General features: G+C 37.8%; 101 protein-coding genes, 6 tRNA genes, 1 rRNA gene, 4 pseudogenes and 3 riboswitches (2 of these 115 cut by a window edge). Of the genes and pseudogenes, 78 read left to right on the top strand and 34 right to left on the bottom strand.

Features of this window, described 5'->3' with window-relative positions; all coding sequences use genetic code 11:
* From walK to HFP47_RS08190, 7 genes are all read left to right on the top strand, one after another.
* On the top strand, positions 1 to 115 hold the 3' portion of the coding sequence (gene walK / locus HFP47_RS08220; RefSeq protein ID WP_041775208.1) for a cell wall metabolism sensor histidine kinase WalK. 1,751 nt of this gene lie to the left of the window's left edge; 115 of the gene's 1,866 nt are visible here — the last part of the coding sequence; the start codon falls outside the window, past its left edge; its stop codon occupies positions 113 to 115.
* Positions 105 to 1,397, top strand: coding sequence for a hypothetical protein (locus HFP47_RS08215; protein WP_011680489.1), 1,293 nt, complete (start codon positions 105 to 107; stop codon positions 1,395 to 1,397). Before walK ends, HFP47_RS08215 begins: the two co-directional genes overlap by 11 nt.
* Before the next feature lie 56 nt (positions 1,398 to 1,453).
* Positions 1,454 to 2,257 carry a two-component system regulatory protein YycI gene (gene yycI / locus HFP47_RS08210; protein ID WP_010289058.1) on the top strand — a complete coding sequence of 268 codons (804 nt, stop codon included), beginning with the start codon at positions 1,454 to 1,456 and terminating at the stop codon, positions 2,255 to 2,257.
* Between the two features lie 60 nt (positions 2,258 to 2,317).
* Positions 2,318 to 3,457, top strand: coding sequence for a S1C family serine protease (locus HFP47_RS08205; RefSeq protein WP_014325193.1), 1,140 nt, complete (start codon positions 2,318 to 2,320; stop codon positions 3,455 to 3,457).
* 630 nt (positions 3,458 to 4,087) lie between these two features.
* Positions 4,088 to 4,567: a 23S rRNA (pseudouridine(1915)-N(3))-methyltransferase RlmH gene (gene rlmH / locus HFP47_RS08200; protein WP_115231359.1), complete on the top strand. Its 480-nt coding sequence runs from the start codon at positions 4,088 to 4,090 to the stop codon at positions 4,565 to 4,567.
* A 93-nt stretch (positions 4,568 to 4,660) separates the two neighbouring features.
* Positions 4,661 to 6,826 (top strand): YhgE/Pip domain-containing protein, encoded by a 2,166-nt coding sequence (locus tag HFP47_RS08195; RefSeq protein ID WP_179876308.1) that lies wholly within the window; start codon positions 4,661 to 4,663, stop codon positions 6,824 to 6,826.
* Between the two features lie 53 nt (positions 6,827 to 6,879).
* Positions 6,880 to 7,332, top strand: coding sequence for an Rrf2 family transcriptional regulator (locus tag HFP47_RS08190; RefSeq protein ID WP_011680485.1), 453 nt, complete (start codon positions 6,880 to 6,882; stop codon positions 7,330 to 7,332).
* Between the two features lie 84 nt (positions 7,333 to 7,416).
* Here HFP47_RS08190 and HFP47_RS08185 read toward each other — a convergent pair whose 3' ends face one another.
* A complete protein-coding gene (locus HFP47_RS08185; RefSeq protein ID WP_010285559.1) occupies positions 7,417 to 8,082 on the bottom strand; it encodes an NAD(P)H-hydrate epimerase in 666 nt (221 codons plus the stop codon).
* Positions 8,083 to 8,207: 125 nt separating this feature from the next.
* Positions 8,208 to 8,376, top strand: a riboswitch (Lysine riboswitch).
* Positions 8,377 to 8,473: 97 nt separating this feature from the next.
* Here HFP47_RS08185 and alr point away from each other — a divergent pair.
* From alr to adhP, 22 genes and pseudogenes are all read left to right on the top strand, one after another.
* A complete protein-coding gene (gene alr / locus HFP47_RS08180; protein ID WP_102753537.1) occupies positions 8,474 to 9,586 on the top strand; it encodes an alanine racemase in 1,113 nt (370 codons plus the stop codon).
* Positions 9,587 to 9,595: 9 nt separating this feature from the next.
* Positions 9,596 to 10,689, top strand: a pseudogene (locus tag HFP47_RS08175) (aspartate-semialdehyde dehydrogenase).
* Between the two features lie 293 nt (positions 10,690 to 10,982).
* Positions 10,983 to 11,783 (top strand): YdcF family protein, encoded by an 801-nt coding sequence (locus HFP47_RS08170; protein WP_257229742.1) that lies wholly within the window; start codon positions 10,983 to 10,985, stop codon positions 11,781 to 11,783.
* A gap of 87 nt (positions 11,784 to 11,870) precedes the next feature.
* Positions 11,871 to 15,434 (top strand): ABC transporter ATP-binding protein, encoded by a 3,564-nt coding sequence (locus HFP47_RS08165; RefSeq protein ID WP_179876307.1) that lies wholly within the window; start codon positions 11,871 to 11,873, stop codon positions 15,432 to 15,434.
* Positions 15,435 to 15,617: 183 nt separating this feature from the next.
* A complete protein-coding gene (locus HFP47_RS08160; RefSeq protein WP_002815685.1) occupies positions 15,618 to 16,355 on the top strand; it encodes an amino acid ABC transporter ATP-binding protein in 738 nt (245 codons plus the stop codon).
* A gap of 91 nt (positions 16,356 to 16,446) precedes the next feature.
* Positions 16,447 to 17,313 carry a transporter substrate-binding domain-containing protein gene (locus HFP47_RS08155; RefSeq protein WP_011680479.1) on the top strand — a complete coding sequence of 289 codons (867 nt, stop codon included), beginning with the start codon at positions 16,447 to 16,449 and terminating at the stop codon, positions 17,311 to 17,313.
* Entirely contained in the window at positions 17,313 to 17,954 is a 642-nt protein-coding gene (locus tag HFP47_RS08150; protein ID WP_010288921.1) for an amino acid ABC transporter permease, read from the top strand. The genes HFP47_RS08155 and HFP47_RS08150 overlap by 1 nt, the downstream gene beginning before the upstream one ends.
* A 10-nt stretch (positions 17,955 to 17,964) precedes the next feature.
* On the top strand, positions 17,965 to 18,624 hold the full coding sequence (locus HFP47_RS08145) for an amino acid ABC transporter permease (protein ID WP_011680478.1): 660 nt from the start codon (positions 17,965 to 17,967) through the stop codon (positions 18,622 to 18,624).
* A 353-nt stretch (positions 18,625 to 18,977) separates the two neighbouring features.
* On the top strand, positions 18,978 to 20,612 hold the full coding sequence (locus tag HFP47_RS08140) for a peptide ABC transporter substrate-binding protein (protein ID WP_025268539.1): 1,635 nt from the start codon (positions 18,978 to 18,980) through the stop codon (positions 20,610 to 20,612).
* A gap of 83 nt (positions 20,613 to 20,695) precedes the next feature.
* Positions 20,696 to 21,613 (top strand): ABC transporter permease, encoded by a 918-nt coding sequence (locus HFP47_RS08135; protein ID WP_179876306.1) that lies wholly within the window; start codon positions 20,696 to 20,698, stop codon positions 21,611 to 21,613.
* 11 nt (positions 21,614 to 21,624) lie between these two features.
* Positions 21,625 to 22,650 (top strand): ABC transporter permease, encoded by a 1,026-nt coding sequence (locus HFP47_RS08130; RefSeq protein WP_042250243.1) that lies wholly within the window; start codon positions 21,625 to 21,627, stop codon positions 22,648 to 22,650.
* Between the two features lie 14 nt (positions 22,651 to 22,664).
* Positions 22,665 to 23,714, top strand: coding sequence for an ABC transporter ATP-binding protein (locus HFP47_RS08125; protein WP_011680474.1), 1,050 nt, complete (start codon positions 22,665 to 22,667; stop codon positions 23,712 to 23,714).
* 2 nt (positions 23,715 to 23,716) lie between these two features.
* Positions 23,717 to 24,652, top strand: coding sequence for an ABC transporter ATP-binding protein (locus tag HFP47_RS08120; RefSeq protein ID WP_011680473.1), 936 nt, complete (start codon positions 23,717 to 23,719; stop codon positions 24,650 to 24,652).
* Positions 24,653 to 24,757: 105 nt separating this feature from the next.
* Complete coding sequence (locus HFP47_RS08115; RefSeq protein WP_115231354.1) at positions 24,758 to 26,650, top strand: M13-type metalloendopeptidase; 1,893 nt, start codon at positions 24,758 to 24,760, stop codon at positions 26,648 to 26,650.
* Positions 26,651 to 26,744: 94 nt separating this feature from the next.
* On the top strand, positions 26,745 to 27,629 hold the full coding sequence (locus HFP47_RS08110; protein ID WP_014325184.1) for a sulfite exporter TauE/SafE family protein: 885 nt from the start codon (positions 26,745 to 26,747) through the stop codon (positions 27,627 to 27,629).
* A 67-nt stretch (positions 27,630 to 27,696) separates the two neighbouring features.
* Positions 27,697 to 27,779 (top strand) — tRNA-Tyr (locus HFP47_RS08105).
* 37 nt (positions 27,780 to 27,816) lie between these two features.
* A tRNA-Gln gene (locus tag HFP47_RS08100) sits at positions 27,817 to 27,888 on the top strand.
* Between the two features lie 79 nt (positions 27,889 to 27,967).
* Entirely contained in the window at positions 27,968 to 29,413 is a 1,446-nt protein-coding gene (locus HFP47_RS08095; protein ID WP_011680470.1) for a glycosyltransferase, read from the top strand.
* The gene (locus HFP47_RS08090) at positions 29,410 to 30,240 is read left to right on the top strand and encodes a glycosyltransferase (RefSeq protein WP_115231352.1); all 831 of its coding nucleotides are present in this window, start codon (positions 29,410 to 29,412) and stop codon (positions 30,238 to 30,240) included. The genes HFP47_RS08095 and HFP47_RS08090 overlap by 4 nt, the downstream gene beginning before the upstream one ends.
* 85 nt (positions 30,241 to 30,325) lie before the next feature.
* Entirely contained in the window at positions 30,326 to 31,543 is a 1,218-nt protein-coding gene (gene pgk, locus HFP47_RS08085; protein WP_011680468.1) for a phosphoglycerate kinase, read from the top strand.
* A gap of 148 nt (positions 31,544 to 31,691) precedes the next feature.
* A pseudogene (locus HFP47_RS08080) lies at positions 31,692 to 32,962 on the top strand (MFS transporter).
* Between the two features lie 170 nt (positions 32,963 to 33,132).
* Positions 33,133 to 34,185, top strand: a complete 1,053-nt coding sequence (gene adhP, locus HFP47_RS08075; RefSeq protein WP_011680466.1) for an alcohol dehydrogenase AdhP — start codon at positions 33,133 to 33,135, stop codon at positions 34,183 to 34,185.
* Positions 34,186 to 34,238: 53 nt separating this feature from the next.
* On the opposite strand, the gene HFP47_RS08070 is transcribed toward adhP, so the two are convergent.
* Together HFP47_RS08070 and HFP47_RS08065 are read right to left on the bottom strand one after the other, a co-directional pair.
* The gene (locus HFP47_RS08070) at positions 34,239 to 34,571 is read right to left on the bottom strand and encodes a lactoylglutathione lyase (protein ID WP_115231350.1); all 333 of its coding nucleotides are present in this window, start codon (positions 34,569 to 34,571) and stop codon (positions 34,239 to 34,241) included.
* 5 nt (positions 34,572 to 34,576) lie between these two features.
* The gene (locus HFP47_RS08065) at positions 34,577 to 35,857 is read right to left on the bottom strand and encodes an MFS transporter (RefSeq protein ID WP_179876305.1); all 1,281 of its coding nucleotides are present in this window, start codon (positions 35,855 to 35,857) and stop codon (positions 34,577 to 34,579) included.
* A 107-nt stretch (positions 35,858 to 35,964) separates the two neighbouring features.
* Between HFP47_RS08065 and HFP47_RS08060 the strand changes: the two genes are divergently transcribed.
* The 3 genes from HFP47_RS08060 (at position 35,965) to HFP47_RS08050 (ending at position 38,887) form a co-directional block, all read left to right on the top strand.
* Entirely contained in the window at positions 35,965 to 36,918 is a 954-nt protein-coding gene (locus tag HFP47_RS08060) for a helix-turn-helix domain-containing protein (protein ID WP_010288712.1), read from the top strand.
* Positions 36,919 to 36,938: 20 nt separating this feature from the next.
* Entirely contained in the window at positions 36,939 to 38,495 is a 1,557-nt protein-coding gene (locus HFP47_RS08055; protein ID WP_011680464.1) for an ABC-F family ATP-binding cassette domain-containing protein, read from the top strand.
* 304 nt (positions 38,496 to 38,799) lie between these two features.
* Positions 38,800 to 38,887, top strand: a tRNA-Ser gene (locus HFP47_RS08050).
* Positions 38,888 to 38,989: 102 nt separating this feature from the next.
* Here the strand turns inward: HFP47_RS08050 and HFP47_RS08045 are convergent.
* A complete protein-coding gene (locus HFP47_RS08045) occupies positions 38,990 to 39,361 on the bottom strand; it encodes an ACT domain-containing protein (protein ID WP_010285994.1) in 372 nt (123 codons plus the stop codon).
* Positions 39,362 to 39,414: 53 nt separating this feature from the next.
* A riboswitch (guanidine-I (ykkC/yxkD leader) is annotated at positions 39,415 to 39,514 on the bottom strand.
* A 248-nt stretch (positions 39,515 to 39,762) separates the two neighbouring features.
* Here HFP47_RS08045 and HFP47_RS10740 point away from each other — a divergent pair.
* Positions 39,763 to 40,101, top strand: coding sequence for an MBL fold metallo-hydrolase (locus tag HFP47_RS10740; protein WP_232683787.1), 339 nt, complete (start codon positions 39,763 to 39,765; stop codon positions 40,099 to 40,101).
* Positions 40,102 to 40,119: 18 nt separating this feature from the next.
* Positions 40,120 to 40,569, top strand: coding sequence for an MBL fold metallo-hydrolase (locus HFP47_RS10735; protein WP_257229741.1), 450 nt, complete (start codon positions 40,120 to 40,122; stop codon positions 40,567 to 40,569).
* A 136-nt stretch (positions 40,570 to 40,705) separates the two neighbouring features.
* On the opposite strand, the gene HFP47_RS08035 is transcribed toward HFP47_RS10735, so the two are convergent.
* The 9 genes and pseudogenes from HFP47_RS08035 to HFP47_RS07995 all read right to left on the bottom strand — a co-directional run bounded on the left by HFP47_RS08035 (position 40,706) and on the right by HFP47_RS07995 (position 45,329).
* Complete coding sequence (locus HFP47_RS08035) at positions 40,706 to 41,041, bottom strand: hypothetical protein (RefSeq protein WP_025268528.1); 336 nt, start codon at positions 41,039 to 41,041, stop codon at positions 40,706 to 40,708.
* A gap of 108 nt (positions 41,042 to 41,149) precedes the next feature.
* A complete protein-coding gene (locus tag HFP47_RS08030; protein ID WP_011680462.1) occupies positions 41,150 to 41,389 on the bottom strand; it encodes a hypothetical protein in 240 nt (79 codons plus the stop codon).
* Between the two features lie 62 nt (positions 41,390 to 41,451).
* Positions 41,452 to 41,610: a hypothetical protein gene (locus HFP47_RS08025; protein WP_164907661.1), complete on the bottom strand. Its 159-nt coding sequence runs from the start codon at positions 41,608 to 41,610 to the stop codon at positions 41,452 to 41,454.
* A gap of 323 nt (positions 41,611 to 41,933) precedes the next feature.
* A complete protein-coding gene (locus HFP47_RS08020) occupies positions 41,934 to 42,209 on the bottom strand; it encodes a hypothetical protein (RefSeq protein WP_179876304.1) in 276 nt (91 codons plus the stop codon).
* A 66-nt stretch (positions 42,210 to 42,275) separates the two neighbouring features.
* Positions 42,276 to 42,527, bottom strand: coding sequence for a hypothetical protein (locus tag HFP47_RS08015; protein WP_014325167.1), 252 nt, complete (start codon positions 42,525 to 42,527; stop codon positions 42,276 to 42,278).
* A 533-nt stretch (positions 42,528 to 43,060) separates the two neighbouring features.
* Entirely contained in the window at positions 43,061 to 43,636 is a 576-nt protein-coding gene (locus HFP47_RS08010; protein WP_179876303.1) for a DUF4352 domain-containing protein, read from the bottom strand.
* 134 nt (positions 43,637 to 43,770) lie between these two features.
* Positions 43,771 to 44,271 carry a tetratricopeptide repeat protein gene (locus HFP47_RS08005; RefSeq protein WP_218925561.1) on the bottom strand — a complete coding sequence of 167 codons (501 nt, stop codon included), beginning with the start codon at positions 44,269 to 44,271 and terminating at the stop codon, positions 43,771 to 43,773.
* 98 nt (positions 44,272 to 44,369) lie between these two features.
* The gene (locus HFP47_RS08000; RefSeq protein WP_011680457.1) at positions 44,370 to 44,711 is read right to left on the bottom strand and encodes a hypothetical protein; all 342 of its coding nucleotides are present in this window, start codon (positions 44,709 to 44,711) and stop codon (positions 44,370 to 44,372) included.
* A 79-nt stretch (positions 44,712 to 44,790) separates the two neighbouring features.
* Positions 44,791 to 45,329: pseudogene (locus tag HFP47_RS07995) on the bottom strand (GNAT family N-acetyltransferase).
* Between the two features lie 309 nt (positions 45,330 to 45,638).
* Between HFP47_RS07995 and HFP47_RS07990 the strand changes: the two are divergent.
* Positions 45,639 to 46,808 (top strand): DUF2075 domain-containing protein, encoded by a 1,170-nt coding sequence (locus HFP47_RS07990; RefSeq protein ID WP_179876302.1) that lies wholly within the window; start codon positions 45,639 to 45,641, stop codon positions 46,806 to 46,808.
* A gap of 50 nt (positions 46,809 to 46,858) precedes the next feature.
* On the opposite strand, the gene HFP47_RS07985 is transcribed toward HFP47_RS07990, so the two are convergent.
* From HFP47_RS07985 to HFP47_RS07970, 4 genes are all read right to left on the bottom strand, one after another.
* A complete protein-coding gene (locus tag HFP47_RS07985) occupies positions 46,859 to 47,374 on the bottom strand; it encodes a ClbS/DfsB family four-helix bundle protein (RefSeq protein WP_179876301.1) in 516 nt (171 codons plus the stop codon).
* 94 nt (positions 47,375 to 47,468) lie between these two features.
* Positions 47,469 to 47,972, bottom strand: coding sequence for a DNA topology modulation protein (locus HFP47_RS07980; protein ID WP_102753694.1), 504 nt, complete (start codon positions 47,970 to 47,972; stop codon positions 47,469 to 47,471).
* 178 nt (positions 47,973 to 48,150) lie between these two features.
* Positions 48,151 to 48,759 (bottom strand): TetR/AcrR family transcriptional regulator, encoded by a 609-nt coding sequence (locus tag HFP47_RS07975; protein WP_179876300.1) that lies wholly within the window; start codon positions 48,757 to 48,759, stop codon positions 48,151 to 48,153.
* Between the two features lie 342 nt (positions 48,760 to 49,101).
* The gene (locus HFP47_RS07970) at positions 49,102 to 49,650 is read right to left on the bottom strand and encodes a GNAT family N-acetyltransferase (protein ID WP_011680452.1); all 549 of its coding nucleotides are present in this window, start codon (positions 49,648 to 49,650) and stop codon (positions 49,102 to 49,104) included.
* Between the two features lie 403 nt (positions 49,651 to 50,053).
* On the opposite strand from HFP47_RS07970, the gene HFP47_RS07965 reads away from it, so the two are divergent.
* Entirely contained in the window at positions 50,054 to 51,670 is a 1,617-nt protein-coding gene (locus HFP47_RS07965; RefSeq protein WP_114666163.1) for a leucine-rich repeat protein, read from the top strand.
* A gap of 62 nt (positions 51,671 to 51,732) precedes the next feature.
* Here the strand turns inward: HFP47_RS07965 and HFP47_RS07960 are convergent, their stop codons facing one another.
* On the bottom strand, positions 51,733 to 52,515 hold the full coding sequence (locus HFP47_RS07960; RefSeq protein WP_257229740.1) for a multidrug resistance efflux transporter family protein: 783 nt from the start codon (positions 52,513 to 52,515) through the stop codon (positions 51,733 to 51,735).
* A 351-nt stretch (positions 52,516 to 52,866) separates the two neighbouring features.
* Here HFP47_RS07960 and HFP47_RS07955 point away from each other — a divergent pair, with 351 nt between their 5' ends.
* Positions 52,867 to 54,228: a PLP-dependent aminotransferase family protein gene (locus HFP47_RS07955; RefSeq protein WP_115231341.1), complete on the top strand. Its 1,362-nt coding sequence runs from the start codon at positions 52,867 to 52,869 to the stop codon at positions 54,226 to 54,228.
* A 144-nt stretch (positions 54,229 to 54,372) separates the two neighbouring features.
* Here HFP47_RS07955 and HFP47_RS07950 read toward each other — a convergent pair whose 3' ends face one another.
* Positions 54,373 to 54,948, bottom strand: a complete 576-nt coding sequence (locus HFP47_RS07950) for a TetR/AcrR family transcriptional regulator (RefSeq protein ID WP_218925560.1) — start codon at positions 54,946 to 54,948, stop codon at positions 54,373 to 54,375.
* Between the two features lie 165 nt (positions 54,949 to 55,113).
* Between HFP47_RS07950 and HFP47_RS07945 the strand changes: the two genes are divergently transcribed.
* From HFP47_RS07945 to HFP47_RS07930, 4 genes are all read left to right on the top strand, one after another.
* Complete coding sequence (locus tag HFP47_RS07945) at positions 55,114 to 57,861, top strand: YhgE/Pip domain-containing protein (RefSeq protein ID WP_179876299.1); 2,748 nt, start codon at positions 55,114 to 55,116, stop codon at positions 57,859 to 57,861.
* A gap of 19 nt (positions 57,862 to 57,880) precedes the next feature.
* On the top strand, positions 57,881 to 59,005 hold the full coding sequence (locus tag HFP47_RS07940; RefSeq protein WP_179876298.1) for a Xaa-Pro peptidase family protein: 1,125 nt from the start codon (positions 57,881 to 57,883) through the stop codon (positions 59,003 to 59,005).
* 150 nt (positions 59,006 to 59,155) lie between these two features.
* Positions 59,156 to 59,911, top strand: a complete 756-nt coding sequence (locus HFP47_RS07935; RefSeq protein ID WP_232683794.1) for a helix-turn-helix transcriptional regulator — start codon at positions 59,156 to 59,158, stop codon at positions 59,909 to 59,911.
* Positions 59,912 to 60,034: 123 nt separating this feature from the next.
* Positions 60,035 to 60,475, top strand: a complete 441-nt coding sequence (locus HFP47_RS07930) for a hypothetical protein (protein ID WP_048592457.1) — start codon at positions 60,035 to 60,037, stop codon at positions 60,473 to 60,475.
* Positions 60,476 to 60,678: 203 nt separating this feature from the next.
* Here HFP47_RS07930 and HFP47_RS07925 read toward each other — a convergent pair whose 3' ends face one another.
* Positions 60,679 to 60,981, bottom strand: a complete 303-nt coding sequence (locus HFP47_RS07925; protein ID WP_011680445.1) for a bacteriocin immunity protein — start codon at positions 60,979 to 60,981, stop codon at positions 60,679 to 60,681.
* 157 nt (positions 60,982 to 61,138) lie between these two features.
* Here HFP47_RS07925 and HFP47_RS07920 point away from each other — a divergent pair, with 157 nt between their 5' ends.
* Positions 61,139 to 61,759, top strand: coding sequence for a GNAT family N-acetyltransferase (locus HFP47_RS07920; protein ID WP_050884387.1), 621 nt, complete (start codon positions 61,139 to 61,141; stop codon positions 61,757 to 61,759).
* A 74-nt stretch (positions 61,760 to 61,833) separates the two neighbouring features.
* Here the strand turns inward: HFP47_RS07920 and HFP47_RS07915 are convergent, their stop codons facing one another.
* From HFP47_RS07915 to HFP47_RS07905, 3 genes are all read right to left on the bottom strand, one after another.
* Positions 61,834 to 62,823, bottom strand: coding sequence for a phosphatase PAP2 family protein (locus HFP47_RS07915; RefSeq protein WP_115231338.1), 990 nt, complete (start codon positions 62,821 to 62,823; stop codon positions 61,834 to 61,836).
* Between the two features lie 125 nt (positions 62,824 to 62,948).
* Positions 62,949 to 63,872, bottom strand: a complete 924-nt coding sequence (locus tag HFP47_RS07910; RefSeq protein ID WP_096638734.1) for a cation transporter — start codon at positions 63,870 to 63,872, stop codon at positions 62,949 to 62,951.
* A complete protein-coding gene (locus tag HFP47_RS07905) occupies positions 63,869 to 64,288 on the bottom strand; it encodes a MarR family winged helix-turn-helix transcriptional regulator (RefSeq protein ID WP_011680442.1) in 420 nt (139 codons plus the stop codon). Before HFP47_RS07905 ends, HFP47_RS07910 begins: the two co-directional genes overlap by 4 nt.
* A gap of 233 nt (positions 64,289 to 64,521) precedes the next feature.
* Between HFP47_RS07905 and helD the strand changes: the two genes are divergently transcribed.
* The 18 genes from helD (at position 64,522) to HFP47_RS07815 (ending at position 81,962) form a co-directional block, all read left to right on the top strand.
* Positions 64,522 to 66,885 carry an RNA polymerase recycling motor HelD gene (helD, locus tag HFP47_RS07900; RefSeq protein ID WP_179876297.1) on the top strand — a complete coding sequence of 788 codons (2,364 nt, stop codon included), beginning with the start codon at positions 64,522 to 64,524 and terminating at the stop codon, positions 66,883 to 66,885.
* A complete protein-coding gene (locus HFP47_RS07895; RefSeq protein WP_042250624.1) occupies positions 66,885 to 67,574 on the top strand; it encodes a type I pantothenate kinase in 690 nt (229 codons plus the stop codon). Before helD ends, HFP47_RS07895 begins: the two co-directional genes overlap by 1 nt.
* A gap of 120 nt (positions 67,575 to 67,694) precedes the next feature.
* Entirely contained in the window at positions 67,695 to 69,206 is a 1,512-nt protein-coding gene (locus tag HFP47_RS07890; protein ID WP_042250627.1) for an MDR family MFS transporter, read from the top strand.
* Positions 69,203 to 69,880, top strand: coding sequence for a DUF4811 domain-containing protein (locus HFP47_RS07885; protein ID WP_011680439.1), 678 nt, complete (start codon positions 69,203 to 69,205; stop codon positions 69,878 to 69,880). The genes HFP47_RS07890 and HFP47_RS07885 overlap by 4 nt, the downstream gene beginning before the upstream one ends.
* Positions 69,881 to 70,058: 178 nt before the next feature.
* Positions 70,059 to 70,259 (top strand): cold-shock protein, encoded by a 201-nt coding sequence (locus tag HFP47_RS07880; protein ID WP_002815634.1) that lies wholly within the window; start codon positions 70,059 to 70,061, stop codon positions 70,257 to 70,259.
* 107 nt (positions 70,260 to 70,366) lie between these two features.
* On the top strand, positions 70,367 to 71,080 hold the full coding sequence (gene gpmA, locus HFP47_RS07875; RefSeq protein ID WP_096638731.1) for a 2,3-diphosphoglycerate-dependent phosphoglycerate mutase: 714 nt from the start codon (positions 70,367 to 70,369) through the stop codon (positions 71,078 to 71,080).
* 126 nt (positions 71,081 to 71,206) lie between these two features.
* Positions 71,207 to 72,478, top strand: coding sequence for a uracil-xanthine permease family protein (locus tag HFP47_RS07870; protein WP_011680437.1), 1,272 nt, complete (start codon positions 71,207 to 71,209; stop codon positions 72,476 to 72,478).
* Between the two features lie 356 nt (positions 72,479 to 72,834).
* Positions 72,835 to 73,560, top strand: a complete 726-nt coding sequence (atpB, locus tag HFP47_RS07865; RefSeq protein WP_002815631.1) for a F0F1 ATP synthase subunit A — start codon at positions 72,835 to 72,837, stop codon at positions 73,558 to 73,560.
* A 172-nt stretch (positions 73,561 to 73,732) separates the two neighbouring features.
* On the top strand, positions 73,733 to 73,960 hold the full coding sequence (gene atpE / locus HFP47_RS07860; RefSeq protein WP_002815630.1) for a F0F1 ATP synthase subunit C: 228 nt from the start codon (positions 73,733 to 73,735) through the stop codon (positions 73,958 to 73,960).
* A gap of 26 nt (positions 73,961 to 73,986) precedes the next feature.
* Positions 73,987 to 74,490, top strand: a complete 504-nt coding sequence (gene atpF / locus HFP47_RS07855; RefSeq protein ID WP_011680436.1) for a F0F1 ATP synthase subunit B — start codon at positions 73,987 to 73,989, stop codon at positions 74,488 to 74,490.
* An 11-nt stretch (positions 74,491 to 74,501) separates the two neighbouring features.
* Entirely contained in the window at positions 74,502 to 75,044 is a 543-nt protein-coding gene (gene atpH, locus HFP47_RS07850; protein ID WP_011680435.1) for an ATP synthase F1 subunit delta, read from the top strand.
* 12 nt (positions 75,045 to 75,056) lie between these two features.
* A complete protein-coding gene (gene atpA / locus HFP47_RS07845; RefSeq protein ID WP_002815626.1) occupies positions 75,057 to 76,574 on the top strand; it encodes a F0F1 ATP synthase subunit alpha in 1,518 nt (505 codons plus the stop codon).
* Between the two features lie 14 nt (positions 76,575 to 76,588).
* On the top strand, positions 76,589 to 77,497 hold the full coding sequence (locus HFP47_RS07840; protein WP_011680434.1) for a F0F1 ATP synthase subunit gamma: 909 nt from the start codon (positions 76,589 to 76,591) through the stop codon (positions 77,495 to 77,497).
* Positions 77,498 to 77,659: 162 nt separating this feature from the next.
* Positions 77,660 to 79,060 (top strand): F0F1 ATP synthase subunit beta, encoded by a 1,401-nt coding sequence (atpD, locus tag HFP47_RS07835; RefSeq protein WP_002815624.1) that lies wholly within the window; start codon positions 77,660 to 77,662, stop codon positions 79,058 to 79,060.
* Between the two features lie 14 nt (positions 79,061 to 79,074).
* The gene (locus tag HFP47_RS07830; protein WP_011680433.1) at positions 79,075 to 79,521 is read left to right on the top strand and encodes a F0F1 ATP synthase subunit epsilon; all 447 of its coding nucleotides are present in this window, start codon (positions 79,075 to 79,077) and stop codon (positions 79,519 to 79,521) included.
* 370 nt (positions 79,522 to 79,891) lie between these two features.
* The gene (locus HFP47_RS07825) at positions 79,892 to 80,530 is read left to right on the top strand and encodes a LysM domain-containing protein (RefSeq protein ID WP_011680432.1); all 639 of its coding nucleotides are present in this window, start codon (positions 79,892 to 79,894) and stop codon (positions 80,528 to 80,530) included.
* 60 nt (positions 80,531 to 80,590) lie between these two features.
* Positions 80,591 to 81,835: an NADH-dependent flavin oxidoreductase gene (locus tag HFP47_RS07820; protein ID WP_050884380.1), complete on the top strand. Its 1,245-nt coding sequence runs from the start codon at positions 80,591 to 80,593 to the stop codon at positions 81,833 to 81,835.
* A gap of 55 nt (positions 81,836 to 81,890) precedes the next feature.
* Positions 81,891 to 81,962: transfer RNA gene (locus HFP47_RS07815), tRNA-Glu, on the top strand.
* Positions 81,963 to 82,034: 72 nt separating this feature from the next.
* On the opposite strand, the gene proC is transcribed toward HFP47_RS07815, so the two are convergent.
* From proC to HFP47_RS07800, 3 genes are all read right to left on the bottom strand, one after another.
* A complete protein-coding gene (gene proC, locus HFP47_RS07810; protein ID WP_115231334.1) occupies positions 82,035 to 82,802 on the bottom strand; it encodes a pyrroline-5-carboxylate reductase in 768 nt (255 codons plus the stop codon).
* Between the two features lie 56 nt (positions 82,803 to 82,858).
* Positions 82,859 to 84,256 (bottom strand): MDR family MFS transporter, encoded by a 1,398-nt coding sequence (locus HFP47_RS07805; RefSeq protein ID WP_011680429.1) that lies wholly within the window; start codon positions 84,254 to 84,256, stop codon positions 82,859 to 82,861.
* Between the two features lie 84 nt (positions 84,257 to 84,340).
* Entirely contained in the window at positions 84,341 to 84,484 is a 144-nt protein-coding gene (locus HFP47_RS07800) for a hypothetical protein (RefSeq protein WP_002815612.1), read from the bottom strand.
* An 88-nt stretch (positions 84,485 to 84,572) separates the two neighbouring features.
* On the opposite strand from HFP47_RS07800, the gene mutY reads away from it, so the two are divergent.
* The 4 genes from mutY (at position 84,573) to HFP47_RS07780 (ending at position 87,014) form a co-directional block, all read left to right on the top strand.
* A complete protein-coding gene (mutY, locus tag HFP47_RS07795) occupies positions 84,573 to 85,601 on the top strand; it encodes an A/G-specific adenine glycosylase (RefSeq protein WP_179876296.1) in 1,029 nt (342 codons plus the stop codon).
* Complete coding sequence (locus HFP47_RS07790) at positions 85,585 to 86,694, top strand: AI-2E family transporter (protein ID WP_060461517.1); 1,110 nt, start codon at positions 85,585 to 85,587, stop codon at positions 86,692 to 86,694. The genes mutY and HFP47_RS07790 overlap by 17 nt, the downstream gene beginning before the upstream one ends.
* Positions 86,695 to 86,784: 90 nt before the next feature.
* Positions 86,785 to 86,866: transfer RNA gene (locus tag HFP47_RS07785), tRNA-Leu, on the top strand.
* Between the two features lie 75 nt (positions 86,867 to 86,941).
* Positions 86,942 to 87,014: transfer RNA gene (locus HFP47_RS07780), tRNA-Thr, on the top strand.
* A gap of 29 nt (positions 87,015 to 87,043) precedes the next feature.
* On the opposite strand, the gene hflX is transcribed toward HFP47_RS07780, so the two are convergent.
* Positions 87,044 to 88,345 (bottom strand): GTPase HflX, encoded by a 1,302-nt coding sequence (hflX, locus tag HFP47_RS07775; protein ID WP_042250651.1) that lies wholly within the window; start codon positions 88,343 to 88,345, stop codon positions 87,044 to 87,046.
* A gap of 293 nt (positions 88,346 to 88,638) precedes the next feature.
* On the opposite strand from hflX, the gene trpS reads away from it, so the two are divergent.
* The 5 genes from trpS to HFP47_RS07750 all read left to right on the top strand — a co-directional run bounded on the left by trpS (position 88,639) and on the right by HFP47_RS07750 (position 95,152).
* Positions 88,639 to 89,658, top strand: coding sequence for a tryptophan--tRNA ligase (trpS, locus tag HFP47_RS07770; RefSeq protein ID WP_002815607.1), 1,020 nt, complete (start codon positions 88,639 to 88,641; stop codon positions 89,656 to 89,658).
* Between the two features lie 85 nt (positions 89,659 to 89,743).
* Positions 89,744 to 91,075, top strand: coding sequence for an APC family permease (locus HFP47_RS07765; RefSeq protein WP_179876407.1), 1,332 nt, complete (start codon positions 89,744 to 89,746; stop codon positions 91,073 to 91,075).
* A 1,201-nt stretch (positions 91,076 to 92,276) separates the two neighbouring features.
* On the top strand, positions 92,277 to 93,428 hold the full coding sequence (locus tag HFP47_RS07760; protein WP_179876295.1) for a peptide ABC transporter substrate-binding protein: 1,152 nt from the start codon (positions 92,277 to 92,279) through the stop codon (positions 93,426 to 93,428).
* Positions 93,425 to 93,892, top strand: a complete 468-nt coding sequence (locus HFP47_RS07755; RefSeq protein ID WP_179876294.1) for a hypothetical protein — start codon at positions 93,425 to 93,427, stop codon at positions 93,890 to 93,892. Before HFP47_RS07760 ends, HFP47_RS07755 begins: the two co-directional genes overlap by 4 nt.
* Before the next feature lie 27 nt (positions 93,893 to 93,919).
* Complete coding sequence (locus HFP47_RS07750; protein WP_042250662.1) at positions 93,920 to 95,152, top strand: amidohydrolase family protein; 1,233 nt, start codon at positions 93,920 to 93,922, stop codon at positions 95,150 to 95,152.
* Positions 95,153 to 95,198: 46 nt separating this feature from the next.
* Here HFP47_RS07750 and HFP47_RS07745 read toward each other — a convergent pair.
* Positions 95,199 to 96,376, bottom strand: a pseudogene (locus HFP47_RS07745) (LCP family protein).
* 723 nt (positions 96,377 to 97,099) lie between these two features.
* Between HFP47_RS07745 and HFP47_RS07740 the strand changes: the two are divergent.
* A complete protein-coding gene (locus HFP47_RS07740; protein WP_223318531.1) occupies positions 97,100 to 97,528 on the top strand; it encodes a hypothetical protein in 429 nt (142 codons plus the stop codon).
* Between the two features lie 17 nt (positions 97,529 to 97,545).
* A riboswitch (Lysine riboswitch) is annotated at positions 97,546 to 97,713 on the top strand.
* A gap of 73 nt (positions 97,714 to 97,786) precedes the next feature.
* On the top strand, positions 97,787 to 99,226 hold the full coding sequence (locus HFP47_RS07735; RefSeq protein ID WP_011680420.1) for an amino acid permease: 1,440 nt from the start codon (positions 97,787 to 97,789) through the stop codon (positions 99,224 to 99,226).
* A 56-nt stretch (positions 99,227 to 99,282) separates the two neighbouring features.
* On the opposite strand, the gene HFP47_RS07730 is transcribed toward HFP47_RS07735, so the two are convergent.
* The 4 genes from HFP47_RS07730 to HFP47_RS07715 all read right to left on the bottom strand — a co-directional run bounded on the left by HFP47_RS07730 (position 99,283) and on the right by HFP47_RS07715 (position 103,109).
* Positions 99,283 to 99,726, bottom strand: coding sequence for a universal stress protein (locus HFP47_RS07730; RefSeq protein WP_011680419.1), 444 nt, complete (start codon positions 99,724 to 99,726; stop codon positions 99,283 to 99,285).
* A gap of 391 nt (positions 99,727 to 100,117) precedes the next feature.
* The gene (locus HFP47_RS07725; RefSeq protein ID WP_179876293.1) at positions 100,118 to 101,404 is read right to left on the bottom strand and encodes a replication-associated recombination protein A; all 1,287 of its coding nucleotides are present in this window, start codon (positions 101,402 to 101,404) and stop codon (positions 100,118 to 100,120) included.
* Positions 101,405 to 101,410: 6 nt separating this feature from the next.
* A complete protein-coding gene (locus HFP47_RS07720; protein WP_179876292.1) occupies positions 101,411 to 101,785 on the bottom strand; it encodes a DUF1694 domain-containing protein in 375 nt (124 codons plus the stop codon).
* A gap of 94 nt (positions 101,786 to 101,879) precedes the next feature.
* Entirely contained in the window at positions 101,880 to 103,109 is a 1,230-nt protein-coding gene (locus HFP47_RS07715; RefSeq protein WP_025268501.1) for an MFS transporter, read from the bottom strand.
* A 110-nt stretch (positions 103,110 to 103,219) separates the two neighbouring features.
* Here HFP47_RS07715 and HFP47_RS07710 point away from each other — a divergent pair, with 110 nt between their 5' ends.
* The gene (locus HFP47_RS07710) at positions 103,220 to 104,929 is read left to right on the top strand and encodes an ABC transporter substrate-binding protein (protein WP_050895186.1); all 1,710 of its coding nucleotides are present in this window, start codon (positions 103,220 to 103,222) and stop codon (positions 104,927 to 104,929) included.
* A gap of 124 nt (positions 104,930 to 105,053) precedes the next feature.
* Here HFP47_RS07710 and rpsD read toward each other — a convergent pair whose 3' ends face one another.
* Entirely contained in the window at positions 105,054 to 105,665 is a 612-nt protein-coding gene (gene rpsD / locus HFP47_RS07705; RefSeq protein WP_011680413.1) for a 30S ribosomal protein S4, read from the bottom strand.
* Positions 105,666 to 105,970: 305 nt separating this feature from the next.
* Here rpsD and ezrA point away from each other — a divergent pair, with 305 nt between their 5' ends.
* Positions 105,971 to 107,686: a septation ring formation regulator EzrA gene (gene ezrA / locus HFP47_RS07700; protein ID WP_011680412.1), complete on the top strand. Its 1,716-nt coding sequence runs from the start codon at positions 105,971 to 105,973 to the stop codon at positions 107,684 to 107,686.
* Positions 107,687 to 107,737: 51 nt separating this feature from the next.
* On the opposite strand, the gene HFP47_RS07695 is transcribed toward ezrA, so the two are convergent.
* Positions 107,738 to 109,138: an APC family permease gene (locus tag HFP47_RS07695; RefSeq protein ID WP_011680411.1), complete on the bottom strand. Its 1,401-nt coding sequence runs from the start codon at positions 109,136 to 109,138 to the stop codon at positions 107,738 to 107,740.
* Between the two features lie 116 nt (positions 109,139 to 109,254).
* Here HFP47_RS07695 and HFP47_RS07690 point away from each other — a divergent pair, with 116 nt between their 5' ends.
* The 5 genes from HFP47_RS07690 to HFP47_RS07670 form a co-directional block, all read left to right on the top strand.
* Positions 109,255 to 109,845: a guanylate kinase gene (locus HFP47_RS07690; RefSeq protein WP_011680410.1), complete on the top strand. Its 591-nt coding sequence runs from the start codon at positions 109,255 to 109,257 to the stop codon at positions 109,843 to 109,845.
* A 275-nt stretch (positions 109,846 to 110,120) separates the two neighbouring features.
* On the top strand, positions 110,121 to 111,314 hold the full coding sequence (locus HFP47_RS07685) for an aminotransferase class I/II-fold pyridoxal phosphate-dependent enzyme (protein ID WP_010282209.1): 1,194 nt from the start codon (positions 110,121 to 110,123) through the stop codon (positions 111,312 to 111,314).
* On the top strand, positions 111,311 to 112,300 hold the full coding sequence (locus HFP47_RS07680) for a D-2-hydroxyacid dehydrogenase (RefSeq protein ID WP_025268496.1): 990 nt from the start codon (positions 111,311 to 111,313) through the stop codon (positions 112,298 to 112,300). Before HFP47_RS07685 ends, HFP47_RS07680 begins: the two co-directional genes overlap by 4 nt.
* 34 nt (positions 112,301 to 112,334) lie before the next feature.
* Positions 112,335 to 113,393, top strand: a complete 1,059-nt coding sequence (locus tag HFP47_RS07675) for a PTS transporter subunit IIC (RefSeq protein ID WP_115231326.1) — start codon at positions 112,335 to 112,337, stop codon at positions 113,391 to 113,393.
* 503 nt (positions 113,394 to 113,896) lie between these two features.
* Positions 113,897 to 115,343, top strand: a 16S ribosomal RNA gene (locus HFP47_RS07670); it runs 104 nt beyond the window's last position.

Genomic DNA, 115,343 nt, shown 5'->3' with positions numbered 1-115,343 from the left:
TGAAAAGTTTAATGGTCGTATTTGGGTTGATTCAGTTGAAAATAAGGGCTCTACCTTCTATATTTCGTTAGCTTATGTTGACGAAGAACCGGAGGACGATTGGGATGCAGAATAATCGATCAGTCCAAGGTGTTATGATCAATATTTTATTGACGATTGCTATTATTGTTTCTATTGTACTAACTGCATTAATATTCATTTCAGCAGGCAGTCAAGAGGCGCCGACACAAACGGATCAACAATCGCAACAAGCTTCCGAGTTGTTTAGACCTACGAACTACATTGTGAATGATAAAAGTGGCAAACAGCATATGGTTATGCACACCACGAATGCGCAATATAAAAGTATTCATCAGTATTTAGCAAATTCTAGAATGACGAATCCTACGCAAAGAAAAGCAACTAATAAGCAGATTAGTCAATTACTGGATAAAACGCAAACTGCCTTGTATCACTATCCAGACGTTGTGCCAATTGAATATTTTAATTCTTATTATTCTCAGCGTGTATCAACGCATAAAAGTTTTAACTTTAACTATGTTGTTGTGCCACTTAACCATTCTAAAAAAGCATATTTTGTGAATACACAGTCTAAAACGATTACGACAGTTACTATTAGCAAAATTGATACAACTGAGGCATGGAAGGTCGCTGCTCGGTTGCCCAAAGCTTTAACGGTAAACTTTAAAGTGGTTAACGGACATGTGATGTTGAACTACCCAAAAGAGTTTAAATTACCTGTGTACTCTTATTTAGTGAATCATCGTGATCCAACGACTTATGTATCAGCACTCTTAGGGACTACAAATCAGTTAACCCAGACCACTGAGAACAATAAAAAAATTTATACTAATAAATACAGTAATCAACAAATCATTTATGATCCAGATTTAGAAACAGTGACCTTTACAGATAATCGAACGACTGGTACATTACAGCGCAGCTATTACAATCGGTTGAATGTCGGTTTTTCGCAAATTAATTTGTTACAGTTAGATCTCTCTGATACGCGCTTTTACCAGAGCCGTGATAATGGGAAGGATATTACTTATCGAACGTTTGTTGAAGGGCTACCAGTTTATTACCAATCAAAAACTGGTGCTATTCATATGACGTTAGATAAATACGGTAACCTAACAAGCACCTATTCGCTAAATGAGTTGGGTGTGCCGGTTCCTAATACGCAAGAAGATGTTACTTTACCAAAAGCAGCAGATGTTTTGGCTAAGTTACAACAAGCTGGTGTCAAAAGTAGTGAGTATTATTCTATTGCACCAGGCTATGAATGGTTGGCTAACAAAGAAAATAACGTTTCAGTCAACATGAATCCTACATGGATGATTGAAACGCCAACGGGTTGGATGAGCGTCAATACGTTTCTAGCTAATCGAGAATAGTTTCCAATCAGGATGATTCAGGGTTCTGAAAACTATGAAAGGAGAAATACGTTTTTATGCAATTTAGACGACTAAAAATATTAATGACGATGTTATTCATCTTTTTGGACGTGTTTCTCTTTTTTTGGTGGCGTAGTAATCAGAGACCAAGTATTAAAGTAACCGACGCCAATGCGAATATCATTAGTGAGATTAAAAATCAAAAAATAAAAGTAGCTAACTTTAGTACTTCGGTTACTTATGCTAGTTATTTAGCTGGTAAACGATCAAATAGTTTAATGTCAACGATTGATAAGTTGTCAAACTTCAATGCAAATATTAATAATCAGACGCTCTACGTGACTTTCAATAAAACATCGCAACTAGGTAGAGGGAATACTAGTAGTAGCAGTAGTGGTAAGAAAGCTGCGGCGGATGACGTTGAGGCGTCAAAGATAGCACGTAATGCAGGATATCGATATAATCCTATTCTGTCTAAAGTTAATGTGAAAAATCGTGTAACCTATTCTCAGTATATTGATAATTTGCCGGTCATCGCTAAACAAGGGCTGATGATCTTTAACAAAGATAAAGACCGTAAGGTAACTGATTTTACACAAACTAAAATAACTAAGGTTACAGTATTGCGCGATGAACGTGCAACAATTACAGAGGAAGCCGCAATTGTCGCTCTCTATAAATTCAATGAGCTAAATAGTGGTGATAAATTATCAAAGGGCGCTCTATCATATGATACATCGGTAAAGGTTAATGGCTATGACATTTATTTACCGGTATGGGTATTTGTTGTAACACACGCAAATGGCAGCACAGGGATTTTGAAAATCAATGCCTTTACGAGCGACAATTTATCAGAATAATTTAATTTTTGCTTAACTTCAAATTGATAAAATAAAATAAATATAGTCGAGAGGTGACTAATGGTACAATCAGCATTAACAAAAACGTTGTTAACTGGCGTCATTGCTGGTGTTGTTGGTGGAGGAGCAATTTTGTATGGGCAGCAGGGTGTACAATTGTTACAAAATCAAAATCAAAAAGTGAGTACGACAGCAACAAGTACAAAAACGATTGCCAAGAATGCAACTGCTACATCAGCTTATAATAAGGTATCAGATGCAGTTGTATCTGTATTGAACTTTACTAAATCCAGTCAAGGTAGTTATCAAGAATCGTCAGAAGGTTCTGGCGTGATCTATAAAAAAACGGATGGATCGGCATTTATTGTAACGAATAATCACGTAATCACTGGAGCGGCTAAAATTCAAGTTATGCTGCACAGTGGGAAGAAAGTGACCGCTACATTAGTCGGCAAAGATGCGATGACTGACTTAGCTGTTCTGAAAATCGACGGCACAGACGTTACAACAACTGCACAATTTGGCGATTCAAGTAAAATAACTGTTGGTGAAAACGTCTTGGCAATTGGTTCGCCGCTGGGATCTGAGTATGCTTCGTCAGTGACGCAAGGCATCATTTCGGCCAAGAAAAGGTTAGTTGAGGCAACATCTGAAAATGGTCAAAATTATGGTGGATCCACGGTTATTCAGACGGATGCTGCTATTAATCCTGGTAACTCAGGTGGACCATTAATCAACTTTGCAGGACAAGTTATTGGTATTAACTCAATGAAGTTGTCAACATCTTCTTCTGGAACGAGCGTTGAGGGGATGGGTTTTGCAATTCCTTCTGATCAAGTCGTTGACATTGTTAACAAATTAGTCAAAGATGGTAAAGTCACACGACCAGCAATTGGCATTAGTTTGATTAATTTGTCAGAAGTAACAGCTTCTGAGCAAAAATCAACATTGAAAATTCCAGATAGCGTTACTGGTGGTGTTGTTGTAATGAGTTTGACTAACAATGGCCCAGCAGATAAAGCTGGATTGAAGAAGTACGACGTTATTGTTGGCATTAATGGTAAAAAGGTCAGCTCACAGGCTGATCTGCGAGAAGAACTCTACAAGCATTCGCTTGGGGACACAATAACATTGACTTATTATCATCAGGATACTAAGCAAACCGTCAAGGTTAAATTAACACAGAAATTAGCAAGCTAACAAAAATGTTAGCTTTTTCTTTACCCTTGTTTGACTTTTATTAAAAAATATGTATTTTCTGTAAATGTTGAAAACAAGCTGAAAATGTTGACAATTTGTGGACTAAATACCAGAAAATGTGGAAAAGACGTTTAAATTCGTGGATAAGTGCTTTGTTTTTATAAGAAATAATAAATATTGGTAATTTTAGGCAATATTTAGGGAAAAATGGGCAGTTTTTAGACGCATATCAGCAATGTTCGTGTATTGAAGCGATTAAAGAAATAACACTGATGCAATGCTATTTAGAATATATTTTCCGAACAATGTAAAGAAAATTTACTTTAAACATTAGTCGAACGCGTGTGCTTATCCACAATTGTGTACAACTTTGTGGATAACTGTGGATAACTTGCGGGAAAATATCTATAATTTGTCTAAATAAGAGTAAAATAACGTTTATAAAGTTATCCACATTTTTTTTGAATTTAAAAAAAACAGTGGATAACTTAAAAAGCGAACAGCGAAAAGAGTTGGTATAAAAGCTTTTTCAGAAAAAAATATTTTTTTTGTTCGTGTGGATAACATCGGATATAATGAATATAGGTAATCAACCAAAAATATTAAGAAATTGTAAAGAGTAGGTTTGAAATGAATATTAAACTAATCACGGTCGGTAAACTAAAGGAAAAGTATTTAACAGAGGGCATTGCGGAGTATACAAAACGATTATCTCGCTTTTGTAAAGTTCAAGTAGTTGAGTTGATTGATGAAAAGACGCCGGAAAATGCTAGTGAAGCACAGAATAATCAAATTATGGCTAGAGAAGGGGAGCGAATTCAAGCGAAAATTGGTTCGCGTGATTATGTTATTGTGCTAGCAATAGAAGGGAAACAGTTTCCTTCCGAGGAATTTGCTCAAAAACTTGAAGCCATTGCGGTTAATGGTTATTCGGACATTACTTTTATTATTGGTGGTTCTCTTGGATTATCTAAGGCAATCAAGCAAAGGGCGAACCTAAAGATGAGCTTTGGGTTGCTGACCTTGCCACATCAATTAATGCGTCTTGTACTGATTGAACAAATTTATCGTGCTTTTATGATTCAACAAGGATCACCGTATCATAAGTAACATGTAAAAAAATGAAAACTATTGTTGCATTTTCATCTTTCCGTGTCTATAATATATCCATAGATAAAAAATATACACGAAAGAGTGCGAAGTATGAGGAAGTTTTTTGAGAATTCAGAATGGAACCGTGTTCGAAAAATCAGGGGGTTACCATTATTATTGGTTGGTATTACACTCATTCCGAGTTTATACGCAGTCATTTTTTTGTCGTCACTTTGGGATACTTATGGTAGAGTGGACCATCTTCCAGTTGCGATTGTTAATCAAGATAAGACCGCAAAGATTAATGGAAAGTCACAGAATATAGGCGATGATTTAACTAAAAAATTGCTTGACAGCAAGCAATTAAAATTAACTAAGACTTCGGCTGAAAAAGCTAAAAAAGGACTTGCATCTGGAAAGTATTACATGACCATCACGATACCGAAGTCCTTTACTAAGAATTCAGGTACGCTGTTGAATGCTAAGCCAGTCAAGCCTGAGATTAAAATTGCGCATAATACTGGGCAAGGATTCATTGCTGAAAAATTAACGGCTTCCGCGGCTGATAAAGTACAGGCAAATGTCTCAAAATCACTGCAAGGTGTTTATAATAAAACAATTTTAAATGCAACAGCATCCTCAAAAAAAGGTTTTCAATCGGGATCTAAAGGTGCTACACAACTTGGGAGTGGTTTATCACAATTACAAGATGGTACTAAAAAATTGCAAGATGGTACAACGCAGCTCCAAACTGGTACTTCACAGTTGGCAACGGGCTTGTCACAGTATACAAATGGCGTGTCGTCCGCTAATACTGGTGCTCAGCAGTTAACTTCAGGTGCTCAACAACTTGCCACACAGCTCCAAAAGGTTTCTGACGAGATTAATACAAAGCAAAGTGCTAAGGCGGCTGATTTAAAGCAGCTTGATACAGGATTGACGCAATTGACACAGGGCTTGCAAAAACTAAGTAAGGTTGAATCACCAACTGTAACTGTTGATTCAACAAAGCTTAACGAAGCGTCCGAAAAGCTGTCAGCTGGATTAACTGGTGCTGGGAAAGACGCAGCTGCTTTCAAAGCATTAGCTCAAGATGCTGATTTCCAAAAATTTTTACAAGAAAATCCTACTGTTGCTGCTAAATATCAAGCAGCATTAAGTGATTTGGCTGAAAATGTGCAATCAAGTGCAACAGCAGCCACTACAATTCAAAATCAATTAACTACATTAAAAGCTATGCTGCCACAATTACAAGCGTTGCAGGCAGAAATTCCAGAATTACAGAAGCTCGGTCAACAAGGATCCGTTGCCACTCAAGGCGCGCAAACAGCCATTAAAACACTAAATGACAGCTTAACTACTGTCAGCCAAGGAATAGCTAACCAAGCAGTACCAGGTGCTCAGCAGCTAGCGCAAGGATCATCTCAATTAACTACAGGACTTGGACAGTTAGCCGCCAAAAACGATACACTTAATAGTAGTGTTTCGCAATTAAATGATGGCACGACACAGTTACTTACTGGTGAAAATCAAGCTAGTGAGGCCTTACAGCAGGCAGGTACTGGTGCAACCACTTTAGCGAATAAATTAGCTGATGGTGCTGTGAAATTGTCAGCTATACACAATAAGAAATCAAATGTGGTAGCATTATCACAGCCAGTCAAGCAAAAATCATCTAATTTATCAAAGGTTCCTAACAACGGAACTGGAATGGCGCCATATATGATGTCTGTTGGGTTATTTGTTGGTATGATCACATTTACGACCATATTTGATTTCATGACGGTTTCTAAAAAGCCAAAAAATGGTTTCACATGGTGGGCTAATAAGCAGTTAATTAATGCGCCAGTTTTTATTGGACAAGCACTGATTATGACTGGTTTACTCTTCTTAGTGGATGGCATGGAAGCGCAGCGGCCAGCGATGACATTTGTTGTAGCCTTAGCAGCATCCTTTGGGTTCAATCAGTTTGTTGTCTTGTTTAATGTGCTAATTGGTAAACTAGGGTCAGGGATTATGCTGGTTTTGATGGTATTACAACTGAGTGCTAGTGCAGGATCTTATCCTATTGAGTTGTCAAACAGCTTTTTTGAGGCAATTCATCCATGGATGCCAATGAGTTACTCTGTCCATGCCTTCCGCGAAACAATTTCTATGGGTGGCAGTGTTGCATCAGACTTAACTGTATTGTTATCCTTAGGAGTGATATCAATGGTACTAACATGGTTTGTGTACCAAATGAAATTAAACCATAATCAGTTAACTTTTAAGCATTAATTTAAAAGCAGTCGGCAGACTGCGTACATAAAGAAATGAAGTTGGAAAAATAAATGAAAATGTCTAGTGCAGTTGAACAAAGTTTGGTTGTCTTGGTTATGTTAGCTTTGCAAAAAGATGGCTTACCTGTTAAAAGTCATGTTTTAAGTGAACACTTAGAAGTATCTGAATCGTACTTAAAAAAAACAATGCGCAAATTAGTTGTTGCAAATTTAATAAAAGCGATCGCTAGTAAGGAAGGTGGTTTCAAATTGGCTCGTAATACCAATGATATTACGTTATTGGATGTTTATGAGGCGATTGAAGGAGAAGATAGCTTTATTCATTCTACCCAATTGGCAGATCGCGTGTTTCCTGCCAAAACTGCTGTCGCTGAAGGAACAAAAGAAGTTCTATCTATTGTCTATGAAGCAGAAAAAGATTTTAAGAAACGGTTAAAACGTACATCAATTGCTGATTTGTTATTGTTTGCTAAAGAAGGAGAAGAAATTGTTGATTGGCGATGAAGTGACACATATTGACTAAAAAAACAGTTTATTAATGCCAACCTGGCATTAATAAACTGTTTTTATATTGTGAAGTATTATATTCTATGCAACAGGTAGCGTCTCCTGTAAACTGAATTCAAAATCATCTGGAATAAGCATCCCGACATCTTTTAAAATAACATTTCCGGAAAGGTAACAACCATTCTGTTGCGTTAAACCAACCTTTGTGAAGCCGAAAGTGACTGTAGTATGAGCTTTAAGAGCAGCGCCACGTACCTCTCCCGTTGTTGCATCAATACCAGTAGGAACATCAACAGCAATGACAGGTTTATCAATGTGGTTGGCCGCTTTAATCATTTTTTGTAAGCCTTCAGGTAGAACGTTGTTCAATCCAACTCCAAATATCGCATCAATAATTAAAGTTGCCTCATTAAAGTCACTTTTTTCAGAACGAACTAAGCCATGCTTTTCAATGATTGCCAGTTGCCGTTTCACACTGTCTTTCGCACGGCTAACGTTTCCGACAAATTGTAATGAGACATTTACGCCTTGAGCGTACAAGAGACGAGCGATTGCTACGCCGTCAGCACCATTATTACCAAGACCAGCTAGTACTAACACATGACTCAAATCGAATCTACCGGCGCCGATAACATCAAGCACTGCCATTGCGGCCCGTTCAATTAATACATCCTGTGGCATACCAATAGTCTCAATCGTGTAATTATCTATTTGCTGCATTTCTGTAGCTGTAACAAGTCGCGTCATAGTTCCCATCATTTCATAAGTTATTAAATTCATTATACGGTGATTTGACAGTGTTATCAATCAAACAAGCGTAAAAATATTGAATTTGACAAATAAAAAAAATTAGAATACAATAATAACAATTTAAGAATCATAGAGGTTGCTGCTGACATTAGTCGCTTGCGGAGTGCTTACAGGTACAATGAAACAGGTTAAAGGGGATGTAGCCGAAGCATTGGTGCTGTGACACCAAGTAGCTGGGCCAATCGGTGAAAAATCGTTGGACTGTCGCGTAAGCGGGGTGCTATGTTATAGATTGCAATTAATTGGGATCCATGGCTGCTACTTGTGCGCTGTGGATTTTTTAATAGAGGAGGTATGCATTCATAGATATCTGTGAATGGGCTAACATATGGTAGAGGCAATAACACGTCCAACACGTCTTGAAGTTTCCAAGAGCGCTGTTGAACATAATATAACGACCGTTAAAAATGTATCAGGTGCAGACAAAGTCTTTTTGACCGTTAAGTCAAATGCCTATGGATTTGGTTTGATTCCTATGGCTCAAGCTGCTGTGGCAGGAGGTATTTATGGCTTAGGTGTAGCTGTTCTTGATGAAGCTATTGCACTGCGGCATGAGCGCATAACCGCACCAATTTTAATTTTAGGTATTTCACAGGTAAAGTATGTTGAACTAATGGCTGTCCAGCATATCATGGCAACTGTTGTTTCATTGGACTGGCTGGAGAAAGCAGAACATCAGTTAACTGGTGAACAGCGATTACCTGTTACACTAGGTATCGATACTGGCATGGGTAGAATTGGGTTTAGAAATCGTGAAACTTTAGCGAAAGCGATACAGTTTGTTTTGGATCATGCTGATAAGTTTGAATATGTTGGACTATCGACGCACTTTGCCGAATCTGATTCATCAGATACCAGGTACTTCCAAAAGCAATTAACACGTTGGCATCAATTGACGGATGACTTGCCAAAACCAAAGTATTATCATGTTGCTAATTCGGGTGCTGCAATGTATCACGCAGAAGAGGTTCCCCATGAGGTTGTCCGCGTAGGAACGGTGCTTTATGGGATTGAGCCCTCTCGTGGTGAACTAGCAGATGGACGTAACCTGAAACCCGTCATGGCCCTTCGGAGCGAGGTAAATTTTGTTAAACGCTTACCTGCTGGTGAAGGTATTAGTTATTCACACAAATATACGACAACTCAAAACGAGTGGATAGGCACTGTTCCTATTGGTTATGGGGATGGTTGGCTACGCAAATTAATGGGGTTTAAGGTTATTATTGACGGTCAATACGCCCCTATTGTAGGGCAAGTAGCAATGGATCAGTTAATGATACGTTTGCCTCGTGAATATCCAGAAGGTACAACGGTAACCTTTATTGGTCAAGATGGAGACTTAGAGAATACAATCGAGGACGTTGCACAGTTTGCAGGTTTGGCGCCCTGGGAAATCACAACAGGACTACAAGATAGAATACATCGTATTTTAGTAGATTAGGAGAAGATAATGACTAGAGAATATAGTGTTGCCATTCTTGGCGCAACAGGTGCTGTGGGCACACGACTTATTGAACAATTAGAGCAATCAACGATTCCCGTGAAGAATATAAAATTGCTTGCTTCGTCACGTTCAGCAGGTAAGACACTTCAATTTAAAGGTACAGACGTGGTTGTTGAGGAAGCAACTCCAGGAAGTTTTGATGGGGTTGATTTAGTTTTGGCTAGCGGTGGTGGTTCAGTTTCAGCACGATTTGCACCCGAAGCTGTGAAACGCGGCGCTGTGGTTGTTGATAATTCAAGCCAATGGCGAATGAATGATGATGTCCCGTTAATTGTTCCTGAAGTTAATGAAGCAGATTTGAAACAACACCAAGGAATTATTGCCAACCCTAACTGTTCAACGATTCAAATGGTTGTTGCTCTAGCGCCCATTAAAGCTAAATATGGTTTGACACGTGTTATCGTGTCAACTTATCAAGCTGCTTCTGGTGCGGGACAATCTGCATGGCAAGAGCTAGTTTCAGAAACTGATGCCCACAATGCTGGTAAAGAAATGCATGCTGAGATTTTGCCGGTTAAAAGTGCTAAGCATCATTATCCCCTAGCTTATAATTTACTGCCACAAATAGATGTTTTGAAGAAGACGGTTACACTCATGAAGAATGGAAGATGATTCATGAGACTAAAAAAATTATGTTCGGTGATAAAAATTCTAAAGCAGTTAAAGTGACAGCAACTGCGGTCCGGGTACCTGTTCCTATTGGTCATGGCGAGACTGTTTATTTTGAAACGGATGCCGGATCAGGAGCGACAGCCGCTGATATTCAAGCGATTCTGAGTGAAGCCCCAGGTGTTGTTTTGGAAGACAATCCAAAGGAACAGTTGTACCCACAGCCAATTAATGCCGAAGGAAAACGCGAAACATTCGTCGGCCGTGTGCGTCCCGATTTGGAAAATGATGATAGTTTCCATATGTGGGTTGTCTCAGATAACCTGCTTAAAGGTGCTGCTTGGAATACAGTGCAAATTGCAGAACGTCTTGTTGACTTAGACTTGGTCAGAGTCCCAGAAGACGCAGCAAATAAGTTTGTCACAGCATAAATTTTTTTAAGAGCGTTCAGCGCTCTTTTTATATCTCAAAAAGCGGTGGCACAACTGTGTGTAAAAGCAACGTGTTACAATAGCTTTATGATAGCAATTCTAACAATTTTAACTTTAGCTATAAGTATTTTTTCTTGGCTACTTTGGCATCAAATCAGGATCAACCCAGCAAGTTTACGACTGGGATTTTATGTATTGATTATTGTGATTTTTTTATTTATTAGTCTGCAGGTGATTCAGTTTCCAAGTATATCAGTTGTTCATATAATTAATGAAGCTAAGCTGTTCGTTAAATGGGGAATATTGCGGGTCTGTTTTTGGTGATTACACTAGCCTATCACAGTTTTCAAAGTTGGCGTAAATGGCAACATAGCCTGCATCAGTTAGTTTTCCCACTAGTGTTGCTTGTGTATGCTATTGCTGATATTGGCATTTGGCTTCTGAATGATGGGTTTTCAATATCTTTAAAACCCATTCTCGTTGTTATCCCATGGTTGTCACTGTACGTTCTTTGGCAATTTTTACAGTTTATTAGCAGTAGTATCTTGTATGGATTGGTGGTTAAACGACCAATCCATGGTCCGATTGTTGTCTTAGGCGGTGGGTTAGTTGATGGACAATATGTTGGTCGAATTGTTGGTAATCGTATTCAGGCAGCTGTTAAAGATGCAACCAAAATGTCAGAGTACCCAACTATCATTTTTTCGGGTGGTCAAGGGAAAGATGAATTAGTTTCTGAGGCAGAAGCTATGAGAGACTTTGCTGTAAAAAGACTAAATGTTCCCTGTGAAAAGACAATATTGGAAGAACATTCTAGAAATACATATGAAAATTTGAGGAATAGTGCTAAATTAACTAACAGTTCATTCACATTTTATACAAGCGAGTATCATGTTTTTCGTGGTGTTTTACTCGCGAAAAAACAAGGAGTTAATGCGCAAGGTCGAGGAGGGTACACGCAGTTTCCGTACCGTGGTATAGCGTTTTTGCGAGAATTTGCTGGCGTGATGAACTTAAATCCAAAACAGCACATTATATATGGTACTCTGTGGTTTGTTAGCAGTGCGATGGTAATTTTAATTAATTTTATATGAATAAAATATAAAAATCTTTTTAAATATGGTATATTATTTAGATAGATTTAATGAATTATGGAGATTTATACAGTCTGGGAGAATCTTATGACTATTTTTGGCAAATTAATGTGGTTCTTTAAAGAGCACAAACGACTATATATGTTGGGGCTCACTTTTTTGTTTCTGACAGAAGTATCACAAATGGTGTCCCCAGCGTTAATCGGTCGTTTCACTGATGTGATAGTATCCCGACAAATGACGATGCATCAGCTATTTTTCTATGCTGGTGGTATTTTGCTTTTTTCTGTGTTGATGTACATATTTCGTTATACGTGGATTACACATATTTTCCAAGGTTCGGCACTATTAGAAAAAACATTGCGGCAACAATTGTTTGATCACTATTTGAAAATGGATACTACATTTTATCAGCGTCGACGTACGGGAGATTTAATGGCACATGCGACGAACGATTTGTCAGCAGTGCAGAGGGTGGCATCTGGTGGCGTACTGATGCTAGTTGATTCGATTGTTATTATTATTTTTACGGTTATTTCAATGACCCTTGTGGTTGATTGGCGTTTGACGTTGATTGGTGTTTTACCTTTACCATTATTGGCGGCCGGGGTTTGGTATTTATCACCTAAAATGCGACGTGCATTCACATCATCTCAAGAAGCCTTTTCACGATTATCAAACAAGTCTCAAGAATCGATAGCTGGAATTAAAGCTATTAAAACATTGGGGCAAGAAAAACAAGATGTTGATGCTTTTGATGAGGAAATACAAAAGACGATTCAGATCAATAAAAAGGTAGCCGCCATTGACTCCTTGTTTGGACCAATGGCTACGCTGGTGATGACAATTAGTTATGTTGTGATGATTACTTATGGTGGGTCGTTGGTATTGAATGATTCAATTTCAATCGGGCAGCTTGTCTCATTTTCAACTTATTTAGGGTTACTTGTATGGCCGATGTTTGGTTTAGGGCAGTTGTTTAACGTATTGGAACGTGGTAATGCTTCATATATGCGTGTCCAAGAAATTTTATCTGAAAAATCATCAATTGTTGAAGATGAGCAGGGATATGATAGCATATCACATGGTGATGTTGCTATTCGGATTGATCAGTTTAAATATCCAGATGATCAATCGGAAGTTTTGAAAGATATTTCATTGAATATTCGTGCTGGCGAAACTGTCGGTATTGTTGGGCGTGTTGGTGCTGGTAAAACAACCTTAATCAAGCTGTTGCTGCGCCAGTTTGATGGTTATACTGGTCAAATTAGTTTTGCTGGTAAAAACATTAAAGATTATAAATTAAGTGCGTATCACAGAGCGATTGGCTATGTTGCGCAGGAAAATTTTTTGTTTTCAACAACAGTAAGAGATAATATCCGGTTTGCTGATGTCAATAAATCACAAGAGGAAGTGGAAAATGCTGCTAAAATGGCAGCCTTACATGAAGATATCCTGAACTTTCCGGAGGGATACGATACACAAGTTGGCGAACATGGTGTAAGTTTATCGGGCGGTCAGAAGCAGCGATTGGCTATAGCTCGTGCCTTAATTATCGATCCAGAAATTTTAATTTTAGATGATGCTTTGTCAGCCGTCGACGCACGGACAGAAAAACAAATATTGCATACTTTAAAAACTACCCGGCAAGAAAAAACAACGATTATTGTTGCTCACAGAATTAGTTCCGTGATGAATGCTAATGAAATTGTAGTCTTTGACCACGGTGAAATTGCTGAACGTGGTCGACATGAAGAACTGATTGCGCAACAAGGATGGTATGCCCAAATGTATGAGCAACAACAATTAGCAACAACGTTTCAACAAAACTTAGAGGGAAAGGGGATGATGATGACAGAAAAAAATAATTCTGTTTGGGCAAAAAATATTCCTGTTAGAGAACAACTGCATGTTATTTGGACGTTGATTAAAATGGCAAAACCGTTTCGGTCAATGTTTATCGTGGCACTTGTAATTGGCGCGGCTTTTGCGCTATTACAAGCTGCTGCACCACGAGTCATTGCTTACTATATGACGACTTATTTGCATCAAACAAGCAGTGTTCCGCTGAGAATTACGATTAGTTTTGCTGTTTTTGCGGCAGTTATTCGCGTGTTGCAAGCTGTGACAGATGCTTTGAATGCCTACTATTTCACTGTGGCTGGTGAATATGCTTTAGAAGATATGCGATTACGCGTATTTCAAAAGTTACACACATTGGGTATGAAATTTTTCGATGAAATGCCTGCGGGTTCACTGGTAACACGGGTTAATAATGATACGGCATCGTTGACAGATTTTTGGCGATTCTTTATGCAACTTACCTTTGCTGTGATGAGTATGATTGGTGCCTATATTGGCATGTGGACAATTGATGTGCATGCAACCCTCCTTATGATGATTGTTGTACCATTCATTGTGGCTAGTATTATCATTTATCAACGCTTTTCATCACGACTATTTCGCCATATGCGCGAACGTTTGTCGGCATTGAATGCTAAAATTGCTGAAAGTGTCACCGGAATTGATATCATTCAAGAATTTTATCAAGAGGATCGCTTTAAAAAAGAATTCGGCAAAATTAATGGTGAGTACTTTAATGCTCGTTTTAAAATGATCAAGGCTGACGCACTGTTATTAGAACCTATGATTGACATGTTGTTAGGTGGTGCGACGGTTTTAGTTTTATGGTATTTTGGTGAACTTTCCATACAAACAGTTGTTTCAGCAGGTGCTATTTATGCATTTACTACTTATTTAAACAATATTTTTGGCCCCTTGGAAAGTATTATGAATTTATTCAGTCCTTTCCAAGAAGGTTTAGTATCAGGATATCGCATCCTTGGCATCCTCGGTAACGACACTTATGCTCCGGCGCAAAACCCGAATGCTAAGGGAGACATCACTGATGGAAAAATTGAATTTAAGCATGTTAATTTTAGCTATGATGGTCGTCATCCAATCCTAAAAGATTTAACATTTACTGCAAACCCGGGTGATACGGTTGCCTTGGTAGGACATACTGGTTCTGGAAAAAGTTCTACCATTAATACATTAATGCGTTTTTATGACTTTCAATCAGGTGAAATTTTGATTGATGGTCAGGATATTCGTGATATTGCGATGGATAAATTACGCAGCAAAATGGGACTAGTGTTACAGGACCCATTCATGTTCTATGGCGATATTGCGTTTAACATTCGTATGTACAATGACAGTCTTACGGATGAACAAATTAAATTAGCAGCTGAATTTGTGGGTGCCGACGATTTCATAGAAAATTTGGACGGCGGGTATCAAGCTAAAGTACAAGAAGGAGGAAGCAGTTTTTCTGCTGGTGAGAAACAACTGATCAGTTTCGCACGCACAATTGTAGCTAATCCTAAAATATTAATATTGGATGAAGCTACTGCGAACGTGGACACGGAAACAGAAGCAAAAATTCAGAACTCACTGGTTAAAATGCGTCAAGATCGAACCACGATCGCAATTGCCCACAGACTTTCTACTATTAAAGATGCTAATTTAATTTTGGTGCTGGATCAAGGAGAGGTCGTTGAACGTGGAACCCATGATGAACTGCTTGCAGCACGTGGAAGGTATTATGACCTTTATCGATTGCAAGGCGCACAAAGTGGGATAGCGGTATAAGTCAAATATCACAGTGAATGGCTATAACTTCTTGTTATAAAACCTCACATACAGCTTTGACTAAACAGACTAAGTATGCGTAAAATGGTAATTAGAAGAGACTAGTTTTAGATTTTATGTTAGGCTAGTTTTTGCTACCGTGTGCACTGCGGTGTACACGCTCAGAAAAAGGAGAATTAAGTCATGTCAATGATTGAATTTAAAAACGTCGAGAAATATTATGGGAAGTTTCATGCTTTGAAGAACATTAATTTAAAAATTGATGAAGGTGAGACTGTTGTTCTTATCGGTCCTTCAGGGTCTGGAAAGTCAACTTTGATTCGTGCAATTAATGGACTAGAAGAAATACAAGAAGGTAAGCTTCTGGTCAATGGATTTGATTTACATGATCCTAAAACCGATATCAATCGTATCCGTAAAAACGTTGGCATGGTTTTTCAGCACTTTAATTTGTACAATAATAAATCAACATTGGAAAACGTGATGCTTGCACCACGTCTAGTTTTGAAGCGTAGTGAAGACGAAAATAAGTCTACAGCAATGGCTTTGTTGGATAAAGTTGGTTTGGCAGATAAGGCAGCTAATATGCCATCTGAATTATCAGGTGGTCAAAAGCAACGTGCAGCTATTGCTCGTTCACTAGCGATGCAACCTAAAGCCTTGTTGTTCGATGAACCAACATCAGCTTTGGATCCTGAAATGGTTGGGGATGTGTTGGACGTTATGCGTGATATTGCTAAGGACTCATCTATGACAATGCTTGTTGTTACCCATGAAATGAGTTTTGCTAAGGCTGTGGCTGATCGTGTTATCTTTATGGCTGACGGTGAAATTCTTGAAGATAGTACAACCGAAGAATTCTTTAATAATCCTAGAGAACCACGTGCTCAACAGTTCTTGAGCCAAGTTGATCACAAATAAAATTTAGATTTGGAGGAAACGCGTTTTTGGAAGTTTCAGTATCTTATGATATGAAATATTTGAAAATAAAAGCCATTAACGCTCTGTTACTATGGAAAAAGCTAAAAAAAGACAGTTTGGTATCATTGCCACAATCGTTTTAGCTGCTGTTATTGTCCTCGGTTTATTGTGGGCAACTACTGCTGCTAAGAAAAATGAAGAGCATCAAGATACATTACAACGTGTTGAAAAACTAGGGCGAATTATTTGGGGTGTGAAATCTGACACCAAATTATTTGGTTTAATGGACACAAAGACTGGTGTTTCTAAAGGGTTCGACGTTGATATTGCTAAAGCGTTAACAGTTCAGATATCAAAGCAAACCGGTGTTCCAATGTCTGCGGAATTTGTGCCAGTGTCTTCATCTTCAAAAATACAATTATTGAAGAATACTAATATTGATGGTACGGTATCAACAATGACAATCACACCTGAACGTGAAAAAATTATTGACTTTACGAATCAATATTTTGATGCCGGACAATCAATTCTGGTTAAAAAAGACTCAGGCATTAAGTCAATTAAAGATATGAATGATTCAAAGTATAAAATTATCGTTGTTGTTGGGACTACGGCTGCCGAAGAGACAAAGAAATTTGCACCAAAGGCCAAATTGCTAGCTGTTCAAGATTATGCCACAGGTATGCAGGCCCTCAAGGCCGGTCAAGGTCAGGCAATGTCAACTGATAATGCGATTTTGTATGGGTTTGCTACAGAAAACCCCGATTATCAAATTGTGGGTGGTACTTTTACCCACGGACCTTATGGTATCGCTTTTGATAATAATCAAGGCCCAATGGTTAGGGAGACGAACAAAGCGCTTGCAACCATTAAGAAAAATGGTACTTATAATAAATTAATCAAGAAGTGGTTCAGCGATGTACCAGGACTTGATTGGCATGAATTGGAGGCGAAATAATGACGTTATTACAAAATAATTTCCCAACGTTCTTGCAAGGATTCGGATATACTTTACTATCAAGTATTATTGCGCTAATCATTTCTATGATTTTGGGCACGTTCTTTGCTATTTTACAAATTTTGCCACAAAAATGGGCGCAAAAAATTGGTAATGTATATGTGCAAGTGTTTCGTAACATTCCATTATTGATTATCACCTTCTTCTTCTTCTTAGTAGTTGCTAAGGTTATCCCAATGAACGGGTTTGCAGCTGGAACCATCGCATTATCATTATATACATCAGCTTTTATTGCTGAAACTGTTCGTGCCGGTATCCTTTCCGTTGATAATGGACAAATGGAAGGGGCGCGTGCTAATGGATTATCGTTTAATCAAAGTATGCGGTACATTGTACTGCCCCAAGCCTTTAAAATAGCACTACCATCACTTGGAAACCAATTCATTAATTTGGTTAAAAATTCATCAATTCTAGCCTTTGTTGGTGGATTGGATTTGATGTATCAAGGAAATATGGTTGCAGCTACTACGTTTGACACTTTTAGCACGTATATCATTGTGGCACTTTTCTATTTGGTAATTACACTGCCATTGAGCTACTACATGCAAAATCTCGAACGTAAACTAAAGCACGCAGCATAAGGAGGACAATATGGTTACATTAGGAATTTTTGACGCCTTTACACCGCAAAACGTCCAATATTTGTTGGGTGGATTAGGCATTACAGTTGGTGTATCAATTATCTCGGTTATTCTAAGTTTTATTGCTGGATCAATCATTGGAATTGTTCAATTTGAACGTATCCCATATTTTTCTAAGTTTGTCGGTACAATTAATAATATTATTCGTAATTTACCGTTACTATTAATTATTTTCTTCGTTTATTTTGCTTTACCAAAGCTAGGCATTCATTTACCTATCTTTTGGGCAACTGTTGTTGCGATGAGTACTTTTGAATCTTCCATGCTCGCTGAAATTGTGCGTGGCGGACTAGAATCAATTGATGAAGGACAGTTTGAAGGTGCACGTGCTAATGGACTAACAAATATCCAGACAATGATCTACATTGTTCTGCCCCAAGCATATAAGAAAATGATTCCACCAATCATTTCACAGTTGATATCATTGGTTAAGGACACAAGTCTTGCTATGGGTATTGTCTTAGCCGAGATGACTTATCGTGGTCAGATTATTTATGCACAAAACTCTACTTATATCATTCCGGTTCTGATTGCGATTACGTTAGTATACTTCTTGTTGAATTATGGACTATCGTTAATTGCCAAGTGGTTTGATCGTCGCTTAGCCTAAGTACAACTTATAATTTTTAATAAAAGCATGGTTTTCTTTAAAAGAAATGGGTTTCACACGAAATGTGAAGCGTTTAATATATTTCTTTTGTGAAGTAAGAAAACGATGCTTTTTTTATTTTTATTCTAAGCATGCTATAGTTTTGCTGTTGCAATGATTAAAAATTTTGTGACGAATGAGGTGTTTTTTAGCACAAAAAAACTTATTAATAGTATAATTTTGTTAGTATTCCTGACATTTTAACGAAATGCAACAAAATATTAAAATCTAATATAAATGAGTTGCAAATGAGAAATTAACATGGTAAACTAAAAAACATCAACATATTAAGTATATCGGGAGGATATATCTTCATGGATACATGGAAAAAATGGGCGATCGGTGCAGCCGTTGTGGTTGTTGCTGGCGCTGGAACGCGTGCTGCCGGTCTCTGGGGTGGTTCGAACGGATCATCAAGTGATACACTCAAGTTTTCTTTTCCGACAGAAATTCAAACTTTAGATATTTCAAAAAATACGGATACTTACTCAGGAACAGTTATTGGTAACACCGGATCTAACCTGCTCCGTGTTAATGCCAAGGGTAAGGCTGTTCCAGAATTAGCTAAGTCAGTTAAGGTATCGAAAGATGGATTGACTTATACTGCTACATTGCGCAGTGGATTGAAGTGGTCAGATGGATCAAAACTGACTGCTAAGGATTTCGTTTATTCATGGCAACGTATCGTTAACCCTAAAACAGCTTCGCAATATGCTTACTTGACATCCGGTGTTAAGAACGCGGATGATATTGTTGCAGGCAAGACAAAGGTTAGCGAGTTGGGTGTAACTTCTAAAGGGAATGTGATTACATTTAAATTAGAACGACCAATTCCGCAGTTTAAGTATTTACTGACTTTTGCTAACTTTATGCCACAGAAGCAAAGCTTTGTTGAAAAACAAGGAAAAAAATATGGTACAACTTCAGCTAAGCAACTGTATTCTGGTCCTTATAAGTTTGAAGGTTGGAATGGAACTAATAATAATTTCAAACTTGTTAAAAACGATAATTATTGGGATGCAAAGAGCGTTAAGACAAAGGAAATTGACTATTCCGTTGTTAAGAAGACAGAGACAGCTGTTCAATTATATAAGCAAGGTAAACTTGACCGTGCGTCAATTTCAACACCAGAATTATATGCTGCTAACAAGAACAATAAAGATAAGGTAAAGGCTCCTGAAGCAACAACAGCCTATATTGAGTATAATCAAACTGGTAAAAATAAGTTCCTAGCAAATACAAAAATTCGTCAAGCTTTGAACTTGGCAACAAACCGTAAAGAATTGGTAGAGCAAGTAACTTCTGGCTTATCAACTGCAGCAACTGGTTTAGCACCTCAAGGATTAGCTAAGACGGCTTCTGGCGAAGATTTGGCAAAGTACGTTGCTCCTGGTTACAAGTATGACACTAAAGAAGCCGCTAAATTGTTTGCTGAAGGTTTGAAAGAAGTCGGTGAATCAAGCATGACATTGACAATTACATCTGATGCTGACAGCGCCAGTGCAAAAACTACTTTGGATTACTTGCAAGGCTCATTACAAAAGGCTTTGCCAGGCTTGAAGGTTGAAGAAAAGTTTGTGCCATTCAAGCAACGTTTATCTGATTCAGAAACGCAAAACTTTGATGCGGTTGTTTCACTTTGGGGCGGTGATTACCCTGAAGGCTCAACTTTCTATGATCTGTTCAAAGATGGTTCTTCATATAACAACGGTCAGTTCAAGAATGCTGCGTACACAAAGGCAGTTAATAGAGCAGAAACTACAAATGCTTTGAATGATTCTGCTCGTGATGCGGACTATAAGGAAGCTGAATCAGCTTTGTATAAGCAAGCTAACTTTAATCCACTTTACTTCCGTTCAGGCTATTCATTGGCTCGTCCAAATGTTAAGGGTGTAATTATTAACACAACAGGACTAAATATCGATCTAAAATACGCTTACCGTAAGTAAGAAATTTATGATAGAATTAAACTACATTTAATCAAAATGAGAATTGACGTATGTCAATTCTTATTTATTAGGAAGACAAGACTATGGTGAAATATATTTTAAAGCGATTGGCGCTTCTGATTTTCACGTTATTCTTGGTGATTACTGCTACGTTTTTCCTGATGCAAGTTATGCCAGGAACACCGTTCAATAATCCTAAATTAACGCCGCAAATGATTGCCCAATTAAACAAAGCATACGGATTGGATTTGCCTTTATGGCAACAATACCTGAATTATTTGGTAAATGCCTTTCGTGGTGATTTTGGAACATCCTTCCAATATCAAAATCAAAGTGTCAGCATGTTAATCGGACAACGGTTACCAATCTCAGCCCAGCTGGGTGCCCAAGCACTGGTTATCGGTGTTGTTGCTGGTCTGCTAATGGGTGCAATATCAGCTCGAAATAAAAATAATAAAATTGATGGCACATTAGGTGTGGTATCAACACTAGGAATTTCGGTTCCAAGTTTTATTTTAGGAATTATTTTCCTATATTTATTTGGATTTAAGTGGCCGTTATTTCCAGTGTCTGGTTGGGGGGATTCATTTTCTCAGTCAGTTTTGCCAACCTTAGCATTAGCTGTTACACCGGCCGCCGTTGTGACGCGCTTTGTCCGTTCAGAAATGATTGAGGCTTTAGGATCAGACTATGTACAGTTGGCACGTGCTAAGGGTCTTAGTGAAAAAGAAATTGTCAATAAACATGCTTATCGTAATTCAATGATTCCAGTTTTGACATTAGTTGGACCGATGGCTGCTGGTTTGTTAACCGGATCAACACTGATCGAAAATATTTTCTCAATTCCAGGCATTGGGCAACAATTCGTCTCATCTATTCCTACAAAAGATTTTCCAGTTATCATGGGTACAACAATTGTTTATGCTGTGATGTTGATGGTAATGATTCTGATTACGGACATTTTGACGGCAATTGTTGATCCACGTGTTCGTTTGCAATAAGGAGGCTCATGATGGCTGCAAATACTGAAGATTTTGTCATCGTTGGCGCACAAAGCTCTGATGCCAACGAACATATTTCCAAGCCAGCACTGTCATTTTGGCAGGATGCTTGGCGTCGTCTGAAATTAAATAAATTAGCGGTTGTATCAATGTGGTTTTTGGTATTTATCCTTGGATTTGCCATTATATCGAATGTTTTTGTGAAGCAAAGTGACGCAAACTCGTTTGATTCTGACAATGTCGGTAAATATAAAAATTTACCACCAAAGTCTGGACTACCAATTCCTGGCTGGAACGGTAAAATAAAATCCCCAGGATCAACAGAAGCAACCGATTCATATAGTGATAATAATGTGAAGCGAAACTATTTGTTTGGTACTGATAACATTGGCCGTTCACTAGGGAAACGTGTTATTGTCGGTATGCGCATTTCTCTATTAGTTGCAATCTCGGCAACAGTTATTGATTTAGTTATTGGTGTGACCTATGGCGTCATTTCTGGATGGAAAGGCGGTTGGGTCGATGTTGTCATGCAACGAATCATTGAAATTCTCTCATCTGTTCCAAACCTAATTGTTGTTACAATGTTTGGTTTGTTACTTGGTAATGGTGTTACATCGATTATAATCGCGATTGCCATTACGGGTTGGTTGAGCATGGCTCGTCAAGTTCGTAATATGACACTTTCTTTGAAAGAACGTGACTATATATTAGCCGCAAAATCATTGGGTGAGAGTTCAACAAAAATTGCTATCAAACATTTGATACCAAATATGGCTGGTACAATTATTGTTCAAATTATGATGACAGTGCCAAGTGCCATTATGTTTGAAGCAATATTATCAGCGATTAACTTGGGTGTTAAACCACCAACAGCATCATTGGGGTCACTGATTTCTGATGCACAAAGTATGTTGCAATTCTATCCTTATCAAGTTTTGATTCCTTCCGGTATGTTGGTGTTAATTTCGTTGGCGTTCATTCTATTGGGTGACGGACTGCGTGATGCTTTCGACCCACGTGCGAGTGAAGATTAAGAGGTACATGTATAATGAGTAATCCAATTTTAAAAGTTGAAAATTTACACGTCAACTTCAATACTTATGCTGGTACCGTGCAGGCGATTCGTGATGTTTCATTTGATTTAAATGAAGGTGAAACATTAGCAATTGTTGGTGAGTCTGGATCAGGAAAATCAGTAACAACAAAAACTTTAATGGGACTAAATGCTAAGAATGCCATCATTCCTGATAATAGTCGATTGATATTTAAGGACAAAAACTTATTAGAGTTGAAAGAAGAAGAGTGGCAACACGTTCGTGGTAACGAAATTGCTATGATTTTTCAGGATCCAATGACGAGTTTGGATCCAACAATGAAAATTGGTCATCAGATTGCTGAACCATTGGTTAAGCATCGTGGCATGAAAGAAAAAGAGGCTCTGGCTCGTGCGCTAGAATTGATGAAAGGTGTTGGTATTCCTGATGCCGAAGAACACATCAATGACTATCCACACCAATGGTCAGGTGGAATGAGACAACGTGCGGTTATTGCAATTGCTTTGGCAGCTGATCCTGAAATATTGATCGCAGATGAACCAACAACTGCCTTAGATGTAACCATTCAAGCGCAAATTTTGAACTTGATGAAAGAACTACAGAAAGAATCAAATTCATCCATTATTTTCATCACTCATGATTTAGGTGTTGTTGCTGGCATGGCCAATCGAGTGGCTGTTATGTATGCTGGTAAAATTGTTGAGTATGGTACTGTCGATGAAATTTTCTTCAATCCACAACATCCATATACATGGGGATTGTTGAATTCAATGCCAACAACAGATACTGAAGAAGGATCGCTGCAAGCCATTCCAGGAACACCGCCTGATTTGTTGGAACCTCCTGTTGGGGATGCCTTTGCGGCACGTAATCAATACGCATTAGCAATTGATAGTCGTGAGGAACCACCATTTTTCAAAGTTAGTGAGACACACTATGCGGCCACTTGGTTGTTGGATGAACGTGCGCCTAAGGTTACCCCACCAAGACAAATTTTGAATCGTTGGGCCCATTGGCAAGAATTACAAGGGCAGGAGGCTTAATCATGACCGAAGAAGCACCAAAGAAATTGGTTGAGTTGAAAGATTTACAGTTGTATTTTAACAAAGGTAAATCGAATGAAGTTCGTGCTATTGATCATGTCAGTTTTGATATTTATGAAGGTGAAGTATTTGGCCTTGTTGGTGAATCTGGATCTGGTAAAACAACAATTGGTCGTACAATTTTAAAATTATATGAACCAACGGCTGGTTCAATTACATTTGATGGGGAAGATGTCACTAAGTTAAAAGGAAAGCATCTTTCTGAATTTCGTAAGGATTCACAAATGATTTTCCAAGATCCTCAAGCTAGTTTGAATGGACGTATGAAAGTACGTGACATCATTGCTGAAGGTATCGACGTGAACCATTTAGCGAAGTCCAAAGAAGAGCGTAATGCTAAGGTCCAAGAGTTGTTGGACTTAGTTGGTTTAAACAAAGATCATGCTTCTCGTTATCCACATGAATTCTCCGGTGGACAACGTCAGCGTATTGGAATTGCGCGTGCACTTGCGGTCGATCCTAAGTTCATTATTGCTGATGAACCGATATCGGCGTTGGATGTTTCGATTCAAGCGCAGGTTGTTAATTTGATGAAAGAATTACAAAAGAAACATTCATTAACTTACTTGTTCATCGCTCACGATTTGTCGATGGTAAAATATATTTCAGATCGTATTGGTGTCATGCATTGGGGAAAGCTGCTTGAGATTGGAACGGCAGACGCCGTATATAATCACCCCTTGCATCCATACACGAAAAGTCTATTATCAGCTATTCCGGTACCTGATCCGGAAGTTGAGAATAATCGCCAACATATTGATTACGATTCTAGTGTTGAAACAGACGGCAAAGAACGTACAATGTTGGAAGTTAATCCAGGGCACTTTGTTTTGGCAACTGAAGAAGAAGCCGCAACTTATAAAGTACAACAGAAGTAATATAAAAATCGAACATGCAATATTGTTCGATTTTTATATTTTAATGAAACTAGTATATAATGTTTGTTAACAAATTGAGTGTATTAAATGAGAAGGAGTGATTTAATGGTTCGAATCCAAGATGATTTTTATGAGGCAATAAATGGAGAATGGGAAAAAAAGGCGGTAATTCCATCTGATAAACCTCGCACTGGTGGGTTTAGTGATTTAGCCGATGATATTGAGCAGTGGTTACTAAAAACGACATCTGGCTGGCAAAAAGGTCAAGATTTACCTGATGACGATATTTTGAATAACTTTGTGAAATATCATCGATTGGCATCTGATTTTGCAACACGTGACGAGCTTGGTTCGTCTCCAATACGACCATTTTTGAAGCAATACCAATCCTTTTCGTCTTTTGCTGACTTTGCTTCACACATCGCTGATTTAGAAAAAGCGGGATTACCAAATGCGTTTCCGTTTGGTGTGGAACCTGATTTCAAGGACGCACGTACCAACGTTTTGTGGGCGGGTGGTCTGGATATTCTTTTGCCAGACACAACATACTATGCTAAAGATCATCCACAGGCAAAGGTGTTACTTGCTAAGTTTCGTGAAGAACAAGAGGATTTGTTGCCAAAATTTGGCTTTTCAGAAAGTGAAACTAATGATTTGATTGACAAATATCTTGCATTTGATGCACGGGTTGCGACCGTGGTATTGAGTCAAGAAGAGGGGCACGAGTACGCAAAGCTATACCACCCATATGAGTGGGAAAAGTTTGTCCAATTATCACCGGCGTTACCCTTAAACGATATTTTAAATGAATTGGTTGGTCAGATACCGGATATGGTTGTGGTTCCAGAAGAACGTTTTTGGCAAGCGGCTGATCAATTTTATTCAGAAGAAGCATGGCCATTATTAAAAGCATACCTGCTTGTGGCATTGGTTAATCAATTTACACCATATCTATCGGACGAAATTCGCATCTTGGGAGGAGTCTATCAACGAGCATTAAGTGGTCTTCCTGAAGCGATGAGTCAAGAAAAATCAGCCTTTTATCTTGCATCACGCCCGTTTAACCAAGCAATTGGCTTATATTATGCATCAGAGAAATTTTCTCCTGAAGCCAAAGCTGATGTTGAAGAAAAAGTTGCTTCAATGATTGATGTTTATAAGAATCGGTTGCAGTCGGTACAGTGGCTAAACACAGAAACGCGCAAGAAGGCAGTTACTAAGTTAAATACCATTGTGCCACACATCGGCTATCCAGAAAAGTTACCAGAACGCTTGAAGAAAAAAGTAGTTTCTAGCGATGCAACGTTGTTTGAAACAGCTTTGAAATTTCGAAAGATAGAAATTGCTTATGCTTGGAGCAAGTGGCATCAACCAGTCGATCGTAGCGAATGGCACATGCCGGCTCATTTGGTTAACGCGTATTATGATCCACAGCAAAATCAGATTGTTTTTCCGGCGGCTATTTTGCAAGAACCATTTTATAGCTTGGCACAATCATCTTCGGCTAATTATGGTGGCATTGGCGCAGTGATTGCTCATGAAATTTCTCATGCATTTGATACCAATGGTGCTTCATTTGATGAATTTGGTAGTCTGAATAACTGGTGGACAGACAAGGACTATGAGTCATTCAAAGTAAGGACGGATCAAATTGTTGCGCAATTTGATGGTTTAGACTCATACGGTGCAAAAGTCAATGGTCACCTAACTGTTTCCGAAAACGTAGCAGACTTAGGTGGTTTAGCAGCTGCACTAGAAGCAGCTAAACGTGATGATGACTTCTCTGCAACTGAATTCTTTGAAAATTGGGCTGCCATTTGGCGAATGAAAGCACGACCAGAATATATGAAGTTACTAGCCGTATCAGATCCTCACGGTCCTGCTAAATTACGGGTCAATATACAAGTGAAAAATTTTGATGACTTCTTTGCGACATTTAACGTGAAGCAAGGAGATAACATGTGGCTTGATCCCCAAGAACGTGTACAAATTTGGTGAATTTATTTTTTAAATATATGTTACAGTTAAAAAGCGCAAAATAGGCGCTTTTTTTTGATACAATAAAAAATATTAATTTTGAAGTGAGAGAAATATGTTTCCTGAAAATTTCATACTGTATAGTATACAAATACTACTTGTTGTTGTGATGATAGCAATGATTATAGTTGTTATCAGATCTTATCTGCTCCATAGACAACCCATTTTTAAGCGATTTGGTTTAGGCATGTTGATTGGATTTATAACAGATTTTGGAGATACACTGGGTATTGGTTCATTTGCAACAACAACCGCGGCATTCCGGATGACACATTATATAGATGATGATCGCAAATTACCGGGAACCTTGAACGCGGTTCATGCGATACCAGTAATGTTTCAAGCTTTATTTTTTATTACGGCTGTTAAAGTTGAATTGACAACGTTATTACCTATGACAACAGCTGCAGTGATTGGGGCTTACGTCGGGACCCATGTCACAAAAAAATGGCACGCACCTACGGTACAACGTGTGATGGCTGTAGCGTTATTAATTGCTGTTATTATCATGGTAGTACGTATGATTACTACCCCAGGAAGTAATAATTCAATGGGTGTGCATGGGTTACATGGCTGGTGGTTGATTTTGGGAATTGTTTTCAACTTTGGTATTGGTGTGTTGATGACTATGGGTTTGGGTAATTATGCGCCAGAATTAATATTCTTCTCTTTGATGGGTGTTAATCCCGCTGTTGCTTTTCCTGTAATGATGTTAGATGCAGCATTGATTATGCCTACGACAGCTTTAAATGTAATCAAAATGGATCGGGTATCATGGCGAGGGTTTGCTGGAGTAGCTATAGGTGGTGTTCTAGGTGTGATTGTTGCGGCTAAGTTCTTTACTAGTATGAATGTCGATTTATTAAACAAGTTAATTGTTATTGTAGCTTTGTGGACAATTTTTGGGTTGGTTCGTGATTCTATGAAGAAGAATGTTTAAAAAAATTATGAAAAGGTATTGTCAACGGCCTGATTTTCTGGTATTATAATATAGTTGTTTGAGATATGGGAGTGTAGCGAAGTCTGGCTAAACGCGACGGACTGTAACTCCGTTCCTTCGGGTTCGTAGGTTCGAATCCTACCGCTCCCATTGCCGATAAAAGCTAACGGCAAAATAAATTAGCTATTGCCCCTTCGCCAAGTGGTAAGGCATCGGTTTTTGGTACCGACATGCGCTGGTTCGAATCCAGCAGGGGCAACTAATATAAAAAGGAACTTGGGAGAGTTCCTTTTTTTGTATATAATTATCCATAACAGATAAAATGTGAGGCGATAATTATGAACTTTTTTGTGAATAAGGCAATTGGAGAAAGTAATAGTGGCGTTGAACACGCACAGTTTTATCGTGCGCACTGTTTTCGTGAAAAAAAGATTGAATTTAAATTTATCTTCACTGACTTATTGCCACAATTACACCATCATATGCAATTGTGGTCCCTACCAGAAAATGAAGTTATCGGATTATATGATTTGTTGTTAAGTGATGATCCAGATCGATACGCCAAAACTGGTTTAACGGAAATTAATGAATATTCCACTAACTCTTTGTGGGACTTAACGAACACGCAGCGCACTATCGTGCATCAAACGACGGGGCAATATACTGAGACCATTTTTCGTTCTAAAAGTTATTCTGAAGCGAAAAAATTATTCTTGATTGACGATGATCGTGTTATTTTAAAAAATGGTATCCATGAAATAATGTGGCACTATCGAGATAGTGGTTCACGTGGAAAAATTGCTACAAATATTCATCTACGTAATTTTCGTGGTAAAAATTATGTTTTTTCAACAAAAGAAGCATTAATTGATTTCTTTTTTATAGAAATGCAACATATTTTTCAAAAAAATATTTATTTTTTAGATCGTGGGACAGCGTGCGAAGAATCATTAGTACGATTAAAGCGCATTGGATTACCCTTGAAAATTGTGGATATGATTCATGCTGAACACCTAGTAACCTATCAAGGTGGGCACCCTTTATGGAACAATTATTATCAATATATGTTTGATCATCTGGATGATATGGACTTAGTCGTAACAGCTACAGAATTGCAAGCTGAGATGATAAAAAAACAACTTACTCAAATGAATATGCGAGGCGCAGATAAAATTTGTGCAGTACCGGTCGGTGGGGTAGCTAAATTAGAAAATCCACGTCGCTGGCACGGCGGTACAGCTAATTTCGTCACCGCCTCACGCTTACATCCAGAAAAAAATATACTACAAATCATAAAAGCGATTAAAAAATTACGCGATGAGGGGATGGATGTCACGTTAGCCATCTACGGTTCAGGAAACGAAAAAGAAAATATACAAAGAGCAATAGCGGAATTAGACTTGCAATTTAGTGTGCATTTAAAAGGTTTGAGCCAAGACATTATTCATGATTTTCAAAAATATGATGCATTTGTATCAGCCTCTTATTCTGAGGGGTTCGGATTAACGTATATTGAAGCCATTGGGGACGCTTTACCGATAGCCACCTATGCTAACTTATATGGTGCCCAAGAGCTTGTGTGTGAGGGAGTGAATGGGTGTCTAGCTGATTTTGACAGAGACAAAGCGCAAGAGCGTGCTAATATTTCCAATCTTGCTGATGCGATGCGACGTATTTTCGATAATTATGATCACTTATCTGTTGGTGCTCACAAAAAGGCACAGGAATATCAGACAAATAACATCGCTGATCAGTGGCAAAAGATATGTGAGGTGCTAATATGAAGATAGAGATTATCAATTCCCTCACAGAAACCAATTTAAAGGGAGTTGCTTGGCAAATAGAGCAAGTAAAGTCCGGTAATAGTGATGAATTGTGGTTGGCTACACCACATGAAGATGCAGCGCATCTCATTAAAAAACTTGGTCTAAATCCTCATAGGGTGTTTGATATATATGCGCAGTCTTATTTAAGTGAGATTGATGAAACCAAAGGCATCTGGTGGGGTGAATTGCCAGTGCCCAACGAAGCGCAATTGATTATTAACAAAGACTGGACTAAAAGTATCGTTAGTCGTGGGCAACAGCTAGCAACTGTACGTTGGTTTGGTGATTCTAAACGAATCGTGCAGGCAGTTGTTTGGCAGGATTCAGATGGTAAAATAGACTATAAAGATATTTATTTACGGGACGGACGTTTATTTGCAAAACAATATTTTAGCGAAGGAAAGTTATTAGAATCCGATTTTTATTTTGGTCATCCTGAAGTGGTGGTCAGTGATTATTATTTTGAAGGTAAACGCAATTTTGTTTATGTTGCTGGTCAAAAATATGCTAGTGCTGAAAAATATATCATGAACACGTTAAGTAAATATACTGGAAATGATTATAATGTTACGCAGTTGCAAAGAGAAATGAGCTACGTACCTAAGCGAACAACGTTAACAATTCTTGACGAATTATCAAACGAAAAAAGAGATATTTGGAGTCAATTAACCGCTATTTTAAAAGATAATCAACATGAAATAACACGGATTTTGGTGGACCAAAAAAATTATTTGAAATTACGGATGACGGGATTGCCTATGAAAAAGGTTCACCGTCGAAATTAATCGTGCAGTTTCTCACACGCGAACAACACAAAGACAAAATTTTGTTTTATAATAGACTTGTAACTATAAAAATTTGGAGGCTATCATGGCTAAATTGACTGTTTCAGATTTGGAACTTTCAGGTAAGAAAGTATTGATGCGCGTTGATTTCAACGTGCCTATCAAGGCAGGAGTTATCGGAAACGATAACCGTATTGTGGCAGCTTTGCCAACAATCAAGTATGTTTTGGAAAACAATGGTCGCGCAATTTTGTTCTCTCATTTGGGACGTATTAAGTCTGAAGACGATAAGAAAGAATTGTCATTAGCACCAGTTGCCGCACGCTTGGGTGAATTATTGGGTAAGGACGTTAAGTTCGTGCCACAAACTCGCGGTGAAGAATTAGAATCAGCAATCAACGCTTTGCAAGATGGTGAAGTTTTGATGGTTGAAAACACACGTTTTGAAGACGTTGTTGATGGTGAAGTGGTCAAAAACGAATCAAAGAACAATCCTGAATTGGGTAAGTATTGGGCATCATTGGGTGATGATTTGTTCATCAACGATGCCTTTGGTACAGCTCACCGTGCCCACGCTTCAAACGTAGGTATTGCTTCAAATGTTTCACAAGCAGCTGCTGGCTTCTTGATGGAAAAAGAAATCAAGTTCTTGGGTGATGCTGTTGCGAACCCAGTTCGTCCTTTCGTTGCTATTATCGGTGGTGCAAAGGTTTCTGATAAAATTGAAATCGTAAAGTCATTATTGAACAAGGCTGATAAGGTTATCGTTGGTGGTGGAATGGCCTATACATTCGATGCTGCTAAGGGTAACAAGATTGGTAATTCATTGTTTGAAGCTGATAAAGTTGAATTGGCTAAGGAATTGATGGCAGAAGCTGGCGACAAGTTGGTTTTGCCAATTGATTCAATTGCTGCTGACGCATTTTCAAATGATGCAAAGACTGAAGTTGTTGATGCTGAAGATGGTATTCCTGACGGCTACATGGGTCTAGATATTGGTCCTAAGTCTGTTAAGTTGTTGCAAGACACATTGTCTGATGCAAAGACTGTTGTTTGGAACGGACCTATGGGTGTGTTCGAAATGTCTAATTTTGCAAAGGGTACTTTGGCAATTGGTGAAGAATTGGTTAAAGTGACTGAAAATGGTGGTACAACAATCGTTGGTGGTGGTGATTCAACTGCTGCGGTACAACAATTGGGTGTTGCCGACAAGTTGACTCACATTTCAACTGGTGGTGGTGCTTCACTTGAATACCTTGAAGGTAAGGAATTGCCTGGAATCGCTTCAATTTCGGAAAAGTAATTTCAAAAATAGCGCGAAAGCGCTTTTTTTGTACAATAATTTAAAAATTGTTAAACGTTTGATTGATTAATTACTGTATATATGGTTTAATAATTAACGGACAAAATAACGTTTGCCAGTGAGCAGACATTTTGGAGGAAAACAATATATGACAATTAGTCAGTCCGAAAACGTAATGCAGCAAGATCAGGTAGAGACTGGTGCTCAAATGACCAGCGAACAAAAGGTGGTTCTTGGATCAACAACCCTAGGATTTACTTTGGATCATATGGACGCAACATTCCTATCTTTCGCATTGGCGCCTATGATTGCCGAACTACACATTACTGGTGCACAGGGTGGAATTATTGCAGCAATGTCAAACTGGGGAGCACTATTAGGAAGTCTCTTGTTTGGTATTTTAGCTGACCGTATCGGTCGTGTTAAAGTATTGTCTTATACTATTATGCTCGTGACCTTTGCGACAGTTATCTTGGCATTTTTGGATAACACGCACACGATTTATGCAGCTCGTTTCCTTCTGGGGATGGGAACTGGTGGTGAGTATGGTGTAAGTATGGCATTGATTGCTGAGAGCTTTAGAGCTAGTCGTGTAGGCCGTATGAGCTCTATTACTGCAATTGGCGGACAAGTGGGTGCCATACTCGCGGCAATTTTAGCAACATTAATTATGCCTTCCTTTGGTTGGCGTGGTTTGTTTATGTTAGGATTTTTGCCACTAATCGTTGTATACATTGTGAGACGACACTTAAAAGAAACACCTGAATTTGAGCAACTGCAAGCTGACTACAAGACTGGTAAAAAGAAATTTAGTTTTAAAACGATTGCCAATACCCCAAACGCGCTTATACTTCTTTTGTGTTAATTGTGATGTTGACTATTCAAACGTCGGGCTATTACGGATTGATGAACTGGTTGCCAACAATTATGCGGAAGCAATTGGGTATCACAGAAACAATTACAGCAGGATACGTCAATCTTGGTATGATACCTATTATTATTGGTATGGCGGTTGGTATGCTTACTTTTGGTACGATTCTAGACACCATAGGTCCCCGACGCGCGTTTGCCATATTCTTAGTAGCTTCAGCGCTTATGATTTATGTCTTTACATTTGCATATAATATGTGGACATTAACAATTTTAGGTGCGTTAGTTGGATTTTTCTCTAACGGCATGTATGGTGGATTTGGCGCAGTTATTAGTCAATTGTATCCTTCGGAAATTCGAGCAACTGCAGCCAATACCTTGATGGGATCTGGCCGTGCTATTGGTGCCTTTTCATCAGTTGTGATTGGTTGGATTATGGACAATTATAGTGTGGCAGTCGTGATGCTGAGTTTATCGTTAATGTACGTCATTAGTTTAATTTTTATGTTAACAATTCCTGGATTTAAAAAATTAAATACTGACCAATAATTCAATAAAATTAAAAGGAACATTTAATGATAATGTTCTTTTTCTTTTGGGTATTTATGTGAAACGAGTCACTAACGGAAGGAGATGCGTAGTAAATAATACTTTACAAATATGACAAAAAGCGGTAAAATTAATTGTAAATAAGTTCACATACAAGAAAGAGGTTAAAAATGAAAGCAGCAGTTGTTCGTAACGTAAATGATGGTTATGTTGATTTGATCGAGGATTGGCAGCCACGTGCGTTAGCATTTGGAGATGCATTGGTTGATGTTGAATACGTTGGCCTTTGTCACACTGATTTGCACTGTGCAAACGGCGATTTCGGTGACCCTAACAAGATCGGTGAACGGAACGGTAATTTTGGTCGAGTTATTGGACATGAAGGTGTTGGACGCGTGTCTAAATTAGGTGAAGGTGCTAGCGATTACCTTAAAGTCGGTGACCGTGTTTCAATTGCCTGGTTCTATGACGCTTGTGGCGTTTGTGATTACTGTGTCTCAGGAAACGAAACGTTCTGCCGTAAGGTGCGTAATTCTGGTTACACAATTGATGGCGCAATGTCACAACAAGTTGTTGTAAATGCTAAGTATGCAGTTAAAGTACCAGAAGGCTTAGACCCTGTTGAAGCGACATCAATTACTTGTGCTGGTGTTACAATGTACAAAGCCTTGAAAGTCGGTGAAACTAAGCCTGGTGAGTGGGTGTCAGTTCACGGTGCTGGTGGTCTAGGTAATTTGGCTGTTCAATATGCACACAGTGTTTTCGGTGCTCACGTTGCAGTTATTGATGGAAACGATGATAAATTAGCAGCCGCAAAAGCTAATGGAGCGGAAGTACTAGTTAATCGTAAGAAGGAAGATGTTGTAGCTAAGGTGAATGAATTAACTGGCGGCGTTCACAATGCTCAAGTGACAGCTGTTAACGATGCTGCATTCTCCCAGGCTGTGAATGTGCTTCGTCCAATGGGCAAGCTTGTAGCCGTTGCTTTGCCACAAGGTGATATGGCTTTGAATATTGCTAAAACAGTCCTTGATGGTATTGAAGTTCGCGGTTCATTGGTTGGAACACGTGCAGACCTAAAGGAAGCTTTCCAATTTGGTGCTGAAGGAAAAGTTAAGCCAATTGTTGAGACAGTTGCCTTCCAAGACATGAATGAAATTATTGATGAAATGAAAGCCGGTTCAATTACTGGTCGTAAGGTCATTGATTTTACAACACTTTAATAGTAAAAAAGCGTAAACAACTATAATAGCTGTTTACGCTTTTTATTTTGATCTTAAACATTGGCTTCTAAAACAATTAAATTATCTTCGGAATCATGTATTGATAAGGCAATTTTGTTTCCAAATCTTTTTTCTGGCTCGCCAATAATTGGGATGAAATTGTTACGTAAGTGTTTTACCAAATCAGCTTGGTGATCACGAACGAGCATTTCTAGGCGGTCAGTTGGTTTGCCGGTGACAAACACAATATCTTCGCCATCAATCACAAGGTGCCGACCACTTTGGTGACCAGATTGCGGTAAATCAAATACATCACGCCAAAAGCGATAAGCACGGTTGATGTCAGCAGCTGGAATAGTTTTGATGTTTAGTTTACGTGGTTTCATAATAATTATAGTATAGCGGATTCTCTGGTTTTTTCAACCAGTTCCATATCTTGTTGGCGAGTTAAGATTGTATAAATGGTAATCAGTGATGCGACAAATCCCATGAAGAACCAAGAAATATTTGGTGAATAGATGTTTGCGGTGCCGAGAAAAATAATTTGACCAAGTGGCGTGGCCGACATAACGAATGTATTAATTAGACCAGAAACACCCGCCAAGCGATTATGATCGGTTCGCTTCATTAAGATTGCCCCTAATTTTGGATTGATTTTAGCTTCAATGTATGAAAATAAAAAAATGATTAGTATCCATAAAACACCATTTGGATAAAAAAGGGGTACAGCAGCAATTAACACAATACCAATACCAGAAATGCCAATTAATTGTTTTGTTGTTAGTTTCTTGAAAAAATCATTGGTAATCAAAGATCCAGTTAATAGGCCAATTGAACTTATTGCACCAAAAATAGCTACGGTCGTCCCAAAGTTACCAATTAATAATGATTTGTTATGTAATAAGGTCAGGTTAAAAACACCATTAAAAGAGGTGCCGACAAAATTAATGGCGGTAGCGAGTAGTAAAATTTGAAAAAACAAATGATCCTTGTAAACATAAATAAAAGTTGATTTTAAATCTGAAAAAATTGATGCATTGGTATTTGGCTTTGTTTCTGCTTCAATATGTTGTTCGGCTTCCAAAAATTGACGATGATTAAGCGCCATAATGGACCAAGCAATAACAAACATCCCAGCATTGATAAGACTAAATCCAGCGTAATTTTGATGCAAAATGCCAAGTAAAGCGACGCCGGAAAAACCACCAATTAAGTTGACGGCAACACTGACAGTTTGCTCCAAGCTCATTGCTTCTTGCAGATCAGAATCGCTTAAAATAAATCTAGAAACTGGTTTCATTAGTAAACTACTATAAGATCCGACTACCGAAGAAACAAAGACTAATAATAACAGTATCAAAAAGCTCCAAAATTGACCGTCAAAGAAAATCAATATCACAGTAATAATCAAAAAAATTATTGATTGAGAGAGGCGAGCAATACGCCAAGACCGAAGGTGATGCTTCGTTTTATCAGCAAAGTTTCCAACAATAATGGAGAATAGTGTTGGTAGTATTTCTGTAAATGCGACTAATGTAACACTAAGTGTTTTGTTTGGCAGTGTTGCAGCATAAACTAAAAAAACAATATTGAAAAAGCTGCTTCCTAAGTTATTAACGAACTGTGATGTAATCATTACTCGAAATGCTGTATTATTTTTGGCAACGCGCATATAAGAACTCCTTTTTTTAATGATAAATTGAATAAATATAGCATACATGGTAAAGTCAGTTTGACAACAAAAAGAGAATATATTCTATTTTTTAAATAATGAGGGTAATGAAAATGAATTATGGTGCGACTTTTAAACGTTTACGAGAAGATAAGGGTTTAAAAATAGTTGACTTAGAACAGCCTAGCATATCTCGATCACTGATTGGAAAATTTGAAAAAGGGCATACTCGTATTTCAGCGGATCGGCTAGATAAATTATTATCAGATATGGGTGTTAGTCATGATGAATTCTTGTTTCTTGGTGGAGAAACCAACAATAATTATATTTATATGTTGCTCCGTGAAATGGGTGTTCAATCCGGGAAACCACAAGAAAAGAAACAATTAGAAGCAATGATTTTGAAAGCTACAAATGATATGCGTCAAGGTCGTGGCGGTATCAGTGCACGCTTTATACGTGATTTTGGTTTAATGATACAGGGCGCACTTGCCGAAGAAGAGAATTTACAAATATATGACATTGATATTGTGAAAAAACACGTCAGACCAGCAGTTAATTTTTTAAAGCAAGCCGAAACGTGGGGACAAATTGAATTAGATATTTTTACTTTGTTTTATTTTGGTATGTCTCCAAGTGACTTGTTAATTTTAAGCCGTTTGGCTATCAAACGAGCAAAATTTTATACACAGTTACGTACAGAAAAAAAGCGATTAGTAGATATTGCTTATACAGCCTTTAATGGACTGCTTTTTGTAGATCTTAAAGGTGCAGCTGAAATGTTAACCTTATCGGAACAAATATTGAGCGATGCTGACCAGTTTATATTAGATTGGACTGGTGAGCGAATTCGTTTGAAATTTGGAAAGGGTTTATTAATGATGATGCAAGGAAGTGTGGAAGAAGGCTATCAATTAGCTCATTCGGTTCTTACTGTTTACGAAATTACTGACCAAAAAGATAAAGTGAAATATTCCAAAGAAGTTATCGAAAAAACACGAGACGCTGTTTTATCGGGGGAAACGCAAAAAATACCTCGTACATACTCAATGTTGCTTTAAAGTATGGTAGACTTATAGTTATGGCATTATTAGAAATTTCAGGCCTTTCAATGGCCTACGCAGAAAAAACTTTATACGAAGATGCAGCATTTGAATTACAGGCTGGAGAACACATGGGCATTGTTGGCCAAAATGGTGCTGGTAAGTCAACACTTATCAAGATCATTACCGGTCAAGAACTACCTCTCTCTGGTAAAATCGAATGGCAAAAAGGCTTAAAGGTCGGCTATCTAGACCAGTATGCAGAAATTCCTGAGGGAATGACGCTGGTTGATTTTTTGCATACGGCTTATCAAGATTTGTATGACAAACAAGACCGTATTACGGAACTGTACAATGAATATGCAGAGAGCTTATCTGACAAATTGTTAGAACGCGCCGGACGCATGCAAGAAGAGCTAGACGCTGCCGGATTTTATGACGTGGACACCAAAATTGAGCGCGTGATTTCTGGATTGGGATTGGAAGCCATTGGGCGCACTCGGGCACTAGAATCAATGTCTGGTGGCCAACGTGCCAAAGTCATTCTGGCTAAGTTATTGTTAGAAAATGACGACGTTATTATCTTAGATGAACCAACAAACTATCTAGATGTGGCCCATATTGAATGGCTTGAAGATTTCCTACAGTCTTTTGAAGGGTCAGCGATGATTATTTCGCATGATTTTGACTTCCTGGATAAGGTAACCAATGCAATAATTGACCTATCGTTTGGTAAAATTACTAAGTTCCGTGGCTCCTTTAAAAAGGCAATGCGTCAAAAAGACGAGCGAGCTGAGCAACAGTTACGTCAATATGAAAAGCAACAAGGTGAAATTGAGAAAGCGCAAAAATTTATTGCCAAAAACAAGGCACGTGCGTCAACATCAAAACAAGCCAAGTCACGTGAAAAAATGTTGGCAAGAATGGATCGAGTTGATCCACCGTCAGAGGCATTGCAAGCTAAGTTTAATTTTCCCTATGTTAACTCTCAGTCTGCAAACGCACTAACAGTGAATGAACTTTCTGTTGGTTATGTAACACCTGTTTTGGAGCCGGTGACCTTTTCGATGACATCGGGTCAAAAGGTTGTCTTCAAAGGTTTCAACGGTGCTGGTAAGTCTACACTAATTAAATCTGTTTTGGGTGTTATTCCAGCACTTGGTGGTGAAGCAGAGTTTTCACCATCAGCAGTTGTGAATTACTTTGATCAAGATTTAGAATGGGACAATGATCAAAAAACACCACTGCAAGAAATGCAAGATCGTTTCCCTAAATTGGAGCCGAAAGCTTTACGTACTCGGTTAGCTGCTGCTGGTATTAACGCTGAAAATGCGCAAAAACCAATGAAGCAGCTTTCTGGTGGGGAACAGACCAAAGTTAAGTTGGCCATTATGGAAATGAAACCAAGTAATTTCTTGATTTTAGATGAACCGACAAACCACTTGGATGAAGGCACAAAAAATGCTTTGCGTGCAGCTATCGACAAATTCCCAGGAAACGTGATTATTGTTTCCCACGAAACTAGCTTTACAAAGGGACTAGGAGATAAAGAATTAAACGTTGCCGCATTAAGCTATAAAGAAGAAGCGGAATAACAATCAAGAGTTAACAATTTCTGTGCATCCGTGTAATAGATGAGCAGGTGTTTCCAGATATGCGACGGTTAAACTTGACCGAATGTAATTAAAAAAGCCGATACGGACTCTATGTGAGTGTCTGTCGGCTTTTTAAAAGCAACCAAAGCAATCTTTCATGGAAAACCATGGCATTGAAATACGGTAATTATGACAGTACTATGAGTCTTCGCTCATGAACTATTTATTGAGCGCAAAAAGCAGTGTTGACGGCATTTTGGGTATTGCTATCCGTTCTAAATTCTGGTATATTAGTTATTGTTATGGAGAAGTACTCAAGCGGCTGAAGAGGCGCCCTTGCTAAGGGTGTAGACGTGTTAAAGCGTGCGAGGGTTCGAATCCCTTCTTCTCCATTTAGCATTTCATGGCGTTGCACCAAGATCTTGGTGCAACGCTTTTTTTATGTAAAAATGCAGTATTTTATTGATTTTTGATTGTGAGCTATTTTGCGTTACTTATTTTTCTGAAACTACATATTGGTTTTGACGCAGACAGTCTATTGAATTAGAGAGATTTGTTTCTTTTATTAAAATATAATCAGTATCGTACGTTGATATTGCAAATATGCTGACGTCAATTTCGGTTAACAAAGTTGCTATCTTAGATAAAATGCCAACTAAACTGAAATCTAAAACACCATTGATTTTTAATGCGCGCCAACCATCTTCTTGGTTTATTGTTTTTGTTGGCACACTCTTTGTTGGAGCAACGATAGAAAGCTCATCTGCAGTAGAGCCAATAAACAGAGGCTTCATTGATAAATCCAATTGTTCCAATGATTCGATTTGAAAAACCGAGAGTTGTTCTGGCAAAAGTATTAATTCCATAGTGTATTCTCCTTAGTAAATTAAAAAGCCTAGGAAATATTTCGTTAAGAAATATCTCCTAGGCTTTTATCCGTCCGTGTGTACAATGTAATCATTGTATGTTTTCTCTTGGACCAGACCTATTATTATAGCGGAACCCTAGAAAACTATAGATTAATAATAAACTAACTATTTTTATTAGGCAATTTAGAATGGGAATCTTTAGATAAAATTGAAAATATTTATATAGGTAATTTTTGAATTTGAAACATTATTATATAAATGTTTAACTAACTTGTCAATATTGATAGTAAAAGAATATCACTGATTTTTACAATATATTAAATTTACTGATTTGCACTTTTAAAAAATAATTTAGTCTGTATAGTAAAGTATTAAAGATAAAAGATTGGAAGAGAGCAATGAAGATAAACATTTTGGTAGACAATAACACATTTATTGATGAATATTATTTCGGTGAGCCCGCTTTATCTATGCTAATAGAAGATCAAGATGAAAAAATACTTTTTGATATGGGGTACAGCGACATATTTTTGCAGAATGCAAAAATCAAGGGTATTAATCTAAGTGAAATGACTAAAATTGTTTTTTCGCACGGACACAATGATCATACACGTGGTATGAGTTTTTTATCAAAATCATCAGGACTTTTTGGTAAGTCAGTTTATGCACATCCACTTTTTTTGAATTCAAAGCGATATGAGAAATTAGATATCGGGTCTCCCAAAAGTACGGAATAGGTATCAAATAAGTTTGATTTGAACTTACAAAAGGAACCAATTAAATTAACAAATAAAATTTGGTACTTAGGAGAAATAGGTCAGTATACTGCTTTTGAAGAGCGAGAAGCCATAGGAGAATATTTTGTTAATAACCAATGGGAAGACGATTATGTAATGGATGATACAGCGATGGCTTATGAAACAGATGAAGGGCTATTTATTATCACAGGATGTTCCCATAGCGGCATTTGCAATATTTGTGAGCATGCTAAGAAAGTTACAGGTACCAATAAAATACTTGGTATCATTGGTGGCTTTCATTTGTTTGACCTAGATGAACGATTAGAAAAAACTGTTGATTATTTTCAAAATAATAATATTGCACAACTATATCCGAGTCACTGTGTTTCTTTTAAAGCTAAGGCATATATAAATCAATTTATTACTGTTGAAGAGGTCGGAGTTGGATTAGAAGTCAATATATAAAATAATGAGAGAGCGTGTTTTAACTTATTATTATTTATTTGCTGACACTGTGAATTAGCGAGTCAAAAGCATGCCATTAAATCACTTTTGTTTTATAAAGCGAAAAGCCCCCAACTAGTATTTGGAGATTTGGTTATTATTTATAAATATATAAATGGCGATATAGTTCTTGGCTAACCTGAAAAATATTGAGCAGGCTAACCAATGCGTAAGCTGAAAAAGGTAACCATTTTTTCTCTCTAAATCTCTCAACAGCGTATGAAATAAGCATAAATGCTAGTAACAATGGCATTGAGCGCTGAATATAGATATTATTCGGATATGTAAAATTGGCTACAATAAAAGAAATAGCAATTACAAAAAGCGCTGCTCTATATTGAAACATTTTGCTGTGTATATTTATGTTTTCCATATTTACATTTTCTCTTTCTTTATTTTCTATTTTGTTGACGGAGTTAGCAATGATGAGCATATGAATCTCGTCAATGTCATCAGCTAACTTGTTTGAAATTACACCACTTTTTTATATTTATCGAAAAGGTACGTCCCTTTGTTTCATAATTTCATTCCCTTTAATGCTCTAGTTAACGAAAAAAATATATAACGTCGCTAGGCCAGCAATCGTGACAAAAGCAATATCTGAATTGAATTTTTTCTTCTCACTGTAGCTCTGAAATCCAAGAGCCAGCATCATTAATGTCACAATAAGAGCGCTGTATTTTGTATAGTTAAACTGAAAGTTGGCATAATTCAGCAATGCCATTACAATCAGGGCAACCGCACCTATAGTTTTCATCATTTTAAATGGTTGTTTTGTCATATGTCATCCCCAATTATACTTTTAACGTGGTTCGGCACGTATATACGTACTCTGTGAGTACATTATTTGTAAATTACTATAGCAGAATAGAAGACTACGGGCGTTTTATATTGTACTTCAACGATTTCGTGCCCGTCCGCTTCTAGTTCAGCCAAAGCAGTGTTTAATTTATCTGTAAAACTCGTAGCTGTCCAGTAACCATTTATCAGTTGTGTTTTCATGTCTCATCCCCAATTAATTTTAATGTATGTAAGCACTCTGTGAGTGCTTATTTAGTAAATCTACACGTTAGATATTTTATGCCACTAAAAATAGTTAGCAAAGTAAATAAAAACGCCATTGAGCCATTTGCTGAAGCCGCATTTTTAGATATGGTTAGAGAAAAACTAAAGTCAAGCCCATTTTGGTAGACTGTATAGATTGTTAGTAAAGCAATCAGCAATGTAATACTTAACCAGAGTGTAGTTCTTTTCATTATAATAATGCTCCTAATTTATTTTGCGGTATGTAAGTACTCTGTGAATACTTTTTATTTAGAGGTCACTTAATCATTAATTTCAATGTCAGGGCGACGTTTAATGACAATCTTTTTGTCTAACGTAATTGAGACACCTTGGTCAAAGATGCCGCTAGATTCTACTGTAACTTCATTTTCGCTAACTTTTAACACTATAAATGGTCCACCCCTAAAATTATCAGAAATATCCTCAATGGCTATGTTACCCTGGTCATTATCCATAACGATTGTATTTTCAGGTGTAAATAATTGCCAACCATAAGCTACTATTTGCGTCTTTAATTCTTGTTTATTTTTTGTCATCCTTAATCCCCAATTACGCTTTTAACGTGGTTCTGCACGTAGTATTTGCTAATATGGCTAGGCTAATTATCTAAAAAAGGATATTATTGCAATGCTTAGTAATGTAAACACCCCTACTAAAAATAAATCTTTTTTTAGTTCTCTCTTCGATTTATTATGTTGGTATCTATCAACCGCAAGAGCAGTCCATAGTATTACCATAAAAACTGCTTGGACAATTTTTATATATAACGTGTTGGTATTAGTCACAATTTCATATAGGACTGTTCCTAAAATTCCTACTGTGGCAATTATTCTAAAAATAGTGGCTTTTTGCATATTGTTATTCCCCCGCTGTTATGCAATAGGGAAGCGACACATAGAGTTTATCCCCTTGTTAAAATAAACAGTTTTTTTTCGTTTTAAGTCACATACTGATGGTAGGTGGATTTCTATTTATAGACAAAGTAAGTCAAAAAGCTAATGAAACTTGCCAATAACATCATTATTCCCGCCACACGATACTTTTTACTTTTCTTATCTTTACTTACTATTAAAAATGTTAGTCCACTCATAGCCATTGGGAACGTTGTTAATAAATCCATAAAATACACCTAAGTTATATGTTTTCAAAACAGCACTCTCGAGTGACGCAGGTATACCGAAGTACGCCATGAAGTCATAAATTTTGCTATATCTTTCTGTTTTCTCGTCAAAGTAGAGGTCAAGCAAGAAGTTTTAATGCATAGGCATTAAAACTAATTATAGCGTTGTGCTGGACGATATTTATTAGTGTTTTAATATAGTCCACTTGATACGTAGTCAGAGTAGCAAGGGGAAGGTGAGCTGTTTCTTACTTTCAGTTTTAAACCTTATTCTTGATTCAGTTTAAAAGTTATTTTTCCTTTGTTAAGATTAGTATCTTGTTGGTAAATTAACCTTAGTTGATGATTTGTATTTGCTTGTCCCACAAGGTTTCCCGTCGTTGATTCACCTTGACGTAAAGTGCCGCTGTCTAAAGAAGCAGTTACGTTGTAAGAAGACTCTGTTGTATCTGTTTGTTTACCATTGTCATCAAGGTGAAAAAAGTATGAATCATAATCAAATTTTTTATTACTGTTATTGGTAATGGTCATATTGACAACAACAAATTGATTTCCAGCAGCTAATTTATCAATTTTGGGGTAACCATCTATGAAACTGAAGTCATTTACTTTAAACTGAATATCTTTATATTCTGCTGTCTCACCAACTTTAAAAATTGACTGCGGTTTTAAAGTGTTTTTGGATGAGGTTGTATCAACTTTTTTAACCAAATCACCAGAATACCTAGTATAAACTTGCCAAACGCCAATAATGACGACAATTACTATTATTAGCGTGGTAATCCAAATACTTTGATAAAAACTTTTATTTTTGGAACGTGTTTTTATATTTTTTCTGCTCATATTTTTTCTTCTTTGCATTTTATATGTGCATTAAAGCAGCAAGTTATTTGTAATGGAACAGCAGCTATTTACCAGTTTTATTTTCATGCTTTGTCCCCATTAAGGCTTTTTTAATTGCGATGATTGATAATTATTTAAAATGTCTGGTCTAGATCTTGTGAGTATAGACCTAGCGCCTTAGCATATGTTTTAATATCAGTGTCTTCACTTGTCTCAATAAGACATTGCAGTAAAATTGTTGAGGATTCTTTAAAGCGTTTTAAATTATAGAGTGTCATCCCTTTGAAAACTTTTAAAGCATTATTTGTTGGAAATAATTCCGTACCTTTTGATAAAATATCTAATGATTCATCATAAGAACCTATTGATCGTAGAGTACTACCTAAACCTAAGTAGGCGTTTTCTAAATCGACAGATTCTAGCCCATTGTTATCAATGGCTGCATAGTAGTGAGGGACAGCTTCTCTTTCTTGTCCAAGAATATCGAAGCTCCAAGCATATTGATATTGAATATTGGCATTAAGCGGATATTTGGCATCTAATTTTTTTAAGATACGGTTGGACGCCTTAAATTCTTTTTCATGTCTCATTTTTATTGCGGTTTTTAAAAGAATATTGTCTTGAGTGGTCATCATTTGATTTCAGTTCCTATAAATTTCAAACGAGTTATTGACGGGTTTAAAATTTTTTGTTGATTTTTCTCTGTGCAAGCACATCAAATAGGAGGAGACTACTAATAGTTATTTTGATTTAAGACTGATGAGAAAAGAACCACGAAAAGTAAAAAGTATAGTACTAATATGGCGATTGTCAAAATAAACTGCACCAATCCAGCACGATTCCATGTGGCCTGGACAGCTTTAAATGTTTCGACGTCTGTGTAATCACCTTTTTGCCAGGCCCATTCATTGCCTTTAAATCCACAAACAAAGATCCAAATGAAATTAAATAAAGGGATTAGGCATAGTAAAGGTAAATAAGTTTTGTTACCAATTCCCCAAAATATGTTATACATGAAGGCGCCCCAGTTCCAACCTTTAATCTCAACAGGTACAATTTTACCATTCTCATCCATAATCATTCTCCTAATTCTTTTAACGTGAGTCCTGCATGTTAACTTGTTTATGTATGCACTCAATGAGTGCTTTTATTTTTTATTGTTGCCTTGCATACCAGTCTTCTTGGAAAATCGCATAATAGTCTATATCAACCCATTTGCCGTTGTAAAAATTTCATTTTTGGCTGTGCCTTCCTTGACGAATCCCGCTTTAGTGTAGGCTTTTACAGCGCCAATGTTGAAGGGATATACTGAGAGCTTAATTTTGTGCATATTGAGATTATTAAAACCGTAACTCAATATTAAGGATAGAGCTTCGGTGCCATATCCCTTTGATCGGTCTTCCTTTTTGGGGAAGCCAATGCCAAGTTCGCAGGAATGATTGCGTACACTGATATCAGATAGATCGACAAACCCAACTAAACTATCATCACTAACTTTTCGAATAGTAAATTCAACATTTTCGTAGCTGTTGGAAGCATCCCTAAATATTTTTTCCCAATCTTCCGCGGTATAAGGGTGAATCATATCACTAGCTAACGGCGTGACAAAATCTTCGTCCCATTGCCAACTAGCTAACTTTTTCCCATCTTCTTCGTGGTAATGCGATAGTTTTACATTGTTACCTATAAACATGTTTTTCTCTTTTCTTTAATATGCATTAGTGAGTTTCCTATAAACAATTAAAGAAATATGCGGCCTAGTTCATCTTACTTGCAGTCATAATGCAACTCCGTTGATACATCTTTTATCGTGGATAAGTATTTGCACGTTGGTATTTGGAACAGTTTACTTTGCTTATATAGTATCAAATAGTAAAAGGACACAAATACTATTAGAAAAACCTTAAATAAATGTTAACATGATGAAGCTGATGGGAATAACAATAAAATCTGATGTTTCCTTACTAAGTCTGTATAATAAATACAATAGGAGTGAATCGCAATGAATAAAATTTTAAAAGATCAGTTCATGATTGATCAATTATCTGATAACCAGAAAGAAACCATAACAAATATAAACAGTTATATCAACAAGAGCATTAAAGGGAATCAGCATGCTGTGGCGGTTATTCAAGGGGCTGCCGGCACGGGTAAATCAGTTGTTTTAATGAATTTAGTCACAAAATATATGACGAATAAACGTTATAAAACCGCGTTAGTTGTTAATCATCCCGAATTATTTAAAGCTTATCAAGACCTTGCCCATGATATTCCCGGCATGAAAGAAAAGGATATCTTGCGTCCCACAGCACTCATTAATCGTGCCCAGAAAAACAATTGGAAATATGATGTTATTTTCGTAGATGAGGCACATTTATTATATTCAAAGCCAGAGCCTTATGCACACTATCGAGGTGAGAACCAGCTCACAGATTTAATGAACTTAGCCAAAATTGTTGTGGTGGTCTATGATTTTGCACAAGTTTTTCAATCTAAAATGTACTGGTCACAAGATTTATTACGTCAGACCGTTGGTAGTCATCCATACCGACAATTTGATATGGATTTTCAATATCGTATGGTTGCTAGTTCAGAACAGGTACAATGGATGGATGACTTAACAGCACAAAAGCCATTGATTCCTTTTCCTCGTAATAGTGATTTTGACTTTAAAGTATTCTCAACAGCAGGGGATTTATATGAGGAAGTTAAAGCTAAAAATCGCGAAGTTGGGTTGAGTCGTGTAGTCGCAACTTCTGGATTTCCACGCATCGATGGGCGTCACAATGTTGAGATGGACACCTTTTCTTTACCTTGGGATGAATGGGATCCACAACGTACACACTGGGCTAAACGTGAATCGTCTATTACACAAGTAGGCACAATTTATACGTTACAAGGATTTGATTTAAATTACGTGGGCATGATCATTGGTCCATCATTTGGCTATGATGACAAAACCGATAGCATGACTATTTTGCCAGAAAAATACTCACATAAAGAGATTTTTAAGAAGCGCAAGGACATCAAATTTACAAGCAAAGAATATCAAGATTTTATTGCTAATGTTTTGAATGTTTTAATTAAACGTGGCAAATATGGTATGTATTTAACAGCTTATGATGATCAACTAAGGCAACGGTTGGTCGATTTGTATCAAAATGAACGTTAAATTATAGTAAAAAAGCCATGATAACAGTATATGTTATCATGGCTTTTTGTTTATTTAATCAATGCTAATTTTTTCCACTTACGAATCTTGGTTCTAAAAGTTTTAAAAGGTGCTACCGAGTTGATGTGAATCCATTTCCATACTGGCCACTGGGCTGGAGTAGTTGCCCACTTTCGCTTATTGGGCTCAAATAAAACGTCATCTGGTAAAGAACTTACAAGTTCACAAAGTTCAATAACACGTCTGTTTAGTAAGTTGATCTGTTCTTCAAGAGAAAGGTCAGCATAATCATCATAAAATGATTGATAGAGTCCGCCTAAATTATTCCATTTATACCCCTTTGCTGGCACAAAGACATCTTGACCAGCTATTTCATCTTTTTCCCAGTTCAATAAGGCGGTAATCCATCCTAACTGGTATGAAATATTTTCGCTTGGTGTGCGAGCAACATCTTGTATCCGTTTATTGCTAAGTGAATTTGGAATATTTGTAAATTCATCAATGTACTTTTTATAACTGGTTTTGATGGCCTCGTTTAATGCGGACTTGCTTTCATATGATTTCATCGGATAGCGTTCTTTCTAAAGTATGATGGATTATTTGAGCGACCTGATTCAACATTTGTTTTGATTACATATATTTGTACGTTTTTTGTAAAACTTATAATTGATCCAAAAATTTTTCTATCTGTTTTTTGTTTTTTAAGATAACAATATTTTTAGATTGATCTATCGTTTCAAACATGTTCATGATTATAACTTTTTGTTTATTGGGAAATTGCCAAATCCACTTGAGAAAATCCCAATCAATTTTTTCCGAGCAATCGTCTTGCATATCTGGACGTGAGGTACCTCTATACTGCAGAAGACGTTTAAAAACTTGATAGATACATACAAATCGACTTCTATCCAAGAATACAATGGTATCGGCAGCAGCAACTCTAATATCTAGTGTGCCATTATAATTACCGTCAATAATCCAGCTATCTTGACGCACTAAATTGTTAACAATGATGGCTTGTTCAGGTTTGGGCGTCATTTGCCAATTCGGTTTCCACAACAACTTATCTAAGTGAAAAGCTGTAATGTTTAGTTGTTTGCTCATTTTGCGTGCTAACGTTGATTTTCCAGCACCGCCTGAGCCAATTAATAAAACTCTTTTCATGATTTCCCCTCACATTGCTTACTATTATAACTTTAAAACGATCAAATATAAATGACATTGTTGGGAGGAAAAATCAACTGTGATGAAAATTAGAGGTCATCAAAAGCGAATATAGAATTAGTAAAAGTGGAGCTCATCTTTTTATGAGTCACTGAAGTATAGGAAAAGAAAATTCTAATTATGCTGGTTGATAAACAGCAAATAATCGGCTTTGAATTAAAATTTTTGCTACATCGCTTGGCGTTTCAGGATTATCTTTTTGTAACCAATGATCAATGATACTGACAAGGCTACTGGTCAATAACTCAATTGTGTAGTCACTTGGTAAGGCTTGCAATATATGGTCACTAGTATTTGTGTATAGCTTTTTAAACAATTGGTCGAGAAGGCAGTTCATTTTGTAAATAAATTGTTTATCACCGTTTTCGGATAGCAGGGTTTGAAAGAAAAAGCGGTTATTACCCAGATAATTGAAAATATTAATCAAACTAAAATATGGTGAGGAGGGCGTAGATAGTATATCATCTGAGGGATTGTCTAGCCAAGAAACTGTTTTACTAATTGTTATGGTGGAGAGTGTTTCAATGTGTTTTAATAAATTATTTTCTACTTTCTCCAAGAGATCATATTTATCCAGAAAATATACATAGAACGTACCACGGCTGAGGCCAGCTTGTTGAGTAATATCTGATATCGTTGTATTAGTAAAACCTTTTTGGTGGACTAGACTTATAAACACTGTGGTAATCTTTGTTCTGGTCAAGTTTTTCTTATCTTGTCTATTCATGCGTATATCCTTTTCCATAAGTATCAAAAATCAAAAGTTCGTTGTAAGTAAGTTTAAGTATTTGGTATCTGAATAAAACCTATTTGATGTGTTACCAAGAGTTATCATAACACCAACATTTAAAGCATGCAAGTAATTGCTTGCTTTAAATGTTGGTGTTGTCAGGCCGCGAATAAACAATGATAAGTAAAGGGAAAATTGTTCAAAAAAGTAGTTTAGCAGTTGTATCACAACAAAAAAATTTGGTGTTAAGATGTATTAACGCTGAATTGCGATATTTATAATGAGATAGAAAAAACGCGGGATAACATTATGTTATTTCGCGTTTTTTATCCATGATTATCATTGATACTCATTTTGGGAAGTATACCAGTCATTTTGGAAGATGGCGTAATGGTCAATATCGACCCATTTTCCATCATAGAAGACTTCGTTTTTAAAGGTACCTTCTTTGGTAAATCCATTCTTTTTGTAGGCTTTCACGGCTGGTGTGTTAAATGGATAGACGGTGAGCTTAATTTTATGCATATTCAAATTGTTAAAACCATAATCTAAGATTAAGCTCAAGGTTTCAGATCCATAACCTTTTAAACGATCTTCCTTTTTAGGAAAACCAATCGCTAATTCGCCAGTATGATTGCGTATGTTGAGGTCAAACAAGGCAACAAATCCGACCAATTCATTATTCTCTGTTTTTCTAACAGTAAATTCAACATTTTCTTTGCTTTTAGATGAACGTCTAAATATATTTTCCCAGTCCTCAGCAGTATGGGGGTGAATCATATCATCTGATAATGGGTTATTGAACGCATCATCCCACTGCCATTCAGCAAATTTTTTACCGTCGCCGTCATGATAGTGTGATAGTTTTACTTTTTTTCCTATAAACATGTCTGCTTTGATCTCTCTTCTTTAAATTGTCATGAGCTTTATGATCTGCATCAACAATTCAAACGTGATGCAGATTAGTTATTTTTATTTGCAATCATATGCGACTCCATATTGTCAACACCTTTTAACGTGAATAAGTTGTTGCACGTTCGTATTTAATATATTTTAATGATACCAAATATAGCAACAGATTAAAATATATTAATTTAATATATTATTAACCTATCAATTGCTGAAAGATGTATTGATGAATAATGTGATTTATAATAAAAGCAGATATAAGAAAATTCTGATTATGTGATGTTGTATTTTGCTTTAACAGTGCTTAGTCAGTTTTCTATCGTAAAACATGTTGTGAAGGAGTTTTATTGCAGTACGGAATGGGTAGAGGAGGAATCAATGTATGATGTATAACGATGACGCGGTTAGAGAAACTGGGAGCAAATATTTTTTGATTAGAATGATGTTTATTATGTTGATTGTTGGTGGTGCATTGTGTATCAATAGCACGATCATTCATGCTGATGGTGTACCACAGCCGTCTCTCAAAATAAAAAATGGAGTCTTGTATGGTTTTTCGGACAATTCATCACAACATACAGGTGCAAAGGTTGTGATTCCGAATAATGTTACCAGTATTGCTAGCACTGCTTTTTATAATCAAGGCATTGCGAGTGTTGATTTTAGTTCAGCAACTAACCTAAAATCTATCGGAGATTTTGCTTTTGCTAAAAATCGTTTAACAGCTGTGCAGTATCCTAATCTAAATGATAATAATTTAGGATGGTATATTTTCTATGACAACGCGATCAGATCAGTCACGTTTGCTAGCGGTGTGACGCATATTAACGATGGTGCCTTTGCCAAAAATCCTAATCTGACATCGGTCACCTTTCCAGCAACAATTACATCAATTGGTGATTGGACATTTGCCGGTGATCGCTTAAAGACGGTTGATCTAACAACGATAAAAAATACGAATAGCTTAAGTGTTGGCTCCGGAGCCTTCTATGGAAATCAAGCCTCACATGTTGCGGTGTTGCCCAATAACGTATTAGATAGTAGCAGTAATCATCCGGTTCGCTGGTATGGTTATGAAACTTTTGGACAAAATACTGGACAAGCGGATGCCGTTGCTAAACAATATGCATTGAAGCATCAATCTTATGGGAAAGGAGTATCTGGTAGCATAAGCAACCCACAAAGTTTTACTTATGATCGCAATAATTCCACAATAGTGACAGGTGTTAAATCAGGAGTCGCCACACTAGGTAAAACTATTGTTATTCCCACGAATGTGACAAAGGTTGCTGCTAATGCGTTTAAATCATTAGGCATTACGGGCGTAGATTTCTCCAAAGCAACAAATCTGAAACAGATTGGTAACTTTGCTTTCTATGATAACCAAATTTCAAACACATTAACTTTGCCAAATAGCTTAAATGCTGATATATCAGGTATTGGCTGGTACGCATTTGCGTCAAACAATATAGCAAAAGTTAACTTACCAAATAATAGTCTGACAGCATTGAATGATTTTGTGTTTGCTAGTAATCAGCTTACTAGTATCAATTTGCCAAACACTTTGAAAACAATGGGGGATGGTACCTTCATTGATAATCAAATGACAAATATAATATTACCATCTAATATTCAAAGGGTTGGTTCTGGATGTTTTGCGGGTAACTTAATTAGCAGTACACGTGCAACAGAACTAACTGCTACAATTAATAGTACAAATTCCGAAAAAAGTTTTTCAGCCGTATTATATCCTTTTGGTATAACTGATACTAATCAGTCGCAAGCAACTAGTACGATTAAGAATCGTTTTGTAGAAATGAATGATGGCACTTGGAAGTACTTAGACAGCAATGGGGTACCTTTAACAGGTAAGCAGATTATTGACGGGCATACCTATTATTTTAAATCTGATGGTACACAAGTAAAGGGCTATTCTATTAAATTCAAGGACGGTAGTGTCCACTATTTTGATTCGAATAGCGGCTATATGTTGAACTAAAACGCCATCGTTTACTATTGCGTTTTGATAAAATAAGCGCTGTGGTTGATAACTCGGGAAGATTACTTACGCAAACTAATTCCCAGTATGCCTACTATAATTACTAGGACACCTACGAGTTCCCAACTGAGTGAAAAGGGGTGATGGAGAAAGATTGCACTTAATAGGATGGAAAAAACGAGTTCCATCGCTTGAGTAGCTTCAACCTTCGATAACGATTTGATTTCTCGGAATACTAAGGAAGTTGCATGAAAAAATATAGCGGTCGCTATAATACCAGAAAATAGTGCCACTAAAAGAGTAGACACCATTGTTTTGGCACTAGGGGCACCACTAATATAGAAACTAACAAACGCCAAGAAAATCCATGTTGGGTAGGTACACAGTAGCATGCCCCACATTCTTTCGAGACCGGTAACTTTTGGCGCAGTCATCATAACTTTTCGGTTCCCAAGTGGATAACAAATAGCCGCAACCACTATCGCTAGTATTGATAAGTATATTTGGTTAGAAATGCGAATGGCACCCAAGTACTGGAGGATAGTTAGGAAGACACCTAAAAGAATAGTGAACATCCAAGGTAAACTTTGCCAAGGAAAAGGAATCTTTTTTGAAGGCTTACCGATATTTAGTAAAGGCGTTGTTAAAACACCACAAACAATAGTTACCTGCCAAACACTGGCGATTAGCCAACCAGGCAGATAAGTACTAGCTAGGCATAACGGAACATAAAATAGAACAAAACAGAAGTGGCTCCAGACCCACCAAGATAGAGGCTGTTTGCGTATTGATTGGTTAACTCGCCTAAAGGATCCGCCCAATGGAATGAATATCAAAGCAAGCATCGGCAGCATCCATAAATATCGTAAGGAGGCAGACCAGAGCCAAAACCCATTTTTATTAGCAATAACTTCATTAAATATAAATGTAAGAGAGAAGAAAAAGCCGCTATCACGCCTAATATAATTGCTTGCACACTCTTTGATAACTTATTCATCATTCAATGTAACCTCACTCTCTCAATGGACAATTTATAAGTATAAGGCTACCAGCAATTAAATAAGCATACAATAAAAAATTGTATGCCATATAATTTTTATTGTGCATAGATTAGTGTATACTGATTTTTAATGAACAGATATTTTAGTGGTTACAGGTGTTGATGTTGATAAATTTTATTTAGGAGGCTGAACGGGGTGAATGATTATGAATTGGCATGGGTACCGAGCAAGTTACCACTTGAGAAACCTTTCTATAAAAGTATTTATCAATCCTTATATGATGATATTCTGACGGGTGTCCTTAAGCCACACGATCAGTTACCCTCGCAACGTGAATTGTCGTATTTTTTGGATATTCACTTCACCACAGTGACACATGCCTATGATCTTGGCTTGAAAAATGGCTTATTATATACCGAAAAAGGGCGAGGTACTTTTATATCGCCTAATGGCATTTCTGATCATACTATTCAAGGAAAAGAAGGCGTAAATGATTTAGGTATTTTGAATGTAACTTCAGTTGAAAATAGTTCAGCAGAATTTTATGTGAAAGAAGCTATTAAAAATATTCCCGTTAAAAAGTTACTACGGTATTTCACAAATTCATCCTTAGATGAGAGTTATGCTGGTGCAACACAAAAATGGTTTGAATATTTAAAAATAGATGTATCTGACGATATGGTCAGTCTAATAACAAATGGCGGGCAGAACGCACTCGCCATCATTTTAACAGCTTTATTCAAACCTTCAGACACTATAGTTGTGGATGACTTCACATATTCTAATTTTATTGAATTAGCTAAAACGTTACATATTAAGTTATTGTCAATTTCACAAGATGACGAGGGGATGAAGCTTGATCAGTTGGAAGACATGTTGACAACGCATATGGTTGCAGGTGTTTATGTCATGCCTTTTCGGTCGAATCCCACTAATGTTGCCATGTCTATTACGCGGCGCGAAAAGTTAGCAGCGCTAAGCATTAGCCATAATTTTTTAATCATCGAAGATGATTACTTACGATACTTGGATGTTGAAAAAACGAAAGCCATAATTAACTTGGCACCGAGTCATACAATCTACTTATCTAGTTTCTCTAAAATAGTTGCTCCAGGAATTCGCGTAGCGCTGGTATTGTTTGATAAAAAGTTTGAGCAGAAAATAAAGCATTCATTCACAAATCTTAATTTACAGGAACCAACCTTAGATTTTGAAATTATTAAGTATTTAATTAACCATGACTTTGTTTTAAAGATAATTGATAGCCAAATGAAGCAGATAAAAACTAGTTTAACTTTATTTGAGAACGTCTTTGAAACAAAGGCGCCGTTGAGTCCATTTCAATGGGTTAAGATAGATTCTGCAATTAATATTAAACAAGTGAAAGAGCGTCTGGACAAGCTAGGAATACATGTATTGTACAGCCCGCAGTTTCAAGCAGGTGGTTGGAAATCAAATAACGACTATTTTATTAGAGTATCGATAACTGCCATTAATGATTTAGTAAAACTAGAAAAACTGTTGCTAACCATTAAATGTACGATTTCGTCGAGCTAAGCTTATAATTCGTGTCATTGATTTTGAAAAAATAAATATAAAACAAAGAGAATATGCTAGTCACATATTCTCTTTGTTTTATTAATTGCGGTGTCATTGTCACTTTAGGGAAAAATGACTGAGACTTGATTTGTGTTACAAAAATTATTTTACCTGGTAAGCAGCCAGTATACGACTTCTAATCAAAATTTCGGCAATTTCAGCTGGAGATTCAGGGTCATCTTTTTGTAACCAATGACCAATAATGCTAATGAGCGAACTAATTAATAGATCATGTGTATAGTCACTGGGAATAACTTCATTACCATCTTTAAAAATATTTTTGTAATGTGAGTCAATTTGTTCATCAATCAAATGACGTAACTTGTAAACAAATTGTGAATCACCATTCTTAGAGAGGAGTGTCTTAAGCGTGAAACGGTTTTTATCGAGAAAATCAAAAGACTGAATGAAACTACGATACGGTGAATAGGTATCTAACTCAGCCGATAGTTTATTATTATCAACATCGTCTAGCCAAGATATTGTCTTATCTATATTAATTTGCATTAGTTTTTCCATATTAGTTAGTAAATAGGTCTCAATTTTTTCTAATACATCGTATTTATCAAGATAATAAATATAAAAAGTGCCACGACTTAGTTTTGCTGTTCGTGTGATGTTGGAGACGGTTAAGTTATTGAAGCCTTTTTCGCTCACTAATTTCACGAAAGCGTCCATAATTCGTTGCTGTGTTAATTTATTTTTTTCCTGCCGATTTATACTATTCTCCTCATAAAATTAGACAAATCCCTTAGTACTTGTACATTGATTTATATATAACCAATGCTAATATAAACTATAGCTACAAAAAAAGCAACACGTTGTTAAAAAAAGGGGAGTAACATGCTCGGAATAGAATGGAAAAAAATATGGAAAAATAAATTTATGGTGGTTGTTCTAATTGCTATTGTGTTGATTCCGTCAATTTATGCGATTGGGTTTCTGAAATCAATGTGGGATCCTTATGGCAAAATTAAAGATTTGCCCGTGGCAGTTATCAATGAAGACAAATCTGTGCATTACCAAGGAAATAAATTAGCAGTAGGAGCTAAGTTAAAAGATAATTTAGCGGATTCAGATGCGATGAAGTTTAGTTTTCCATCGCAAAAAGAAGCTAAAAAAGGATTGTCCAATGACAAGTACTATATGGTCATGACAATTCCAAAGAACTTTTCTAAAAATGCGACAACATTACTGGACGCGCATCCCAAAAAGATGTTAATTCACTATACAACAAGCTCAGGGCACAGTTTTATCGCTGGAAAGTTTTCAAAATCAGCGGCTGAAAGCATTACAAACACAATTTCCAAACAAGTGACAAAGACCTATGCTGAGACATTGTTTAAACAAATTAAAACGTTAGGCAATGGTATGGGCACAGCGGCTAACGGTAACAAAAAGTTAGTAGATGGAACTGAACAATTACAATCTGGAAATCAGACGGTCACAACAAATCTACGGACACTTGCTTCAAGTGGTTTAACTTTCAGTAATGGTACGAACACACTGACAGACGGGTTATCACAATACTTTAGTGGTGTGAGTCAACTTGATGCAGGAAGCTCAAAGTTAACTGCTGGTTTGGGACAATTAGGTGAAAAAATGCCTACGTTAAGTAATGGTGTTTCACAATTATCTACAGGATCATCGAGTTTAAACAGTGGTTTGCAGCAATATACAGCAGGTGTGAGTCAACTAAATACTGGTGCCAATGCTCTTAATACTGGTGCGCAAAAATTAGCTCGTGGTAGTAGTAATTTAGCTACTGGGGTGAATAAATTAACTAACGGATCGAGTTCTTTGACCAAAGGCGTTAGTGCATACACAGCCGGAACAGACGAAGCGTATAAAGGAAGCCAAAAAGTTTCCGATGGCTTGACACAAATGAATGAAGCTTTAAATAGTGACGACGCCAAAAACAAAATGACGCAATTGCAAACAGGGCTGCAAAGTTTTCAGACAGGCTTGAACCAGTTGAAGACCTTGTTGGACAACAGTAATCAAAATACTGAGCAAATTACTAAATTAACAAGTAGTATGAGTAGTCTTGCAGCAAACGTTACTACGATTAGCAATTATATCAGCGGTACGCAAAGCAAAATCGAATCTGTGGCTAAAACACAAAAGCTAACTGACACGCAAGTCAGTGCATTAGAAACGGCACTATTACCAACAGATGACATTAATGATTCACTCAAATCAGCAACAACAAATTTAAGTGAATTACAGACTAACTTAACCACATTAATTAAATCAAGTAACACAAGTATGTCACAGTTAAAATCAGCTGTGAATACACTAAACACTAGTTATGGGACTAGTGACGATACAAAAACGCTGTATGGTGGCATAAGCAGTTTGGTTGGCTCACTTAATAAGGTCGGTGATTCAACTGCGCAATTAAGTACTGGGGCAACAAAATTAACTAGTGGGCTGTCACAACTGAGCGGGAAATCAGCACAGTTAATTAGTGGTTCAACACAGCTACAAGAGGGGCTTGAACAACTTAATACGAATGTACCCTCACTCACTAGTGGTATTGAAAGCTTAGCTAGCGGTAGTTCTAAGCTGAGCGATGGTACCCAAAAGTTGTCACAAAAAAGTGATAAGTTAAATGCTGGATCCCAAAAAATTAGCAGCGGCTTATCATCACTAAATGAAAAGATGCCTGCTTTAGGTTCAGCAACGTCAAAGTTATCGTCAGGAAGTAGTCAGTTAACGTCAGGACTGGATAAATTGGCTGCTAATAACAGCAAGTTGTTAAGCGGGTCGACTCAATTAGCTAGTGGTGCCACAAAGATAGCAGACGGCAGTGCTAAGTTGGCTGATGGTTCAGCACAACTTGGTGATGGGCTGACGAAAGTTAAAGATGGGAATGCAACGCTTGCTGACAAGCTAGGTCAAGCAAACAACAAAGTTAATAAAATTAACTCAAATAAGTTAACCTATAATCAATTAGCTACCCCAGCAAGCACCAAGCATGTGGAAAAAGACAAAGTTCCTAATAATGGTACAGCTATGGCACCTTATATGTTGTCAGTGGCACTGTTCGTTGGTGCCGTTGCCTTTAACTTGATGTTTGATTTAGTGACACCTCTAAAGTATCCTAAAAAGGCTATTAGTTGGTGGGCAAGCAAAATGTCTGTGCTTTATCCATTCGCATTTCTGCAAGCAGCAATTATGTACTTTGTTTCTATTAGTATGATTGGCATCAAACCAGTTCACTATGTCGCAACTTTCTGGGTGCTGATTCTGGTATCATTTACCTTTATTAATGTCGTAACATCCCTTAACTTGTGGTTTGGTAAAGTTGGTTCATTCCTGGCAATGATTTTGATGGTTATTCAATTAGGGGGTTCCGCAGGAACATATCCAATTCAATTGTCAAATGGTTTCTTTGAAGCCATACACCCATATTTGCCAATGACTTATTCAGTCAATGCACTGCGAGAAACGTTGATGATTGGTGGATCCGCTAAAAGTGATGTGATGGTTATGTTTGGCATATTTGTTGCCTTTACATTGATTATGATTGGTTTCTATATGTTCAAGCAATTAAAAATCAAGAAGATTAATTATAAGCACAGTTAATATTTAAAAAAAGGAAATTATGAGTATACTCAGTGATGAAATAAATAACCGAATCCAAAATTGCCAAAGATTCTTGCAAGAAAAAGAGTTAAGTGCATACGCAGTAACAGATGTAGAGGACATATGGTATCTGACCAATATTGATTATAGCCCTGAGCAACGGCCGTTTTTCTTAATTATTTATCCAGATAAGAGACCTTTAATGCTGGTACCAAAATTAGAAGAATCACATATTGATGTTGACTATTTTGATTATGATATTCAAACGTATTTTGATGTTACGTCTGAAGTTGGTCAAAACTGGTACGAGGTGGTTACAAAAAAGTTTGAAGGGTTGGATAAAATTGGTATCGAAAGTAATGCGCTTTTAGAAATAACTGCAAAGGCACCGACAGTAGATTGGCAACCAAATGATATAATCAAAAAATTACGTGAAATAAAGAGTGCTTACGAAATTGACAAAATTTCAACGACTGCAAGAGTATGTAGTCGAGTGGTTCGTGCAACGTTAGGCCAAGTGAATAACGACTCCAAAGTGATAGACCTTTATAACCTTCCGTTTAAGGTAGTTGGTAAAGAAATCGCGGATAATTTTAGTCTCACAAATAGAGTAACAAACGGTGTATGGCCGTCAACTTATAGTTTCATGCCTCATAGTATTCCTGATATGGCGGCAACAGTTGATCATGGACCAAATGTTAACGTCGCTGTGTTTAGATTAGCGGGCTATGCTGCCGAATGTGAACGTACCTTCTTCATGGAGAAACCAACAAAAGAAGAAGAATTACACTTTAATCAGATGATGACGGCTAGAAATATAATGCTCGATATGCTGCGACCTGGTGTTAAGGCATCTGAAGTAGAGACAAAAGTGCGAGATTACCTTATTGACCAGCATCTTACGGCTAACATTCTTCATCGACCTGGTCATGGCATCGGATTAAATAACCATGAAGAGCCAACTCTATCATTAGGTAATGACACAGTTTTGAAAGAAAATATGGTTGTATCGGTGGAACCAGCAATTTATTTTGAAGGTCAGGGCGGTTATCGACATTCAGACACGGTGTTGATAACTAAAGATGGTTATAAATTACTAACTAACGCACCGGTTACTTTGGAAGAATTAACCGTCGAGAATTAATTTAAAGAATGTTCAACTCAATATGAGTTGAACATTCTTTTTATCTATCATTGTATTGAAATGCCCTCATATCAACATGTTAAAGAATACTTGCTCGATCTTTACGTGACAATTTCGTATACTTAAGTTTGTTATGAAAGGGGAAGCGACATGGAGCTCGGTCAAAAATTAAAAGAATGTAGATTAGCATTAAATAAAACACAACAACAAATGGCCACAGAATTGCATGTTACGCGGCAAACGGTGTCACATTGGGAGAATAATGATACTTATCCGAGTTTGGATATGTTGGTTACGTTGAGTGATTACTTAGGTTTTTCTTTGGATACAACGTTAAAAGAAGAGGGGACAGATATGATTGATAGCATTAATAAGGAACTGACAGCGGGAAAAAGATACAAGAAAATTGTGTGGCAACTAGCTATTTTAGCAAGTGCGTTTTTATTTTTTATCGCTATATTAACTTATGGGCGGGCGACACAAAATCAATTAATTGACCGGTTTAATCCCTTTCTAAAAGAAACGTATGGCTACGCACTGCTACCTGAAAAAGTTGCCACTAAGAAAGTTAGGGGAACACAACAAAGCACAGATGCGAATGGGAAAACCACGACTAAAAAAGTGGTCTTGGATATGCCCCAACCAGTAGATGCTTATGTATATAGTGACATTTTTGGTGCGGGAGAGTGGTTGAAGTTTCAAGTTGGAACTATTCCTAAGGGATATAATTATGCTGTTGTGTTGCATAAAGGATCCTACGTGAAACGTGCTCGATTAATTACAAAGGACCAAGTACCAACTTTGTATCGCAGTAATATAGGTAGTGAGGATCAGTATTTAAAGTATGACAAGAAAAATTTTGGACCGCGCAACTCAATTAATCCATTTTCGAACAACGGCGTTTAGAACTTTTAAGTAGATAGTTTTTTAAAGCTTTTTATTAAAGGGACTTTTTTGTTTTCTGTTTCCTATTTTTCAAGATAAAGGTATACTGTTAGTATTCAATGTTTATCAGAAAGGTATCAGACAATGGCTGAGAGTGAAAAAGTAGAATTCAAAACATTAACAAGTATTCTTAAGAAACTTGATATTAGTAAAGCTACGTATTATAGGAGAGCAAAGGCTTGGAACATCAATCCTAGTCAGCGTGAATTTACACAGGAAGAACTAAAAAATCTCGAGTCAATGCCTGAAAATGTTGATAATAATCATTCTGATGCTGTTTCAGAAAGTGTCAAGACTTTGTCAGAACAACTCAAGACAAAAGATGAACAAATTAAACAACTTCATAAATTACTCGACCAGCAACAAACGCTATCTCTTGACTTACAACATAAAATTGACGTAAAAGAACAGCAATATCTTGAAGTTTCAGACACTTCTGAGTTTGTATCAGAAATTGATAACTTAAAAAATGAATTGCAAAAAGAGAAATCGAAAGGCTTTTGGGCAAAAATATTAAAAAAGTGAACAACTCGATTGCCTTTTGATTTCAAAGATGCAATTTGATAATGAGCAGTAAATTAGCCTATCTGTTTTTGTGTAGGTAAGCTATTTGGGTGAAAAAATTAAAAACGTAAAAAAGCCTCTGTATAAATGCATAACTGATCAAGCAGTCAGTATTTATATAGAAGCTTTTTGTATTTTAAGCTAACGATAAATGACCCAAGCAATTAGAACCATACAGGTAACAGCATGGCAGACATCGCGATGCCGTCGTACACTGTGGCGTCTCTTTTGATTTGATGATGAAGTTCGATTGCTGCTTCGGGTAATTGAGTTTTTGTTATCCAATAGTATTGAACAAGAGATTTAACCATTTTAGTAGCCACTAAGCCGGTATTTTGCGTTTTAGTCAACTCCTGTGCGTAATTGAAAATCATTTCTCGTAGTTCTGGTTGATTTTTAACATCCTCATCAGAAAAGGCGACACTCATTTGATCCAACATGGTTTCAACTTTTTCATCTTTTTGCATAGTTTTAAAATTCCCCTCAATTAATAAACGTTGTTTAATTAATGCTATTATCACGCTAAAGTGTTTTTCTGTCAATAATCTCATTTTTAAAGACGACACTTTGTTGGGTTTATGAGATAATAAACTACAGTTTACTTTAAAAATATTGGAGAATAGAATGATTATTAGAACAGCTACGCTGGAAGACTTGGATCATGTTACTAAATTGACATATGATGCTTTCCATGATTATCCTCTATTTAATGTCTCAACTGACAAGTCTCAATTACAGCAAGCACTATATTTTTTATTGTATTTAAATACGCTAGCGAATATTAGGCGTGAAGATTGTTTCGTTTGTGTTGAAGGGTCAGAGATAGTTGCTTCCTTTATTTTGAAAGCACCACAACAGCACCAGATTAGTTTTTGGACGTATGTTAAGGTTGGTGGATGGCAACTACCTTTTAAATGTTCTCCTAAAATAGCCGGACGTATCATGCAAAATCTATCTCAATCAGATGATGTCATGCCCGAAGAATTTGGAAATTTTTGGTACATAGATACATTGGTTGTTTCACCAAAATATCAAGGCCAGAAAATAGGCTCAAGAACGATATCACAAATTATTGATATGGTTGAAAAAAGAGGTGGTAAAGATCTATGTTTGATTACTAATACAGCAATCAACAGTGTTTTTTATCAGAAAAATGGCTTTAATGAAGTCACTAGATCGTCTTTTACTTCATTCGGACAAGTCAATGATACTTGGGTATTTAAGTACGAGTATACAATTGGATAACAAAATTTTATTTGAGCGAAAATAAAAAGAACTGCTGTGATTTATTTTCATAGCGATTCTTAATAGCGATTATTTTAATTCAGCGAGGAGCGGGTTTCAACAAAATGTGCTGTTAATAAACGACTCGCCATGAAGATGATGAGACCGACTAACATGCTTGACACAGTAACATCACTTAGCCAATGTGCACCAATCCGTACGCGACTAAGACCGGTAAGAATACCCATTGCAATCCCAAAAATTGTCATTTTCTTTTGCAAACTAATATTTCCTCGAGGAACAAAGAAAGTTAAGTATAAAAATAACCAGCCGGACATTGTGTGACCAGAAGGAAAAGAGTTATGACCATTCACACCGTTCAAATGATACCAAGGTGTAAATTCACTCATTGTGTTTCCGGAAATGGTTGTCATTTCGTAGGGTCGAAAGCGTCCCCACAATGCTTTCATATCGCCGATTGTTGTTTGTGCGATGAAAACAACGGCAATTCCGATTAAAGCAGCATTGAGTAGATAGCTAATAGCGGCGTTGTTTTTATCTTTAAGCCAATTAAAGAATACAAATGACAGTAATATTGTTAAGATAATGGCTGCGCTCCAACGAAGCGGTTCAGGATAGTTTGCCACTGCCGAAGTATTGTTTGCGACGCCCAGGGGAATTCCTTTTGATAAATTATTGAGCATGGAATACGTGTAACTCAACATATCTTGCAATATCGCCAGCATTTGATTAAAGGCAAATATCAAAGCGCCACCTGTCATAACATATTTCAAAATGTTTCCCTGAACGCGTCGCCATATTGTCCAGGCAATGATCTCAAAGGCAGTGAATAAAACAATTCCTGCGCCTTGATCAGCGTAATTTTGGAAAATATTACCAAATATAGAATTCTGGTCCATTACTGCAGAGGTAACATTTTTATCAAAAAATGTAGCGAACAATAAAGTCACGAATCCAATGCTTAGTAGCAATGTAAGTACTTTTTTTTCACTGTCTGTGGTCTCAAATGTACTTTGATTTTCACTCGGTAGTTTCACGTTAGTAGTTCTAGCAGCCCATTGCATAATGTTGTCCTCCAAATTAATAACTTTAGTATATTTGATAGATATTGTTATATCGTCAAAGTTATGTAAAGGGTTCTTATAGAATGCAAAAAAACTGCGTAACCGCAGCTTTTTAGAAATAAAAATTAACTTTTTTCCCCAATGTTTGAATAGATAAAGATAATAGTTATGAAAGAAATTTTACGAGAGAGGTCATTTAAGATGTTCTTTTTATAGGTTGTCAATTTTTTGGTATCGACCATATCTGTTCGACTGCTAATAGATATACAAGCTTTAAAAGACATACCAACCTTATAGATTTTGCAATCATCAATTGAAAAATCGGTTGTTAAGTGACTTTGAATGGCTCTTTCAATGAATGATTTTATCCCTTGATCTTGTGTTAGGCCGCCGCTAATCTCAATCAAAGCATTTTTCATTATACGCAACGGGATTCTAATAATAAATAAAACAATAATCACTGTAATAAAGGAATCTCCAGTATATAAAAGAAAGCTTAATGGGGACTTTTTATCAATGAATAGGATGAAAAATGCAGCGACCCCAATTCCGGCTGACATGACACCATCAATCATCGCTCCTTTTGTTTCAGCTGATAGAAGTGTACTGATATTGTGGATTTTTTTGTTTTGTAATTGATAGAACCATGAGAGTGTTAATGATAGAATAACCATCACAATCTCATACGGTATGACAGGGGCAATATTTAAAAGTTGCCCGTGTCCATAGACAAAGTATTGATAAGCTTTTGAGCTGACAGTCATTAATGAAATCAACAATAGTACAATTGTCAATAATGACTGAAAAAATGCATACAGCGGTTCCAAAACGAACAGACCATTTGGAAAACGTTTGCTAACTTGTGTACTTATTTTTGAGATGACAATAGATAAAAGACCAGTGGTTAGTGTGATTAAAGTAAAGTATGCATCAACAAATAATGCTTCTAGTCGTGTTGAAAAATATGCTGTAAGCGCTGCAACCCCCATTGCAAAAAGCCATATACAACCAATGACTAGACTACGCTGTTCAATATTTTTTTGATTCATATTTTCTCGTTAATCTTGAACATAATCTTGTGTAACACTGTTTGTTCTTCAGGAGTTAATACAGAAATTGAATCTAGAAAAACCTGATCAAATAATTGACGATTTTTTTCGCAATTTATTTTCATTTCTGCACTTAATTCTAAGTATGATGTCCGTTTGTCAACTGTTGATGGTCGTTTAACTAAATATTTCTCTGCAACAAAGCGATGAATGATTCGAGTAGCAGCGGGTTTGGATATTTTTGCCTTATCCGCAAAGCTAGTTACAGTTGGATTTTCCAATGTATATAGGAGATCAATGTAATATTCATCATTTGAAGACAGATTAGGAAAGCGTTCGTTGCTATCAGACTGTTGCTGGTATTGCAACAATACTTTATCGTACAATTCTGAGAAGATGTGGCTTATAGGTTTCATATACTTCCTCCAATATATGATTAACAAAAGTAATTACCTTTGATAACTACTTTTGTTAATCATATCCTTAATTATTTAGTTTGTCAACTGAATTATACTTTATTTTATCGGAAGTTATATGCGATATTTTATTTTATTTGAATAGTATCGTACTTTCATTATTCATTTTGCTGTTCATTTGAAATTACTAAGCGTATAATTATTACATTGAAATCAAGAGAGTGAGACGCATTTTGAACGATAAAATTAAACAAGTTGAAACGCAGTATTTAAACAAAACCCTCAAGAAAATGAAAAAATCGTTAATTGATACCGAAGCTGAGATAAAGCGTTCTAATCGGAATATTAATGATGTATCAAAAAGCTGGGGAGATGTACGTTTAAAAACAGACACCTATTCTGGCATTGTCGAAACAGCCATGTCAGTACGTCAGCAGCAACAAATGCTTGCTGAACGTGAAAGTTCAAAAACACGAGCAGAAGCAAGATTTGAAACATTAACAAAGCAAATTAAAAAACCTTATTTTGCGCGTATAGATTTTAGTGAATCAGTCAGTGAAAGTAGCGAAGCAGAGACAATTTATATTGGGCTTGGCTCTTTTAGCGATAATGAGAACAACTATTATGTCTATGATTGGCGCGCACCAGTAGCATCAATTTATTATGATGGTGGTATTGGGGATGTTGAATATTTGACACCTGATGGCTCGCAAAAGGCGCATGTAACGCTGAAACGCCAATTTCAAATTGAAGATGGTATCATTGTAACCTTGTTTGATACGGAAGAGGCGATTGGTGATGCAATGTTGATGAACGCGCTGAATGGTGAGTCGTCAACGAAGATGAAATCAATCGTCACCACCATCCAAAAAGAACAAAATAAAATCATTCGTAATACAAGTGCCGATTTATTATTTGTCCAAGGAGCAGCTGGATCAGGTAAGACAGCTGCTGTTTTGCAACGTATTGCCTATTTGCTATACCGTTACCGCGGAAAACTAACTAGTGGACAAGTTATTTTGTTTAGCCCAAACCAACTGTTTAATGACTACATTGATCAAGTTTTACCCGAATTAGGCGAGCAAAACATGGTACAGATGACATTTTATCAATATGCTTCACGTCGTTTACCAAAAATTGCTGTTGAAACATTGCAAGAACGCTTTGAAATTGACAAGACCGATAGTAAAATTGCTCTTGCTAAAGGTAGCTTAATGATGTTCAAAGCTGTCGCAGCATATGCTGACAGTTTAAATCGTGGTGGAATGAAGTTACGTAGTATTGTGTTTCGTGATGAACCATTGATTCCCAAAGAGCGTATTGCTGAAATTTATTATCAATACAATGAGAACTACAAACTCAGCCAACGTTTGGAAGCAACGCGAGATACGTTGATGCGAATATTGAGCAGTCGTCTTGGCACAGAAATGCGTAAAGATTGGGTTGATCTTGAAATTGAAAATCTGTCAAAGCAGGAATATGATGAACTAGTGGGTGCCGGTCGTGTGCGCATGGGTGATAATGAAGAGGTTGATGCTGCGGCTGTTACACGACGTACGCAACTTGGTCAAGGTGAGCGAGAACGTGAGTTTTCTAGTGAAAAAGCTGAAAGAAAGTTCTTGGCTAAACAAATCGTAACGCGTGCCTTAAAACCTTTGGCACAACAAATTAGACGTAGTCGCTTTTTAAATATTAATGCGCAATTTGTGGATTTTCTACGTGAAGCTCACAAATATATTGATTTATCTGCGTATGGCATCTCAAATGATGAGTGGCGTGAACATGTTGAACAAGTGATTAGCAATTTAAAGAATCATCAAATGTCCCTCGCTGATACAACGATTTATTTATATCTTTATGACTTAATCACAGGGAAGCATGGTGAACGTGATATTCGCTTTTTGTTTATTGATGAGATTCAAGATTATACACCATTCCAACTTGCCTTCTTGAAGTTTAGTTTTCCACTGGCTAAGTTCACGGTCTTAGGAGATTTGAACCAAGCTATATTTACAAAGGATAATGCTAGCCATTTACGGGAAGACTTTGCAACTTTATTTGCGCCAGAGCGTGTTGAAAATGTTCAACTAACGCAAACCTATCGTTCTACACAGCAAATTACAGATTTTACAAAAGAAATTTTGATAGACGGTCAAAACATTGACGCGTTTAATCGAGATGGTGAGAAACCGGTAGTCTATATTGGGCAAGACGAGAACGAACTACTGAAATTGCTAGAAAATCAATTGCGTGAAAACACTGAAGAACAAGAATCAACAGCAATCATTACAAAAACATTGGCCGATGCAAAAGCTTTGTCACAAACGCTTAATGACAAAACAGTTACTTTGATTCAATCAGAAAACCAGCGGCTAGCTCCAGGTGTTATTATCGTGCCATCATACCTTGCTAAGGGACTAGAATTCGATGCCGTTATCATATGGCATGCAGATAAAACACGGTATAAGGAAGATAGTGAACGCCGTCTATTGTATACTGTTTCATCGCGAGCTATGCATCGCCTGACAATTATTGCAGAAAGGGCTACGACACCGCTACTAAATAATGTGTCAAAAAACCTCTATGAGGTTCGATAATGATTGATCTAGATAATTTGATTAAAAGCAAGTACGTTGCGCCATTTATGGTTATTGGTATTACAGGTTCTGTGGCCGTCGGTAAAAGCACATTTGCACATGATTTGGCTGATAAGCTTAGCCAACAGAATATCAAAACAACAGTCATCAGCACTGATGACTTTTTAATGTCTAATGATGAACTCCATGAGCGTGGTCTATTTGATCAAAAAGGTTTTCCACAGACATACAATCTTGATCTGTTGGAAAAAGTTATCACGCGCTTTCGTGCGGGGGAAAAGTCACTCAATATTCCAGTTTATACACAGGAACTTGCGGATATTCATCCAAACGAGACACAAATTATTGAATTACCTAATATCCTAATCGTTGAGGGTGTTGTTGCTTTGCAGTTACCACCCAAACATTTTGATTTGAAAATATATATAGATGCTGATTTGGCAGATATCAAAGAATGGTATCTATCCCGAACGCTTGAGGTCACAGCTTTAGCCAAGGATGATTCCTCTAGTTGGCGTTATGATTACGCCAAAATGCCGATCGACGAATTTACTCAGTTAGTTATGCAAGTTTGGGAAAACACTAATCAAAAAAATCTGGATCAGTATATTTTACCCACGAAATCACTTGCTGACGTGATTGTTCATTTTGATAAACAACACCGTATTTTTGATATCGAATTAAAATAACTGTTATTTATTGTCAACTATGTTGACAATTTTTTGTTAAAGCGTAAAATAAGCATTTGAAGTTAAATAGTATCAAAGTGTTTTCTGTAAAAAGCAGGAATCGAATGAAAGGATTTACACATGTCAGATACAATTACAGATACACATGGTAAAAGCGTCAATCGCTTAGCTATGATGCTCGTCTTATTGGTTGGTGTCTTCTCGGTGATGCTGATGCAGACCTCACTTGGAACAGCACAACCAGCACTGATGAAGGCTTTTGATGTTAATGCCTCTACCGTACAATGGTTGACGACCATATTCTTAATGGCTAACGGTATTATGGTGCCGGTTTCAGCCTTCTTAACGACAAGAATTCCCACAAAAACGCTTTATTTATCAGCGTTGAGCTTATTTACAGCCGGAACTTTTTTGGCCTTTATAACACCAACAAATGCATTCTGGTTGCTAATGGTTGCACGTGTATTACAAGCAATGGCAGTTGGTGTCTTGATGCCTCTGATGCAGGTCGTATCCTTGACGCTGTTTGATGCAGAGTCACGTGGAAAAGCCATGGGCTTGGGTGGTCTAGTTGTTGGTATGGCACCTGCCATCGGACCAACACTATCAGGGTGGATTTTGGAGAAAGATCATACTTTTCTGGGTTTCACGTTACAAAATTCTTGGCGCTCTATATTTCTAATTGACTTACCAGTCGTCATTATTGTTATTATTGCCTCATTCTTTGTATTCCACGATGTTTTACCTACTAGGAATATTTCTCTTAATGTGCGTTCACTAATCGAATCGACATTTGGGTTTGGATTGTTACTATTCGGTTTTGCCATGGTATCAACACATGGTTGGGGCGACCTTGGTTGGGTTATCTTACCATTAATAGCAGGTATTTTAATTATTGCAGAATTTATGTGGCATCAATCAAGAATGGATAAGCCATTCTTAGATATGTCAGTATTCAAAAATAGGCAGTTCACGATTACGACAATTTTGGTTTCTTTAGCTATGATGTCCATGATTGGGGTTGAAATGATTCTGCCAATCTTCTTACAAAATATTCGTGGCATGACGCCTTTGCACTCAGGATTAACATTATTACCAGGTGCATTAATGATGGGACTTATTTCACCATTAGCCGGTGCATTCTATGACAAGCATGGCGCTAAGCGTTTAGCTATTACTGGTTTTACTATTTTAATTATTGGCACACTACCATTGTTTTATATGACCGCTGATACGCCGTCTATATATATCACAGCACTTTACACATTGCGTATGTTTGGTATTGCCATGGTTATGATGCCGCTAACAGCATCAGCTATGGGTGCTTTGTCTCCAGAGACTGCTGCACAAGGAACGGCAGCTAACAACACAATGCGTCAAATTGCTTCATCCCTAGGAACAGCTATTTTGGCTTCAATGATGCAATCAGTAACAGATAATAATAAGCCATCATCTGCCTTAAAAGGGCAAGATCCGTTAGAATGGGCACAAAAAATGATTGATGCGACGTTGAAAGGTTTTCATGCTTCATTTCTTCTGGCAGCATCCTTTGCCATTGTAGCTGTTATTATTGCATTTACATTGCACAGCGGTAAGGTAAACACACCATCAAAGATGGAGGCGTCAAAATGATTATTTTAATTATGGCAGTATTTGCGCTGCTAGGCTTTTTAGCAAATATGATGTTAGAAAACCGTGTTATTCGTTTGCTAACCGCTCTGATTATGTTTATCGGTTTAATTATTTCTGTGATTGGCATTGTTGCAAACATGCACGATCATTATGGTATGAAAGCAGTTACGACGACCAAAAAACAGCAAATTTATACAGCGGGTGATGCTAATCAAGGATTTGGTATGCTGTTGTATCAAGGTGTTGGAACTAATGGTAAAGAAAATGTTTATATTTATAAAACAAGTTCCGATGCTAAGAAAACTTTCGTGGCAAAGCCAGATTTGAAAACAACTTCTAGACGAGAAAGTATCGCTGGAAACAAAGCATACAAGGTCACAAAAACTACACGTTGGGTTTATAAAAACAATACTTACAAATTATTGTTTGGAATTGCTGATAATAATAAGAGTTTGAAGCATCGACGTACTATTTATCAAGTACCAAGTACCTGGATTGCCTTGACAACTACTCAGGCAAAATCACTATCTGCTAAAATGACGCCTAAAACAGATGCTGAAAAAGCTGCTGCTGCTGAACAACAAAAGCAATTAGCAGAATTAGCTCAAAAAGATCCTGACAAAGCAGCGCAAATGCAGGTTAAGGCAGTTAAGGCAGCTCTAGATAGTAAATGATTTCATCATAGGATTTAAATTAATATGCGTAATGCTTGCTAATTTTTATGGATGTGTTACACTGTAAGAGTAATAAAAGTTTTTGATTTTGATTTGTTTTTCTCGGAAGGCGCTCAGTACCAATTATTTAAATTACGAACAATAAAACTTGGTGAGCACACCAAAGGAGAAACATATCATGGAAAAAGGCACAGTAAAGTGGTTTAACGGAGAAAAGGGTTACGGATTCATCACACGCGAAAGCGGCGAAGATGTATTCGCACACTTCTCAGCAATCCAAGGCGACGGCTTCAAGACTCTTGACGAAGGTCAAGCAGTTACATTTGACGTTGAAACTTCAGACCGCGGTTTGCAAGCAACAAACATCACAAAGGGTTAATTTCTTTTGGAACACACAACTTATATAAGTTGTGTGTTTTTTTGTGTCACCAAAACGTGGTATAATATAGTCGTTAAATTAAACACAAACTAAGGAGTTTAGCACACATGGCTAAGTTAGTATTAATCCGTCACGGTCAAAGTGAATGGAATGCATTAAACTTGTTTAATGGTTGGATTGACACAAAGTTGTCTGAAAAAGGTATTGCCCAAGCCAAAGAAGCTGGCGATCTTTTGGCTGCTGAAGGTATTCAATTTGACCAAGCATATACGTCAGTTTTGACGCGTGCAATCCAAACATTGCACATGGCTTTAGAAGAAGCAGGACAATTGTTTATTCCAGAAGCAAAGTCATGGCGTTTGAATGAACGTCATTATGGCGCATTGCAAGGTCAAAACAAAGCCGAAGCTGCTGAAAAGTGGGGTGACGAGCAAGTTCACATCTGGCGTCGTTCATACGACGTTTTGCCACCATTGTTGGACTCATATGATGAAACAATGACAGTACAAGGTAATACTTACCCAGCATTTGATCGTCGTTACGCCGATGTACCTGAAGGTGAATTGCCATTGGGTGAAAACTTGAAAATTACTTTGGAACGTGTATTGCCTTTCTGGGAATCAGACATTTCAAAAGATTTAAAAGCTGGTAAAAACGTGGTTATTGCTGCTCACGGTAACTCATTGCGTGCCTTGGTTAAGCACTTGGAAAACATCTCAGATGACGACATTTTGAATGTTGAAATTGCTAACGGACAACCATTGGTATATGATTTGGCTGATGATTTGTCAGTCGTATCAAAAAAGACATTAACTAAGTAATTTAATTCATAAAAGATATGCTGTTTCATAGATTGAGTAGTGTGTCTTTTTTTATGCAATCTTTCGACATTATTTTGGAATTTTGTTTATAATAAAATAAGTATATTCTGCAGGAGAGACCCCCTTATGTCAAAAAATCAAAATAATGCGATTTATGATTTACATGATAAGCCACCCTTTTTTACATGGTTAGGTTTATCATTGCAACATCTGTTTTCTATGTTCGGCGCTACTGTTTTAGTGCCATTACTCGTTGGCCTCAATCCTGGAGTAGCCCTGTTTACCTCAGGAGTCGGTACACTGCTTCATTTACTGATTACACGTGGTAAAGTACCAGCTTACATGGGTTCAAGCTTTGCTTTCATTATTCCCATGACGTCCTTGCTGAAGACAGTTGGTTATCCAGCCGTAGCGCAAGGAATTATCTCTGTTGGGCTAGTATATTTGGTTGTTGCTTTCATTGTAACTTTTACTGGCACTGCTTGGATTGAGCATATTTTCCCAGCTGAGGTCGTGGGACCTATCATCATGGTAATTGGCTTGAGTCTAGCTGGTTCTGCTGCTTCCTCAGCGACTACCATGAATGGACATTATGATATTCGTGTGTTTACGGTCGCGTTGGTTACGTTGCTGGCAACGATTGCTTTTAATATGTTCTTAAGGGGATTTTTAGGACTATTGCCAGTGCTACTTGGAATTATCTTTGGTTATATTGTGGCTTTAATCACTGGTCTAGTAGATTTAAGCCCTGTGGCTTCTGCCCATTGGTTCCAATTACCTAATTTTGAGACGTTCATTGGTAAAGATGGTTTCGTCTTTTATCCAGCGGCTGTACTGAGCATGGCACCATTAGCTTTAGTTACGCTGTCTGAGCATCTAGGACATTTGATGGTTTTGTCAAAAATCACTGGGACTGATTTTTTTGAAAATCCAGGTTTGAAACGTACCTTAACGGGGGATGGTACGGCTTCTGTTGTTGCTGGATTGATTGGTGGACCAGCGGTAACATCTTACGGTGAAAACATTGGCGTTATGCAATTGAGCCGTGTTTATTCAGTTTGGGTCATTGGTGGAGCAGCCTTTTTTGCGGTCGTTTTTAGTTTTGTTGGTAAGCTATCAGCTTTGATTTCGACGATCCCTGGCGCTGTTACGGGTGGTGTTGGCTTTATGTTGTACGGTGTCATTGCGGCTGCAGGGTTGCAAGTTATCGTTGACAATAAGGTTGATTATAGTAAGAAACGTAATTTAATGATTGCAGCACCTATTATGGTTGTCGGTATTGGAAACTTTCATTTACAATTAAGCACACAAGTTGATTTTTCTGGTGTTGCCATTGCTACTATTTTGGGCATTGTATTGAATTTGGTGTTGCCAAAAGTGGCTGCAAGTGAAAAGTAAATCATAGAGAGCGGAATTTGTTAAAAATTCGGTTCTTTTTTATTAATGATTAGACAGTCAATAAACATTGGTCTGAAATTTACTATTCTATAAAAATGTTAAAGTTTGTGATACGAACAGAAATTGTAAACGTATACATTTAAAATAATGTAAAAATCCTGATAAACGTTATTATTCTTATATTTAGGTCGGAAGAACTTAACTAACAACGTTTCTCTTAAGGAAAACAAAAGTTTGTGAAAAACATCGCGGTAAACAGTTGAATTTCAAAATGAAAGGCGTATCATATATTTTATGTTATGACGAATAGCCGATTTCGACCATTTCGCCAAATTATATGAGAAAGGAGAAGGCGCATGGATGACCCAACGGCAACGTTTAAGTTTCTTGGTCTAACCTTTGATTGGACAACGATTATTTCAACGTTGCTGGCTATGGCAATTGTTATCATTGTCTCAATTGTGTTAACCCGCAAACTTAGTGTAAAGCCTAACAAACGGCAAAACGCAATCGAATATTTGTTAGATTTCACCAACGGTATCGTGAATGGACAGCTAACAAAGAAGCAAGCGCGCCAGTTTGGTTTGTTCGCATTTACATTGTTTTTCTTTGTAATTGTGTCAAACGAAATGGGCTTGCTAATACAGTTTAAGCTTGGCGATGGTGTGACTTATATTAAGTCACCAACTGCTGATCCGATTGTAACAATGACGCTTGCAATTATGTCGTTGATGGTTGCTCACGGTATGGGCGTTCAAGAACTTGGTTTTAAGGGCTATATTAAGAACATGTTCTTCACCCCATATTCATGGATGCTTCCGTTGAATATTATTGAACAATTAGCCAATTTCTTGACGTTGTCACTGCGTTTGTTTGGTAACATCTTCGCTGGTGAAATGTTACTAACGCTCGTGGCTAACAGTTTGGCCTGGCCTGGGCACTTTAATGGGCTCTGGTCAGTGCTGGCATTGCCGATTGAAATGGTCTGGCAAGGCTTTTCACTCTTCATCGGTGGTATTCAGGCATATGTGTTTGTCATTTTGACAGGTGTATTCATCTCACAGTTGTCGGGTAACGAGTAAGAGTGTTATTGCAAAGCAAATGAGATTTGTGTTACAGAGGCACTGTGTAAATAATGATTCTATAATACGAGTTGGTTTGCTTATAAAACGCGAGAGCGTATCATCTAAAATAGTATAAATGCGCACGCTTGAAATAGTTCTTGTGTGTGCGCTACGAATAAGGAGAAATCTAATGGATTTGCACAATCTTGGTGTAATCGCAGCAGGTCTTGCAGCTGCTGGAGCCGCCGTTGGTGGTGGTATTGGTAACGGTGTTTTGATTTCACAGTTCTTGGCAGGCATGAGCCGTCAACCAGAACTTGAAGGTCGTTTGTTGTCACGTATGTTCTTGGGTGTTGCGTTGGTCGAAGTTATGCCAATTTTGTCAATTGTCTTCGCCTTCATGTTGATGGGCAAGTAATCACACAATAGTAGCGGAGGAAAATCATGTTGGGAATAACAACATTGGCAGCACTTCCACTTGGAAATATGCTGTTTATTATCATCGCCTTCCTCTTGTTGATGCTCATTTTGAAGAAGGTGGCCTACGGACCATTGACAAAAGTTCTTGATGAACGTGCTGATAAAATTTCTTCTGACATTGACGGTGCTGAAGTAGCTCGTCAAGAGGCAGAGAAATTAGCATCACAACGTCAAGCTGAATTGGCTGAAACACGTCAAAATGCCACAAAAGTGGTTAATGATGCAAAAGCTAGCGCTCAAAAGCAAAGTGACCTAATCGTCTCTGCAGCTAACGATCGCGCAGCTTCTGTCAGCCAACAAGCGCAGACAGATGCACAAAAGCTCAAGGAAGACGCAATTTCTGGTGCAAAAAACGATGTTGCAGCCCTTTCGGTGGCAATCGCTTCAAAGTTAATGCAAAAAGAACTATCGTTAAATGATCAACAAGCATTAATTGATGCTTACATTTCAGATTTAGAAACTAAATAAGGAGTATTGGGATGGCAAAGAATATTAAAGATATTGCTAACCAATACGCCAAAGCAATTTTTGAACTTGCTGGCGAACAAGATAATGTTGATGAGGTTTTGACGGATTTACGCACAATTAAAACAGTGCTTGATGAAAACCAAAATTTCATAACTATTGCTTCATCAGCGGACGTTGCTATTGCTTCACGTGATGATCTGTTAAAAACATTAACAGGTAACAGCACTGACTCAGTTAAAAATTTGGTTAAGCTGTTACAGGTTAACAATCGTTTGAACATTTTATCAATTGTAGTTGATGAATTTGTCAGCCAATATAATGAAGTAAATGGCATCGTGGATGTGCAAGCAACTACGGCTGTTGCACTAGACGATGGACGTTTAGATAAATTAGCTTCTGTCTTTGCATCAAAAACAGGTGCACAGCAAGTTAATATTGAAAACGTAGTTGATGAAAGCATCCTTGGTGGTGTTATCTTGCAGTCACAATCAACTTTAATTGATGGTAGCTTGCAAACAAAAATTGCCAAAATGAAGGCACAATTATTAGGTTAGTGAGGAAGAATAATGGCTATTCAAGCTGAAGAAATTTCTGCTTTAATTAAGCAACAGCTCGAAAAGTTCGACACAACGCTAACTGTAGAAGAAGTGGGAACTGTCACTTATGTTGGTGATGGTGTGGCCCGTGCAACTGGCTTGGCAAATGCCTTAGCTGGTGAACTTGTCGAATTTGCTAATGGCACTTACGGCATGGCCCAAAACCTCGAATCGAGCGAAGTTGGAATTATCATTCTTGGTGGTTTTGACGATATTCGCGAAGGTGACACAGTAAAGCGTACTGGCCGCATCATGGAAGTGCCAGTTGGCGAACAATTAATCGGACGCGTTGTTAACGCCTTGGGTCAACCAATTGATGGATTGGGTGAAATCAAGACAGATAAGACACGCCCTGTAGAAGTAAAAGCACCTGGTGTTATGGAACGTAAATCCGTTTCCGAACCATTACAGACAGGTATTAAAGCAATCGATGCGCTTGTTCCAATTGGACGTGGACAACGTGAGTTAATCATTGGTGACCGTAAGACAGGTAAAACTTCTTTGGCCATCGATACAATTTTGAATCAAAAAGATCAAAACATGATCGTTATCTATGTTGCCATTGGCCAAAAGAATTCAACTGTGCGTGCACAAGTTGAAACCTTACGTCAAATGGGCGCTATGGACTATACAATTGTTGTTAATGCTGGTCCTTCCGAACCAGCACCAATGTTGTATTTGGCACCTTATGTTGGTGCAGCCATGGGTGAAGAATTCATGTATAATGGCAAGCACGTTTTGATCGTGTATGATGATTTATCAAAGCAAGCCACGGCTTACCGTGAGCTGTCATTGATTCTTCGTCGTCCACCAGGACGTGAAGCTTATCCTGGTGACGTTTTCTACTTGCACTCACGTTTACTAGAGCGTGCGGCTAAGTTGAGCGATGAATTAGGTGGCGGTTCAATGACTGCTTTGCCATTTATCGAAACGCAGGCCGGTGATGTTTCTGCGTATATTCCAACAAACGTAATTTCTATTACTGATGGTCAAGTGTTCTTAGATGCTGATCAATTCTATGCTGGTGTCCGTCCTGCCATTGACGCTGGAACTTCTGTTTCACGTGTTGGTGGTGATGCGCAGATTAAGGCTATGAAGAAGGTTGCTGGTACATTACGTTTGGATCTGGCTTCTTTCCGTGAATTAGAAAGTTTCGCGCAGTTTGGTTCTGACTTGGATTCAGCAACCCAAGCAAAGCTTGCTCGTGGACGTCGTACTGTTGAAATTTTGAAGCAGCCATTGAACAAACCAATGCCCGTACAACATCAAGTTGTTGTATTATATGCATTGACACATGGTTACTTGGATGATGTTGAAGTAGCAGATATTCAACGTTTCCAAGATGAATTGATTGCATATGTTGATGCAAATGCTTCAGAATTATTCAAAGCAATTGTTGAAACAAAGAACTTACCTGAAGAGGCTGATTTGAATGCAGCAATCGAAGCCTTTAAGGCTGGATTTGCTGGATCTGAATCAGCAGAATAAAAGGAGGCGCTGTTATGGCTTCTTTGCAAGATATTCAGCGTCGTATTTCATCCACTAAAAAAACACGTCAAATTACGAGTGCCATGCAAATGGTCTCAACGGCAAAATTAAGTCAAATTCAAAAATACAGTGCAGGGTATGGATCTTATGCAGCTCGTTTAGAGGCAGTTGTTGAACATTTAGTTTCAGCTCACCTCTTTGATAATGCAGATGCTGATCATATTCCATTGATTGCACAACGTCCAATTAAAAAAACTGGTATTCTGGTGGTCACATCAGATCGTGGGTTAGTTGGATCATACAATGCAAATGTTATTAAACAAACCAATGTTTTAATGCAAAATCTGAATTTGGATACAAGCAATACAACGATTTTGGCTGTCGGTGGTAATGGAGCTGATTTTTATAAGAAACGTGGGTTTGAGGTTATTTTAGAACACCGCGGTGTGTCAGATGTTCCAACATTTAATGAAATTCGTTCGGTTGTTAAAACGGTGACAAGTCTATATGAAAATGAAGTGTTTGACGCACTTCATGTGGTTTATAACCATTTCGTGAACCGTTTGACTAGTGAATACAGGGACGTGCAATTATTGCCGTTAACTGGGGACACTCTGAATGCAATGGGTGGAACGGAAGAACAAAAAGCTGAACTTAATGTTCAAGCAACTTATGAAATCGAACCGGATACAACAGCAGTATTGAACGTTGTTTTGCCACAGTTTGCGCAAAGTTTAGTGTATGAAGCAGTGCTTGATGCAAAAACGGCTGAACACGCTGCTTCATCTACAGCGATGAAGGGTGCAACTGATAATGCGAAAGATCTTATTGGTCGTTTAGAATTACAGTTCAACCGTGCACGTCAAGCAGCAATTACGACTGAAATTACTGAAATTACTGGTGGTATGGCGGCTTTGGAATAAGCTAATTAATGCCATTCAATCTATATTAAAAATACGCACATTTATTTGTGTAGGAATGTATTTGGTATAACATAATAAAGGAATCAAAACCAATGGCTACTTTGGCATTGGTCGGTTCAGTTCATGTATAGCCTTATACTTAAAAACTGAAAGGAAACGACAATGAGTACTGGAAAAGTCGTACAAGTGATTGGTCCGGTCGTCGATATTGCGTTTGAAGCAGGGCAACAAGTTCCTGATATCAACAATGCCCTTGTAATTGATAAGGGTAATGGGCAATCATTGACAGTTGAAGTATCTTTGGCTTTGGGTGACGGCGTTGTCCGCACGATTGCCATGGACTCAACAGACGGGCTCCAACGAGGCATGGGAGTAGTTGACACTGGTAATCCTATTGAGGTTCCAGTTGGTGAAGCTACACTTGGTCGTGTCTTCAACGTATTGGGTGAACCTGTAGATAATAATGGTGCAATTGCTTCTGATGTTCGTCGTAGCTCAATTCATCGTGATGCACCAAAGTATGATGAGTTGACAAGCTCGACAGAGATATTGGAAACAGGTATTAAAGTTATTGATTTGCTTGCTCCATATGTTCGTGGTGGAAAAATTGGTTTGTTTGGTGGTGCCGGTGTTGGTAAGACAGTTCTGATTCAAGAATTAATTCACAACATTGCGCAAGGCCACAACGGTATTTCGGTCTTTACTGGTGTCGGGGAACGTACCCGTGAAGGTAATGACATGTACCATGAAATGGAAGAATCAGGCGTTTTGAAACAAACTGCCATGGTTTATGGTCAAATGAACGAACCACCAGGTGCACGTATGCGTGTTGCCTTAACAGGTTTGACAATGGCTGAAAACTTCCGTGATAATGAAGGTAAGGATGTGTTGTTGTTTATCGATAACATTTTCCGTTTCACTCAGGCTGGTTCTGAAGTGTCAGCTTTGTTGGGACGTATTCCATCAGCCGTTGGTTATCAGCCAACATTGGCAACAGAAATGGGCCAATTGCAGGAACGAATTACTTCAACTAAGAAGGGTTCAGTTACTTCAATTCAAGCCGTTTATGTGCCTGCCGATGATTATACTGATCCAGCGCCTGCTACAACATTCGCGCATTTGGATGCAACAACTAACTTGGAACGTGCATTGACACAACAAGGTATCTACCCAGCCGTTGATCCTTTGGCATCAACTTCTTCTGCTTTGGATCCACAAATTGTTGGTCAAGAACATTATGAAGTTGCTACTGAAGTACAACGTACACTGCAACGTTATCGTGAATTGCAAGATATCATTTCAATTCTGGGTATGGATGAATTGTCAGATGAAGAGAAGACGACTGTTAACCGTGCACGTCGTATTCAATTCTTCTTGTCACAACCATTTTCAGTTGCCGAAACGTTTACTGGTATCAATGGTGAATATGTACCAGTTGCTGAAACTGTACGTTCATTCAAGGAAATTTTGGATGGTAAATATGATGATTTGCCAGAAGATGCATTCCGTAACGTTGGTGCTATTGAGCAGGTTGTTGAAAAAGCCAAGACAATGGCCCAATAAGGGGGTATTGACATATGGCAGATGAAACAACAACTGCAACAAAAGGCATTACTGTTCAAATCGTGACACCAGCGGGTGAAGTTTACAATGAAAGTGGTATTGATATCGCTGTTGTAAACACTCAAGGTGGTCAAGTGGGTATCATGGCAAAGCACGTACCGATATTAGCAGCTCTAACAATTGATGAGTTAATCGTCAAGCGCGGTGATGATAAGGAATCATTGGCTGTTAATGGTGGTATTGCTGAGTTTTCAAATGATACTTTGACAGTTGTAGCCGATAGTGCTGAAACTTCGGATGTGATTGATGTGTCACGTGCTGAAAGCGCCAAGGAGCGTGCGGAAGCACGTTTGGCACATGCACAAGATGATCATAATGACGCTGAATTACGTCGCGCACGAATTGCCTTAATGCGTGCGGTGAACCGTATTCACGTTGCTGCTCTGAAATCGGGCCGCTAAATAAAAAGAATTTAAACCCTCGAAATAATTGTTTCGAGGGTTTTTATAATGAAAAAATGATTGAATATCGATAATAAGTCCTAGTTCAAAGTAAGATATAATGACATTTTTAGGCTAAAAACTACATTTTAGTGCAATTAAAAAAGACAGAAAACATCTATATTAAGCAGATAACCAAATATTAAGATTGTTATAAGACAAGGTGATAGTAGAGTGTATAGTAAATAATAGTATGTAATATTCTTGATATGTTCCAGACGTTTGTCTATTATATTCAACGACTAAACTAATACTCGTAAGTTAATTACATGGATGTGCCAATTCTGGTGTATCTAAATCAGAACAGACAACTTTAGGAGTACAAATATATATGTTTAATATTAAGAAGACTTTGACAATCGCTGCCGGTGTTGCCGGTGCCTTAGCGTTCGGAGGAGCCCATGCAAGTGCCGATACAACAGATTATGTTGTTCAATCAGGTGACACATTAAATAAAATTTCAGCAAAGTACAACGTTTCAGTTGACAAAATTGCTGCTCAAAACAACATTTCAAATGTTAACTGGATCGTTACAGGACAACATTTGAGTTTTGCCACAGATGACACAACTTCAACACAAACAGCTTCAACAACAACAGCTGCTGCTGATACTTCATCAACAACACAAGCAGCCTCAACAACATCTTCAACTGATAACACAGCTTCAACTTCAACACAAACAGCTTCAACAACAACAGCTGCTACTAGCTCAACAACAACGTCATCATCTTCATCATCAGAAACAGCTGCTTTGAATGCACTGATTGCACGTGAATCAAGTGGAAATGTTAATGCTACTAACGGTCAATACTATGGCTTGGGTCAATTATCTGCACAAGCACGTTCTATTTACGGTGGTAACACTGCCGACTACAATGATCAATTGAATGCTATGAAGGCATATATTGCAGCACGTTATGGTACTGCTGTTAACGCTTTGGCACATTCAAATTCTACTGGTTGGTATTAAAATTTAGTTTTATAAAAAAGAAAATCGCCATTTGGCGTTTTTTTTCGTTATAATAAATTTATGCAAATAAATTACGATTTTTTAGACTCATATACATTTAAAAATAAACCAATAACAGTTCGAAACCATGTAGTTATGGCGCCAACTACGCTAAAAAGCTCTCTGGAAGATGGCAGTGTGTCAGATAATGAACTGAAATATTATCAAATGCGCTCAAATGGTCCGGGAATGATTATTGTTGAGGCAGCATACGTTAATGAACTCGGAAAAGGCTGGGAAGGTGGCCTTTCAGCTGCTGATGACGATAAGATTGAGGGACTGTCAAGGTTAGCTAGTGCAATTCATTCTGGTGGTGCTAAGGCTATTTTGCAGTTATTTGCATCTGGTCGTCAATCAAACCAAACAATTTTGCGTGGTGAACAAATTGTTTCAGCTTCTGCTCAGCCTTACCCTCACGGTAGCCATGAAACGCCTCGTGAGCTTAAACATGAGGAAATTTCGCAAACAATTGAGGATTTTGCAGCAGCAACAAAACGGGCCATATTAGCTGGATTCGATGGTGTTGAGTTGCATGGTGCCAATTTGTATTTATTACAACAGTTTTTTTCACCAGAAAGTAACCGACGCCAAGACATTTGGGGTGGGACTTTAGAAAAAAGAATGCGTTTTGGGTTAGCGGTTACCGCTAAGGTCGGTGATACCATCGATAAGTATGCAGAGCGTCCATTTTTACTGGGCTATAGGCAGTCTCCAGAGGAATCAACTACCCCAGGGATTACATTGGCAGACTCATTAGCTTTTGTACAAAGGTTGGTTACTCTACAGATAGATTATTTACATCTATCACTAAAGGATGCTTTTCAAAAGCCTTTTCGTGACGCAAAAGCCGTCAAACAAATAACGACTTATTATACGGAAGTTTTACCAGATAATGTGCCACTAATGGTAGCAGGACTCATTAAGCAACCGATGCAAGTTGAGTCATTACTCGATGAAGGAGTGACCTTTGCAGCCATGGGTAGAGCGCTGATTGCTGACCCAAATTGGGTTCAGAAAGTAAAATTAAATGATGAAAAGTCTATTAGGTACGCTGTTTCTCCAGCCGATTTTGATCTATTGGGAGTACCCAAGCCACTAAAAAAGTGGTTATTAACTCGTTTTAAAAATGGGTTCCCAGTAACAACTGACATAGAATTCGATCCAAAGACACCTTGGAAATACTATAAAAGTATGCCAACTCAGCCCAGACAACAGATTGATCCGACAAAATTAATGACTTTGAAGAAAAGGGTTGACGATAATTAGTATTCTTGATATACTAATATAGTTGTTTGATTGAAACAAATGACATATTGATCATGGCTCGTTGGTCAAGTGGTTAAGACGCCGCCCTTTCACGGCAGAATCGAGAGTTCGATTCTCTCACGAGCTATCAAAAGTCACAACTTAGGTTGTGGCTTTTTTTGTGTATAAAAAATGCAAATAAAAAGCGTTCTAAGAACGCTTAAGTATGTTTATGATTAACGGTAGCATTGATGGCTGAGTTCACAATAGTATCAAAATCATTCTGTTCAAAATTATCCAATCCAGCACGAGTGGACCCGCCTGGAGAAGCAACGTTGTTCATTAATGTTACTGCATCGCTATTTGATTTTTGTAGGGTTTCAGTTGTACCAGCCACAGTTGAAGCAGCAATGGCGGCTGCACTCTCTCCATCTAATCCGTTGTTGACGCCAGCCTGAGTTAATGCATCGATAAATTTGAGGACAAATGCAGGACCTGAACCCGCGATTGCTGAAAAAATAGCGAAATGTTGTTCATCAAGGACACTAGTAGTACCTAACAAATGCCAGTAATTTTGCACTACTTCAATTTGACCCTCGTTTAAACGCTTTGAAAATGCTAAAGCGGTACTACCTTTACCGATTGCTGAGTTAATATTGGGTAATGAACGAACATTAAAAGCTGTTGGGAACACTTCATCAAGATCCGCAATCGTCACTTGCGCAAGTACTGAAATAACAATTTTACCGTCTAGGTTTAAAGAATTACCCAGCGTACGTAGTTGGTTAGGCAAGAAAGCGATAATGACAATATCACACTTTTTTGCGATTGTTTCTGAGTCGGCTGCTTGGATATGTAAATTTGCTGCCAATTTAGCCGCACTGTGTGGAGAGGAAACATAAATATTTTTGCTATCAATACCTGCGTAAATCAAGCCTTTAATCATCGCAGTAGCCATGTTGCCAGCACCAATGAAACCATAATTCATAGTCGAGACTCCTTTGTGTTTTATAGTTACATTATAGCAAACAATATCTGTTTATTTTATGTGGCGCGTGTTTTAAGTTTTAGTAGGCTAGTTAAACTTGCTGCAACCAACATTAAGAATGCAGCAGTTAAAAAAGTTACTTGTACACCATGCAAATCAACTATTTCAGCACTGAGGTGTGCGTGTTTATGACCATAGTTAAGTGCACTTTTCGTCATAATTGTTACCAAAGCGGCTGTACCAAATGATGCTGCAAGTTGTCTGATTGTAGTAAACATGGCAGATCCATCAGGAATGAGTGTTAAAGGTAACGCATTGAAGGCCTCTGTTTGAATTGGCATCAGGACCAAGACTAGTCCAAGTTGACGGACAAACTGTCCGAGAACAGCGAGCCAAAGTGAAGTTGTTAATGTCAGAGAAGCTAAAATAAAAGTGCCAAACGCTGTAATCATAATACCAACTAATGTTAAGTATTTAGCACCGTAGCGATCATATAAACGACCACTCCACGGTGATAAAAATGCGGTTACTAAGGCACCAGGAAACAACACTAGACCTGATTGAAAAGCCGTGGTACCACGCACATTTTGCATATAGAGGGGTAACATCAGTGCACCACCGTACATAGCAATCATCAAAACAACGTTGATTAAAACAGCAACGTTAAATTGTCTATATTTAAATACGGACATATTTAACAATGGTGTTTTAGTTGTATACTGGTGCCAAATGAATAAACTTGTAACAATAATACCTATTAATACAAATCCCCATACAGTAAACTCATTCCAAGGGGTTGCACCTGCGTTAGAAAATCCGTAAAGTAATGATCCAAGACCAATACTTGACAAAACAACGCCGATAAAATCGAATTTTAACCTCTTTTGTTGCCCAATATTTTGTAGTAAGAAATAAGCCAAGATGAAGTTCGCAATAATTAATGGTGCGACAAGATAAAATAGGAAGCGCCAACTTAAATTAGTAACGACTAATCCCGACAAGCTGGGACCCAAAGCAGGGGCGAAATTAAGCGCCAAACCGATTGTTCCCATTGCAGATCCGCGTTCATTGGGCGAAAACAAGTTCATGACAACGACGTTCATTAAAGGGCCGAATACACCGGCGCCCATTGCTTGAATCATACGCCCGATAATGAGGACATCAAATGTTGGCGCAAATCCAGCAGTTACTGTTCCGACGGCGAATAGTCCAGCGGCGGTCAAGTATAGTGTACGTGTTGTTAGGCGTTGAATCAGAAAAGCTGTTAACGGAACCATCACACCATTGACTAACATGTAGCCATTTGTCATCCATTGACCCAAGTCTGTGGAAATATGAAATTCACGCATGATATCTGGCAAGGCAACATTCATTAATGTTTGATTCAAAAAGCCTAAAAAGGTGCCGATAACTAATATGATTAAGATTGTTTTTTGCTTTTGTGTTATATTCAACAGTATCCTACCTTTCATGGTTTTTATTCATAAAAATGCAAACAAAAAACCAGTATAAATACTGGTTTTAAGTAGTCAATAAAATTACTTTGTAGAAGGTAATTCTTCTGACTTACCTTTTGCCCATTGTTGCAATTTTGCGATAGCAGCTTGACGTTGTTTCTTAGCAGCGCTATGACTAACTTTGCGGGCACGTGCAAATGAGTTAAGTGGCTTCTTTAATACCATGATTGTGCTCCTTTTTTATTCAATGATTTCATACAAATAATAATTATACGGCAAAATCTATACGATTACAAGTGTTACAATATATATTATGGAAACTTGGAATGAACAAACAATTAAAGAATTTCGTAAAACATTGCTCAATTGGTATGATAAAGAAGGGCGAGTGCACTTGCCATGGCGTGTCAATCATGATCCTTATCGCGTTTTAGTTTCGGAAATTATGCTGCAACAGACACGCGTAGATACAGTTATTCCGTATTTTGATCGCTTTATGACATCGTTACCAACGGTTGGTGATTTAGCGACCGCACCAGAGGATGTTGTGCTCAAATTATGGGAGGGTTTAGGCTACTACTCGAGAGCGCGAAACTTACAAAAGGCGGCGCAATTTGTTGTCAATGAATTGCATGGGCAATGGCCAGAGAGTAGTGATGATCTGCAAAGCTTGCCAGGAGTGGGTCCATATACAGCGGCAGCTATTGCGTCAATAAGTTTCAATGAGGTAGTCCCAGCAGTTGATGGCAACCAATATCGTGTTTTTAGTAGATTACTTAAAATTGACGCTGACATTGCTGATACAAAATCACGTAAGATATTTTATGAAATTATTGCGCCAATTGTTGATCCGGAAAGACCAGGGGACTTTAACCAAGCAATTATGGATTTGGGATCAAGTTATATGACAACCAAAAATCCCGATAGCTTGTATTCACCGGTGCGTGAATTTAATGCGGCTTTTCGAGATGGTGTTGAGGATCAATACCCTGTTAAAACCAAGAAACAACGACCAGTAAAACAGTTGTTTATGGCTTCAGTTTTTGAAAAAGATGGTAAATTATTATTTGAAAAACGACCGGATAGCGGTTTGTTGGCTGGATTTTGGACATTTCCACTAACACAAATTGAAAGTATAGAATCAATTACGGGTCAACAGTTAAATATTAAGCCCGTGACACATATTTTTACACATCGTCGATGGGAAATTTGGTTAGTGAAGCAAGAAACAGCTATGTTGAATGATAATCAACAATATTTTAGTTCTGATGAGTGGTCGGCATTAAGCTTACCAAAGGTACAACATAAATTATTGGAGAAATTATATGATACCGAATTCTAAATACAAAAATATATTTTTTTGGACCATTGAATTATTAGCGCTATCGCTCTTAATTTTGATTGTTTCCCGATTTGATTTTCTAATGAAACCAATTTCAGTATTTATTTCCACGGTTTTTGTACCATTGATTGTCGCCGGATTTTTGTACTATGTTTTGAAACCTGTTTTGACACTTTTAAAGAAAATTACAGTTAAAGGGCATAAAATGCCGCATCAACTGGCTGTTATAATTACTTTTGTGTTGTTCCTAGCCGTGATAGCTGGTTCCTTGATTTTATTGATACCAACTCTAGTGGCGGAAATTACTAATTTAATTACTGCATTACCTGAATTTGCACAAAACGTACAGCGCTTTGTAACAGATTCACTACAAAGTAAGTGGTTATCAAATTTAAATTTGTCAATTGATATAGATGAAGTAAAGAGTGCTGTTGGCAAGTACTCGGCTTCTTTTTTAACTATTACGGCAGGTACATTAGGCAGTGCTGTCTCGATGGTTACATCGGTCACGATTAATGTCGTGACTATTCCAGTCGTTTTATTTTATATGCTAAGTGATGGTGATCGCTTGCTACCAGCAATCCAGAAGCTTTTTCCGGTTCGTTTTGCTGATAATGTCAAAGAATTGACACTTAAAATGGATAAAACTATTGAAAGATATATATCGGGGCAAGCTCTTGAAATGTTGTTTGTCGGGATGACCATGGCTGTGGGTTATTTAATTATTGGTGAACCATACGCATGGTTACTGGGTGTGATTGCTGGTATTACTAACATTGTGCCATATATTGGCCCTTGGATTGGGGTTATACCAGCGTTGATTGTTGCCAGTACACAATCATGGAAACAAATGTTGTTGGTAATGATTGTGATGATGGTTGTTCAGCAATTGGATGGAAACTTTATTTATCCAAATGTTATTGGAAAATCATTACAAATTCACCCATTAACAATTATGATTCTTTTGATGGTAGCCGGTAATCTTTGGGGTATTTTTGGCATGATATTGATTGTGCCAATGTATGCAGTTGCTCGAACTGTTGTTAAATTTGCCATTGAAATGCGTCAATTGACTAAGGAATCGTTAGAATAGCAGTTTTTTAACATTTTTTTGATTTAAGTTGTATTACCCTCTTGACTGATTTAGGTTTTTCCAGTAGAATTAAAGGGTTGTGTGATACATGCGGGTGTGGCGGAACTGGCAGACGCGCTGGATTTAGGTTCCAGTGGAGTAATCCGTGCAGGTTCGATTCCTGTCACCCGTATAATATGGCCGCCGCCATATTTATATATTGAGGTATCTGGTATTATTCACTTGTAGTACCTGAGTACTTTAATTTGCCGACCTAGCTCAGTTGATAGAGCACCTCACTAGTAATGAGGGGGTCGCCGGTTTGAGCCCGGCGGTCGGCATAATTACTTTCAAGAAAAAGCATGAATTCCTATGAATTCATGCTTTTTTCTTTCGTAATATATTGTTGAAATAAGTTTCGCTCAACTTCAGATAGCTCAATGGTTAACCAACTACCGGTTTCGTCATATTGTTCTTCTATAAATTTATGTTTTGCCGCTAATTGGGCAACAACATTTCCTTTATCAAAGGGTATATGCAAAGTTACGACTTCGCTGTCGTTAAAAATATGTTTAACAATGAGATCAATCAATGCATCTTGAGAATTGGTATCTAGTGCTGACAAAGTAATCACGTTATCGCCAGAGATGTCCGGATAGTGCAACTCAGTGCGATCAGCTTTGTTATATACTGTAATAACGGGTTTACCAGTAACACCAATCTCAGTTAATGTTTTCTCAGTTGTTTCCATCATAGCTTTATAATGCTCGTCTGAAACATCCACCACGTGCAGTATTAGATCTGCATTTGCCGCTTCTTGTAATGTTGATTTGAAAGCAGCAACTAAGTTATGAGGTAGCTTGGATACGAAACCAACCGTATCACTTAATAAAAACTGTCTTTTATCAGGAAGAGTCAGTTGTCTAACTGTGGTGTTTAGCGTAGCAAATAGCATATCTTTTTCAAACACTTGCTTACTATCATCATTGTCTGCACCAACACCAAAACGCATCAACAAACGATTCATCAAGGTAGACTTTCCAGCGTTTGTGTAGCCAACCAGTGCTACGTTTGGTAAGTTGTTAGCGTGTCGTTGCATTGAACGCGTATTTTCACTTTTATCTAAATCAGCCAGTTCTTGACGAACATGAACCATTTGAGACGTAATACGTTGGCGAGATTGTTCTAGCTTTGTTTCACCAGAACCACGTGAGGTGAAACCTGCGCCACCTGTACCTGTTTGTTGATCTAATGAAATTGACATGCTTGTACGTAAGCGTGGTAATTGATATTGTAAACGTGCTAACTGAACTTGGAGTTTTGCAACTTTAGTCTGGGCTCGTTGTGCGAAAATTTCGAGAATTAAACCAGTACGATCGACAACAGTAGCATCTGTTGTTTTTTCTAGGTTACGAATTTGAGAAGGTGTCAATTCATCGTTGACAACAATCATATCAACGTCATAAGTTTTTACAGCTTCACCTAACTCTTCGACCTTACCTTTACCAAAGTAAGTGCTAGGATTTGGTCGTTCTAGCTTTTGGGTAAAAGTTTCAACGGGTTCAAGATTATTTGCTTTTGCTAGGTTCGCTAGTTCTTCTAATTCGTAGTCTAGGTTTCCCTGATTAGTTGTTAAGCCAACTAAAAATACTTTACGAGGGTTTTCTTGCATAAAAAATGCCTCCAATCAACTTGCGAGACCGGTGGCAGTTTACGTGTTTAGTACGAAAAAGGCAGACCAATCTCAAGAAAAGCGCATAAAAACAATCTATTGCTTTTATTCACCACATCTTAAAAATTGTTCAACAAGTTCTCGTACCTCTTTCTTCTTAATAGTGATAGTGTATAAGTTTTATAGGAAAATGTCAATAATAACGTACTTTGTTTTGTGATAATTTCTTCAACGCTGCTCCTAGATTTAACGTATAATAGAATGAGTTAACTAATTAATAGAAGGTTTTGAACATGTCAAAAGAAATTTATTTAACTGGTGATCGTCCCACTGGTAAACTACATATTGGTCATTATATTGGATCGTTAAAAAACCGTGTGAGCATGCAAAATTCTGGCGATTACTTGCCATTTGTTATGATTGCTGATACACAAGCATTTACAGATAATGCTCGTAATCCGGAAAAAATACGTCAATCATTAACCGAGGTAGCCTTGGACTATTTGGCGGTTGGTATTGACCCAGCTAAGACAACCATTTTTGTACAATCACAAATCAAAGGGTTATTCGAACTTACAGAATACTTTATGAACTTGGTTAGTGTCGCTCGGTTGCAAAGAAATCCAACAGTTAAGTCAGAAATTAAACAAAAAGGCTTTGATGAGGGAATCCCTGCAGGATTTTTGACATATCCAGTATCACAAGCAGCTGATATCGCTATTTTCCGAGCAACAAAGGTGCCAGTAGGGGATGATCAAGAACCTATGCTTGAGCAGACACGTGAATTAGTACGCTCGTTCAATAATGCTTATAAGTCTGATGTCCTAGTTGAACCAGTTGGTGTTTTTCCACCCAAGGGGCAAGGGCGTTTACCAGGTTTAGATGGTAATGCAAAAATGTCCAAGTCATTAAATAACGGCATTTTCTTGAGTGATGATGCGGATACATTGGTGAAAAAGGTTAAGTCAATGTATACAGATCCCTTACATATCAATATTACTGATCCTGGTCATGTTGAAGGTAATGTGGTGTTTACTTACTTAGATATTTTTGATCCGGATAAAAAACGTGTTCAAGAACTAAAAGATCAGTATACTGCTGGTGGCTTAGGTGATATGAAAATAAAAAAGCATTTGATAGATGTCATGGAAGCTGAAATGGCACCAATTCGTCAACGACGCGAAGAATACGCCCAAGATATCCCAGCGGTTTTGAACATGTTGCAAGAAGGCTCAAATAAAGCCAATGTTGTCGCCGAGGAAACAATGAAAGATGTCCGTCACGTGATGGGACTGGATTATTTTAGTAATTAAAAGCTCGGACTTTCCGAACTTTTTTATTTGATGTGATGGGTATTGATGAATAATAAAGATATCATCTATTTATCTTGGAGATATGATGGGAAATAATGAACAGAAATTGAATCGTGGTTTTGGATTAACAGCATCATTAGCTTTAGTTGTTGGAACAATCATTGGTTCTGGTATATTTTTTAAGCAAGGCAGTGTCTTAGAATCAGCAGGTAGTACAAACGCAGCGATGCTAGCGTGGATTGCTGGAGGTCTTTTAACGCTAGCGTCAGGAATCAGCGTAGCTGAAATTGGCTCTCAAATGGACAAAACTGGTGGCATTTATATTTATATCGAGAAAATTTATGGTAAGATTTGGGGTTTCTTAGCTGGGTGGATGCAAGTGGTATTTTACGGCCCAGCAATGATGGGATCTATTGCAGCATATTTTGGCATTTTATTTGTTGATTTATTTGGATTATCTAAGTCTTTAGCTATACCATCCGCAATTATTGCATTATCTTTTGTAGGTCTTATTAACTCAATTCCAAACCGATTCAGTGCCGGTTTTCAAATAATAACAACTACAGTGAAAATGTTGCCGATTATTGCATTAATCATTTTTGGCCTTTTTTTTGGACAGCATGATGCTATTGGACAGACTGTTGCTCAGGTTTCGCAGAGTGGCCAAGGTGGCTTCGGAGTGGCTGTATTAGCCACCTTATTTGCTTACGATGGTTGGGTTACTCTAGCTAATATAAGTGGTGAAATTAAAAATCCACAAAAAGTATTACCCAAGGCTATTATTTTTGGTATTTTGATTGTTCTAGTTGCCTATGTTGGTGTGAGTTTTGGCGTTTATCAGAGTTTGCCCGCTAATACTATTGTTAAGTTGGGACAAAACACAACGTTATACATGGCTACAAATGCATTTGGTATTATTGGTGGCAGGTTATTGAGTATCGCTGTATTAATTTCTTTACTTGGAACACTAAACGGGAAAATTGTTTCATTCCCTCGGGTGTTGTTTGCAATGGCTAACGATGGATTGTTTCCGTTTGCCAAACAATTTGCCAAAATCAATATGCGTTCTCGAACACCTAATAAGTCCATTTGGTTTATGATTTTTCTTGGCATTTTAATGATTGTCTTTACAAATCCAGATAGATTAACCGATATTGCGATTTTTACAACCTTTTTATTTTATATACTTGTTTTTGCTGGTGTTTTTAAATTACGCAAAAAGGATCCTTTTGGAGAGAAGCGTAGCTTTTCTATGCCGCTGTATCCTTGGATACCAATCGTCGCTATTTGTGGTTCACTCTATGTTGAAATCTCTGAGATTATGCACGATTTGTCTGGTGTAATAATTTCTATAGCAATTGTCGCTGTTGGTTACCCTGTTTATATATTCTTATCTCGCCGCACGAATAAGGAGTAAAGTATTTGTAAATATTGATCTAATAGAATGCTATTAGTTTGATTAAATCGGACAGAAATATATATGATTTAGTGAAGAACTGACATAGCAATAGTATCATATGTGCTCCTCTTCAATCCCTTAATTTTCAAATGAGATGTTTTAGTCCTTTAGTTGTTCGCAATGTGACGGTCTTGAACAGCTAATAACAACATGGCCTATCCATTTTTGGATGGGCTTTTTTGTTTCAAAGAGAGATTTAAATTGGCGGTAATTAATAAGGTCACCAGACAAAATTGTTAATCTCATACTGTCACGAGATTTGAAAACCTCTATACTGGACGTCAAAATAGGCATAGAAGTGGAGGAGAGATGAATAGCGTCCTCAAAATGGATAGCTATATGATACGAGATTCTTTCAAGGTTAGCTTCGATTGGGATTCGAAGTCCTGTTCGCTTGAATAGGCTGATAGTGCTGCACGCTGTAACGCATGAAGATAATTAGTATCGAGAATATGGTCTCGGGCTGAGGACATCGAAAAAGCAGTAACACGGGAATTTACTAAAGTAATGACTAGATATCAAGCTGAAGCAATTGCGAATATGAATCGTTTGAAAAATTTATCAATCATTTAGATTATCTGTCGATGTAAAACAATAAACCAGATAACGTACTAATAACCCATCAACAACTCTATCAGCACAATTTTATGGTGAAACTGGAAATGATTATTTGATTAAATGGGAAATTTTATAATCGTTAACGTATAAAAATGCATGCCTAAGAGAACAGTTGATAGTATATAAAAAATCAAGTGGTGGTCAAAATTAACCGGTAAGAAATTACGAGATGTTTTCTTTAATCAAGATGTCAACACATTGAATCCCCTAAATAAATGCTCTAAATTGATATTTATTATAATTTAAAAAAATAGTTGAAAAATATACCATAATAATGTAATATTAATTTCATCAAATATGTCGGGAGAACAACATGATGATTAAAACAAAAATGAAAAAGAAAGCTGAACAAGCACAATTACTCCTCAACGCCCTCATTCTTGAGTAAAGCGGTTGAGCATTTTCAGTCGCTACAATATGTGCGACTGGATTTGCTTTCCGTGAAAATAACACGACATTATCAAAAAGCCAATCCATTAACGGATTGGCTTTTTGATTTTAACCGTGTGACGATACATTTGCACGAATACGAGGAAAATATATGAACAAGAATATACGTTGGGCAGCAGGAGTGATCATTGTCGCTGCTATATCAGGGGTTTTGTTTACGAAGAATAATGATGGTGATGTTAGCAAAGTGCGAACTCTGCAAGTTATGATGAAAGACGATGTCATGACGATGAATCCAATTATGACTACCGATATTTATTCAAGTCAAGCACAAGATCAAGTTTATGAAGGACTTTATCGATATAAGGGCAATAAAGTTGTCCCTGCTATGGCAGAAAAAATTGTTAAACCTTCACAAAATGGCACCGTTTATACTTTCAAAATACGTGATAACGCTAAATGGTCGAATGGCGACAAAGTTACAGCACAAGATTTTGTGACTGCAATTCGTGCAACTGCCGATCCAAAAACAAAATCACAAGCGTCTGCTGACGCAATTTCAATTATGAAAAATTATGATTCGGTGCATGTGGGTGCGATGACACCGGATAAACTAGGCGTTAAAGCGATTGATTCTCACACAGTCCAAATTACTTTAACGCAAGCAACACCATCATTTGATAAATTGGCAACTGCAATCATTCCGGTTAACACTAAAAATTATGCTAAGTGGGGGAATAAGTATGGTACAGCTTCAGAATACATGGTGACTAATGGCGCATATCAAATGAATGGTTGGACTGGAACAAATTCAAGTTTTATGTTCACTAAAAATTCAAATTATTGGTCAGCTAAACGTGTTCAAATTGAGAAGGTCAAAGTTCGTGTCATCAAAACGCCAATGACTGCTGCCAATGAATTTAAGAATAAGCACTTAGATATTGCACAGTTGTCTGATGAATATATCAAGACTTATAAAAATACAAAGTACTATCATGCTACACCACAAGCTGTTGTTAGAGGGATATACTTTAATGAGACGAGCGATAAAACGAATAATCAGCATTTGCGACAAGCATTTGGATATTTAATCGATCGTGAGGCTATTACGTCTAACGTAATGAATGATGGTTCAATGCCACAATCAAACGCCGTGCCAAAAGGAATTATGACGAATCCTATAACTGGCGCAGATTTTACTAAAGACGCTGGCACACAATTTAAGGTGGACAAGAAAAAAGCACAATCTGAGTGGTCTGCATATTTGCAGAGTATTGGAAAAATAATGCTACGTTTACAATGACATTTGACGATGATTCAACCAGTAGAAAGGTTGGGGCGTACATTCAATATGCTGCTGAACACACTTTTAAGGGCATTAGCATTAATACAAAGTATGTTCCGCATTCACAAGTTGTCTCAGAAGTGTTAAAACAGGATTTTGATATGGTAAATATTGGTTTAAGTGTTAATGTACCGGATGCAGCATATCCATTGGCAATTGGAAAAACCGGATATGGATTGAATTTTTCAAAGGTCAGTGATAAGACATACGATGGGTATCTAACAATGGCAGCGACACAAGTAAGTGATACTAAAAAACGCTATGAAACATTACAGGTCGCCAATGAATACTTCACCAAAATAAAAGCATATATGGTACCGATATATCAACCGGTGACAGCCAACGTTGTTACCGATAAAATTGGTGGATTTAAAGGTAATAGTTTTCATTCGCCAGCATATCAGGATATGTATTGGAAATAAGATAATAAATAAAGGCAGGATTAGCAAATGACAGAAACTAAATATTATAATTTTAATGGTTTTAATTCAAAAACAGGTAATTTTGATCCACAATGTTATGCCATTGTGGATGATGAAACAGGACGATATACTGAAGTCGGGCATGGTGAAGGTCCTAAATTGGGACAGAGCGTTGATGTGGGTGAAAAATATATGATGCCTGGTATAATTAACACGCACATTCATGTTGACTCTGATGTGAATTATGAATTTGGAAAAACTAAATTTGGTGTGGATAATGAAAACGAACATGTTCGTGCAGTGATTGTGGCAACCCACAATATGAAAACGATGTTACGTCATGGTGTAACAGTTGTACGAAATGTTGGAACAGCACGCATGACAGATATTGAAATTGCACGCATGCAGCGTGAAGGCAGTGTAGAAGGACCAATGATGATTGCTAGTGGGGCAGCTTTTTCCATGACTGGTGGGCACGGTAGTGGTGGAGGAGGCATTGAGGTAGATGGTGTTGATGAAGTGCGCAAGGCAGTACGGCAAGCTATGAAAGAAGGCGCTCAAATCATTAAGTTTATGGTGACTGGCGGGGTGAGCGCTGGAGATTTTGAAAATCCCAATCAAGTTCAATTAAATGAAGACGAGGTACGAGCAGGTGTTATTGAAGCACATAAAAAAGGTATCAAAGTTGCGGCACATGCTCAAGGGGCTGAGGGAATTAAGATTGCAATTCGTGCTGGTGTTGATTCCGTTGAACACGCATTTCACATTGATGATGAAGCAATTGATATGATGAAAGTAAATGGGACCTTTGTAGTTCCAACAATGATTGCGATGAAGCGTATTATTGATCGGCCTGAGGAAGTTCCGGCATGGATGATTGAACGTGCGACAACGCATTGGCAAGCACATCAGAAGAGCGTTGCACGAGCTGCCATGGCAGGAGTTAACATTGCCATGGGAACAGATGCTGGTACACCCTTCAATGGTTTTGCAAATGAGAGCGCTGTGGAAATGGATATGATGGTTGAATTTGGTCATATGACACCACAACAAGTTTTACAATCAGCTACGATTAATGCAGCTAAATTGATGGGAATTAGTGATAATTATGGGATGATAGCAGTTGGGCAATATGCTGACTTCATCGTAATTCAAGAGAACCCAAATGATAATATGAAAGCTATTCAGGAAAAAGATAAGTGGGTATTTCAACATGGGCAACCCGTGGTATTTCATCAAGAAGAGAACATCATTTCATAGATAAATGAAAAACGTAAAAAAGACGCCTTTAAAGGCGTCTTTTTATTTAATTTGATGAATCATCAGAATCTGTTGATTCATCATCTGCTGGTCGGAGAGAATCAGCTATTGTTTGTAGAGAACTTGGTATGTCACCACCATATGCTGAGCCGGTGGAAGCGTGCTTTAAGCCAAGTGCTTTACGAGCTAAGTTAGTAACGCGTTGCTTTTCTTTTTGAGTAACAACTTCATATGAAACGTTGTTCCCTTCAGAATCAGGATAACTCGTGCTGACACCCTGAATATGCTCGGTGACAATATTTTTTGCTGCATTAATGTATTTGCTAGCAATTGTCGTTATATCTCCAAATGACAAATCAGTTTGAACATTTGAACTCATTGTATTCATAAACTTTGTATTTAACAAACTTGAAACATTAGCTGACTTTTTGATCAAACCTTCTAATACCAATCGTTGACGTTTTTGACGCCCATAGTCACCATCTGGATCATCGTAACGCATGCGCGAGAATGCAAGGGCTGCATCACCAGTCATGACGTGCTTGGTTGCCGACCAAGTGACCCCATTATCATCAGAATGTTCATAGCCTGTGCTTCCCTTGTGGAAACGGTATAGGTTTGCACCGTAAGCATGGGCTGTTTCCTGACTATAAGTGAAGTCAATGGGGGACTTAACAGAAATCCCCCCAACTTGAGTAACCATTTTTTCCAAGCCGGACATATTAACTAAGGCATAAAAATCAATAGGAATGTTTAAGTAAGATTCTACAGTTTTAATGGCAGTTGCCGTTGAACCATAGGCGTAGGCTGCATTTATTTTTTGAGGGAAAGTACTTTCGTACCCCGGAATAGAAACCATTGCATCACGAGGGATAGAAATCATTGTTGTTTTTTTGTCTTGGGGTTAACAAGAAGCAACATCATTGAATCGGTACGTCCTTTGTATGTACGTCCTAATTCACCGGTATCCGTTCCAAATAACAAAATAGACAAGGGCTTTCCACTTTGAACAACGCTTGAGACGTTTCGGGATTTAGTGACGCCACTGCTCTTGTATGTTTTATCAATTGCTGATTTAGTATTATGGATAGCCATCCAAGCAAATGTGCCTGACACGATAAGTAAGAGACCGACAATAAGCAAGATAATATTTCGTAGTCTGTGACTACTTTTTGAATAGCGATCAATTCTGGACTTAACTGCAGTTTGTTTATTTTTTTTCATAACGGTCTCTCGATTGTTTTGGCCAATGAAATATGGCGGTTTGTAAGATAATAAAGACAGCTACCGAGTTTTATCGATATGCTGCCATTTTTGGGCAACAAAGGCAAAAGGCTTGAAACTAACGATCAATCAAAAAATAGTAACCAGTGTTCTCACCATATTTTGAGATTATTCATCTAGCAATAATTCATCTGCCATGTATAGATATTTAAGGGCACGACTAAAAATATCGGCAAAAAACCAACTGATAGTAATGATATCGGACCAAGTTAAAGTCAAGATTAAATTTTAACCATATCAGCTTTTTTTTATAATTATATCTCATATAATGCTACAATTATTAAGAGCTATAAGCAAATGAGTTTGTAGAAATTTAATATTTGGGAGAATGTGAGTAAGCGGGGTCAATTGAGCATATTGAATATCATTGTCGTCATAAAACTATGTTTTTGTCAGTACAATTTGAATATGCTTATCCGTATCATCACAATTATAAACAATGTTAATTCCACCGGATAAATTAAGAAAAATTTTAATCATTACCTTTGGCATTATTTTTGTTTTTTTAGGTATTCAAGTTAGATTTCATATGATATTTATGCAAGTTCTGGACGCGACTACAGATTTTGCAGTAAACAATATTTTATCGTTGAAAATACCCCTATACTTAGGGTTAGGTAATCTTTTTCCCATTATTGGGTCGTCATCCCATTGATAGCGGTTATGGTAGCATTTCTTTATTTAATAAATTACAAAATTGCTGCCTGGTGGTTTGCCATTACACAACTTGTTGCGATGTTGCTGACATGGGTTATTACAATTATTTTGCGCATCCATTGGCAGGATGGTCCTAAAATAGGTGAAACTATTCCTAACTTATTGTTGGTGTGGTGGTTGCAATTGCTCTTACTGCTAGTCATTATTATGCCACATTTGGTTAAGTCGAGAAAAATTCAAGTGATGATCAATATTTTAATTGGTTTATTTTGGTTATCAATTATGTTAGCCCGTATTCAATCTCATCATATGGCATTGACTAGTGGCTTGGGAGCAATTACCTTTGGTTATTTTTGGTGGCAGTTTAGTGCACAACAATATTATAAACGGGCGCGACATTGGCAAAAGGTACTTGAAATTGACGGGCGCGTGTAAGTGTGTTATTATTTTCATATTGTCAAAGAGGTTGCAGCCAACATGAGTCACATGAATGAGTCCGCCAGGATGTTGAAATCATGTAAAAGGGAAGGTTGCCGAAAGGGTTAACAGGCAAGATAACCTTTGGGCTAGTGATTAAGAGTTGCTAGACTGTCGCAGAAATGCGGTGCGCTTTGAAAAGTGATTATATAATGACTTTTTAAACCTCTTCCTGTTTGCTAAGGAGAGGTTTTTTTATTTTGAGAAGGAGATTTTATGTCTGAACATAAAGGGCACATACAGCGTAATTTAAAAACGCGCCATGTGTCAATGATTGCATTAGGTGGTTCAATTGGAACGGGCTTATTCGTAGCTTCGGGAGCCACTGTTGCGCAAGCAGGTCCTCTGGGTGCTATTGTCGCTTATTTAGCTATTGGTGTGATGGTTTATTTCTTAATGACTTCGCTGGGTGAAATGGCTACTTATTCACCAACTTCAGGTTCATTTTCCGACTATGCTGGTAAATATGTTGACCCAGCATTGGGATTTGCCATGGGATGGAACTACTGGTTTAATTGGGCTATAACATTAGCTGTCGACATTGTGGCAGTTGGCTTGGTGGCTGAATTTTGGTTTCCAAATACACCAGGGTGGATATTTTCCGCGATTGCTTTATTACTTATCTTCTTAATTAATATTTTTTCAGTTGGAACTTTTGGAGAAGCTGAGTTCTGGTTGTCGATGATTAAGGTAGTAACTATTATTGCCTTCTTGATTGTTGGTCTGGCTACTATTTTTGGTGTAATTCATTCTGACATCAATGTCATGAAGAACTTGTCGGTCGGTAATCACGGATTTGTTGGTGGACCTCAAGCTATCTTGTCAGTATTCGTTGTTGCTGGATTTTCTTTTCAAGGAACTGAGTTAATTGGTATTACTGCTGGAGAAGCAGAGGATCCTGATAAGTCAGTTCCTAAGGCGATAAATCAAGTGTTTTGGCGTATCTTATTGTTTTATATTCTGGCAATTTTTGTCATTTCCGCTCTGGTTTACTATAAAGATCCGCGCTTGTTGAGTTCTTCCACACAAAACATTGCGGTCTCACCATTTACAATCGTATTTAAAAACGCAGGAATTGCTTTTGCGGCTAGTTTAATGAATGCAGTTATCTTAACATCAATTGTTTCGTCAGCAAATTCAGGTTCATATGCTTCTACACGTATGTTGTACGCTATGGCGCGTAAAGGGGATGCCCCTAAAATTTTTGCCAAGCTTTCAACTAGAGGGGTTCCAGTTGCAGCCTTAGTATTAACTACTGCGATTGGGTTATTAGCATTTATTGCTAACACCAAAGGGGGATCAGTTGCTTATACTTGGCTGGTCAATGCTTCTGGGTTAACTGGATTCATCGCTTGGGTCGGCATTGCTATCTCTCATTATCGCTTCCGAAGAGCTTATGTGGCGCAAGGAAAGAGTCTGTCTGATTTGAAATACAAGGCTAAGTGGTTCCCATTCGGTCCACTATTTGCGCTAGTGATTTCTATTGGTGTTATTATTGGTCAGGATCCGGACAGTTTTGCCCATCTAAATTGGGAAAAAATATTTGTGACCTACTTATCAGTTCCTTTGTTTGTAATCTTATACTTTTGGTACAAGGTTTCTCACAAAACGAAGCTAATTGCTCTAAAAGATGTTGATCTAAAACAATATAAATAAAGACATATAAAAAAGACACTACATCATTGTAGTGTCTTTTTTATATGAGCAATAACTTAACCGCGAACTACTAGGACGTCAACTTTAGCAGATCTCGTTACGAATTCAGTAACAGAACCAATAACTAAACGTTCTACAGCATTTAATCCAGTTGCACCAATGACAATCAAATCAGCATTGACTTCGTTAGGTACATCTTTAGCGATTAACGACTTGGGCGAACCATATTCGATTAGATAATCGACATTTTTAACACCAGCTTCAATTGCCTGTGCTTTATATTTTTCTAAGCTTTTACGCGTTTCATCTGAAACTGCTTCAACCATTGTATCGTCAAAACTAGCCACATTTTGAAATGCACGGGTATCGATAACGTTTAAAATTGACAAGATGCCTTCATCACCAGCATCCAAGGTCAGTTCAATCGCGCGCGTTAATGCAGCTTCAGATTCTTTTGATCCATCCATTGGTACTAAAATCCTATGATAATTTGCTGTCATAATAACATCCCTTCTTGCAATATGCAATGCGTTCTTCTATACCTCTAGTATAGCGCTTTCATAATAAAATTAATAGTATGTTCTTTAACCTAATTAAACACTGATTTTAATTTATACAAAAAAAACGCCCACAAATGTGGACGCACGGGCTTAGCCCGGAACACTCAATTGATACCGTTAATCGCTACGCAGATTTTCCTCGAAATTATCGAGGTGGATGGTTCATCAAGATTGTCAGATTACCGAATGAAAGGGCATATCTTCTAAGTCCTGAATTCCCAACCGAAAATAAAAGTTGTAAGGAAAAAGCTGATGATGTAGCAATGCGTATATCTGAGGAATTCATATAGTATTATAACGCGAAAACTCGTTAACTGAAAGACTTGACTTTTTAGTTTAGCCCGTTTTCTTGTCGCAATTTTAGTGTCTGATAGACATCAAATAATTGTTGTTCAATTTTCGAATTACCTTTAGAATGAAAATACTGAGTGTTTGTCATTTTATCTGGTAAATATTGTTGAGCTACCCAATCATTATCATAGTCATGCGGATATGTGTAATCTACACCGTGATTCAACTCCGAAGATCCCTTATAATGTGCATCTTTTAAATGATCAGGTATATCGTAAGATTTGCCATGACGAACATCACTAATAGCCAAGTCAATTGCTTTGTAGGCCGAATTAGATTTAGGTGAGAGAGAAAGTTCAATAATAGCATTGGCGATCGGAATTCTGGCTTCTGGAAATCCCAGTGTTTGCGCGGCTTGAATAGCAGTTACTGCCCGCTGAGCTGCCGGTGGATTTGCCAACCCAATATCTTCGTATGCAATAACGGTAAGTCGGCGTGCTAAAATCGGTAAATCACCGGATTCGATAATGCGGGCAGCGTAGTGTAACGCCGCATCGGTGTCGGATCCGCGAATTGATTTTTGTAGTGCTGAAATCACATCATAATGCGCATCCCCATCTTTATCTGCTGATAATGCTTTGCGTTGCACAGTCTCTTCAATGATTGGCAAACTGATATGAACGACACCCTTTTTATCTGCTTTTGTTGATAAAACCGCTAATTCTAAACCGTTTAAAGCACTGCGTAAATCACCATTTGTTGCTCGCGATAACTGTAACATAGCGTTATCATCGAGAACGATATTGTATTGCCCAAGGCCTTTTTCTTTATCAGCAATGGCTCTTTTAACAGCGCTTGTGATATCTGTTTCACTTAGACTGTTAACTTCAAATATTTGCGTTCTAGAACGAATAGCTGGTGTGACATTAATATAAGGGTTTTCTGTCGTCGCACCGATTAATATAATTGCTCCGGACTCCAAATGTGGTAGTAAAAAGTCTTGTTTGATTTTGTTTAAGCGATGAATTTCGTCTAGTAACAAGACGACAGTCCCTGACATTTTTGCTTCTTCGACAACGATTTGTAAATCTTTTTGGCTATCGGTAGCAGCGTTTAGCATGCGAAACGCATATTTTGATGAACCGGCAATGGCACTAGCTATTGATGTTTTACCAGTACCAGGCGGCCCGTACAAAATCATCGAACTCAGCCGATGAGCAGCGACCATGCGCCAGATGATTTTGCCTTCACCAACTAAATGTTGTTGGCCAACAATCTCTTCAATTTTTGTGGGGCGCATACGGTACGCTAGCGGTTCTTGTGTCATAAACGTTTATCCTAAGTAAATGTTATCTACGTTGACAGCAGTATTAGCGGCTAGTACCACTGCAATTGGATCTTCTTGATGTGCGGATTTTGTAGAGTCGGAAAGCAAGGTGAAACTATGTTTGCTCTGCGTTGCTAAACCAACATACGTTGAAAAATAGTCGCCGGCAAGTTGCTGATCAATTAGAACCTTGCCAATGCTATGTGATTTAAGTGATGCGGCAAATTGTGATTGGATGTTTGAATTGCCCAATTGAGATACCTTAATTGCGACAATGACACGTTCTCGGAACGTGCCAAGATAGCGGTCTTGCTCATCAGGGTTAATTTTTGGGCTGCCATTACCAAGCTGTTCTTGTTGTAAGCGTTCATTGACGTCCATGATTTTCTCCATTAATATTTGATACTTCTATTATACGTTATCTTAGTCGTTAATTTGTACCTAAACTCTCAGTCAATGGGGCGCAATGCTAAACCTACATGTTGCTTTGGTTATCTGGTATTAAACGTAATGCCCAAAGAGTTAAGATAATCGCTCCTAAGCCCAGAAAAATAATCGCGGTAGCTATACCAAACGAACCAAGAAATGGGGCGCCAATCAGCATTGATGATGCAATGACTTTTCCTAATTGAAAAATTGAACCATTAAAAGCAAGGTAGGCACCACGTTTATTTTCTGGCATTAAATCGGCTAATTTTGATTGACGTGTTGGGACATACATCAATTCACCAAAAGATAATATGAAGCTTGAAAAAATTAATAAGGGTAGCGTGTTGACGTATGCTTGCAGAGCGTAGCCTAACGTAAATAAGGTAGTACCCATTACAAATATTTTTTTCGTGTTGCGATTAGTTATCCAACGAGATATTGGTGCAGTAAACAAAACAATAATAGCTGTATTAATGCTTGTCAATAGACTTAACATTTTTACACCATCAAATGATATACCCAACCATTTTGTATGGATAAAACTTTGTGCCAAATGAATGGCGATAAAGTTAGTGCGTTGAAATTCAACACTAAGTAATAAGATACCACCTAATGTGAAGATAACAAAACGAACATTGCATAATACAATCTGATAACTATGAAATACAGACTGAAACCCAACGTGACTTTTTATATTAACCATTTGTTCATGGGTTTCAGTAATTAAATATTTGGTCAAAAGTAACGAACTAATATTTATGATGACTAGAATAGTAGTAAGTAATAAGAAATGCCGTTCAAATAACCAGCCACCAATGATCATCCCAATCATCAATGCCAGGTTATTCGCCCAATAATTGATGGCATACATGAAGGCACGTGTTTTTTCAGTTGAGACGTCGATGAGCATTGCCTCGCTAGCTGGGCTAATCAAGCCACTAGCAATATTTCCAAGAAACATCATCACGAAGGTAAGCCAAGGAAAATGATAAACGGGTAGATTAGCGCAGACAATACCAATAGAAGCCAATAACTTAATGAACTCCCCAAAAAGAAGTAAACGTCGTCTCCCAAATACATCCGTTAAGTATCCACCATAAATGCCAGCTAGAAAAGAAATGATGATATTTATCATCATTAACACACCGGTGATTTGTGCATTGTAAGCATGAAAAAGGTAAATCGACATAAAAGGAAATATGAGAGAACTTCCGAGGCGACTTAAAAATTCAATTTGGATTCTTTTTCTGATGTTTGGATGTAAATTTTTCCACATATTGTTTATCCTACTTTCAAACGATATGTTAAGATTATAAAATAGACATCTAGATATTAAAATGGACATCTATATAGAAAAATGTCCACTTTAAAAGGTGAGTGAAATTAATGATTGACCAGACATACTTTGATTTACGAATGACATATCAACAATTTGGGCAAAAACTAACTATCAGTATTTCTGAATTAGCTAAGTTTTGGTCGATATCAACAAAGCAGGTTAAACGTCGTTTACGCGCTTATGAAGAGCAAAAACTTTTGCATTATTACCCCGGACAAGGGCGTGGACATCTAACGCAAATCATTTTTCAAAGTAGCTTCAGAGATGAGGTGATTATGGAGATGAAGCAAGCAATTGTTACTGAGGACACAATAACGATTTTCTACTTGCTAAAATTATCAGTACCTGCCAGCTGGCTGGCATCTTTTCGGGGAAATCTCACTAATTTTTTAGGCATACAAACGTATAGTGAAAATAAGCGTGTTTTAAGACAGCTGGCGACACGTCCTATTACTACTTTAGATCCTGTTCAAGTGGCCATTCGACGTGAGTATCAATTAGTTTTGCAGTTGGGAGATACATTAGTTCAATTCGATGAAGGATTGAAAGCTGGATTGGCTCACCATTGGCAGTCAAATAACGATGCCACCGTTTGGACGTTTTATTTGCGCAAAGGGGTACGATTTCATAATGGGAAAACGATGACAGCGGTTGATGTGAAACGCACGTTTGAACGAGTTCGAAATGAAGTGGGGGAATCGTACTGGCAACTTGTTAATTTAGTGGATATCATCTTGCTAGCAGATGATATTGTCCAGTTCAAATTTTCAGCACCTGAACCCTTATTCGTGAGATATGTTGTTGATGCAAAATATGTTATTGTTGATTGTGATGTTGAATTTGATGAAATTCATTGGGTGGGGACAGGTGCATTTCAGGTGACGGAAAGTACTGATACGACGTTCAAACTGGCGGCTTTTGATGATTATTACGGGTTGCGTCCGATGATAGATGAAGTAGTTTATTATTTAGTAGATGACTGGAAAGTTGTGTCAGGTCTCCTTAATCCGGCGGATTACGGCAATCATGATTATGTGAAAAAGAAGCATACATTTCCTGGTGCAGAGTTTATTATTTCCAACTTAAAACGCCCAACAATAATTCAACAACCATTCGTTCGATCAGCTTTATATCATGTTATTGATACACGAGTTTACGATGGCATTGGCGGAATTCCTGCCAGTCATTATGATTCTCGTGATTCAGCAGTACGAAGGGATAAAACATTAGCGCAGGCTCAAAAAAAATTAAATCAAGCGAACTATCAAGGGGAGCCTATCGTTCTAGCTACGTTATCACATTCAAAAGAAGCTGAAGAACTTTCAAAATGGATTCAAAGGCGTGCTAAGAAAATCGGATTGAACATGGAAATAATTTACTATAATTTTGCTACAGATTACTATACTGAATTTTTAGAAAAAAATGCAGACTTAGTCATGTTGGCTGACATTCCCATGAACCTCGATGAATTTGCGTACATTGAATTTGTTAGTAGTCCGACATTGCTTGTACAAAGAATGCTAACGCCGTCGTTATTAGAACAACTTCAGTATTTAATTTTTCTTTTCAAACAAACTGAAAATGAAAAAGACCGACATCTTATTTATTTGAAAATTGATAATTGGCTAATAAAACAAAACATCTTATTTTACACGACTCATGCTGTTCGAGAAATATATGTCCATCAGTTTTTAGTAAATGAAGGGTATCAATATGATTATAAAAATGCTTGGAAAATGCCAGAAATAAATAATTAAACGAATAAAAAAGTTCGCACAAAAAGGCAGCCCAAAATCAGGCTGCCTTTTTGCTCGTTACTAATAAAAATTAAAAAACGTCACCCAAATATGGTGACGTTTCAACCAACTAAGAATTAAAATATTAACCCAAGTGGTTGTAATATTCGACGATCAACGCTTCGTTGATGTCAGCATCTAGCTCTTCACGTTCTGGCAAACGAACGAGTGAACCTTCAAGCTTTTCAGTGTCTAATGATACGAATTGTGGGCGAGCCACAACTGATTCGATAGCAGCTTGAATAGGCAAGATGTTCTTTGACTTTTCGCGAACTGATACAACTTGTCCAGGTTGAACGCTGTATGAAGGAATATCAACGCGCTTACCATCTACTAAGATATGACCATGATTAACAAGTTGACGTGCTTGTTGGCGTGTTGTTGCCAAACCGAGACGATAAACAACTGAATCTAAACGTTGTTCCAATGAGATCATGAAGTTAGTACCATGAGTACCCTTACGAATCTTACCAGCCTTGTTAAACAAAGCTTTGAATTGACGTTCAGTCAAACCGTAAGTAAAACGCAACTTTTGCTTTTCGCGCAATTGCATTCCGTATTCAGAAATTTTAGCACGACGGCCGGCACCGTGATCACCAGGTGCGTAAGCACGACGTGACAATTCTTTACCAGTACCAGACAATGAAACACCTAAGCGACGTGAGATACGCCACTTTGGACCTGTATAACGTGACATGTATATGTCCTCCAAAATGTATTATGCTGTACATTTGAGGGTAAGTACCAGATGCGTGCAGCGCCTATCTTGACGTTTCTCAGAGCCAGTAGCTATGGCCTTACTAACGATTTGGGGCGTTGTTGACGCGCTTCCTTACTTACTGCTACTCAATTTAACAACTTATTACATAATATCAGAACCATTAAGGAATAGCAAATTGTTAAGAAAATTGTAAACGATTTGAGATTTAGCAAATCTCCTTTAATTGAATCGTATAAGTGCTAAGATGGAAAGTGAAAATTAAAAGGTTGGAAACTATCCATATGTTTAACTTTACAGTCTTAGCAATTATATTACTTTTGGTTGTCATCGCTTATTTAGCAATATTTGTGATGCAAAGAACTACGGTCAAAAAAGTTAGTGACCTCAGAGCAAGAAAAGATCAGCTTGAATCTTTGAAAGTTCGCGAAGAGCTTGTCGAGGGACGAAAGTTACCTTTAACAGGTCAGTCTTTAAAGAACTATCAGAAATTTGAGAGTTCTTTTAATGATGTTCAAAATAATAAGTTTTTGAAAATTGATCAACAAGCTAATTTAGTACTTTTTGAGGCTCGAGGCATCAACTTTATTAAAACGCGTAATGAATTAGAACGTTTGCAAGGTATGGTGGATGATACGGAAACTACCATTAAAGATGTGCGGGCTGGTCTGCTTGATTTAAAGAAAACTGATGAAGAGCATCGCGAGGCAATCAACGATCTTAAGAAGAAGTATGAAGGATTGCGTAAGCGCTTGCTTGCTGAAAACTTTAAGTTTGGACCAGCTAACCCTGCTCTAGATAAGTTTTTGAGTCAATTAGAAGCAGACTACGATGAGTTTACAGAGTTAACAGAGAATGGTGACCACGCTACGGCCTCTGATATTTATGAGCAATTAGCGATGGAAACAACTCAAATGGAAAAAATGATGGCTGATATTCCAGATTTGTTTGATCAATTAAACATTAAGTATGTTGATCAATTAAATGAACTAGCCCAAGGGCACACTAAGCTTGTAGAAGCCGGTTATGTTTTTCCAAACGATAGCGTGGAGCAAGAACTTCAAGCAATTGACTCACAACGTCAGCAAGTTTTGAATTTATTAGCAGATTTGAAGCTAAAGGAAGTAACGGAACAAACTGGATATATCGAACAGCGCATTGATGCAATGTACGAAACGATGGAAACGGAAGTAACGGCGCGCAAGCACGTCACTAAAAATGCCGATCGTCTATCTTCTGATTTGTTACGTCTGCGTGAGCAGAATCAGACACTATCGATCGAGCTGGATAGATTAGGTCAAAGCTTCCAATTTAATCATAAAGAGTTGGAAACACGACGTACTTTACTTGAACAAATCAACATGGCAGAGGAGCAAATTAATCATAATGATGATTTGCTTGAGGCCAAAGAAATATCATACAGTGAATTGCAAATTCAGCAAGAAAAATTGCTGAAGCAGTTTGAAGAAATTGAGACACAACAGGTAGACATTTGGGATAAAATTTCTGGCCTAGAAAAAGCTGACCGATCAGCTAGACAGCTGGGTGGGCAATACCAAAAAGAAGTTGAAGCCATTAAGCATGCTGTTGAACGGATGAATTTGCCTGGCTTACCAGTCGCTTATTTAGAATATTTTTACGCTGTATCAAACGAATTAAAGCGTCTCGCTAAGTCATTAAATACAAATTTGATTGATATGGATGAGGTACAACGTCAATTGAACATTGTATCAGCTGACATTGATACATTAAAAGAAAAGACAGAAGAAATTGTTGATCAGGCTGCACTGACGGAACAGCTATTACAATATGCTAATCGTTATCGTGCTTCGAATGAGCGTGTTGCTGCTGCAAGCGAGCAAGCACGGATGTTTTACGAGAGGGATTATAATTTCAAGCAGGCAATGGATATCCTCGGCTCAGCTCTTGACAGTGCTGAACCAGGTGTTTATGAAAGATTAGTTGATTCATACATGCGTCGAAAAACACCATTAGTATAGTAAAAATAAAAGGAGCCACCGCTATTGAGCGGTGGCTCCTTTTATGTTAGGTTATGATAATTTAGAATGCTTAATGCCATAGGAGAAGTACCAGATAACACCAAGTAGTAACCAGAGGCCAAACATTTTGAGTGTCTCGGCAGATAGCTGTGTAATAAAGAACAAACTTATCATACCCGCAATAAACGGTACAATTGGATAGCCAGGTACTTTGAAACCATCGTGAGCTAAATCTTTACGACGACGAAGGATTAAGATACCAAAATTGATAAAGGCGAATGCTGTTAAAGTACCTGCATTAATTAAACTAGCCAATGTGCTGAGGGGGATAAGGCCCGCAAAAATAACCTCAACGGCAACTGCCAAAATTAGTGCATTTACTGGTAAATGCGATCCTGGTGATATTTTACCTAGGCTGCGGGGGAGCAAACCGTCACGCCCGAAGGAATAAGTTAAACGGGATGAAGCATAGATCAAGGCTAATACAGCTGTGAACATACCGATTAACGCACCAATAGTAATGACGATAGAGAACTGTGTTTGATGGACAACTTGCAGAGCAAATGCTGCTGGGTCATCAACACCAAGTTTTTTATAATTGACAATTCCCGTTAACACTATAGAGAAGAGTGTATATAATAGGGCTGAAATAATAACCGTACCAACAATACCCTTGGCCATTGTCTTTTGTGGGTTCTTAACTTCAGCAGCGTGGGCGGCGATGGTATCAAAGCCTAGAAAAGCAAAAATAATGCTGGCGGTTGCGGCCCAAATTCCGTTCAAACCGCCCAATCCACTGTGAAATTCTTTAGGGTAAAATGGTACATAATTGCTTGTTTTAATAAAAAATGATCCGCCAACAATGAACAAGATTAAAATGGCAATTTTGATAACGACTGCGCCATTTTCAACTTTCTTTGAGGTGTTTAATCCTCGTGATAGTATAGCAGCGACGAATAAAATAATTAATACTGCAAATAAATTGACAATTCCGCCCTCCATTGGACCGGCAGATAGATATTTAGGGATGTGAATGCCAAATATAGCTAATAAATTACCAAGGTAGGCTGAAAATCCGGTTGCAATTGCTGATACTGCTAAGAAATATTCAACAATTAATGACCAACCCAATAGCCAACCAATGATTTCTCCGTAAATAGCACCCCCGTATGAGTAAGCTGAGCCAGCAACTGGCATGGCTGCTGAGAACTCAGCAAAAGCCATACCTGATAATCCAGAGAAAATTGCAGCAATTAGAAATGCAATAGCGACTGCTGGACCTGCATGATCAGCGGCTTCGTGGCCGGGTAAAATAAATATTCCTGTACCAATGACTGTGCCTACTCCTAGACTAATCAAGTCGCGCGTTGTTAAAACACGCGACATATGTGAATCTGCACTCAGGTAATTATCAACAGATTCCCGCTTAAAAGCTCGCGCAAGAAGTGACATAATAGTTCTCCCATTTTTAATAGTTTTTGTACACCAGCTATTTTATCAATTTCAAGTATACTTGTCGAACTTTATAAATAGTTTTACGATACAATAATAACTAAGGAATTTGAATGATGAAAAATAACAAAGTTTTTGTAATTACTGGTGCCACCGGTGTCGGTAAGACAACAATTGCCCGCTATTTGCAAGATACATATCGGATGCCGCGAGTTTTAACGCATACAACGCGCCCCCCGCGGGAGCGGGAAGAGGACGGCATAGCCTATTATTTTGAAACTGATAATAGTTTTGAAAAGAATCATTATTTGGAACGGGTGCAGTATGCTGGGTATAAGTACGGCTCATCATACGAGGCATTAGAGCGCGCTTGGGGAAAAAATCCATATGCAACAATTGTCTTGGACACTGCGGGGGCTATTACGTATTCTCAGGAACTAGGTGAACAAGCTGTAATCATTTTCGTTACAGTCACGCATCCTGATATGTTAATTGACCGTGTGCAAGTTCGAGGAGATGATCCATTAGTGGTTGAACAACGAATAGCCTCGCCGGAATTTTTACGCGACGTAACTTTGCCAAAAGAACTGAAAAATGTTGCCTACGAACTAGCGAACGATGATTGGGCAAAAACTAAAGTACGTCTCGATCTACTTGTCAATGATATTATGAGCGGCCGTAGTCTACCCAAAAAAGGTAAAATGTGATTTTGTTAATAAGAAACTTGACAAATGATGGAATTAATATTAAAATTAATCTCATAAAAATAAAAAAGGTTTTAACACAATGTCACATTTAATGAACAAAACTACAGCAAATTTTTACTTTAAGTATTTTGGCTAACTATCCAAGTACTTAAGGCATTTTGCGTAGGTATTCGGATTAACCCTCTGAATGCCTAGTGAGTTCATCTACATTTGAGCAAACGCACATTCAGAATTTTTTCTGGATGTGCGTTTTGTGTTAAATTAGGGAGAAAATTATGCCAGAAGTAAAACCCTCGTTATTGAATAATCTCAATCAACATTTGAAACTTGTTGGTCCATCTGCTATTCGAGCATTTGATATTGAGGTGAGTGAGATTCCAGATATTATTAAGCTGACGTTAGGGGAACCGGATTTTAATGTACCCGATCACATCAAACAAGCGGCAATTCGGTCGATTGAAGCAAATGATTCACACTATGCTGCATCAAATGGTACGATTCATTTACGTGAGGCTGCGGCTGGATTTTTGGCAGACCGTTATGATATCGATTACGATCCTACTAACGAAATTATTGTAACTATAGGGGCAACTGAAGCTATTTATGATACGCTCACAACTATATTAAATCCGGGGGATAAAATAATACTCCCTACACCGATTTTTCCATTATATATAGCAGTGGGATTAGTAGATGGTGCTGAACCAGTATTTATCGACACTTCTTCAAATGATTTTGTGTTAAGTCCAGAGATGCTCAAGGCTGCAATTGCCAAGCATGGGGATGATATCAAAGCTGTTGTATTAAACTTTCCATCTAATCCAACTGGGGTTACTTACAATGATGAACAAATAAAAGCGATTGCAGATGTTTTGCGTGGTACTGACATTATTGTTATTTCCGATGAAATTTACTCTGAACTATCATATGAAAATAGTCATGTATCAATGGCTAAATATTTGCCTGAACAAACAATTTTGCTGAATGGTGTTTCAAAATCACATGCAATGACGGGTTATCGCATTGGTATTTTGGCTGGTCCAGCACAATTGGTTCAAAAAATAGCGATGATTCACCAATTTGCAACAACAACTGCCTCTAATCCGGCTATGGCTGCAGCTGCAGAGGCGTTAGGGACAGAGGCAGGGCGGCAAGATACGTTAGTCATGAAGGCTGAGTATCTTCAACGACGTGATTATGTTTATGACACAATGACACAACTTGGTTTTAAAGTTGCTAAACCAGATGGAGCATTTTATATTTTTGCTAAAATACCGGCTGGCTATATTCAGGATGATTTTGCTTTTGCTCGTGATTTAGCTCAAAATAATGGTCTAGCTTTGATTCCAGGTTCGTCATTTGGTCCTGGAGGAGAAGGATATGTTCGACTAAGCTATGCGGCATCCATTGAAACATTGCAAAAAGCTATGCACCGTTTGACTGCTTATATGGAAGAAAATGGTAAATGAATAAAATATTGATGACAAGTGTGCGTAGTGACGAAGAGCAGGCTATTCGTCACTACGCTGAAAAGAATAATGTGGAAATAGTGATTTCTCGTGATGATTTCCATCCTGAAACACTACCTGACTTAACAGAAATTGACGGATTAGTCATACAACAAACTGCAAAAATTGGTGGGGATCAACAATTTTATCATCATATTGCTAAACAAATAACTCAAATAGCGACACGGACTGCTGGTTATGACATGATTGAAGTTGATCTGGCTAAAAAAGCTGGTTTGAAAATAACAAATGTACCAGCCTATTCACCAAGATCAGTAGCCGAAATGGCGCTTATGCAGATCCTGAGATTATTGCGTCATACGCCAGAATTTGACAAACGGATTGCTAACAATGATTTTCGCTGGACAGGTCTTCAAGCGAGAGAAATTCACTCTGTTACTATCGGCATTGTCGGTGTAGGACGAATTGGTGGGACATTGGCAAAACTACTAAATAGTATTGGTGTCAATGTCTTAGGTTACGATACAGACCGCGATGCTTCACTTTGTGATGTGATTACCTACGTTACAAAAGATGAGCTATTGGCACAAAGTGACGTAATCAGTTTACATGTCGATTTAAATGAAACTTCAATTCATTTGCTTTCTGAGGCGGATTTCCTAAAAATGAAAAAGGGTGTGTTGCTAATAAATGCTTCGCGTGGCCCAGTTATTAACACAAGTGATTTAATTACTTTTTTAGAGAATGGTCAAGTGGGTGCCGTGGCACTGGATACGGTGGAAAATGAGTCCGGTGTTTTCAATCACGATTTACATGATCAGGGGGTGCAAGATGCACGCATCCAAAAACTATTATCAATGTCAAACGTCATTATTACGCCACATGTTGGCTTCTTTACTAACATAGCCGTCAAGAACATGGTTGATATTTCGTTGGATGATACTTTAATGATACTAAACGGACAATCTTCACCACACGAAGTTTAAACTAAGCGCTTCGGCGCATACATAGGAAAGAAATATGAAATCAGTTAAACATAGTTCCGCGGCAACAATAAAAAAATTCATTATTGATATATTGAATGGTACGAGCTTGGGTATAGTTTTGACTTTAATTCCTAGTGCATTGGTCAGTCAATTACTGTTATTGTTTTCTGGTAACGAAATTGCTACCCAGATTGTGTTTATGACGACACTGATTCAAAGTACATTGCCATTAGTAGCAGGATTTGCTGTGGGTCAAATTTTAAAACTGACAGTAATTGATTCAGGCGCCATCGCGCTTTCGATGTTTGTTTCTGCTGGTGTTGTGAAAAGCACAGCCAATGGCGCAATCATTTCTGGTAGCGGTGTGATGCTCAATATTTTGCTCGTAGCGTTTTTGGCATCTATATTGGTGAAGTTCACTGAGAAATCTTTTGGACATTTTAAAATATTATTACAGCCATTATTTGTAGCGGTTATTGCCGGCGGTATTGGGCTGATGACCTTACAGCCGATCAGTGTCTTGCAAACATGGATAGGGGATGGCATCGCTCATGCTACTGAATTAACACCACTAGTAATGGGCGCGGCCTTAGGGGTGATTTTTGCTTTTCTTATTGTTTCCCCGTTATCTTCGGTAGGTATTGCGATGGCTATTAGCCTGGCAGGAGTTGGATCAGGCGCTGCTAATGCAGGAATTACAGTGGCAAGTTTTACATTAGCGTTAATGGGCGCTAGTGTGAATCCCATTGGTGGTACGTTGGCGCATTTTGTTGGCTCGCCAAAAATTCAAATGGCAAATATGTTAGTGAAACCCAAATTATTTATACCAACAAGTATTGGTGCGGCAATAATGGGGGCGGTAGCAACTATGTTGAATATCAAAGGGACGCCATTTTCCGCAGGATTTGGATTTTCTGGATTAGTCGGTCCGTTGACTGCTTGGTCGGAATCAGACAAAAGTCTTGTATCTATATTCAGCATTCTGCTGGTATTTGTCATACTTCCTGTTATTATCGCCACAGTTTTAAAATGGTTATTCATGACTAAGTTAAAAATGATTAAAGCAGAAGATCTCAAGCTAACGTTGCAGTAATTACTTAAGTAAAGGTAAAGGCAAAAGAACGAAAAGGAGGGAAGGGGTAAAAAAGGGGCGGATAAAGCGAATGAGGAGGTAAAGTAAGGGGATAAAAAGGGATAAAAAGCGAACGAAGGAAAGAGATAAAAAACAAGTAAAAAAGTAGTTGACGAGGGGGAATAAAGTTGGTATATTAGTATATGTTCCGACGGAGCGAAGCGACGCAAAGCGTTGCGAGGCAAGGGGGAGCGAGAGCGTAAGAGCAGTGAGGTCGACGAAAACTTCTTAAAAGAAGTAGTTGACAAAGCGAAATGAGCGTGGTAAGATAATATAGTTGTCTCAGCGACAACGAGTAGCACATTGAAAACTGAACAAAACTTTGAACAAACGAATCTGTAGCTGTTACGTAAAGTAACAAAAACAAATTTGCGAAGTCAATTCGTAACAAACAATAAACGGATTACGTTATAGAGATATAGCGAAATATAGTCAGTTTAATCGAAGAGCAATCTTCAAATTTTCAAATTGAGAGTTTGATCCTGGCTCAGGATGAACGCTGGCGGCGTGCCTAATACATGCAAGTCGAACGCACAGCGAAAGGTGCTTGCACCTTTCAAGTGAGTGGCGAACGGGTGAGTAACACGTGGACAACCTGCCTCAAGGCTGGGGATAACATTTGGAAACAGATGCTAATACCGAATAAAACTTAGTGTCGCATGACACAAAGTTAAAAGGCGCTTCGGCGTCACCTAGAGATGGATCCGCGGTGCATTAGTTAGTTGGTGGGGTAAAGGCCTACCAAGACAATGATGCATAGCCGAGTTGAGAGACTGATCGGCCACATTGGGACTGAGACACGGCCCAAACTCCTACGGGAGGCTGCAGTAGGGAATCTTCCACAATGGGCGAAAGCCTGATGGAGCAACGCCGCGTGTGTGATGAAGGCTTTCGGGTCGTAAAGCACTGTTGTATGGGAAGAACAGCTAGAATAGGAAATGATTTTAGTTTGACGGTACCATACCAGAAAGGGACGGCTAAATACGTGCCAGCAGCCGCGGTAATACGTATGTCCCGAGCGTTATCCGGATTTATTGGGCGTAAAGCGAGCGCAGACGGTTTATTAAGTCTGATGTGAAAGCCCGGAGCTCAACTCCGGAATGGCATTGGAAACTGGTTAACTTGAGTGCAGTAGAGGTAAGTGGAACTCCATGTGTAGCGGTGGAATGCGTAGATATATGGAAGAACACCAGTGGCGAAGGCGGCTTACTGGACTGCAACTGACGTTGAGGCTCGAAAGTGTGGGTAGCAAACAGGATTAGATACCCTGGTAGTCCACACCGTAAACGATGAACACTAGGTGTTAGGAGGTTTCCGCCTCTTAGTGCCGAAGCTAACGCATTAAGTGTTCCGCCTGGGGAGTACGACCGCAAGGTTGAAACTCAAAGGAATTGACGGGGACCCGCACAAGCGGTGGAGCATGTGGTTTAATTCGAAGCAACGCGAAGAACCTTACCAGGTCTTGACATCCTTTGAAGCTTTTAGAGATAGAAGTGTTCTCTTCGGAGACAAAGTGACAGGTGGTGCATGGTCGTCGTCAGCTCGTGTCGTGAGATGTTGGGTTAAGTCCCGCAACGAGCGCAACCCTTATTGTTAGTTGCCAGCATTCAGATGGGCACTCTAGCGAGACTGCCGGTGACAAACCGGAGGAAGGCGGGGACGACGTCAGATCATCATGCCCCTTATGACCTGGGCTACACACGTGCTACAATGGCGTATACAACGAGTTGCCAACCCGCGAGGGTGAGCTAATCTCTTAAAGTACGTCTCAGTTCGGATTGTAGTCTGCAACTCGACTACATGAAGTCGGAATCGCTAGTAATCGCGGATCAGCACGCCGCGGTGAATACGTTCCCGGGTCTTGTACACACCGCCCGTCACACCATGGGAGTTTGTAATGCCCAAAGCCGG

This window comes from Leuconostoc sp. DB-1 (assembly GCF_013414845.1).
Taxonomy (GTDB): Bacteria; Bacillota; Bacilli; order Lactobacillales; family Lactobacillaceae; genus Leuconostoc; species Leuconostoc mesenteroides.
Note: the sequence above shows the minus strand (reverse complement) of the source record. Positions and strands in the feature narration are given on the sequence as shown.

Bases quoted from the DNA above. Each gene is read 5' to 3' on its own strand.
- HFP47_RS08215 (WP_011680489.1), top strand. From the start codon at position 105: ATGCAGAATAATCGATCAGTCCAAGGTGTTATGATCAATATTTTATTG.
- yycI (WP_010289058.1), top strand. From the start codon at position 1,454: ATGCAATTTAGACGACTAAAAATATTAATGACGATGTTATTCATCTTT.
- HFP47_RS08205 (WP_014325193.1), top strand. From the start codon at position 2,318: ATGGTACAATCAGCATTAACAAAAACGTTGTTAACTGGCGTCATTGCT.
- rlmH (WP_115231359.1), top strand. From the start codon at position 4,088: ATGAATATTAAACTAATCACGGTCGGTAAACTAAAGGAAAAGTATTTA.
- HFP47_RS08195 (WP_179876308.1), top strand. From the start codon at position 4,661: ATGAGGAAGTTTTTTGAGAATTCAGAATGGAACCGTGTTCGAAAAATC.
- HFP47_RS08190 (WP_011680485.1), top strand. From the start codon at position 6,880: ATGAAAATGTCTAGTGCAGTTGAACAAAGTTTGGTTGTCTTGGTTATG.
- HFP47_RS08185 (WP_010285559.1), bottom strand. From the start codon at position 8,082: ATGACGCGACTTGTTACAGCTACAGAAATGCAGCAAATAGATAATTAC.
- alr (WP_102753537.1), top strand. From the start codon at position 8,474: ATGGTAGAGGCAATAACACGTCCAACACGTCTTGAAGTTTCCAAGAGC.
- HFP47_RS08170 (WP_257229742.1), top strand. From the start codon at position 10,983: ATGGGGAATATTGCGGGTCTGTTTTTGGTGATTACACTAGCCTATCAC.
- HFP47_RS08165 (WP_179876307.1), top strand. From the start codon at position 11,871: ATGACTATTTTTGGCAAATTAATGTGGTTCTTTAAAGAGCACAAACGA.
- HFP47_RS08160 (WP_002815685.1), top strand. From the start codon at position 15,618: ATGTCAATGATTGAATTTAAAAACGTCGAGAAATATTATGGGAAGTTT.
- HFP47_RS08155 (WP_011680479.1), top strand. From the start codon at position 16,447: ATGGAAAAAGCTAAAAAAAGACAGTTTGGTATCATTGCCACAATCGTT.
- HFP47_RS08150 (WP_010288921.1), top strand. From the start codon at position 17,313: ATGACGTTATTACAAAATAATTTCCCAACGTTCTTGCAAGGATTCGGA.
- HFP47_RS08145 (WP_011680478.1), top strand. From the start codon at position 17,965: ATGGTTACATTAGGAATTTTTGACGCCTTTACACCGCAAAACGTCCAA.
- HFP47_RS08140 (WP_025268539.1), top strand. From the start codon at position 18,978: ATGGATACATGGAAAAAATGGGCGATCGGTGCAGCCGTTGTGGTTGTT.
- HFP47_RS08135 (WP_179876306.1), top strand. From the start codon at position 20,696: ATGGTGAAATATATTTTAAAGCGATTGGCGCTTCTGATTTTCACGTTA.
- HFP47_RS08130 (WP_042250243.1), top strand. From the start codon at position 21,625: ATGGCTGCAAATACTGAAGATTTTGTCATCGTTGGCGCACAAAGCTCT.
- HFP47_RS08125 (WP_011680474.1), top strand. From the start codon at position 22,665: ATGAGTAATCCAATTTTAAAAGTTGAAAATTTACACGTCAACTTCAAT.
- HFP47_RS08120 (WP_011680473.1), top strand. From the start codon at position 23,717: ATGACCGAAGAAGCACCAAAGAAATTGGTTGAGTTGAAAGATTTACAG.
- HFP47_RS08115 (WP_115231354.1), top strand. From the start codon at position 24,758: ATGGTTCGAATCCAAGATGATTTTTATGAGGCAATAAATGGAGAATGG.
- HFP47_RS08110 (WP_014325184.1), top strand. From the start codon at position 26,745: ATGTTTCCTGAAAATTTCATACTGTATAGTATACAAATACTACTTGTT.
- HFP47_RS08095 (WP_011680470.1), top strand. From the start codon at position 27,968: ATGAACTTTTTTGTGAATAAGGCAATTGGAGAAAGTAATAGTGGCGTT.
- HFP47_RS08090 (WP_115231352.1), top strand. From the start codon at position 29,410: ATGAAGATAGAGATTATCAATTCCCTCACAGAAACCAATTTAAAGGGA.
- pgk (WP_011680468.1), top strand. From the start codon at position 30,326: ATGGCTAAATTGACTGTTTCAGATTTGGAACTTTCAGGTAAGAAAGTA.
- adhP (WP_011680466.1), top strand. From the start codon at position 33,133: ATGAAAGCAGCAGTTGTTCGTAACGTAAATGATGGTTATGTTGATTTG.
- HFP47_RS08070 (WP_115231350.1), bottom strand. From the start codon at position 34,571: ATGAAACCACGTAAACTAAACATCAAAACTATTCCAGCTGCTGACATC.
- HFP47_RS08065 (WP_179876305.1), bottom strand. From the start codon at position 35,857: ATGCGCGTTGCCAAAAATAATACAGCATTTCGAGTAATGATTACATCA.
- HFP47_RS08060 (WP_010288712.1), top strand. From the start codon at position 35,965: ATGAAAATGAATTATGGTGCGACTTTTAAACGTTTACGAGAAGATAAG.
- HFP47_RS08055 (WP_011680464.1), top strand. From the start codon at position 36,939: ATGGCATTATTAGAAATTTCAGGCCTTTCAATGGCCTACGCAGAAAAA.
- HFP47_RS08045 (WP_010285994.1), bottom strand. From the start codon at position 39,361: ATGGAATTAATACTTTTGCCAGAACAACTCTCGGTTTTTCAAATCGAA.
- HFP47_RS10740 (WP_232683787.1), top strand. From the start codon at position 39,763: ATGAAGATAAACATTTTGGTAGACAATAACACATTTATTGATGAATAT.
- HFP47_RS08035 (WP_025268528.1), bottom strand. From the start codon at position 41,041: ATGCTCATCATTGCTAACTCCGTCAACAAAATAGAAAATAAAGAAAGA.
- HFP47_RS08030 (WP_011680462.1), bottom strand. From the start codon at position 41,389: ATGACAAAACAACCATTTAAAATGATGAAAACTATAGGTGCGGTTGCC.
- HFP47_RS08025 (WP_164907661.1), bottom strand. From the start codon at position 41,610: ATGAAAACACAACTGATAAATGGTTACTGGACAGCTACGAGTTTTACA.
- HFP47_RS08020 (WP_179876304.1), bottom strand. From the start codon at position 42,209: ATGACAAAAAATAAACAAGAATTAAAGACGCAAATAGTAGCTTATGGT.
- HFP47_RS08015 (WP_014325167.1), bottom strand. From the start codon at position 42,527: ATGCAAAAAGCCACTATTTTTAGAATAATTGCCACAGTAGGAATTTTA.
- HFP47_RS08010 (WP_179876303.1), bottom strand. From the start codon at position 43,636: ATGAGCAGAAAAAATATAAAAACACGTTCCAAAAATAAAAGTTTTTAT.
- HFP47_RS08005 (WP_218925561.1), bottom strand. From the start codon at position 44,271: ATGATGACCACTCAAGACAATATTCTTTTAAAAACCGCAATAAAAATG.
- HFP47_RS08000 (WP_011680457.1), bottom strand. From the start codon at position 44,711: ATGGATGAGAATGGTAAAATTGTACCTGTTGAGATTAAAGGTTGGAAC.
- HFP47_RS07990 (WP_179876302.1), top strand. From the start codon at position 45,639: ATGAATAAAATTTTAAAAGATCAGTTCATGATTGATCAATTATCTGAT.
- HFP47_RS07985 (WP_179876301.1), bottom strand. From the start codon at position 47,374: ATGAAATCATATGAAAGCAAGTCCGCATTAAACGAGGCCATCAAAACC.
- HFP47_RS07980 (WP_102753694.1), bottom strand. From the start codon at position 47,972: ATGAAAAGAGTTTTATTAATTGGCTCAGGCGGTGCTGGAAAATCAACG.
- HFP47_RS07975 (WP_179876300.1), bottom strand. From the start codon at position 48,759: ATGAATAGACAAGATAAGAAAAACTTGACCAGAACAAAGATTACCACA.
- HFP47_RS07970 (WP_011680452.1), bottom strand. From the start codon at position 49,650: ATGTTTATAGGAAAAAAAGTAAAACTATCACACTATCATGACGGCGAC.
- HFP47_RS07965 (WP_114666163.1), top strand. From the start codon at position 50,054: ATGATGTATAACGATGACGCGGTTAGAGAAACTGGGAGCAAATATTTT.
- HFP47_RS07960 (WP_257229740.1), bottom strand. From the start codon at position 52,515: ATGCTTGCTTTGATATTCATTCCATTGGGCGGATCCTTTAGGCGAGTT.
- HFP47_RS07950 (WP_218925560.1), bottom strand. From the start codon at position 54,948: ATGGACGCTTTCGTGAAATTAGTGAGCGAAAAAGGCTTCAATAACTTA.
- HFP47_RS07945 (WP_179876299.1), top strand. From the start codon at position 55,114: ATGCTCGGAATAGAATGGAAAAAAATATGGAAAAATAAATTTATGGTG.
- HFP47_RS07940 (WP_179876298.1), top strand. From the start codon at position 57,881: ATGAGTATACTCAGTGATGAAATAAATAACCGAATCCAAAATTGCCAA.
- HFP47_RS07935 (WP_232683794.1), top strand. From the start codon at position 59,156: ATGGAGCTCGGTCAAAAATTAAAAGAATGTAGATTAGCATTAAATAAA.
- HFP47_RS07930 (WP_048592457.1), top strand. From the start codon at position 60,035: ATGGCTGAGAGTGAAAAAGTAGAATTCAAAACATTAACAAGTATTCTT.
- HFP47_RS07925 (WP_011680445.1), bottom strand. From the start codon at position 60,981: ATGCAAAAAGATGAAAAAGTTGAAACCATGTTGGATCAAATGAGTGTC.
- HFP47_RS07920 (WP_050884387.1), top strand. From the start codon at position 61,139: ATGATTATTAGAACAGCTACGCTGGAAGACTTGGATCATGTTACTAAA.
- HFP47_RS07915 (WP_115231338.1), bottom strand. From the start codon at position 62,823: ATGCAATGGGCTGCTAGAACTACTAACGTGAAACTACCGAGTGAAAAT.
- HFP47_RS07910 (WP_096638734.1), bottom strand. From the start codon at position 63,872: ATGAATCAAAAAAATATTGAACAGCGTAGTCTAGTCATTGGTTGTATA.
- HFP47_RS07905 (WP_011680442.1), bottom strand. From the start codon at position 64,288: ATGAAACCTATAAGCCACATCTTCTCAGAATTGTACGATAAAGTATTG.
- HFP47_RS07895 (WP_042250624.1), top strand. From the start codon at position 66,885: ATGATTGATCTAGATAATTTGATTAAAAGCAAGTACGTTGCGCCATTT.
- HFP47_RS07890 (WP_042250627.1), top strand. From the start codon at position 67,695: ATGTCAGATACAATTACAGATACACATGGTAAAAGCGTCAATCGCTTA.
- HFP47_RS07885 (WP_011680439.1), top strand. From the start codon at position 69,203: ATGATTATTTTAATTATGGCAGTATTTGCGCTGCTAGGCTTTTTAGCA.
- HFP47_RS07880 (WP_002815634.1), top strand. From the start codon at position 70,059: ATGGAAAAAGGCACAGTAAAGTGGTTTAACGGAGAAAAGGGTTACGGA.
- gpmA (WP_096638731.1), top strand. From the start codon at position 70,367: ATGGCTAAGTTAGTATTAATCCGTCACGGTCAAAGTGAATGGAATGCA.
- HFP47_RS07870 (WP_011680437.1), top strand. From the start codon at position 71,207: ATGTCAAAAAATCAAAATAATGCGATTTATGATTTACATGATAAGCCA.
- atpB (WP_002815631.1), top strand. From the start codon at position 72,835: ATGGATGACCCAACGGCAACGTTTAAGTTTCTTGGTCTAACCTTTGAT.
- atpE (WP_002815630.1), top strand. From the start codon at position 73,733: ATGGATTTGCACAATCTTGGTGTAATCGCAGCAGGTCTTGCAGCTGCT.
- atpF (WP_011680436.1), top strand. From the start codon at position 73,987: ATGTTGGGAATAACAACATTGGCAGCACTTCCACTTGGAAATATGCTG.
- atpH (WP_011680435.1), top strand. From the start codon at position 74,502: ATGGCAAAGAATATTAAAGATATTGCTAACCAATACGCCAAAGCAATT.
- atpA (WP_002815626.1), top strand. From the start codon at position 75,057: ATGGCTATTCAAGCTGAAGAAATTTCTGCTTTAATTAAGCAACAGCTC.
- HFP47_RS07840 (WP_011680434.1), top strand. From the start codon at position 76,589: ATGGCTTCTTTGCAAGATATTCAGCGTCGTATTTCATCCACTAAAAAA.
- atpD (WP_002815624.1), top strand. From the start codon at position 77,660: ATGAGTACTGGAAAAGTCGTACAAGTGATTGGTCCGGTCGTCGATATT.
- HFP47_RS07830 (WP_011680433.1), top strand. From the start codon at position 79,075: ATGGCAGATGAAACAACAACTGCAACAAAAGGCATTACTGTTCAAATC.
- HFP47_RS07825 (WP_011680432.1), top strand. From the start codon at position 79,892: ATGTTTAATATTAAGAAGACTTTGACAATCGCTGCCGGTGTTGCCGGT.
- HFP47_RS07820 (WP_050884380.1), top strand. From the start codon at position 80,591: ATGCAAATAAATTACGATTTTTTAGACTCATATACATTTAAAAATAAA.
- proC (WP_115231334.1), bottom strand. From the start codon at position 82,802: ATGAATTATGGTTTCATTGGTGCTGGCAACATGGCTACTGCGATGATT.
- HFP47_RS07800 (WP_002815612.1), bottom strand. From the start codon at position 84,484: ATGGTATTAAAGAAGCCACTTAACTCATTTGCACGTGCCCGCAAAGTT.
- mutY (WP_179876296.1), top strand. From the start codon at position 84,573: ATGGAAACTTGGAATGAACAAACAATTAAAGAATTTCGTAAAACATTG.
- HFP47_RS07790 (WP_060461517.1), top strand. From the start codon at position 85,585: ATGATACCGAATTCTAAATACAAAAATATATTTTTTTGGACCATTGAA.
- hflX (WP_042250651.1), bottom strand. From the start codon at position 88,345: ATGCAAGAAAACCCTCGTAAAGTATTTTTAGTTGGCTTAACAACTAAT.
- trpS (WP_002815607.1), top strand. From the start codon at position 88,639: ATGTCAAAAGAAATTTATTTAACTGGTGATCGTCCCACTGGTAAACTA.
- HFP47_RS07765 (WP_179876407.1), top strand. From the start codon at position 89,744: ATGGGAAATAATGAACAGAAATTGAATCGTGGTTTTGGATTAACAGCA.
- HFP47_RS07760 (WP_179876295.1), top strand. From the start codon at position 92,277: ATGAACAAGAATATACGTTGGGCAGCAGGAGTGATCATTGTCGCTGCT.
- HFP47_RS07755 (WP_179876294.1), top strand. From the start codon at position 93,425: ATGACATTTGACGATGATTCAACCAGTAGAAAGGTTGGGGCGTACATT.
- HFP47_RS07750 (WP_042250662.1), top strand. From the start codon at position 93,920: ATGACAGAAACTAAATATTATAATTTTAATGGTTTTAATTCAAAAACA.
- HFP47_RS07740 (WP_223318531.1), top strand. From the start codon at position 97,100: ATGGTAGCATTTCTTTATTTAATAAATTACAAAATTGCTGCCTGGTGG.
- HFP47_RS07735 (WP_011680420.1), top strand. From the start codon at position 97,787: ATGTCTGAACATAAAGGGCACATACAGCGTAATTTAAAAACGCGCCAT.
- HFP47_RS07730 (WP_011680419.1), bottom strand. From the start codon at position 99,726: ATGACAGCAAATTATCATAGGATTTTAGTACCAATGGATGGATCAAAA.
- HFP47_RS07725 (WP_179876293.1), bottom strand. From the start codon at position 101,404: ATGACACAAGAACCGCTAGCGTACCGTATGCGCCCCACAAAAATTGAA.
- HFP47_RS07720 (WP_179876292.1), bottom strand. From the start codon at position 101,785: ATGGACGTCAATGAACGCTTACAACAAGAACAGCTTGGTAATGGCAGC.
- HFP47_RS07715 (WP_025268501.1), bottom strand. From the start codon at position 103,109: ATGTGGAAAAATTTACATCCAAACATCAGAAAAAGAATCCAAATTGAA.
- HFP47_RS07710 (WP_050895186.1), top strand. From the start codon at position 103,220: ATGATTGACCAGACATACTTTGATTTACGAATGACATATCAACAATTT.
- rpsD (WP_011680413.1), bottom strand. From the start codon at position 105,665: ATGTCACGTTATACAGGTCCAAAGTGGCGTATCTCACGTCGCTTAGGT.
- ezrA (WP_011680412.1), top strand. From the start codon at position 105,971: ATGTTTAACTTTACAGTCTTAGCAATTATATTACTTTTGGTTGTCATC.
- HFP47_RS07695 (WP_011680411.1), bottom strand. From the start codon at position 109,138: ATGTCACTTCTTGCGCGAGCTTTTAAGCGGGAATCTGTTGATAATTAC.
- HFP47_RS07690 (WP_011680410.1), top strand. From the start codon at position 109,255: ATGAAAAATAACAAAGTTTTTGTAATTACTGGTGCCACCGGTGTCGGT.
- HFP47_RS07685 (WP_010282209.1), top strand. From the start codon at position 110,121: ATGCCAGAAGTAAAACCCTCGTTATTGAATAATCTCAATCAACATTTG.
- HFP47_RS07680 (WP_025268496.1), top strand. From the start codon at position 111,311: ATGAATAAAATATTGATGACAAGTGTGCGTAGTGACGAAGAGCAGGCT.
- HFP47_RS07675 (WP_115231326.1), top strand. From the start codon at position 112,335: ATGAAATCAGTTAAACATAGTTCCGCGGCAACAATAAAAAAATTCATT.